General features: G+C 72.0%; 96 protein-coding genes (2 of these 96 running past the window's edge). 46 read left to right on the plus strand and 50 right to left on the minus strand.

Annotation, left to right across the window (positions count from 1 at the left end):
* The 4 genes from ACZ7L7_RS17745 to ACZ7L7_RS17760 form a co-directional block, all read right to left on the minus strand.
* A protein-coding gene (locus tag ACZ7L7_RS17745) for an AAA family ATPase (protein WP_472076411.1) crosses the window boundary here: on the minus strand, positions 1-1,876 show its 5' portion. Its footprint begins 809 nt before the window's first position; the window shows 1,876 of its 2,685 coding nt (coding positions 1-1,876); it begins with the start codon at positions 1,874-1,876; its stop codon lies off the left edge, out of view.
* A gap of 757 nt (positions 1,877-2,633) precedes the next feature.
* Positions 2,634-3,563, minus strand: a complete 930-nt coding sequence (locus ACZ7L7_RS17750; protein ID WP_285511717.1) for a sensor histidine kinase — start codon at positions 3,561-3,563, stop codon at positions 2,634-2,636.
* A gap of 767 nt (positions 3,564-4,330) precedes the next feature.
* Positions 4,331-5,650, minus strand: a complete 1,320-nt coding sequence (locus ACZ7L7_RS17755) for a sensor histidine kinase (RefSeq protein ID WP_285511718.1) — start codon at positions 5,648-5,650, stop codon at positions 4,331-4,333.
* Between the two features lie 4 nt (positions 5,651-5,654).
* Positions 5,655-6,380 (minus strand): response regulator transcription factor, encoded by a 726-nt coding sequence (locus ACZ7L7_RS17760; RefSeq protein WP_285511719.1) that lies wholly within the window; start codon positions 6,378-6,380, stop codon positions 5,655-5,657.
* A 203-nt stretch (positions 6,381-6,583) separates the two neighbouring features.
* Between ACZ7L7_RS17760 and ACZ7L7_RS17765 the strand changes: the two genes are divergently transcribed.
* The 3 genes from ACZ7L7_RS17765 (at position 6,584) to htpG (ending at position 14,174) form a co-directional block, all read left to right on the plus strand.
* On the plus strand, positions 6,584-7,783 hold the full coding sequence (locus ACZ7L7_RS17765) for a helix-turn-helix domain-containing protein (RefSeq protein WP_285511720.1): 1,200 nt from the start codon (positions 6,584-6,586) through the stop codon (positions 7,781-7,783).
* Between the two features lie 1,513 nt (positions 7,784-9,296).
* Complete coding sequence (locus ACZ7L7_RS17770; RefSeq protein ID WP_285511721.1) at positions 9,297-12,161, plus strand: ATP-binding protein; 2,865 nt, start codon at positions 9,297-9,299, stop codon at positions 12,159-12,161.
* A 105-nt stretch (positions 12,162-12,266) separates the two neighbouring features.
* On the plus strand, positions 12,267-14,174 hold the full coding sequence (htpG, locus tag ACZ7L7_RS17775; RefSeq protein ID WP_472076414.1) for a molecular chaperone HtpG: 1,908 nt from the start codon (positions 12,267-12,269) through the stop codon (positions 14,172-14,174).
* 67 nt (positions 14,175-14,241) lie between these two features.
* Here htpG and ACZ7L7_RS17780 read toward each other — a convergent pair whose 3' ends face one another.
* Positions 14,242-14,991 carry a peptidoglycan-binding protein gene (locus ACZ7L7_RS17780; RefSeq protein WP_285511723.1) on the minus strand — a complete coding sequence of 250 codons (750 nt, stop codon included), beginning with the start codon at positions 14,989-14,991 and terminating at the stop codon, positions 14,242-14,244.
* A gap of 372 nt (positions 14,992-15,363) precedes the next feature.
* Between ACZ7L7_RS17780 and ACZ7L7_RS17785 the strand changes: the two genes are divergently transcribed.
* The 3 genes from ACZ7L7_RS17785 to ACZ7L7_RS17795 all read left to right on the plus strand — a co-directional run bounded on the left by ACZ7L7_RS17785 (position 15,364) and on the right by ACZ7L7_RS17795 (position 17,307).
* Complete coding sequence (locus tag ACZ7L7_RS17785) at positions 15,364-16,092, plus strand: peptidoglycan-binding protein (RefSeq protein WP_285511724.1); 729 nt, start codon at positions 15,364-15,366, stop codon at positions 16,090-16,092.
* A 58-nt stretch (positions 16,093-16,150) separates the two neighbouring features.
* Positions 16,151-16,633: a C2 domain-containing protein gene (locus ACZ7L7_RS17790; RefSeq protein ID WP_285511725.1), complete on the plus strand. Its 483-nt coding sequence runs from the start codon at positions 16,151-16,153 to the stop codon at positions 16,631-16,633.
* 290 nt (positions 16,634-16,923) lie between these two features.
* The gene (locus ACZ7L7_RS17795) at positions 16,924-17,307 is read left to right on the plus strand and encodes a hypothetical protein (protein ID WP_285511726.1); all 384 of its coding nucleotides are present in this window, start codon (positions 16,924-16,926) and stop codon (positions 17,305-17,307) included.
* 17 nt (positions 17,308-17,324) lie between these two features.
* On the opposite strand, the gene ACZ7L7_RS17800 is transcribed toward ACZ7L7_RS17795, so the two are convergent.
* The 16 genes from ACZ7L7_RS17800 to ACZ7L7_RS17875 form a co-directional block, all read right to left on the minus strand.
* Complete coding sequence (locus ACZ7L7_RS17800; protein WP_472076416.1) at positions 17,325-18,677, minus strand: DUF6519 domain-containing protein; 1,353 nt, start codon at positions 18,675-18,677, stop codon at positions 17,325-17,327.
* Positions 18,678-18,743: 66 nt separating this feature from the next.
* Positions 18,744-20,876: a hypothetical protein gene (locus ACZ7L7_RS17805; RefSeq protein ID WP_472076417.1), complete on the minus strand. Its 2,133-nt coding sequence runs from the start codon at positions 20,874-20,876 to the stop codon at positions 18,744-18,746.
* Entirely contained in the window at positions 20,873-24,013 is a 3,141-nt protein-coding gene (locus ACZ7L7_RS17810; RefSeq protein WP_472076419.1) for a putative baseplate assembly protein, read from the minus strand. The genes ACZ7L7_RS17805 and ACZ7L7_RS17810 overlap by 4 nt, the downstream gene beginning before the upstream one ends.
* Positions 24,010-26,799, minus strand: a complete 2,790-nt coding sequence (locus ACZ7L7_RS17815) for a putative baseplate assembly protein (protein ID WP_285511730.1) — start codon at positions 26,797-26,799, stop codon at positions 24,010-24,012. Before ACZ7L7_RS17815 ends, ACZ7L7_RS17810 begins: the two co-directional genes overlap by 4 nt.
* Positions 26,796-27,158 (minus strand): GPW/gp25 family protein, encoded by a 363-nt coding sequence (locus tag ACZ7L7_RS17820; protein WP_285511731.1) that lies wholly within the window; start codon positions 27,156-27,158, stop codon positions 26,796-26,798. Before ACZ7L7_RS17820 ends, ACZ7L7_RS17815 begins: the two co-directional genes overlap by 4 nt.
* A 5-nt stretch (positions 27,159-27,163) precedes the next feature.
* On the minus strand, positions 27,164-27,517 hold the full coding sequence (locus ACZ7L7_RS17825) for a hypothetical protein (protein WP_472076421.1): 354 nt from the start codon (positions 27,515-27,517) through the stop codon (positions 27,164-27,166).
* 7 nt (positions 27,518-27,524) lie between these two features.
* The gene (locus ACZ7L7_RS17830) at positions 27,525-28,022 is read right to left on the minus strand and encodes a phage baseplate assembly protein V (protein WP_285511733.1); all 498 of its coding nucleotides are present in this window, start codon (positions 28,020-28,022) and stop codon (positions 27,525-27,527) included.
* Positions 28,023-28,060: 38 nt separating this feature from the next.
* Positions 28,061-29,182, minus strand: a complete 1,122-nt coding sequence (locus ACZ7L7_RS17835; protein WP_471592150.1) for a hypothetical protein — start codon at positions 29,180-29,182, stop codon at positions 28,061-28,063.
* A complete protein-coding gene (locus ACZ7L7_RS17840; protein WP_285511735.1) occupies positions 29,179-29,505 on the minus strand; it encodes a LysM peptidoglycan-binding domain-containing protein in 327 nt (108 codons plus the stop codon). Before ACZ7L7_RS17840 ends, ACZ7L7_RS17835 begins: the two co-directional genes overlap by 4 nt.
* Positions 29,506-29,537: 32 nt before the next feature.
* The gene (locus ACZ7L7_RS17845) at positions 29,538-30,179 is read right to left on the minus strand and encodes a hypothetical protein (protein ID WP_285511736.1); all 642 of its coding nucleotides are present in this window, start codon (positions 30,177-30,179) and stop codon (positions 29,538-29,540) included.
* Positions 30,176-30,481, minus strand: coding sequence for a hypothetical protein (locus ACZ7L7_RS17850; RefSeq protein WP_285511737.1), 306 nt, complete (start codon positions 30,479-30,481; stop codon positions 30,176-30,178). The genes ACZ7L7_RS17845 and ACZ7L7_RS17850 overlap by 4 nt, the downstream gene beginning before the upstream one ends.
* A complete protein-coding gene (locus tag ACZ7L7_RS17855; RefSeq protein ID WP_285511738.1) occupies positions 30,478-31,677 on the minus strand; it encodes a Pvc16 family protein in 1,200 nt (399 codons plus the stop codon). The genes ACZ7L7_RS17850 and ACZ7L7_RS17855 overlap by 4 nt, the downstream gene beginning before the upstream one ends.
* On the minus strand, positions 31,674-31,853 hold the full coding sequence (locus tag ACZ7L7_RS17860; RefSeq protein WP_471592152.1) for a hypothetical protein: 180 nt from the start codon (positions 31,851-31,853) through the stop codon (positions 31,674-31,676). The genes ACZ7L7_RS17855 and ACZ7L7_RS17860 overlap by 4 nt, the downstream gene beginning before the upstream one ends.
* 1,880 nt (positions 31,854-33,733) lie before the next feature.
* The gene (locus ACZ7L7_RS17865) at positions 33,734-34,471 is read right to left on the minus strand and encodes a hypothetical protein (protein WP_285511739.1); all 738 of its coding nucleotides are present in this window, start codon (positions 34,469-34,471) and stop codon (positions 33,734-33,736) included.
* Between the two features lie 4 nt (positions 34,472-34,475).
* Complete coding sequence (locus ACZ7L7_RS17870; RefSeq protein ID WP_472076425.1) at positions 34,476-34,997, minus strand: phage tail protein; 522 nt, start codon at positions 34,995-34,997, stop codon at positions 34,476-34,478.
* Positions 34,998-35,008: 11 nt separating this feature from the next.
* The gene (locus tag ACZ7L7_RS17875; RefSeq protein WP_453604082.1) at positions 35,009-36,847 is read right to left on the minus strand and encodes a phage tail sheath family protein; all 1,839 of its coding nucleotides are present in this window, start codon (positions 36,845-36,847) and stop codon (positions 35,009-35,011) included.
* 739 nt (positions 36,848-37,586) lie between these two features.
* Between ACZ7L7_RS17875 and panD the strand changes: the two genes are divergently transcribed.
* On the plus strand, positions 37,587-38,006 hold the full coding sequence (panD, locus tag ACZ7L7_RS17880; RefSeq protein WP_285431098.1) for an aspartate 1-decarboxylase: 420 nt from the start codon (positions 37,587-37,589) through the stop codon (positions 38,004-38,006).
* A gap of 36 nt (positions 38,007-38,042) precedes the next feature.
* Positions 38,043-38,387 (plus strand): GNAT family N-acetyltransferase, encoded by a 345-nt coding sequence (locus tag ACZ7L7_RS17885; protein ID WP_471428795.1) that lies wholly within the window; start codon positions 38,043-38,045, stop codon positions 38,385-38,387.
* Positions 38,388-38,697: 310 nt separating this feature from the next.
* Here ACZ7L7_RS17885 and gndA read toward each other — a convergent pair whose 3' ends face one another.
* Positions 38,698-40,137, minus strand: a complete 1,440-nt coding sequence (gene gndA, locus ACZ7L7_RS17890) for an NADP-dependent phosphogluconate dehydrogenase (protein WP_285511822.1) — start codon at positions 40,135-40,137, stop codon at positions 38,698-38,700.
* A 281-nt stretch (positions 40,138-40,418) separates the two neighbouring features.
* On the opposite strand from gndA, the gene ACZ7L7_RS17895 reads away from it, so the two are divergent.
* Positions 40,419-41,549 (plus strand): transglycosylase family protein, encoded by a 1,131-nt coding sequence (locus tag ACZ7L7_RS17895; protein ID WP_285511823.1) that lies wholly within the window; start codon positions 40,419-40,421, stop codon positions 41,547-41,549.
* Here ACZ7L7_RS17895 and ACZ7L7_RS17900 read toward each other — a convergent pair.
* A complete protein-coding gene (locus ACZ7L7_RS17900) occupies positions 41,539-42,642 on the minus strand; it encodes a DMT family transporter (RefSeq protein ID WP_471428797.1) in 1,104 nt (367 codons plus the stop codon). The two genes, ACZ7L7_RS17895 and ACZ7L7_RS17900, sit on opposite strands and share 11 nt — an antisense overlap.
* A 198-nt stretch (positions 42,643-42,840) precedes the next feature.
* On the opposite strand from ACZ7L7_RS17900, the gene ACZ7L7_RS17905 reads away from it, so the two are divergent.
* The 7 genes from ACZ7L7_RS17905 to ACZ7L7_RS17935 all read left to right on the plus strand — a co-directional run bounded on the left by ACZ7L7_RS17905 (position 42,841) and on the right by ACZ7L7_RS17935 (position 50,787).
* Complete coding sequence (locus ACZ7L7_RS17905) at positions 42,841-43,578, plus strand: (2Fe-2S)-binding protein (RefSeq protein ID WP_285511825.1); 738 nt, start codon at positions 42,841-42,843, stop codon at positions 43,576-43,578.
* A gap of 34 nt (positions 43,579-43,612) precedes the next feature.
* Positions 43,613-44,764, plus strand: coding sequence for a glycogen synthase (gene glgA, locus ACZ7L7_RS17910; RefSeq protein WP_285511826.1), 1,152 nt, complete (start codon positions 43,613-43,615; stop codon positions 44,762-44,764).
* A 51-nt stretch (positions 44,765-44,815) separates the two neighbouring features.
* Complete coding sequence (gene glgC / locus ACZ7L7_RS17915; protein WP_285511827.1) at positions 44,816-46,036, plus strand: glucose-1-phosphate adenylyltransferase; 1,221 nt, start codon at positions 44,816-44,818, stop codon at positions 46,034-46,036.
* Positions 46,037-46,207: 171 nt separating this feature from the next.
* Positions 46,208-47,539 carry a wax ester/triacylglycerol synthase family O-acyltransferase gene (locus tag ACZ7L7_RS17920; protein WP_453604095.1) on the plus strand — a complete coding sequence of 444 codons (1,332 nt, stop codon included), beginning with the start codon at positions 46,208-46,210 and terminating at the stop codon, positions 47,537-47,539.
* A 694-nt stretch (positions 47,540-48,233) separates the two neighbouring features.
* The gene (locus tag ACZ7L7_RS17925; RefSeq protein WP_471428802.1) at positions 48,234-49,727 is read left to right on the plus strand and encodes an SDR family NAD(P)-dependent oxidoreductase; all 1,494 of its coding nucleotides are present in this window, start codon (positions 48,234-48,236) and stop codon (positions 49,725-49,727) included.
* Between the two features lie 343 nt (positions 49,728-50,070).
* Positions 50,071-50,244, plus strand: coding sequence for a hypothetical protein (locus tag ACZ7L7_RS17930; protein ID WP_107406485.1), 174 nt, complete (start codon positions 50,071-50,073; stop codon positions 50,242-50,244).
* Positions 50,245-50,304: 60 nt separating this feature from the next.
* Entirely contained in the window at positions 50,305-50,787 is a 483-nt protein-coding gene (locus ACZ7L7_RS17935; RefSeq protein WP_285511830.1) for a GNAT family N-acetyltransferase, read from the plus strand.
* A 72-nt stretch (positions 50,788-50,859) separates the two neighbouring features.
* Here the strand turns inward: ACZ7L7_RS17935 and ACZ7L7_RS17940 are convergent, their stop codons facing one another.
* The 3 genes from ACZ7L7_RS17940 to ACZ7L7_RS17950 all read right to left on the minus strand — a co-directional run bounded on the left by ACZ7L7_RS17940 (position 50,860) and on the right by ACZ7L7_RS17950 (position 54,354).
* Positions 50,860-52,206, minus strand: a complete 1,347-nt coding sequence (locus tag ACZ7L7_RS17940) for an amidase (protein WP_453604100.1) — start codon at positions 52,204-52,206, stop codon at positions 50,860-50,862.
* Between the two features lie 102 nt (positions 52,207-52,308).
* Positions 52,309-53,322 (minus strand): alpha/beta hydrolase family protein, encoded by a 1,014-nt coding sequence (locus tag ACZ7L7_RS17945; protein WP_285511832.1) that lies wholly within the window; start codon positions 53,320-53,322, stop codon positions 52,309-52,311.
* A 27-nt stretch (positions 53,323-53,349) separates the two neighbouring features.
* Positions 53,350-54,354 carry a LacI family DNA-binding transcriptional regulator gene (locus ACZ7L7_RS17950; protein ID WP_453604136.1) on the minus strand — a complete coding sequence of 335 codons (1,005 nt, stop codon included), beginning with the start codon at positions 54,352-54,354 and terminating at the stop codon, positions 53,350-53,352.
* 221 nt (positions 54,355-54,575) lie between these two features.
* Between ACZ7L7_RS17950 and ACZ7L7_RS17955 the strand changes: the two genes are divergently transcribed.
* From ACZ7L7_RS17955 to ACZ7L7_RS17985, 7 genes are all read left to right on the plus strand, one after another.
* Positions 54,576-55,865 carry an ABC transporter substrate-binding protein gene (locus ACZ7L7_RS17955; protein ID WP_472076432.1) on the plus strand — a complete coding sequence of 430 codons (1,290 nt, stop codon included), beginning with the start codon at positions 54,576-54,578 and terminating at the stop codon, positions 55,863-55,865.
* A 2-nt stretch (positions 55,866-55,867) separates the two neighbouring features.
* Entirely contained in the window at positions 55,868-56,755 is an 888-nt protein-coding gene (locus ACZ7L7_RS17960; RefSeq protein ID WP_285511834.1) for a carbohydrate ABC transporter permease, read from the plus strand.
* Positions 56,752-57,603, plus strand: a complete 852-nt coding sequence (locus ACZ7L7_RS17965) for a carbohydrate ABC transporter permease (RefSeq protein WP_453604105.1) — start codon at positions 56,752-56,754, stop codon at positions 57,601-57,603. Before ACZ7L7_RS17960 ends, ACZ7L7_RS17965 begins: the two co-directional genes overlap by 4 nt.
* A gap of 41 nt (positions 57,604-57,644) precedes the next feature.
* Positions 57,645-58,889 (plus strand): glycoside hydrolase 5 family protein, encoded by a 1,245-nt coding sequence (locus ACZ7L7_RS17970; protein WP_453604138.1) that lies wholly within the window; start codon positions 57,645-57,647, stop codon positions 58,887-58,889.
* Complete coding sequence (locus tag ACZ7L7_RS17975; protein ID WP_472076435.1) at positions 58,886-60,916, plus strand: endo-beta-N-acetylglucosaminidase; 2,031 nt, start codon at positions 58,886-58,888, stop codon at positions 60,914-60,916. Before ACZ7L7_RS17970 ends, ACZ7L7_RS17975 begins: the two co-directional genes overlap by 4 nt.
* A gap of 126 nt (positions 60,917-61,042) precedes the next feature.
* Positions 61,043-64,066 carry an alpha-mannosidase gene (locus ACZ7L7_RS17980; RefSeq protein ID WP_472076437.1) on the plus strand — a complete coding sequence of 1,008 codons (3,024 nt, stop codon included), beginning with the start codon at positions 61,043-61,045 and terminating at the stop codon, positions 64,064-64,066.
* On the plus strand, positions 64,063-65,199 hold the full coding sequence (locus tag ACZ7L7_RS17985; protein WP_472076439.1) for a winged helix DNA-binding domain-containing protein: 1,137 nt from the start codon (positions 64,063-64,065) through the stop codon (positions 65,197-65,199). The genes ACZ7L7_RS17980 and ACZ7L7_RS17985 overlap by 4 nt, the downstream gene beginning before the upstream one ends.
* Positions 65,200-65,209: 10 nt before the next feature.
* Here ACZ7L7_RS17985 and ACZ7L7_RS17990 read toward each other — a convergent pair whose 3' ends face one another.
* Positions 65,210-65,917, minus strand: a complete 708-nt coding sequence (locus tag ACZ7L7_RS17990; RefSeq protein ID WP_285511839.1) for a FadR/GntR family transcriptional regulator — start codon at positions 65,915-65,917, stop codon at positions 65,210-65,212.
* A gap of 156 nt (positions 65,918-66,073) precedes the next feature.
* On the opposite strand from ACZ7L7_RS17990, the gene ACZ7L7_RS17995 reads away from it, so the two are divergent.
* The 4 genes from ACZ7L7_RS17995 to ACZ7L7_RS18010 are packed head-to-tail and all read left to right on the plus strand — an operon-like array spanning position 66,074 to position 69,925.
* Entirely contained in the window at positions 66,074-67,420 is a 1,347-nt protein-coding gene (locus tag ACZ7L7_RS17995) for an L-fuconate dehydratase (RefSeq protein WP_472076441.1), read from the plus strand.
* Positions 67,417-68,172: an SDR family NAD(P)-dependent oxidoreductase gene (locus tag ACZ7L7_RS18000; protein ID WP_472076443.1), complete on the plus strand. Its 756-nt coding sequence runs from the start codon at positions 67,417-67,419 to the stop codon at positions 68,170-68,172. The genes ACZ7L7_RS17995 and ACZ7L7_RS18000 overlap by 4 nt, the downstream gene beginning before the upstream one ends.
* On the plus strand, positions 68,169-69,095 hold the full coding sequence (locus ACZ7L7_RS18005; RefSeq protein WP_285511842.1) for an aldo/keto reductase: 927 nt from the start codon (positions 68,169-68,171) through the stop codon (positions 69,093-69,095). Before ACZ7L7_RS18000 ends, ACZ7L7_RS18005 begins: the two co-directional genes overlap by 4 nt.
* The gene (locus ACZ7L7_RS18010) at positions 69,092-69,925 is read left to right on the plus strand and encodes an amidohydrolase family protein (protein WP_453604119.1); all 834 of its coding nucleotides are present in this window, start codon (positions 69,092-69,094) and stop codon (positions 69,923-69,925) included. Before ACZ7L7_RS18005 ends, ACZ7L7_RS18010 begins: the two co-directional genes overlap by 4 nt.
* A gap of 1 nt (position 69,926) precedes the next feature.
* On the opposite strand, the gene ACZ7L7_RS18015 is transcribed toward ACZ7L7_RS18010, so the two are convergent.
* The gene (locus tag ACZ7L7_RS18015) at positions 69,927-71,348 is read right to left on the minus strand and encodes a lipase maturation factor family protein (RefSeq protein ID WP_472076445.1); all 1,422 of its coding nucleotides are present in this window, start codon (positions 71,346-71,348) and stop codon (positions 69,927-69,929) included.
* Between the two features lie 235 nt (positions 71,349-71,583).
* Here ACZ7L7_RS18015 and ACZ7L7_RS18020 point away from each other — a divergent pair, with 235 nt between their 5' ends.
* Positions 71,584-73,674 (plus strand): SpoIIE family protein phosphatase, encoded by a 2,091-nt coding sequence (locus ACZ7L7_RS18020; RefSeq protein WP_285511845.1) that lies wholly within the window; start codon positions 71,584-71,586, stop codon positions 73,672-73,674.
* A gap of 22 nt (positions 73,675-73,696) precedes the next feature.
* Positions 73,697-74,560: an Fpg/Nei family DNA glycosylase gene (locus ACZ7L7_RS18025; RefSeq protein ID WP_453604124.1), complete on the plus strand. Its 864-nt coding sequence runs from the start codon at positions 73,697-73,699 to the stop codon at positions 74,558-74,560.
* A gap of 24 nt (positions 74,561-74,584) precedes the next feature.
* Here ACZ7L7_RS18025 and ACZ7L7_RS18030 read toward each other — a convergent pair whose 3' ends face one another.
* The 3 genes from ACZ7L7_RS18030 to ACZ7L7_RS18040 all read right to left on the minus strand — a co-directional run bounded on the left by ACZ7L7_RS18030 (position 74,585) and on the right by ACZ7L7_RS18040 (position 76,639).
* Complete coding sequence (locus tag ACZ7L7_RS18030; protein WP_453604125.1) at positions 74,585-75,238, minus strand: zf-HC2 domain-containing protein; 654 nt, start codon at positions 75,236-75,238, stop codon at positions 74,585-74,587.
* Positions 75,239-75,426: 188 nt separating this feature from the next.
* Entirely contained in the window at positions 75,427-75,942 is a 516-nt protein-coding gene (locus tag ACZ7L7_RS18035) for a hypothetical protein (RefSeq protein WP_285511848.1), read from the minus strand.
* A 148-nt stretch (positions 75,943-76,090) separates the two neighbouring features.
* Entirely contained in the window at positions 76,091-76,639 is a 549-nt protein-coding gene (locus ACZ7L7_RS18040) for a sigma-70 family RNA polymerase sigma factor (protein ID WP_453604127.1), read from the minus strand.
* A 211-nt stretch (positions 76,640-76,850) separates the two neighbouring features.
* Between ACZ7L7_RS18040 and ACZ7L7_RS18045 the strand changes: the two genes are divergently transcribed.
* Positions 76,851-77,999, plus strand: a complete 1,149-nt coding sequence (locus ACZ7L7_RS18045; protein WP_472076449.1) for a CapA family protein — start codon at positions 76,851-76,853, stop codon at positions 77,997-77,999.
* A 40-nt stretch (positions 78,000-78,039) separates the two neighbouring features.
* On the opposite strand, the gene ACZ7L7_RS18050 is transcribed toward ACZ7L7_RS18045, so the two are convergent.
* Positions 78,040-78,513: a MarR family winged helix-turn-helix transcriptional regulator gene (locus tag ACZ7L7_RS18050; RefSeq protein ID WP_285511851.1), complete on the minus strand. Its 474-nt coding sequence runs from the start codon at positions 78,511-78,513 to the stop codon at positions 78,040-78,042.
* A gap of 72 nt (positions 78,514-78,585) precedes the next feature.
* On the opposite strand from ACZ7L7_RS18050, the gene ACZ7L7_RS18055 reads away from it, so the two are divergent.
* Positions 78,586-79,401, plus strand: a complete 816-nt coding sequence (locus tag ACZ7L7_RS18055; protein WP_472076451.1) for an alpha/beta fold hydrolase — start codon at positions 78,586-78,588, stop codon at positions 79,399-79,401.
* A gap of 12 nt (positions 79,402-79,413) precedes the next feature.
* Here ACZ7L7_RS18055 and ACZ7L7_RS18060 read toward each other — a convergent pair whose 3' ends face one another.
* The gene (locus tag ACZ7L7_RS18060) at positions 79,414-79,875 is read right to left on the minus strand and encodes a universal stress protein (RefSeq protein WP_285511853.1); all 462 of its coding nucleotides are present in this window, start codon (positions 79,873-79,875) and stop codon (positions 79,414-79,416) included.
* 162 nt (positions 79,876-80,037) lie between these two features.
* Between ACZ7L7_RS18060 and ACZ7L7_RS18065 the strand changes: the two genes are divergently transcribed.
* Positions 80,038-80,886, plus strand: coding sequence for a polysaccharide deacetylase family protein (locus ACZ7L7_RS18065; protein WP_453604133.1), 849 nt, complete (start codon positions 80,038-80,040; stop codon positions 80,884-80,886).
* A 33-nt stretch (positions 80,887-80,919) separates the two neighbouring features.
* On the opposite strand, the gene ACZ7L7_RS18070 is transcribed toward ACZ7L7_RS18065, so the two are convergent.
* Positions 80,920-81,582, minus strand: a complete 663-nt coding sequence (locus ACZ7L7_RS18070; protein WP_285511855.1) for a class F sortase — start codon at positions 81,580-81,582, stop codon at positions 80,920-80,922.
* A gap of 342 nt (positions 81,583-81,924) precedes the next feature.
* On the opposite strand from ACZ7L7_RS18070, the gene ACZ7L7_RS18075 reads away from it, so the two are divergent.
* Positions 81,925-82,410, plus strand: coding sequence for a hypothetical protein (locus tag ACZ7L7_RS18075; protein ID WP_285511856.1), 486 nt, complete (start codon positions 81,925-81,927; stop codon positions 82,408-82,410).
* 107 nt (positions 82,411-82,517) lie between these two features.
* Here the strand turns inward: ACZ7L7_RS18075 and ACZ7L7_RS18080 are convergent, their stop codons facing one another.
* The 3 genes from ACZ7L7_RS18080 to ACZ7L7_RS18090 form a co-directional block, all read right to left on the minus strand.
* The gene (locus ACZ7L7_RS18080; RefSeq protein WP_285511857.1) at positions 82,518-83,048 is read right to left on the minus strand and encodes a hypothetical protein; all 531 of its coding nucleotides are present in this window, start codon (positions 83,046-83,048) and stop codon (positions 82,518-82,520) included.
* A gap of 933 nt (positions 83,049-83,981) precedes the next feature.
* On the minus strand, positions 83,982-84,746 hold the full coding sequence (locus ACZ7L7_RS18085; RefSeq protein ID WP_285511858.1) for a bestrophin-like domain: 765 nt from the start codon (positions 84,744-84,746) through the stop codon (positions 83,982-83,984).
* A 16-nt stretch (positions 84,747-84,762) separates the two neighbouring features.
* On the minus strand, positions 84,763-85,389 hold the full coding sequence (locus ACZ7L7_RS18090) for a hypothetical protein (RefSeq protein WP_471428829.1): 627 nt from the start codon (positions 85,387-85,389) through the stop codon (positions 84,763-84,765).
* A 268-nt stretch (positions 85,390-85,657) separates the two neighbouring features.
* Between ACZ7L7_RS18090 and ACZ7L7_RS18095 the strand changes: the two genes are divergently transcribed.
* The 3 genes from ACZ7L7_RS18095 to ACZ7L7_RS18105 all read left to right on the plus strand — a co-directional run bounded on the left by ACZ7L7_RS18095 (position 85,658) and on the right by ACZ7L7_RS18105 (position 89,894).
* A complete protein-coding gene (locus tag ACZ7L7_RS18095) occupies positions 85,658-86,653 on the plus strand; it encodes an SCO0930 family lipoprotein (protein ID WP_453607565.1) in 996 nt (331 codons plus the stop codon).
* A 296-nt stretch (positions 86,654-86,949) separates the two neighbouring features.
* Positions 86,950-87,762, plus strand: coding sequence for an SAM-dependent methyltransferase (locus ACZ7L7_RS18100; RefSeq protein WP_285511861.1), 813 nt, complete (start codon positions 86,950-86,952; stop codon positions 87,760-87,762).
* Entirely contained in the window at positions 87,759-89,894 is a 2,136-nt protein-coding gene (locus ACZ7L7_RS18105; protein WP_472076456.1) for a putative bifunctional diguanylate cyclase/phosphodiesterase, read from the plus strand. The genes ACZ7L7_RS18100 and ACZ7L7_RS18105 overlap by 4 nt, the downstream gene beginning before the upstream one ends.
* A 225-nt stretch (positions 89,895-90,119) precedes the next feature.
* Here the strand turns inward: ACZ7L7_RS18105 and ACZ7L7_RS18110 are convergent, their stop codons facing one another.
* Positions 90,120-91,004: a LysR family transcriptional regulator gene (locus ACZ7L7_RS18110; protein ID WP_093719950.1), complete on the minus strand. Its 885-nt coding sequence runs from the start codon at positions 91,002-91,004 to the stop codon at positions 90,120-90,122.
* A 120-nt stretch (positions 91,005-91,124) separates the two neighbouring features.
* Between ACZ7L7_RS18110 and ACZ7L7_RS18115 the strand changes: the two genes are divergently transcribed.
* The 8 genes from ACZ7L7_RS18115 (at position 91,125) to ACZ7L7_RS18150 (ending at position 101,901) form a co-directional block, all read left to right on the plus strand.
* Entirely contained in the window at positions 91,125-91,796 is a 672-nt protein-coding gene (locus ACZ7L7_RS18115) for a succinate dehydrogenase (RefSeq protein ID WP_285431031.1), read from the plus strand.
* 1 nt (position 91,797) lies between these two features.
* Positions 91,798-93,744, plus strand: a complete 1,947-nt coding sequence (locus tag ACZ7L7_RS18120) for a fumarate reductase/succinate dehydrogenase flavoprotein subunit (RefSeq protein WP_472076458.1) — start codon at positions 91,798-91,800, stop codon at positions 93,742-93,744.
* Positions 93,741-94,487 (plus strand): succinate dehydrogenase/fumarate reductase iron-sulfur subunit, encoded by a 747-nt coding sequence (locus ACZ7L7_RS18125; protein ID WP_093719947.1) that lies wholly within the window; start codon positions 93,741-93,743, stop codon positions 94,485-94,487. Before ACZ7L7_RS18120 ends, ACZ7L7_RS18125 begins: the two co-directional genes overlap by 4 nt.
* Positions 94,488-94,594: 107 nt before the next feature.
* Complete coding sequence (locus ACZ7L7_RS18130; protein ID WP_472076460.1) at positions 94,595-95,620, plus strand: hypothetical protein; 1,026 nt, start codon at positions 94,595-94,597, stop codon at positions 95,618-95,620.
* A 135-nt stretch (positions 95,621-95,755) separates the two neighbouring features.
* Positions 95,756-96,934, plus strand: a complete 1,179-nt coding sequence (locus ACZ7L7_RS18135) for a hypothetical protein (RefSeq protein WP_472076462.1) — start codon at positions 95,756-95,758, stop codon at positions 96,932-96,934.
* The gene (locus tag ACZ7L7_RS18140) at positions 96,934-98,184 is read left to right on the plus strand and encodes a hypothetical protein (protein WP_472076464.1); all 1,251 of its coding nucleotides are present in this window, start codon (positions 96,934-96,936) and stop codon (positions 98,182-98,184) included. The genes ACZ7L7_RS18135 and ACZ7L7_RS18140 overlap by 1 nt, the downstream gene beginning before the upstream one ends.
* A 1-nt stretch (position 98,185) precedes the next feature.
* Positions 98,186-101,179 (plus strand): tetratricopeptide repeat protein, encoded by a 2,994-nt coding sequence (locus ACZ7L7_RS18145; protein ID WP_285511867.1) that lies wholly within the window; start codon positions 98,186-98,188, stop codon positions 101,177-101,179.
* Positions 101,176-101,901 carry a hypothetical protein gene (locus ACZ7L7_RS18150; protein WP_285511868.1) on the plus strand — a complete coding sequence of 242 codons (726 nt, stop codon included), beginning with the start codon at positions 101,176-101,178 and terminating at the stop codon, positions 101,899-101,901. The genes ACZ7L7_RS18145 and ACZ7L7_RS18150 overlap by 4 nt, the downstream gene beginning before the upstream one ends.
* Positions 101,902-101,923: 22 nt before the next feature.
* Here the strand turns inward: ACZ7L7_RS18150 and ACZ7L7_RS18155 are convergent, their stop codons facing one another.
* The 5 genes from ACZ7L7_RS18155 to ACZ7L7_RS18175 form a co-directional block, all read right to left on the minus strand.
* Positions 101,924-102,823, minus strand: a complete 900-nt coding sequence (locus tag ACZ7L7_RS18155; RefSeq protein WP_285511869.1) for an amidohydrolase family protein — start codon at positions 102,821-102,823, stop codon at positions 101,924-101,926.
* Between the two features lie 46 nt (positions 102,824-102,869).
* The gene (locus ACZ7L7_RS18160; protein WP_472076467.1) at positions 102,870-105,206 is read right to left on the minus strand and encodes an ATP-binding cassette domain-containing protein; all 2,337 of its coding nucleotides are present in this window, start codon (positions 105,204-105,206) and stop codon (positions 102,870-102,872) included.
* 90 nt (positions 105,207-105,296) lie between these two features.
* The gene (locus ACZ7L7_RS18165; RefSeq protein ID WP_472076469.1) at positions 105,297-106,562 is read right to left on the minus strand and encodes a DUF2716 domain-containing protein; all 1,266 of its coding nucleotides are present in this window, start codon (positions 106,560-106,562) and stop codon (positions 105,297-105,299) included.
* A gap of 16 nt (positions 106,563-106,578) precedes the next feature.
* On the minus strand, positions 106,579-107,574 hold the full coding sequence (locus ACZ7L7_RS18170; RefSeq protein WP_285511872.1) for an LLM class flavin-dependent oxidoreductase: 996 nt from the start codon (positions 107,572-107,574) through the stop codon (positions 106,579-106,581).
* 87 nt (positions 107,575-107,661) lie between these two features.
* Complete coding sequence (locus ACZ7L7_RS18175; protein WP_285511873.1) at positions 107,662-108,042, minus strand: (2Fe-2S) ferredoxin domain-containing protein; 381 nt, start codon at positions 108,040-108,042, stop codon at positions 107,662-107,664.
* A gap of 67 nt (positions 108,043-108,109) precedes the next feature.
* On the opposite strand from ACZ7L7_RS18175, the gene ACZ7L7_RS18180 reads away from it, so the two are divergent.
* Positions 108,110-108,601, plus strand: coding sequence for a phosphatase domain-containing protein (locus ACZ7L7_RS18180; protein ID WP_285511874.1), 492 nt, complete (start codon positions 108,110-108,112; stop codon positions 108,599-108,601).
* Between the two features lie 26 nt (positions 108,602-108,627).
* Here ACZ7L7_RS18180 and ACZ7L7_RS18185 read toward each other — a convergent pair whose 3' ends face one another.
* The 5 genes from ACZ7L7_RS18185 to egtA form a co-directional block, all read right to left on the minus strand.
* Entirely contained in the window at positions 108,628-108,843 is a 216-nt protein-coding gene (locus ACZ7L7_RS18185) for a dodecin (protein WP_285511875.1), read from the minus strand.
* A 66-nt stretch (positions 108,844-108,909) separates the two neighbouring features.
* Positions 108,910-109,872 carry an L-histidine N(alpha)-methyltransferase gene (gene egtD / locus ACZ7L7_RS18190; protein ID WP_472076472.1) on the minus strand — a complete coding sequence of 321 codons (963 nt, stop codon included), beginning with the start codon at positions 109,870-109,872 and terminating at the stop codon, positions 108,910-108,912.
* A complete protein-coding gene (gene egtC / locus ACZ7L7_RS18195; RefSeq protein ID WP_472076474.1) occupies positions 109,869-110,660 on the minus strand; it encodes an ergothioneine biosynthesis protein EgtC in 792 nt (263 codons plus the stop codon). Before egtC ends, egtD begins: the two co-directional genes overlap by 4 nt.
* Positions 110,660-111,964 carry an ergothioneine biosynthesis protein EgtB gene (gene egtB, locus ACZ7L7_RS18200; protein WP_453607523.1) on the minus strand — a complete coding sequence of 435 codons (1,305 nt, stop codon included), beginning with the start codon at positions 111,962-111,964 and terminating at the stop codon, positions 110,660-110,662. Before egtB ends, egtC begins: the two co-directional genes overlap by 1 nt.
* Positions 111,961-113,256: an ergothioneine biosynthesis glutamate--cysteine ligase EgtA gene (egtA, locus tag ACZ7L7_RS18205; RefSeq protein WP_453607520.1), complete on the minus strand. Its 1,296-nt coding sequence runs from the start codon at positions 113,254-113,256 to the stop codon at positions 111,961-111,963. Before egtA ends, egtB begins: the two co-directional genes overlap by 4 nt.
* A gap of 279 nt (positions 113,257-113,535) precedes the next feature.
* On the opposite strand from egtA, the gene ACZ7L7_RS18210 reads away from it, so the two are divergent.
* The gene (locus tag ACZ7L7_RS18210) at positions 113,536-114,348 is read left to right on the plus strand and encodes a TIGR02452 family protein (protein WP_453605223.1); all 813 of its coding nucleotides are present in this window, start codon (positions 113,536-113,538) and stop codon (positions 114,346-114,348) included.
* A 6-nt stretch (positions 114,349-114,354) separates the two neighbouring features.
* Here ACZ7L7_RS18210 and ACZ7L7_RS18215 read toward each other — a convergent pair whose 3' ends face one another.
* Entirely contained in the window at positions 114,355-114,801 is a 447-nt protein-coding gene (locus ACZ7L7_RS18215; RefSeq protein ID WP_471428850.1) for a type II toxin-antitoxin system PemK/MazF family toxin, read from the minus strand.
* A 183-nt stretch (positions 114,802-114,984) separates the two neighbouring features.
* Positions 114,985-115,343, minus strand: partial view of an amidase gene (locus ACZ7L7_RS18220; protein WP_453605214.1) — the 3' portion only. The gene runs 1,075 nt beyond the window's last position; 359 of the gene's 1,434 nt are visible here — the last part of the coding sequence; its start codon lies beyond the right edge, outside the window — the gene reads right to left on this strand; its stop codon occupies positions 114,985-114,987.

The following is a 115,343-nucleotide window of genomic DNA, read 5'->3' on the forward strand; positions in this document are numbered from 1 at the left end:
GCGGCCCGTCCAGCGGCGCCCGCAGTACCCGCAGACTCATCTCCCGTACGGCGGCGGCGTCGTGCCCGCGCATCGCCTGCCGCCATGCGTCGGCCGCGAGGACCGTCGGATCGAACCCGGGGTCCGCCGTGCCCCGGCACGGGTCGGCCGGGGCCGGGAGGGGCCCGTGCGCCACGTCCGCGGCGGTGCGCCGCCCACCGGGCCGTGCCCGGCGCGGGGCGGCCGGACCACCGCGGTGCGCGGGTCCCTCGGCGCCCCGGCAGTGGGCAGCGGCCGGGCGGTCCGCCGGTAACACGTCGTCCGGAGCGGCGCCCTTCGCCCACCGCAGCAGGTCCCGCGTCCGCTCCCCGCCGTCGAGGACGGAGGGGAACGCGGGCCGCGCGCTGTCGTCGTCGTACGACAGGACGGGCGCCGCCGACTCGAACACCGGCTCGCCCCGGGCGAGGACCAGGTCGGTGGTGGCCGCCCGGAGCCGGGCGCCGGGCGGCGGGCCCGACATCAGCTCGGCGATCCGCACCTGCGCCGCCTCCGGCGCGGTCACCGCGTACGCCTCGGCGGCCTCCAGCAGCACCTCGGCGCGCTCCGCCCCGGCGAGCGGCTCGCGCAGCGCGCGCTCCAGCAGCGCGGCCGCCTCCGCCGGGCGGCCCTGGACGAGCCGCAGCCGGGCGGCGCGCCGCAGCACCGACGCCACCCAGGGGTCGCCCAGCGGTTCGGTGCTCAGCAGCAGCGCGGCCACGTCCTCCTCGGCGGCGTCGCAGCGCTGGGCCCAGCGGGCGGCGTCCGCGCGCAGCCGTGCCCGGGTCGCACTGGACAGCCCGGCCAGCACGCAGGCGGCGCGCTCGGTGAGCGCGGGCCGCGGCGGGTCACCGTGGTCGATCAGCCCGTACGCCCGCAACGCCCGCAGTGCGCCGGGCACTTCGGGTTCGCCGAGGCCCACGAGCGCGGCCACCCGGTCCACGGGCACCAGTCCCCGGCACACCATCAGGCCGCGCAGCAGCGTCAGCGGCGCCTCGTCCAGCCGGGCCACCGTCTGGGCCGCCAGCTCCGAGCGGGCCGTCTCGATCCCCTCGGCGAACGCCGTCCGGAGCTGGCCCGGGGTCATCTCGCCCGGCTCGCGCCGCAGTTCGTCCAGGGCCCGGCGCAGCAGCCAGGGGCTGCCCCGGCTGATCCGTACGGCGTGCTCCCACCACGCATCGCGCGGCCCGGCCGGCTCGGGCAGTCCCGTCGCGCCGAACAGCGAGCGGACCTCCGGGGCGCCGAGCGGCCCCAGTTCCAGCAGCGGGCCCCCGCCGTCCTGGCAGAAGGCCGCCTGGTCGACCAGCGCGGCGCAGCGGTCGGGGAACTCGCCGCGGGTGCCGGTGACGGTCATCAGCACACCGAGCGGCGCCGAGCCGAGCCGCCGCAGCAACGCCCCGATGACCTCGACGGATTCGGCGTCCGCCCAGTGCACGTCGTCCAGTGCGAGCAGCGTCGGCCGGTGGGCGGCGGCCAGCAGGGCGCGGCACCGGTCCGCCACGGAACCCTCCCCGTACGGCGCGGTCCGGGCCGCGGCGGACGCGGAGGCCCGCGGACGCAGTTGGGCCACGAAGGCGTACGGGGTGTGGGCCGCCGGTGCCGACCCCAGTGCGGTGAGCACCTGCACGCCGACCGCGCGGGCGAAGGCGACGCCGCGGCGCAGGAGCTTGCTGCGTCCGCTGCCGGGGACCCCGTGCAGCACGGTGACGCCTGCCTGGCCGGCGGCCAGCCGGGTCACCAGGTGCACCAGGGCCGCCTGTTCGGCCTCCCGCCCGTACAGCGGCGCGAGTCCGTCCTGCGCGGCGCGTTCGCGCAGCAGCCGGGCGCCGGGCGCCGACGGGAGAGGACCCGTGGCGCTCACCGGGGTTCACCCCCGGCGCTGTGCAAGCGCTTGCCCGACAGCGGTGAACGGGGGTTGGCGCGGCCGCGGTTGTGGCGGCGCGTGTCTGACGGTGCCGGAACGAGATTCACGGTGCCACCGGATGTTCTGTGTGGGGGCGGTCATGGCGGGGGGTTGACGGACGGGGACGGTGTGACAATGGCCGACGCGGTCCGGTGTGCAGCAGGACGGGAATAAGCGCTTTCGCCGCTTGGTGAGCGGCCGTCTGTTCTGTGCACTTGGTTGGCGTCGGTCACACGCACAACGTCGGTGATTATAGCTGTCAACTGTGGCTATTGTGTGAACTTCTGGCTCCGGAGAAAGGGCCGAAGTCGTTCTCGGTGTCCTCCGCGAAAAAGGAGAGCGGAGTCCGTCTCGGTCCGCTTTGGCCCCGGTTTGGCCAGTTCATACCGCCCTCAAGTAAAGCTCAAATGTCGATTTCATTTGCTCGCGGGCATGTTGGGAGAGTGTGAAGAGCATTCCGCAGGATCGCGGGAAAACGGATCGGCGCGGTGATCCCCGGGATCTTCTCACGGGTCGGCGAATTTGCACCCGTTCGCAACATCGTCGGGCACTCAGTGCCGCAACGTGCGGTGGCGCGGGCGACGACCCCCGGTGAATTCGGATAATTGCTCCGCGAATTCGTGATGTTGAATATCCGTCAAAGCACTTCGGGCGGGCCCGGCCGGGCCCGGAGGCCCTGGGATGGCACCGAGGGACACACAAGCGGAACGCGCCGTCAGGCGGGCAACCGGATGCGGAACCAGGCGCCGCGCTCGCTCGGTTCCAGCGTCAGCGTGCCGTCGTGGGCGGCGATGACCGCCGCCGCGACGCTCAGCCCGAGACCGTTGCCGCCGCCGGAGGCCTCCTTCGGCACCGGCGCGGTCGGCTTGCCGCCGTGCACGAAACGGTCGAAGGCGGTCTCCCGCAACTCGGGCGGTATGCCCGGCCCGTCGTCGATCACCTCGATGACCCGGTGGCCGTCCTCGTTGCCGAGACCGAGGACGGTACGGGTACCCGCGGGTGTGTGGTGGCGGACGTTGGCCAGCAGATTGGCGACCACCTGGTAGAGGCGGTCCCGGTCGCCGATCACCGAGTACTGGCCCGGCAGGATGGTGAGCCGGATCGGGTGGTGCGGCGAGGAGGCCTGCGCGTCGGCCACCGCCTCACGGCACAGCCGGGCCAGGTTCACCGGTTCGCGGTGCAGGGGCTGGCGCAGGTCGAGGCGGGCGAGCAGCACCAACTCGTCGAGCAGCGCCGACATACGTCTGGTCTCGTCGGTCATCCGGTCCATCGCCACGTCGAACTTCTCCGGATCGGCCAGCCCGCCCATGCGGGCCAGCGACACATAGCCGGAGATCGCCGTGAGCGGAGTGCGCAGCTCGTGCCCGGCGGTGGCCAGGAACTCCAGGATCCGCTGCTCCGACCGGCGCCGGCTGTCGCGCTCACGCCACAGCTGTACCGCCAGCCAGAGCAGGGCGGGCAGCAGTACGACGAGCAGCATCAGTTCGAGGAAGGTCGGCGAGCCGGAACGGCGGGACGCGGAGCCGGCGGCCGCGATCACGGTGCGGTCGCCGCCGCGGGTCACCGTCTCGGCGGTCGCGGTGGACAGGGTGGAGGCGGGGGCCGTGGCCGTGGTGGTCCCGGTGCTCGCGACCGCCGCGCTCATCTCGGCCGCACCCCGCCGGCGCACGGCAACCCCTGCCACGGGCGCGGTCTCCCGCGGCGCGGGGTGCGCCGCCTGCAAGCGCTGTATGTGCCGCCCGGGATGCGGGAGCTGGGCAGGGGAGCCGGACGGGCACGACCCCGCCGCGGCGACCACCGCGACCAGCAGGAGCGCAGTCCCGAGGGCCGCCGGTCCGCGCCGTGCCCGTAAGGGGTGCACAGGCGTGCCCCGCCGGAACGGAGGTCTGTCCAGGAGGCCGTCGATGGAACACCTCACCGTCCGTCCAGGTCGCCGCGTGAAAGCGACGAGAAAAGGCCTTGCTGCCGCACGATACCCAAGTTCGGTGATTCGCAGGGCTACAGGGGTTGGCTCGGATGTTTCGAAGGACGACGGAAGTTGACAGTCAAACCATCGCAGGTGAGACCGCGTAGACACGCCTTGACGTGGGTCTGGCCGGACCAGCGAGGGTGCTGCGTCGGCCAACGGGGCGGATCCGCCGTACGAACCGCCGGTACGCGGGCACAGCGCCGCGCGATGTTCCACGAGCTCCGCGGCGATCAAGTGAAACCCCAGTTCATTACGGCGAGTTGAGGCGCGGCACGCTCCGTGAACGGCTGGATCCCGCCGTGCGGGAAGGGCTGCGGACGCTTCCCGGCGTCCCCGGAGCCGCCGGACCGCCCGCTGGGGAAGGCTAGGGAAATCCCTGGTTTTTCCCGTGATCCACGTGACACGGGCAGGGTGACGGTGGTCACCGCCAAGAGCTTGGAACGCTAGGAGAGGGCGCCGCGCGCCACCGGGGCGGCTTCGAGCCGGGCCCGTTCGCCGAGCGCCGGCAGCGTGACGTGGAACCAGGCCCCGCGCTCGGACGGCCGCAGCGAGATCGTGCCGCCGTGCGCCTTGACCACCGCCGCGGCCACGCTCAGGCCCAGACCGCGCCCCCGGGAGGGGTCGCCGTCCGGTGCCGTCGGCGTGTGCCGCGCGCGGAAGAACGGCTCGAAAACGCGCTCCCGGGCCGCCTCGGGAATGCCCGGGCCCTCGTCCACCACGTCGATCACCTGGCGGCCGTCGTCCAGCCGCAGCCGTATCTCGGCCGAGGTGTTCTCGGGCGTGTGGTCCAGCACATTGGCGACGAGATGGCCGATCACCTGCTCCAGCCGGTGACGGTCCCCCTCCACCAGGTGCGTCGGGGACTCCGCGCGGCAGCGCAGGGCATGCCGGGCGCCGGAGCACCGCGTCCGGGCCACCGCGTCGGCGCACACCTCGGCCAGGTCCACCGGACGCTGTTCGAGCAGCCCGCCCTGGCTGAGCCGGGCGATCAGCAGCAGGTCCTCCACCAGCCGGTTCATCCGCTGGATCTCGCGCTGCACCTGCTGCATCGCGTGATCGAGGCGGCGGGGGTCGTCCAGGGCGCCGATCCGGGCGAGTTGGGTGTAGCCGGTGATGGTGGTCAGCGGGGTGCGCAGCTCATGACTGGCCGCGCCGACCAGTTCGTGCAGCCGCAGTTCCGCCTGCTTGCGCCGCACGGCGCCCTCCTCGATACGCCGGAGCAGGAAGTTGAGTGTGTCGGCGGTGCTCTGGAGCTCCCGCGGCGGCCGCCGGACCTCGGGGAGCCGTGCGGAGGGCTGCTCGCCGCCCTCCGCGATCCGGCGGGCGGCGCGGGTCATCTCCCGGATGGGCACCAGTGTGCGCCGCTTGCACCACAGGGCGCCGAGCAGGAGCAGCAGGAACGCCGAGACGGTGAGGGCGAGTCCGGCCCGCGCCAGGGAGCACAGCGCCGTGTGTCCCGCGGTGTCCGTACCCGCGGCGGCCTTGGGGAGGACAGGGCCGTGGTGCGTCGTGGTTCCCGCGGTGTCGGCCACCCCGGCCGGGGGAGAGGGGGCGGCCGCCACGGCCAACGCGACGGGCTGCAGCACGGGGTGGCCCCGGAAACGGTCGGCCGGGGAGAGCGCGGCACACGTCAGCGTGGCGAGCACGCCGACGCAGGCGAGGGCGAGAAGCGCCCGGGTGAACCGGCGGGGCATCCGGCCGGGCGCGGGACGGCTCGGCGCCGCGGCGCGGCGGACCGGCACGGCGCCGGTGGCGGTGGGCATCGGCTCAGTCCTCCGTGACCTGTGCGGGAGGGCTGGTGCGCACCAGGTACCCCGCTCCGCGAACGGTGTGGATGAGGGTCTGGTCGGTGTCCCCGAGCTTGCGGCGCAGGTAGTAGATGTACGTCTCGACGATGCCCGACTCGCCCTGGAAGTCGTAGCTCCACACGTTGTCGAGCATCTGTGCCTTGGAGATCACGTGGTCGGCGTTCTCCAGCAGGTACTGCAGCAGCGCGAACTCCGTCGACGACAGCTGCACCGGCCGGCCGTGCCGCCACACCTCGCGCGTGTCACGGTCCAGCTCCACCCAACCCGCGCGCAGTCTGCGGCTGTTGGCCGGTGCTATCTCACGGCCGCGGCGCATCACCGCGCGTATGCGCGCCACCACCTCGTTGAGGTCGAACGGCTTGGTCACATAGTCGTCGGCCAGTTCCAGGCCGCGGATCTTGTCGGAGACGGCGTCCCGCGCGGTCAGGAACAGTACGGGCGCGTTCACACCGGTGCCGCGCAGCCGCCGGCAGACCTCGAAGCCGTCCATGTCGGGCAGGACCACGTCCAGCAGGATCACGTCCGGGGCATGCTTCGCGGCGCGGTCGAGGGCCTCGGCCCCGTACGCCGCGGTGACCACCTCGAAGCCCATGAACTGGAGCGCCATCGTCAGCATGGAGGCGATGCTGGACTCGTCCTCCACGACGAGCACCGTGGACTTCGCTGACGTGTCGCTTCTGGTCATCGTGTGTGTCGCACCATCGGAGTGAGTTCGGACCTGTGCCGCCGATATCTGCTCCCGATATCCGCCGCCGAGTCGAAGGAGACAGGAATCACTTGCCGTTGTGGTCATGATGGCACAGGGGTGATCGAGTGGTTCAGGATTCCGAGCGCTCTCTGAGCGAGCTTTGATGCACCTTTGATGTTCGTGGTCTTTGCTGACCGGACATGAGGACATACGCGGCGGCGACACCCGAGCCCGACCAGCTGTTCCCGGCCGAAGGGGCCATGGGGAACGACGACGCCGACGACGCTCGGCGCAGAGTCCAGTGGGAGCTGTTCTCCGCTCTGACCGAGGTGGTCTCGGGCCAGGGGGACTGGAGCACCGAGAGCGCGGCCCGGATCCGCGGCGAGGGCCGTGCCTGGGCGCGACGCGGCGGATCGGTCGACGAACTGCTCGCCATGCTACGCACGATGACGCGCCGGCTCATCAACCACCTCACCGTCGGCGGCCAGGAGCAGGACTTCCTCAAGTACGAGGTCACCGTGCTGCGCCTGGGCGACGCGGGACGCCGGGTCGGCCGCGAACTGAGCTGCGGCTTCTTCGAGATCGCGGCCGACGACAACGCCCACGCCGAGGCCGAACCGCCGCGCCCGGAACCTCCGGCGCCGGAGTCGGCACCCACCCCCGACACCTGCGCGGTGCTCGGCGTCCGCGCGCCGTCCTGTACCCGCGCCGACATCGAGCGGGCCTTCCGGCGCCACGCCGTCGCCACGGTGCTCGGCTCGCCCGAGGGCGCCCACGTGCTGCTCAGCGCCGCCGACCAGGACGAGGCCCTCGCGCTGGCCCGCGCCGCGCACCAGGACCTCCCGGGCGAGGTGTGGATCGCCGTCCACTGGCAGGACCCCCACACCGGCCGCGACGGCGTACGGGACCTGCCCGACGACAGCGGGCTGTCGGTCGTCGACGGCATCTGCGCCACCCTCCTCGCCCTCGGCTCACCGCCCGGCGTGTACGAACTCGACGACGTCCTGGTCGAGTACGGCGCCGCCGCCAACCCCGCCGTCTCCGAGCGCCTCGTCCGCATGGTCGAGCCCCTGCACGAGCAACCCGTGCTCTGGGACACCCTCGCGGCCCTCATCGCCGCGGACGGAGTACGCCACCGGGCCTGTCTGCGCCTGGGAATCCACCGCAACACCCTGGACCGCAGGCTCCAGCGGATCGCCCTGCTGACCGGCCAGCGCCCCGACGGCCTGCGCGGCCTCGCCACCCTCCGCGCGGCCCTGGCCGTCGTCGCGGTGACCCGCCTCCAGCACACCGCCCGCCTGGCCGGCCACGACACGCCCCCCGTCCGCCCACCCCTCGACCTCCCCAGGCCCCGCACCGAGTTCGCCCCACCCCCACGCATCGCGGCAGCGGCCCTCTGACACCACCGCGTCAACACACCGGCCCAGCCCTGACGCCACTCGCGTCAACACACCGGCCCAGCCCTGACGCCACTCGCGCCAACCCGCCAGGCCCACGGCCCACCCGGATCAACCGCCCGGAAGCCCTGGCCGACGACGCACTTCCCCACGCACACCCCGGCCCCGGAGACCCACCCGGAAGCCCCGGCCCGCGCCCGACTCGCCCCGGAAACCCCGGCAGGCGGATCACTTCCCGACGATCGCCCCGGTCCCGGAAGCCCCGGCCCGCGCCCCACTCGCCCCGGAAACCCCGGCCGGCGGATCACTTCCCGACGATCGCCCCGGTCCCGGAAGCCCCGGCCCGCGCCCCACTCGCCCCGGAAACCCCGGCCGGCGAACAGCTTCCCCACGATCGCCGCGGCCCCCGGAGACCCCACCCGGAGGCCACGGCCACCTTCCCGCAGCCCCACCCCCGGCTGCCGCGCAGAGCGACCACCGTCGCCGCCCGGCCACCCCAGCGCCTGCCCGGCCGACCACGGCCTGTGAACCCAGGCCACTGAACCCAGGCCATCCAGGCCACCCATGCCGTCGAGGTCACCGTGGCCACCCAGTCCACCCAGGCCCCGGCGTCCGCACGCCCCACCCGTCCCGCGTGCCGCTCCGTCCCGGGCTCACCTGCCCGAATCCGCCGTACAACCGCGCCCCTCACCCTCTCCGGGCCCGGCAAAGGCCGTACAACCGTGCCCCTCAACCCCCTCCGGCACACAAGACCGTACGACCGTGCCCTTCACCCCTCCGGCACAGCAAAGGCCGTACGCCCGCGCCCTGATCCGCGCCCGAAGGCCCGACCACGCGCACCGATCCCCAGGCCCACCCCGCCCACCCCCGCCGCATGAGCCCACCCCGCCCGTGCGGCCCAAGTCCGGGTCCGTCGGCCCGTACCCCCGCTCCGACGCGCCTGACTCCTGCCCGCGCCCCACGAGTACGCGCGGGCAGTTGACCGGATGATCTCCCGTCCGTGCCCGAATGCCCCGCTGTCCATGACCGGTTCGGCCCACCCCGCCGCCGCACCGGACAGCGGCTCCAACTCCCCGCGGCCCGATCGGCCGGAGCCGGGGAGTGCCTGGTCGACAGCCATGAGCGTGCCGCCCCGTCCGCCGGTTCGGGCTGCCGGTGCGACGGAGGAGTGCCCGTTGATCGTCCCGTCATGCCCGAGTCCCGGGTGGTGTGCCCGAGTTCGAGCGTGGCTGCGGCGGTCTGAACCACCCCTGGTACGGTGAGCGCGCGACCCCGAAGACCAGCGGGGTTACGCGGTTCCGACCAAACCGCGTCCCACCCCGCGCGCCCCCTCACGCCCCGGTTCGCCGTGCATCCACGGGACGGCCGGGACGGGGCGGGCCGCCCGGGGGCGTGAGGAACCGACCGCACATCGCGAGGCCGGTCACGCGACCGCCTCCCCGAACAACCCCCCCCATCTATGAAGCCCGCGCAGGGACCGGCACGCCGTGTCCCGCCGGGCGGGTTAGGAGTCGCGGTGGCCCTGCTCAGCGCCGGAATCGGAGACACCCCGGGCGGTGAAACGCCGCCCCGGCTCGTCGGCCGCGACGCGGAACTCTCCCTCATCCGCGAGCAGGTCAAGGACACCGGCCGGGCGGTACTCCTGCGCGGCCCCGCCGGCATCGGCAAGACCCGGCTGATGCGCGCCGCCATCGACGCGGCGACCGAGCAACTGGCCGCCGACGACGCCTGCGTACTCACCGCCAAGTGCCCCGAGAACGGCAGCGGCGCCTACGAGGTCGTACGAGCCCTGTTCGCCCCCCTGCACCTGACCGAGCCCGGCACCGCGGGCCACCCGCTGCTGCGCGGCAGCGCCCGGCTGGCCCTGCCCGCGCTGACCCCGGGCCGTACCGCCGACGCCGACCCCGCCGACCTCTACGCCGTGATGCAGGGCCTGTACTGGCTCACCGCGGGACTCGCCGCCGAGCGGCCGGTCGTGCTCGCCGTGGACGACCTGCAGTGGTGCGACGAGGCGTCCCTGCGCTGGCTCGGCTTCCTGCTCCGCCGTGCCGAGGACCTGCCGGTCGTCCTGATCCTCACCCTGCGCACCGAGGCCGAGGAGGAACTGCCCGCCGCGCTGGCGGAGATGACCGACGTCCCCTCCTGCCTCACCCTCGACGTGCACCCGCTCGGCGAGGAAGCCGTGGGTGACCTCCTCGCCCACGCCCTCGGCGGCCCGCCCGACGCCGCGCTCGTCGACACCTGCATGCGGATCAGCGGCGGCACCCCCCTCCTCGTGCACCTGCTGGCCGGCCGCTGGAAGGAGAGCGGCCCGCTCACCGGGCCCGGCGACGCGGCGGACGAGGGCGCCGACGAGGAGGCCGGCCTCGGCCTCGTGGCCCGCTTCCGGATCGACCGGCTCACCGCCGAACGGCTCGCCGTGGCACAGGCCGTCGGCGTCCTGGAGGAGGAGACCGTCGACATCGTCGCCGCCCTCGCCGGCACCCAGCCCGAGCCCGCCCAGCGCGTCGTGGAGGACCTGCGCGCGGCCGGACTGCTGCGCCCCGACGCCCTCGCCTACCGGCACGACCTCATCCGCGAGGCCGTACTGCAGACCCTGCGGCCCGCCGAGCGCGCCGCGCTGCACGAGCGTGCCGCCCGGCTCCTGGACGAGGCCGGACGCCCCGTCGAGAAGGTCGCCGTCCAGCTCATGCTGCTCCCGGCCAGCCCCGAGCCCTGGATGGTCACCGCCCTGCGCTCCGCCGCCCTGGACGCCGAACTGCGGGGCGCGCCCGCCACGGCCGGCCAGTACCTGACCCGCGCCCTGTGCCACACCCCCGACGACCTCGACCTGCTCTCCCACACGGCCAGGGTCTTCGCGCACATAGCCCCCGATACCGCCCTGCGCCACCTCGAACACGCGCTGGCGCAGCCGACCGACCCGCGCACCCGCTGCTGCCTGGTCCTCCAGTACGGCATCACCTCACTCGGCGCGCACAACTCGCTGCGCGCCTTCGACCTGGTCACCGAGGCCCTCGACACCACCGTGGGAGAACTCGGCACGTCCCCCGCCGACCAGGCCCTGCGGGCTCGGGTGGAGGCCATGGTGCTGGTCTCCGGACTCGACGAGACCTCGACCGTCGGCCGGGTCAGCCACCGCTTCCGCGACCGCACGCCCCCGCCCGGCGAGACCCCGGACGAACGCCTGCTGCTGGGCATGCTCTGCGCCCTGCGCACCCTGGAGGGCCGCCCCGCCGCGGAGCTGGTGCCCGCCGCCGAGCGCGTCCTGCGCCTGGGCGACGGCCCCCGCGGCGGCTGGGGAGCGCTGGGCGCGGTCCTCACCCTGTACCTGGCGGACGAGAACGAACCCGTCCAGGCCGCGCTCGGCACCCTCCTCTCCCAGGCCAGGGCGCGCGGCGCGGCCTGGCAGTGCGCCCTCGTCTCCACCACCCGCTCCCAGGTGCACCTGTGGGCCGGGAACGTCACCCAGGCCCTGTCCGACGCGCACTTCGCCCACGACCTCTTCGACCGGGAACTGCGGGTGTCGACCTCGGTCTCCCCGAAGTGCGCCCTCGCCGACGCCCTGGTACGACGCGGCGAACCGGAGCGGGCACAGCGCCTGCTCGCGGACGTCGAGCGCCCCCGGCTGGACCAGTTCTCCCTCGAATACCACGCCTACCTGATGGCGAGGGCCCGCGCCCGGGCCGCCCTCGGCGACCTTGATGGCGCCCTGGAGGCCCTGCTGCGCTGCGGCGACAGCCTCGCGGCGGCGGGCATCGGCAACCCGGTGCTGGCCCCTTGGTGGTTCGAGGCCACGCAACTCCTGGCGCGGCTGGGACGCGCACCCGAGGGCCACGCGATCGTGGAACGGGTGGCGGGGTCCGTCGCCGACTGGGGTACGCCCCGGGCCCGCGGCATGCTGTCCCTGGCCCGGGGCGTCCTCACCCCGGACGACACCGGCCTGAACCACCTGACCGAGGCCGCCGACCTGCTCGCGGGCAGCCCCGCCCGGCTGGAGCACGCCCGCGCCGAGTACCTCCTCGGCCGGCGCCTGTTCGACCGCGGCGACGCCCAGGCCGCCCGGACCCGCCTGCACCGGGCCATCGACATCGCGGTCCTGTGCGGCGACAAGTCCCTGCTGGACGAGGTGCGCCCGGTCCTGGCCGCCGCCCGCGGCCGTCTGCGCCGCAGCACGACGTCCCCCGCCGAATCCCTCAGCGGCGGCGAACGCCAGATAGCCGAGCGGGCCGCGGCCGGAGCCACCAACCGCGAGATCGCCGAAGCCCTGTTCCTGACCCAGCGCACGGTCGAGTTCCACCTCACCAGCGTCTACCGCAAACTGGGCATCCGGGGCCGCCACCAGATAGCCGCGGCCCTCACCGACACGCATCGCGAGCCCTGACCACCCGGGACGGACGTACCGGGAAGGATGTGTGACCGGCCCACCCGCCGTTCTAGAGTGTTCGGCATCAGTTCAGGCGACAGCACCTGTGAGGTATTCGCGGACATGCCGGCTGAAACTCTGGAGTTTCAGGTAGAGGCCCGTCAGCTGCTTCAGCTGATGATCCACTCGGTCTATTCGAACAAGGACGTCTTCCTGCGGGAACTTGTCTCCAACGCCTCCGACGCACTGGACAAGCTGCGTCTGGAGAAGCTCAGAGACGACTCCCTGGACGCCGATGTGTCCGACCTGCACATCGAGATCGACGTCGACAAGGACACCCGCACCCTCACCGTGCGGGACAACGGCATCGGGATGTCGTACGACGAGGTCGGACAGCTCATCGGCACCATCGCCAACTCCGGCACGGCGCAGTTCCTGAAGGAGCTGCGGGAGGCCAAGGACGGCGCCAACACGGAGGGGCTGATCGGCCAGTTCGGCGTCGGCTTCTACTCCGGCTTCATGGTGGCGGACGAAGTCACCCTGCTGACCCGGCGGGCCGGCGAGACCAAGGGCACCCGCTGGACCTCCCGCGGCGAGGACACGTACACGCTGGAACCGGTCGACGACGCCCCGCAGGGCACCTCCGTCACCCTCCACCTCAAGCCCGCCGACCCGGAGAACCAGCTCCACGACTACACGGCGCCCTGGAAGATCCGGGAGATCGTCAAGCGGTACTCGGACTTCATCACCTGGCCCATCCGCATGGTGCCGGAGCGCGGCGGCGACGCGGACGAGGACAAGGCGCCCGAGCCCGAGACGCTCAACTCCATGAAGGCCCTGTGGGCCCGCTCACGCGACGAGGTCTTGGACGACGAGTACCACGACCTGTACAAGCACATCGCCCACGACTGGCGCGACCCGCTGGAGACGATCCGCCTCCAGGCCGAGGGCACCTTCGAGTTCCAGGCCCTGCTGTTCCTCCCCGAACACGCCCCCTACGACCTGTTCACGCGCGACTTCAAGCGCGGAGTGCAGCTGTACGTCAAGCGCGTGTTCATCATGGACGACTGCGAGGCGCTGCTCCCGCAGTACCTGCGCTTCGTCAAGGGCGTCGTGGACGCCGCGGACCTCTCGCTCAACGTCTCCCGCGAAATCCTCCAGCAGGACCGCCACATCGAGATGATGCGGCGGAGGCTGACGAAGAAGGTCCTGTCCACGGTCAAGGACCTGATGGCCAAGAACCCCGACAAGTACGCCACGTTCTGGCGGGAGTTCGGCACCGTCCTGAAGGAGGGCCTGGTCACCGACCCGGAGAACCGCGACGCCATCCTCGCGGTCTCCTCCTTCGCCAGCACCCACCACGACTCCGAGCCGACCACGCTCAAGAGCTACGTGGAGCGGATGAAGGACGGCCAGGAGGACATCTACTACCTCACCGGCGAGTCCCGGCAGAGCATCGAGAACTCCCCGCACATGGAGGCCTTCCGGGACCGGGGCATCGAGGTGCTGCTGCTCACCGACCCCGTCGACGAGGTGTGGGCGGACGCCGTCGGCGAGTACGAGGGCAAGAAACTCCGCTCCGTCGCCAAGGGGCAGATCGACCTCGACGCCAAGGACGACGACGCCGACGAGGGCGAGAAGGAGAAGCAGACCGAGGACTTCGCCGCCCTGCTGGGCTGGATGAAGGAGCAACTGGCCGAGGACATCAAGGACGTACGCCTGTCCTCCCGCCTCACCGTCTCCCCGGCCTGCGTGGTCTCCGACACGGGCGACCTGACCCCGGCACTGGAGAACATGTACCGCGCGATGGGCCAGGAAGTCCCGGACGCCAAGCGCATCCTGGAACTCAACCCGGGCCACGCGCTGGTGAGGAGCATCAACCAGGCGTACCAGGAGCGCGAGGACCGCACCACGCTCACCGAGAGCGCGCAGCTCCTCTACGACCTCGCGGTACTCGCCGAGGGCGGCCGCCCCAAGGACCCCGCCCGCTTCGTCAAGCTGATGGCGGACCGCCTGGAACGCGCGCTGTAGCCCGGTACGTCACCGAACAGCGGCGGCCCGCCCCGCAACCGCGGGGCGGGCCGCCGGACGTCCCCGGTCATCCGCCTTCGGCCTGCAGCCCCTGCGCCCGCAGGGCGGCGGCCAGGGCCGCGCGGGTGGCGCTTCCGCAGATACCGTCCTGCGTCAGACCCTGGCTGCCCTGGAACGCCGTCACCGCCGCCCGGGTCTTCGGCCCGTCGATGCCGTCGATGGCACCGGGGTCGAAGCCGAGGGCCGCCAACGCCTCCTGAACACCGCGCGTCGACCCCAGGCGGAACACCTGCGGGCTCTCGCCGCCTCCGCCCCCTCCGGGGGCCGGCGGCGAACCGTCCTGGTGGAACGTGACCGGGACGACAGCCCCGGTGTTCGCCGTGTCCAGGAAGGTCCGGTGCAGATCGACACCCTGATACCGGCCGTCGGGAGCGCCCCCGATGATCTCGACCAGGGCGAGGTGCAGATGCGAGGCCGTGGGCGCGAACTTGTGGACGTGCCCGAGCAGGTCCCCTCGGGACACCCGCGAGCCAACGGCCAACCCGCCCGGGACGTTGGTGAGATGGGTGTAGAAGCCGCCCATCATGTCGTTCGGCGCGCGCATGAACAACTGGGCGCCGTAGACCTTCGCGTTGTCGGCGGAAGGGTTGTGCGGGCTGTACTTGGTGACATGGGCGTCGAAGGCGGCGTGGACCGCGGTACCCGCACCCGCGCCGAGGTCCATGCCGTACTCGATGTACCAGTCGGGAGGCTGGTGCCCTCCCGTTCGGGGCCCACCGAGATCACCCGTGAACCCGCCGGGGAAAGGATTCGACATGTCAATGGTGAATGCGGACACCTCGCGCTCCTCACTTCGTGGCGACTGCCGAAGCGGCCGATCCGCTGTAGTCCCAGTCTCCCGCCAACCGTCTTCGTTGGCGGCTGCAATCAGCTCTCTTGAAACGGATTTTGTGGAATTCGCAACGGATTCTTTCGGTGGCTGACGGGCCACGCGGAGCCTAGACTGAGGGATACGGCAGAGTTCCCCGCCTTCCACGTCCGGGGGTACGCGAGCGATACCTCGCCGGGGCGGGGCCGCAGTACAAGCCAGAGTTCACGAGACCCTCGTTCGGCGAGGCCAGGAGGCCTATGCGCCGGCCAACCCGCTCCCATCCCGGAGGCAAGCATGCCTTGGCCAGAAGCTCCGGACATGGAACCCGGCGATGTCGTCAATATCCTCGGCGTCGACCATGTCTTCTACGACGAATTGATGCGTACCGGTGGCACCGTTGCCTGGAACAACCAGAATCCCGGGAACATTGTGCGCTCGGGCGAGGCGGAGAGCTACGGTGCTTTCCCCGGAAAGCAGAATCGCGGTTTTGCCGTCTTCCCCGACGAGGCGACGGGCTTTGAGGCCATTCGCCGCTATCTCGCAAAGCGGGGGGACCGGACGATCGCTTCGGTGATGCACGACTACGCCCCGGCGGGTCACGGCTCCAACGACCCGGAGGTGTACGCCCAGAAGGTCGCCGCCGCCCTCGGTGTCGGGACCGACACGACGGTGAACTCCCTCGACGACGGCCAGCTGACCACGTATGCCAACGCGATCAAGGAGATGGAGGGGTGGCGGCCCGGACAGACCCACCAGCCCGGTGCCCTGCCGCAGGACGTCGGGCAGTGGCTGGCCGGCCATCCCGGACGCGCCGAACGGGCCGCCGCGGACCAGCCCTTCGCCCGGCGGGGAACCGTGGCCGAAGGCGTGAAGAACATCCAGCGGCGCCTGAACGAACTCGGCCGCACCCCGCCCCTCGACGTCGACGGCAATTTCGGCCCCCGTACCGACGCCGCCGTGCGCGCGTTCCAGGCGGACCAGGGACTGGCCGCGGACGGCATGGTCGGCAACAAGACATGGCGACGGCTCATGGACGTCCAGGGCTGACGGCTTCGACGACGGCACACCAGGACCACAGCCCGTATCACCACGACAGGAGAAGGCCATGTCAGCCACCGCGACTCTCCTCGACGCCTACTGCATCCGCGCGGCCACCGGCACCGACGCGGCCGTGAACGAAGCGGTGGGCGCCCTGGCCGCCAAGATCCCCCTGAACAGCATCGGCACCACTCTGCAGAGCTTCGTCTCGTCCGTTCCCCAGGTCGTCGCGGCGATCGACACGGCCCGCAGCGATCCCGACAACCTGTACATCACCACGAGCACCGAGGGAGACCTCGCGAACGCGGTCTGGCCGGGCAACGGCTCGCCCGGGACGGTCGGCTCGGGACAGACGCAGCCCCTGGGCGTGTCCGTGCCGGTCGACTTCGTGCAGAACGTCTCCCTGTGGGACCACGACGACGTCTCCAGCGACGACCTGCTGGGCTCGATCCGTATCGAGGAGTCCGAGCGAGGGGAGGGCCCCATCGCCAGACTCGCCACGTCCTCCGTGGAAGGGTCCCTCTACTACGTCACCTACCGGGTGGACTGACCGTGGAAGGCGGCTGGGCCTGCGAGATGTGCGGCACCGATGTGCCGCACGGCGCGACACGCTGCCGTCGTTGCGGTGCCTATGTCCCCCTGTACGACGACGGCGAGGTGACGGAGCCGCCGCGACGGCGACGGGTCCGCCGCACGCCCCCACCCCCACCGCCACCCCCGCCCTCACCGCCCCGGGTCGCACCGCCCCGGGTCGCACCGCCCCGGGTGTCGCCGCCCTCGGTGTCACCGCCCCCGGTCCGGCCCCAACCGCCGCCCCCACCGCAGGTCCCGCCGCTCCCGGTGGGCACCCTGGCGGGCAGCGGTCTGGTCGAGGGCGTGGCGCGGAACGTGCGGATGCGCACCGAGGTGCACGGCAATTCGGGCAACACCAGCTCGACAACGGTGTGCAACTTCCGCGTCGAGGTGCACGACCGGCAGGGCCGGCCCCTGCGGCTCGTCCCGGTGGAGATGCGCGGCTCCTCCTTCGAGGGCGCGGTCGACGAAGGGGACATGGTGCGCGCCTACGGCAAGGTGAAACGCGGCACGCTGCGGGTCAAGCGTCTGCACAACCTGACGACAGGAGCGAAGGTCTCCGCCCGCTCCGCGCCCACGGCCCTGCTCGTCGTGGCGCTCCTCCTCATCGTGGGCTGGGGCGTCTATCTCTACGCGTTCGCGGGCCGTTGACCCCGGCGCCGCCGGACCTACCGCCGCGGCGGGAACGGCACGCGGAGATCCACCAGCCGGAAGTGGTCACCGTCCCTCGGATCCAGGAACGCGAGCGGGGCGTAGTGGTAGCGGATGCCGTGGGGGCGGCGCCTGAGCGGCTGCCCCTGGCGCCCGCGGGGCCACTCGACGCCAGCGGTGAGGACCCTGGCCGGGATCAGCCAGTAGTCGCCGCGGCGGTAGACGCGCGGTCCGTCCTGGCTCGGTTCGAAACGAACCTCGACCCCGTCCTCCAGCGGCAGCCACTCTCCCTCGCGCACGGACAGCCCCATCGCGCCGCCTCGCCCCGCCGTTCCCTGGTCCCAGCGGCGCAGCAGCGGATGACGCGTGGGCATGTGACCGACGGAACGGTGGTACGGGTCGTTGCCCACTTCGGCGTCCAGAGTGACCCTGCACTCGGCGTAGTTGATGCTCTGCACGGTGTAGAGCCGACCGCAGTCCTCGTCGGGCCGGTCCGACGCCCCGCGGCAGATCACGGAGTCGTCGACGATCTCCACCACGTCTCCGACGTCCACGCCGAGCTTGTCGTCGCGGCCCAGCGTGTCCAGCTCGACCTCGGCCCCGGACACACCCCGTACGGGCAGGACCACGGAGCCGTTCTCCCGTGACCATTTGAAGGTCGCCCGGTCCTGTTCGCCGCCCCGGTGCACCTCCACCCGGTACAGCTGGTTCTCCGGTCCCCGGTATCCGAACGACGGCGCCGCCCCGCCCTGATCGGCGGCCGTGTCCTCGGGGCGCCAGGTCCGCGCGGCGAGCATGCCGCGCGGCTCGAAACGGCTGCGGACCCGGTCGTCCAGGAACCGTCCGGCACTGCGCATGTCGGGCGTGAACGAGTCCGATTCCAGCGGGAGGACGCACACCTGCCAGACGACCCGGGTGCGTGCTGTGGTGTCCGGTCCGTCGGGGCCGAGGGCCGGCTCCCGGATCCACGGCGCTTCCAGGGCGGTGACGAACCGCTCCCACACCCGCAGGTACACCAGGAACGGGCCGGTGGGCAGCTCGTCGCGGTCGGGGTCCAGGTGTCCGTCGGGCTGGTCCCAGTAGTCGGTGCCGTCGCACTCGCACAGGATGCCGTCGACGTACATGCGCCCCGGGGCCACGGTGAAGGTGTCCCCGTCGTAGTTGTCGATGCCGAACCCGCCGATGCCCTCCGGTTCGGGCGGGTAGGCGGCGGGGCCGAGGACATCGGCGGCCAGGGTGCGCATGTAGTGCAGGAGGATCGCCGTCTGCTCGTTGAAGTCGGCGTCGAGCTGCACCCGGCCCTGCTGGGACAGAACGGAGGAGAAGCGCCGAGCGGGATCGAAGATGACGCGGGAGAAATCGCCGTGCATGTGTGCTCTTCCTGCCTGGGCCGAGAAGGCGGTACGGGGTGGGGGGGAGTGCGGTGCGGCGCGGTCTCAGGTGGCGAAGAAGACCCCGGCGTCGCATCCGGCGGGCGTGTACTCGGCCAGCCTCGTACGCAGGTTGTCCTGCCGCTGCGGTTCGAAGAGGTGGCGCCACACGCCGGGCTCCGAGCCGTTGTCGCCCCCGCGGCGGATCTCCTCGGCGCAGGTGTCGGCGAGTCGTACGTAGTCGGGGCGGCCGTACCGGGTGGTGGCGAAGCGCAGTACCACCCGTTCCTCGTCCTCGGAGTGCTCCGGCTGGCAGTGGAATCGCGGCGGCGTCAGTGATCCCGGCGGAAGCCAGCAGAACCGCACGGCGCCCCGGTCGCACCGGTCGATCCGCACCTCGCCTTGCAGCAGACAGTTCTCCAGCAGGTCCGCGGCCCGGGCACGCACGGACCCGATGACGGTCGTGGAGCGGGCCGTGAGGACGACGTTCGCGGAGGACCCGTCGGGGGAGCCGAGCGCCGTCGCCTCGTGCGAGGTCGCGTCCAGCACGCTGTCGCACACGTCGACCCGGTTGGGTTCCCGCCCCGAACGGCCCGCCACCGTGATGGCACCGAGGACGCTGTGCCGGATCTCGGTGCGGACCGGGCTCCCGGCGATGTCCAGGCTGGGCGCCCCCGGCGCCAGGGGCGTGCCCCGGCTCTCCAGTTCCCACCCCGGTACGAAGGTGCAGTGCCGGACGACAAGACGGTCCACGCCGCCCCGCACACGCACGCAGCCGCCTGTCACCAGCAACCCGTCGAGGACGATGCGCGCCGGGACCTCCGACGGCAGCACGCTCCCGGGACCGGTGATCGTCAGCGCGCGCCCGCGGTCGTGGCCGTACCGGCCTCGCAGCCGGACGACCGGACGGACCCCGTCGGCGGCGCGCAGAGTGAGCCGGTCACCCGCGTCGAGGCGGATCTCGTCCAACTCCGCCCAGACGTCGTTGGAGGTGAACTCCATGATCGCCTCGGCCTTGCGCGGGTGTGCCCGCTTCGCGGCCTGCCAGTGCTCCAGCGCCTCGGCGATGCTGTGATGGTCCCCGCCGGGCCCCACCCGGTACAGCTCGGAGCCGTCGGCGGGAGCGGGCTCGGGGCGGGGGTACTCGCCGCCGCCGAGGTCGCCCGAGAACGCGTAGTGGTACGTCACCCGGACGCCGTGGGCGCCAGCCGTGCCGGGCGGGAGCATCAGGCGGCCGAGGACGGGGTCGATGGCCACCTGCCCGGCACGGGGGCGGTAGTGCCAGCCAGTCAGGTCGGCGGACACGATCCGGTCGAGGGGCACCGGTTCGTCGGGCCCGGTCCAGACGCACAGGCTCCGGTGGGGCCCGTAGTAGTCATCGGGGCGCTCGGCGAAGGCCCTGCGACTGAGCGGACCGGGCACGTTCGTCTCGTCCGCGACGTGAAAGCTCGACGGCTCCGGCACGGGGGCGGTGAACAGAGGAGTGTCGATGGCGAGCACGTTGAAGGTGTAGCAGGCCCGGTCGCGGTCCAGGCAGTACGCAGGGGTGCGTGTCACGGAGTAGGGGCGCAGCCGCCACACGTGCAGCCCGACCGAGCGGATGCCGTAACGGCCGGAACGGCGGGCGGATCCCGGGCGCGGTACCTCCAAGGTGCGGGCGAACTCGTCGAAGGGACCACCGAGCCGGTCCAGCGCGACGGGGCTGCGCAGGTCGACGAGCCCGCCGTGCGCCGGCCCGTGGCGTCCGGACCCAGCCTCGGAGGTGAGGCGCCGTACGGACTGGGTGACGCACAGCAGGCGGCGGTGCTCGACGACCCGCGCGGGCCATCCGGCCACGGCCGACGAGAGGTCCTCCAGCAGCGGCAGGGTGCCCTTGCGGCGGCGGTGGACGACGGTGTCGGCGACATCACGGCGGGGCACCACGACGGCCGACAGGCCGGTTCCCCAGGAGGTGTCGTCGGACAGGGCGGCGGCGATGCCGGGCAGGATCTCGTACCCGACGAGGTCGCCGATGTAGGGCACGACCCAGTCGTCGCAGGTCTCGATGAACCAGTTGTCGTAGAGCCGTTCGATGTCCTCCTGGAGGACGGCGACCTGCTCGGCCACGACCGCCAGCAGGGCGCGCAGCGGCCCGCCTTCCTCCTCGTCGCGCCGACGGTGCACCGTGGGCAGCAGCGCGTACAGCTCGTCGGGCGTCATGGAATCCTCCGCAGGATCAGCGTCTCGGGCACGCTCGGGTCGAGCAGGACCAACTGGGCGGGGCGCAGGACCGGACGCGCCGCGGTCCGGGCGGCCGGGGCCGGCGTGCCGCCCTGCGCGGCGCCGCCTGAGGGCACCGCTCCGCGCACCGCGCGCGGGCCGGCGGGCAGGGCGGGAACGCACGGGACAACGGACGGGCGTTCCGCGAACCGCACGACCGAGGCCGCGTCCGCGCCCTCGGGTACGCCCCCGAAGGCGTCGACGTCGACGAGTTCGACGCCGGGAACCGTGTGCGCGGCGGCGACGACGGCGCTCAGGTACACGGGACGGCACAGCTGGGCCCCCGCGAATCCCAGACGGGCGGCCAGCGCCTCGCGCACCCGCCGCTCCACCTTCTCCGGCAGGTGGCCGGGGGCCGTGCGCACGCCGAGCACCACGATGAGCCGCACGCGCTCACACGGTTCGACACGCACCGGCAGCAAGGGGTCGCCGTACCGGCGCAGTGCCGATCGCAGGGCGTCGAGCAGGGCCGAGGAGGCGTCCAGCGGGGCGTCGTCGGCGCCGGCCACCGTGATGTGCAGGACAGGGCGGCCGCCGTCGACCGTACGGCACGCCACGGCCTTGCCGACCCCCGCGAAGGCACGGGCGAAACTCTGGTAGTCACGCACGGACACCAGCCGGTCGAAGGCGGCATTCCGCAGGGGGATGGATCGGCGCAGCTCCAAGGGGCCGTCCGCGTCGGCCCCGCCGGTCGCGGGCAGCGGGTTGGTGACCCCGCTGACCCCGAGGGGTCTGCTCACGACCTGGTTGATCCGGCCGGCCGCGACATTGCCGGCGCGTCCGCCGCCGATGCGGTAGCGGGCGGTGACGTTCTCCGTGCCGGAGGGCAGGCGGGCGCCCTGCCGGCCGTCCCCGAACTCCACGGCGGCGCGGCCCGCGGGGCCCGCCCGCAGGCTGAAAACCCGCGCCGTCGGAGCTGCCTCGCTCAGGTCGGCGGTCCGCTGCCACGCGACGTCGTCGACGCGCACCGTGAGGGCCTCCTCACCGCCGTCGACGGTCGCCGACGGCAGCCAGACGAGCGGGCTCTGCCGCAGGGGCAGCACCTGTCCGGCGCGGGCGGCGTCACCGCTGCCGAGTACGTCCGTGACGGTCTCGCCGGCGGTCGCCGGGACCACATTGCCGTGCACGACGACGGTGCCCCGGGCGTAGCGGTGTGCCAGCGGCGCCGTCAGCAGCAGCGTGGTGCGCACCCGGTCGTCGTAGGAGGTGCCGTCGAAGGCGTGGCGCACCCCGGCGAGAACGGCGAGTTCGGAGCCCGGCACACCCACGCGGCGACCGGTGTCCGTACCGTCCTGCGGCACGATGTCCGTACGCTCGCCCGAGACGATGAGCATCCTTCCGGGGGCCAGTCCTTCGAAGATTCCGTCCAGCGGCACGGTGCTGCCCGCCAGGTCGGTGGTGTCGGGCGACGGAACCGGCACCAGTGGCTCGCCGGCCGCCCACACCGTGGTGGCCCGCCGGACCGTGATGTCCTCGCAGTCCTCGGTCCACGGCTCGGCCAGCCGCAGCCGTGTCACCCGCACGGCGTCCTGGTCGTTGGCGACGGAGATCCGGCTGACCTCGACGACCCGGATCACGCGGATGCGTGTGCGGCCCGCCACCTGCACGGCGATCCAGCTGTCCGGCTGGATCTCCTCGTGCACGGCGTCCAGCAGCAGAACGTCGTTCGCGAGCGGACCGTCCCCCTCGGAGCGGGACGGAGTCGCCGCGCGCAGCAGCCGCTTCACCCGGCCGACGTCCGGGATCGAGGCGCCCAGCGGGGCGGCGGTGACGCGGAAGTGCTGCACCCCGGGCGGCGCTGTGGCCGGGAGGGAGACGGCGGCCAGCGCCTGGTACAGGGCCTCGGTGAGCCCCGGCCGGTTGCCTGCCAGCAGCCGGGGGAGCGCGTCGGACCCGGCGCCCAGGGCGTCGGCGACGGCCCCGGACGGCGGGGGCGGCGGTTGCTCCGGGCCGAGCGCGTGCAACAGCGGGTCCACCGCGTGCACGACGGGCCCGCCGGGGCTGCCGAGGTCCCGCAGCACGGCCTCCCCGCCGGCCGGATCCGTCGACGCGGGCTCCTCGGTCAGGCGCCGGACCGCGTCCTTCGCGGTCGCGACCCGTACGGCGGCCCGCTCGGCCAGCGCGTCCGCGTCCACGCCGTCACCGAAGTCGGACAGACGTTCACGCAGGCGGCGCAGCATGCGGTCCAGCCGGGCCGCGAGGGTGTCCGGGTCGCGCAGTTCCTGGGCACGTTGCCGCATGTCCCGCACCATGGCCAGCAGATCCTCGAACGGCCCCCGCGAGGGCGCCCGCGCCGCGGCTTCCTCCATGTCGTCCTTGAGCGCCCGCACCGCGTTGTACAGCTGCCGTGGAGGGTCGGGAACCCGGAGCCGCACGGTGGTCCGCCCGGCCACGGGATCGCGGTCCACGCCCACCACGAGCCGGGTGAGGTTCAGGCGCCCGTCGGGATAGGTGAACAGCAGGCGGTCACCGGGGCGCAGAGCCTGCTGCAGCCCGTCCACGTCGAGGGAACCGATGCCGGTGGCGACATCGGGCGTGAGCGTGGTCGCACAGGTGGTGCGCACCGGGAGCGTGTTCCACTCCGCCCTGGCCGTGAGGTCCCTGGTGGTCTCGAACACCGTGGGCAGTCCGCCCGGCTCGGGCTCGCTCCTGACCTGCGAGCCGGCCGGTACAACGCAGGACGTCCCGACGTCGAGGGCATAGGCGAGATGGGTGGCGGCCGCCAGCGCCGGGCGCGGCCGGTGGCCGACCAGTCGGCCGAGCCGGGTCAGGGACTCCTGCTCGGTCGCGGTGCGCAGGTACCCCTCGTTGGCGATGCGTTCCTGGTAGAAGGTCAGCACGTCGGCGACGACGGCCCAGGCGTCGAGCAGGGCGATCGAGGGATCGTCGGGCTCCCGCGTGGTCAGCGCGGCCAGCGGTGTCCGGTCGCCGCCCGGGGACAGCCGCGCCAGCATCGCGTCGAGGAAGTCCCGGTGGCTGCCCACCCGATACAACAGCGCCGGCAGCCCGGGCCGGTTCCACACCCGTCCCGGGCCGGGCCGGCCGGGCTCCTGCCCGACGGTCGGGGTGCCCGTCATCGTCCGCCTCTCAGACGCAGGGTCAGACGTCCGTTCTCCGGGCGGGTGAGGTCACCGTCGAGCCGAGGGATCTCCAGGGGCCGCAGGCGCAACTCCCCGGAGTCCGGTACGTCCGGCCCCTCCGCCTCCGCACCGACGGACCAGTACCTGCGCAGCCGCGTCACCTCCGCGTGCTGGACCCCGGGCACGCCCATGCAGAGCGCGACCAGGGCGCTGGCCCGCACCGGCGTGCCGAAGGTCAGGACCGAGGGGTCGAAGAACCCCGGGGTGCCGTCGGCCCTGCGTCCCGGCAGGAGGCAGCGCTCCAGCGCCTCCCGCACATGGGCGGCGGCGCAGTGCGGGTCGATGAGCACGTACAGGGTCACGTCCAGCGGGACCAGCGGAGCGGGGCGGGTGACGACGTCGTGCCCGATGAGCCGGTAGCGGTTCAGCATGGCGCGCACGTCCGCCAGCAGCGGCTCCCACTGCACGGACGTGCCCACCGGATCCAGGGCGACGTCGGCCTCGTACCAGCTTCCCGTCCAGCGCAGGGTGGCGGCGGCGTGCTGCACCTCGGGATGACCCGCGGCCAGGGCGGCGTAGTCCTCGGCGGTCACGGCGCGCAGCAGGGTGCGGAAAGGGGCGCGGGGGGCGGCACGTCGCGCCTCGGCCACGGGCTCGGGATCGGTGCCGCCCGTCACCGGCACCGGATTGCGCACGCGGGTCACGAACGGCAGGTCCGTGGTCCGGTGGGTGATCCGGTTGACGGTCTCGCTGCCCGCGTTGCCGGACCGGCCGTTGCCCACCCGGTACGCGACGCGCAACCGGGTTCCCGGGCGGGGTGCCTGTCCGCACCGGCCGTCCCCGAACCGGATGGTGAGCACGCCGTCGTCGTCGGTCTCGCCCACGAGGTGGCGGTCGTGAGGACCGCTCCCCAGCAGGTCCCGGCGCGGGGTCCACCGAGCCCCGGTACCGTCCGTCTCCGTCACCTGCAGCACCGGCAGGGCCTCCCGGGGGTCGGGCCGCAGCGCGGTGCGGGCCGGCCCGTGCAGCGCGGGATTGTCGTGGCGCAGGGTCTCCTCGGCCCATTCGCCCAGGGTCTGTCCGATCTCCCAGCACACGGCCTCCGGATCGAGGACGTACCCGGACTGGGCCCGGCGGACCAGTGTTTCCAGGCGCCGCTGAGGTCCGAGCATGTCGTCGAACCGGGCGTTCAGCCGAGCGACGGTGTCGTGGCGGTGCGAGGGATCGGCGGCGGCGCCGGCCACGGACGTACCGAACCACGTCCGCAGGAAGCCCAGGGCGTCCTCGTCGAGACTGGCCGTCCCGTGGTGGAGGTCGCGCAGCCGGTCGCGTGCCTCGGCCGCGAGGTCGCGCAGCCGTCGGGCCTGCGCGGCGGCGACATCGGCGGGGCGGGGGTGGGGCGGCGACCAGGTGACGGGCCTGCCGCGCACCGTCGCCGTGAAGGGCCGCTGCCGCGCGCCGCAGTGCGGCCCGTCCGGCGCCCGCGGCACCATGACCGTCTCTTCGGTGTCCCCGCCGGGCAGCCAGGTGTTGTCCAAGCCGTGCTCGACGAGGAGGGCGTTGCCGCGCGCCACGACGGTCGCTCCGGGCAGTCCGTCGGGACCCGGGAGGTTGCGCACGGACAGCGGGAAGGTGAGGGCGTCCTCGTCCGCCCAGGCGATCTTCACGACCGGGGTGCCGGAATTGGAGTCGACGTCGCGGGCGGCGCGGGTGAGGCGGACGGCCTGCCGGTGTTCGGGGTCGGGCGCGCCGCCACCGGGGCCCCGCGTCTCTTCCAGGACGAGGAGGTCACCGGCCTTCAGGTCCAGCGCGCGCTCCCCGCCGTGCCCGTCGAGGAGGGCGGCCCGGGTGGTGCCGACGGGCAGCTCGAACACCTCCTGCCCCCACGCCCACAGAGGAATGCCGTTGTGCTGCGGGCGCAGCAGCACGGTGCGGTCGTCCAGCGGCTGGTAGACCGGATGCGGTCCGGCGGTGAGTGCTTCCTGGGACATCGTCGGGCCGCTGCCCCGGCTGCCCGCGTCCTCCGGCAGCGCGGTGAACGCCAGATCGCCGGTCCGCACGCTCAGCCGCGCGGACACCTCGACACAGACGACGGTGCGGGCCGCGCAGCCGTCGTGCATGGCGTAACCGACGAGGCGGGCGTGCCGGCGCACCGAGGTGCGCAGCCGTGCCGTGTCCAGGTACGCCTCGGTGGCCACGGCGTCCTGCTGGTAGCTGAGCAGGTCGCCGACGTGGGCCAGGAGCTCGACCAGTGTGAGCCAGAGGTCGGGTACGTGCCGCTCGTTCCACCGCGGCAGGGTCAGTGACAGCCGTTCCAGCAGCAGGCGGCGGAAACTGGCGTAGTCCTTGGCCAGATAGTCGATCGCGGGTTCAGGACCTGCCGGAGGCCTGTCCGTGGGGACGGTGTGCGGCGCGCCCTGCGGGTGCGTGCGCACACCGGGGGCGAAGGTGAAGTCCGCCCGGTCGTGGGCGCCGTGGAATCCGCGTCCCAGCAGCCGCAGCCGGTACGTGGACTCGTCGCACGGCCGGTCCAGCTCCAGCCGGAGCAGGGTCAGTCCCGAGCCGTCCGGTTCCGGCCCGGCCTCCGTGGCGACCCGTGCGACCCGGACTCCTACGACGCGCCGACCGCCCTCGATCAGGAAGCTGTCGCGGTTGACGCGCGGCGGAAGGGTGCCGAAGAACGCGACGGTCAGCGTCCGCCGGTCCGGGTGCGCGCGTACCTCCGCGATACCGGCCGGTTCCCCGGTGCGCAGGTCGTCGTCAGGGCCGTGCAGCACGGTCATGACAGGACTCCTCCGTTCACCGTGACGGTGCGGCGCTCACCGGTCGCGGTGAGGACGTAGGCGACATGGACGTGCAGGGTCGCCTCCTGCGAGGTCACGGTGAGGGACTCCACGGTGAGCAGGTCGCCGAGCCAGCGCTGCAGCGCCGCCTGCGCGGTCATCTCCAGGGTCGCGGCCAGCTCGGGGCTGTTGCCGGCGAAGACCAGGTCGAGGTAGTTGCACCCGAAGTCCGGCCGGTTGACGCGCTCTCCCGGACTGGTGAACAGGACCAGTTCGACCATCTCCCGCACGTGATCGGCGTGGCCGGCCGTGGCCGTGCGGCCGCGGTCGTCGAACCGGTAGGGGAACTGGATGTCCATCGCGGTCACATCCCCCGGACCCTGATCTGCATCGCCAGCACCATCGGCTGGTTCGGCGGCGGTGTCCCCACGCCGATGGCCGGGCCGACACTGACGGGCGGGGACGGCTGGAGCAGGGCCGGAAGACCGCCCACGAACACCCGGGTCGAGGTGTGCAGCCAGGTGATGCTCGTACAGGGCGGCGCGCCGAGTGTGGCGGCCGGGAAGCTGCACCCGGCCACGAGGAAGATGTCGGCGCTGGTGGCGACCGGTTGGGCGCTCACCAGGACGCGCTGTTGGGCCGGCGCGGGGATGGTCACGAGGCCGGGAGGGTGGGCGCACATCATCAGGGCGCCGTAGTGGAGCAGCAGTCCGGGCATGGCTTCCTCACAACACCGTCAACGCGCCGTTGTTGACGGTGACCTGGGGACCGGCCAGCTGGATGGTGGCCAGTCCGGGCCCGCACGAGATCTCGATGGACGTCTCATTGATCCTGATGAACGGACCGTTCTCCCCGTGCAGTTGGAGCTTGATGCCCCCACCGGGGCCGGGCATGTCGCTGATCACCAGTGCGTTCCCGGAGGGCGTGGCCAGGACGATCTGGGGGACACCCGGCGGCGCGGCCTTGGCCGCCGACGGCACATCCCCCGACCCGCCCCGCCGGAATCCGACCCAGACCGCCCGCTCCGGGTCCCCGTCGAGGAACCGCACCCACACCCCGGAGTCGGGGGGCGGCACCACGTACATGCCGCAGTCCGAGCCGGCCAGCGGGGTCAGCGGCGCGGCCCATACGGCGGCGTCGGCGCCCAGCACTTCGGGGACACGCACCAGGAGTCTGCCGACTCCGGTCGGGTCCACGGCCGAAACCACGACACCCTCGTACATGCCGTGCCACTGTCTCGTCCGGGCTGTTGCCGCGGTTGTCATGGGGTCACCGTCCCGGTGTCGGCGCCGAGTCCGTCGCGGACCAGCGTGAAGTGCTGTCTGAAGGTGTCGCGGGTGAGGTCGTGGGTGACGCCGGACACGAAGTAGCGTCCGTCGTACGCCTGTCCGGCCCCGCGCACCCCCACCAGGCCGTGGGCGCCGAGGACATGGCCGTAGCGCAGCACGTCGAGCGTGCCGTGGCCGCTGACGGCGTCGGTGGCGAGCCGGCTGCCGAGTCCGGCCAGCATCGTCCTGGTCAGGGTGCGGCCGGTCTGGCCGACGAGCGTGTCGGTGCGCAGGACCTGGGCGGGGCTTGCCGCGAGGCTTCTGCGCAGCAGACGGGGCTCCGGCGCGGTGATCTCGGAGGCGGTCGTGGAGGGCGGTTCGAGGCGGTGGGCCCGGTGGTCGGAGTCGGCCAGGGCGTCGAAGGCGAAGGACAACTCCTCCACGTTGTCGGCGGCGCCGCAACCGGTGGTCAGGGCCGGCTGCAGGGCGCCGTCGCGGTTCTGCGGGCCCCAGTAGGCGGTGCTGGCACCCGGTGTCGGCCCGGGTTCGAGGTGGAAGACGTGTCCCACATCCGCGGCCATGGACCGGAGATAGGCGAGATCGGTCGACGACTGGACCGGGATGTCGATCAACGGGTTCGGCTGGTCGGTGAGGACCGGCGCCACGGTCCTCGGTGTGATTCCGTATGGCGCGTACGTCGTGCAGACCGCGGCGGCCCTCAGGTGCGGTGGCAGTCCGGGAAAGGCGCGCCGGACGTGCTTGAGGTCCATCAGCGCCGTCAGGTCCTCCCCGGTGACGACGAGGAACGACCGGCCCGGTTCCCGCGCGGTGTGCAGCTCCTGATGGGTGATCACCCCGTCCATGAGGACATGGCACCGGCCCGCCAGGACCACGGCGACCACGACGCGCTTGTTCGGATGCAGTGCTCCGTTCGGCATGACGGCCCGCGCCACCGCGGACCCGGCGCTGACGGCGAAGGTCAGCTGGAAGCCGCCGGTCCGGCCGCTGACACAGGTGAGCCGTGCGGCGTGCAGCGCGTCGACCAGCTCCGCCGGGGCCGGGGCGGGCACGACGTCCCCGGTGAGCAGCATGAGGTGCAGGGCCTGTGCCGTCATCGGGCCGCCCCGTCGCCGAGGCCCGGCGCGGACGCCTCGGCGGGCAGAGTGATGCGCAGCCGCCGACCGGGCACCGCGGTCAACTCCTGCGGACGCATCGCCCGGTTCGCGTCGGCGATCCGCCACGACTGCTCGGGATCCCCGTACCGGCGGGCCGCGATGAGGTCGAGCCGGTCCCCGGCGACGACGACATGCTCACCCACGGCCGTGAGTTCCTCCGGCCGGGGCACGAAGCGGCGGCGCAGGTGGACGACGGTCCTGCCGTCCGGGAACGTGTACGTGGTCGTGGGCACAGCCTCGTACCTGCTGCTGGGCTCGATCAAGTCCGACCTCCTCCGGCTTCCTGGCGCACTGCTCAGCCCTCCGAGTAGCCGACTGCTCCGGGGCCGTATCCGACGAGCCCCGCGAAGCGTTCCCTGCCCTGCTGGTACTGCAGGTGGAGACCGCCTGCCCGGTGGCTGAAGCCGACGTCGTCGACGGTGAGGATCCGCACCGTGAGCAGCACCCGTGCCCGGATCGGGTTCAGCTCCCCGTCGTACGCCTCCTCCGTCACGTCGATGTCGAGCATCCGGACGGGCAGCACCCGGCGCGGGCCCAGCACCAGCACCGGCAGCGGGCCCTGGACGGGGGCGATCTCCAGGATTCCCTTGGCGGCCAGGTCGTTCTGCCGGGTCAGTTGCTCGACCGAGGGACTGACGGCCGTCTCCAGCGCGGACAACATTCCGAACAGCCCGGATTCCGCGGGCGGCCCCGGACCGCCCGCCGTCCCCAGTTGGTCGGTGGCGTCGAACTCGGCCTCGACGCGGAACGTCTCGCGGGGCGGTCCCTGCAACCGCAGTGCCTCCAGCCGGTCCCCGGCATCGGCGCCGATGCCCCGCGGGCGGAGCGTGCGGGTGATGCTGTCGGGGTTGTACTGGAACGGCACGACGCGCAGCACACGTCCTTGTTCGGGATCGAGGAAGACGATCCCGCCCCGACGGGGCGCGGGAGAGGTCATGACCTGTCCTCACCTGCCCGCGGTCGAGGCCGCGCCGCCTCGCGCACACCCAGTTCCCGCAGCACCGCCAGGGCGACGTGCCGGGCGAGAGCGGCGAGCCCGGCATCCGCCGGTACGGGACGGCAGCCGGCCTCGCCCGGATCGCTGCCGCCGGCCCGGTCCCGGTCCCGGCGGGCGGGGCGGACGCCGAGACATGCCGCCAACTCCGCCTGCACGGCCGCGCAGAGCGCCGCCCGGGACGGCGCGGTGGCCGCATCGAGTTCCAGTCGGCGGATGTGCAGCTCGACCCGGGTGGTCGTCATGTGATCACCACCGCCGCGTCCGCGTCGAACCGCTCGGTGTCCCCGTCGGTCAGCGGGCTGTCCACCCCGTCCACGCGCAGGCGCAGCGGATACCGCCCCGGCGCGCCCGCGGCCAGAGTGAACCGCAGGGTGCGGGTGGCCCGCGCGAAGGGCTGGGCCGTCACCGGCCGACTGCCCACGAGCAGCTCCACCCGCTGGCCCGGGTGCACAGCGGATGCGCAGCGCACCTCCAGCACGGCGGCTCCCTTCCGGTCCAGTACGGCGGTCAGGGGCAGAGGGCTGGTGACGCGCGGCGCGACACGCAAGGTCCGGGGCCGGGTGGTTCGTTCGCCGCCGTCGGCAGCGGTGAGCACGACCACCGCCGACCAGCAGCCCGCACCGAGGTTCTCGCTCAGAGTGGCGCGCACCGCGTCGGCCCCGTCGGCACGGGCGGGCAGCACGACCGGCGGTCCGCCGAGCACCATGTGCGTCAGGCGGACGCTCGGTGTTCCCACGGCCAGTCCGCTGCCGCTGAGCAGGATCTCGGATCCCGGCGCGGCGACAGCGGGCCGGACATCGTCCAGCACCGGCCAGGGTGCCGCCGCCGTCGGCGCCGCCACGGGTCCGGCCCCGGCCTCCCCGCGGCGCAGCACGGGCAGGGGAGTGCGGCCGGGTGCCGCGCTGTCGATGAGCACGACACGGGCCTCGTAAGCCACCGAGAGGCGGTAGCCGCCGCCCAGGGAGGTCCACAGGCGACACATTTCGTCGGCCGTCAGCGCCGACGGCGTGAGCTTCACCGGCTCCTGTTGCAGGTGCAGATCGCTGAAGTTCGCGGCGGCCCTGAGATCGCCCGCGCGCAGCTCGGGCCGGTCGTGCAGCGCCGACATCGCCGCCCCGATCAGCCGCTCCGCGACGGCGGAGTCGTCGGCCGGCGGCGCGTACGCGGAGAACAGGTAGTGCAGCGCGAGCGCGAGCGCCGGTTGGCGGGTCTCTCCGGGGAGTGTGCCGACGGGGTCGGTGTTGCGCCAGGCCGCGTCGACGTCGGTTCTGTACAGGAAGACGTTCAGCGCCGGTCCGGTGGCTGCGGTGCCCGCATCGCCCGCACTGAAGGGGTGACGGACCGTCACTTTCGCGCCCGGCACGGCGTGCTGGACCGTTTCCGCCAGCACGGCGCGCAGGGTCTCCGTCACCGCGGCGATGGCGAGCGCGTCGCTCACGGCCGCCTCCCGAGATATTCGTCAAGGCTCAGCCGCGAGCGCCGCTGGGGAGCCGGGGCGTCGACATAGGGCTCGGTGGTGGTGCGTACGACCAGACGGTCGATGGTGACGCGTACGACGGTCTCCGCGGACGGGGGTGACGGGGTCGACGAGGTCGACGGGGCCGGGGTTCCCACGTCCGACGGGGTCGGCCCTGCTGGGGCCACAGGGTGATCGGGCCCGGCCGACGGGTCCGAAGAGCCCCGGCGCGTCACGGAGTTCGGCCGCCGGGTGGCGTGCGTGGCGGTACGGGCGGGCGTCGCGGTACGGGCGGGGGGTCGGTCGGGTGCGGAGGGCCGGGTCGGAGGGGAAGACGTTCCGGGTGTGCGCGGACCGGGGGAGGCGGTGGACGACTGCAGGGACGGCGCGCTCGCGGCAAGGTGGGGTGCGGCGGGGCCGTCCGGCGCCGGTGCTGTGGTCTTGGCGGGGTCCTCGGTCGTGAAGGTGTGGGCGGCGGAGGTTGGTGCGGTGGGGGGCGCGGCGGTGAGGGGCGCGGGTGTGGTGACCGTGACGGTGTGAGCGACCGCTGGCGGGTCTGGGTGTGTGGTGGCCGTGGTGGCTGTGGTGATGGATGCGGCTGCTGTTGCGTCCGGGGGCGCGGCGGGGTCGTCCGGTGCTGGTGTCGAGGCCTTGGCGGGGCGGTCGGCTGTGACGGCGTCCGCGGTCGCTGGTACCACGGGTGGCGTGGCGAGGGGCGACCGGGGATGCGCCGACGGGGAGAAGGGCGCGGCGGAGCCGGCGGCGAGGGCACGCTGCCCGGTCGGTCCCCGACCTGGAGCGTCTGCGGCCTCGGAAGGCACGCCCGGCTGTGGCTGTGGCTGTGGCTGTGGCTGCGGCTGGGGCTGCGGGCCTGGCTTCCGCACCGTCACGGGGGCGGGCATCGACTCGGACGATGCCTCGTCCTGACCCGCGTGGATCTCGGGTGACCGCCGGTGGACCGGAGGAGGGCCCGGCTCGCGGACGGCCGCCGGCGATGTGGTGGGTGAGGTCTGCGGCGTCTGCGGCCCGTTGGAGGACGGTGTGGCAGCACGCCCCGTCGGATCGGTCCGGGTGGGCGTGTCGTCGGTGGACGGTGCCCCGTGACTCGCGGACGGGAAGACGGACGCGCGATGTCCCGACCCCTCGGTGGGCTGATGCGGGTGGTCACGCCGACCACTACGGGACGGGCGGTCGGGGCGGACAGGACGGCTCTTCGGCTGCCGGTCGGTCTTGCGTGTGCGGGTTTCGTCCGTCGGTGACTGGTTCGTCGCCGCGGTCTGGTCGCTCGTCACGGCGTCGGCATCGGCATCGGCGTAGGCACCGGCGTCGGCACCGGCGTCCGCGTCGGTGGGGGTCGAGTGGTCGGGTCGGAGAGAGTTGGTCTTCGGCTGCCTGTCGGCTTTGCGTGTGTGGGCCTTGTCCGTCGGTGACCGGTCGGTCGACGCGGCCTGGTCGTCTGGTGCGGAGCCGGTGGGGGTCGGACGGTGGGCGTGACGGGGGTTGGTTTCCGGCTGTCGGCTGGCCGTGCGTGTGTGGGCCTTGTCCGTCGGTGACTGGTCGGGCGCCATGGTCTGGTCGCTCGTCACGGCGTGGGTGGGGCGTGGGTGGTCGGGTTGGAGGGGGTGAGTCTCCGGTTGCCGGTCGGCTTCGCGTGTGTGGGCCTCGTCCCTTGGTGACCGGTCGGTCGACGCGGTCCAGTCACGCGTCACGGCGTCGCTACGGGACCGTTCGGGGCGGCCGACGTACGGGAGCGCGGAGTCAAGAGCCACCCCCTGGTCCGTATCGGCCACGTGCACGCGCACGTCCACGGCGCGGTCACCCGGGTCGGCGACAGCCACTGTGCCCGGGTCCCGGTGAAGTGCCGTCGCCGCACTCGTGGCCGCCGAAGGCTCCTCCTCGCCCTCCAGGAAGCCTGCCTCCGTTGCCTCCGCTGTGTCCGCGTTGCCCGGCAGCAGCGGTGCACGCGGGTCGAAGAGGCTGGACGCCAGCGGCCGTAGGCGCGGGCCGGGTGCTCCCAACAGCCGGTCCACGAAGTCGGTCATTGCGAGCTCACCTCCAGATAGAACTGCCGCCGCGCCGGGCTGACCGACAGCACCTCGGCCTCCGACCAGCCGTACGCCTGTGCCAGGGCGTGGACGTCGTGCAGGACCCTGTGCGCGTAACCGGACACGTCGGTCCACACGTGCTCGGCGATGTCGAGGGCTGCCTCCCAACGGTGCTCGCACTGCGGGCAGTCCAGCGTGAGCACGGTGTCGGCGCCCGGGTCCAGCTCCGCCAACCGCGGGGCCAACGCGTCGAGTGCCGCGTCGGGGAGGTCGTCGACGTGCGGGCTGACGCTCAGCACGCTTCGGCGCACCAGAGCCCGGCGTGCACCGGGTGCCGAGGTGTCGACGGCCTGGACATCCCGGCCGGTGAGGGCGCGGTAGGTGATGGTGAGGCCGCCTGTCATCAGCGTGGCCGTGGCCGGGCCGGCGACCGTGTCACCGGTCCGACCGCTCGCCGAGGCCGGTCGCAGTTCCTCCGCCGACACCGTGACGTCAAGGCTCTCACCGCACGCGGGGCAGTCGGTCGTGCAGGGCAGCGCGTCGCCGAACGCACCGCACCGCAGGTCCAGGAGGAGCTTGTTCACAGCGCTCAACGGCAGGTCGGCGACGTCCTGTTCACCGCCGGACGGCATGGCGGTGGAAGCGATCAGGAGGGCGCGGGCGACCGGTGTGCTGCCGAGCCCGCCCTCCCACACCTCAAGGACGTTCGCCTCCGTCAGTCGACGCAGCATGGTGTCATCCGGCGGTATCGGTGAACTGCGGCTCCTGCGGCGGGTCGGTGTGTTCCCGCACCCAGCCGTGGTGTTCCACCTTGATCCGCTCGAAGGCGACGGCGTTGGACCCGGCGTCGAGTTCGTGCAGGCCGTGGTACTCGGAGACCCAGCAGTCGTGGACGGAGTAGGAGATCACCTGCTGTCCGCCCTCGTCGAAGACATCGATGATGAGGTCGCGCCGGAAGTCCTTGAGGGAGGTCTCCAGACCGCCCGCCGAGTTCTTCAGGCTCCAGACCCTGTTGGCCCATTCCTCGAAGGCGGTGTCGATGGTGCAGCCCCGTTCCAGGGTGATGGCCTCGTACTCGGTGCGGCCGGGGAGCTTGCGGCTGGTGCCGGGGTCTCCGCCATCGCGGTGCCGGATGACCTCGGTCGTCCGCCTGAGACCGCTGACCTTGCTGATTCCGGCGATATAGGCCGTCTCCCCGCTGAACTTCACCCGGAACCGGAAGTTCTTGAACGGATCGCGGCGTGTGACTTCCGGCATCGGTCGTCCTCCTAGACCTGGATCTGCCCGGCGAGTTGCTGAATGTGGACGATCACGAACTCCGCCGGTTTGAGCGGGGCGAAGCCGACGTGGATGTTCACGACTCCGCGATCGATGTCGTTCTGCGGGTTGGTGTCCTTGTCGCACTTGACCAGGTAGGCCTCCTGGGGAGTGCGGCCCTGGAACGCGCCGGCGCGGAACAGCGAGTTCATGAACGCGCCGACGTTGAGCCGGATCGACGCCCACAGCGGTTCGTCGTTCGGTTCGAACACCACCCACTGCGTGCCGCGGAACAGGCTTTCCTCGATGAAGAGGGCCAGACGGCGGACCGGCAGGTACTTCCATTCGTCGGCGAGCCGGTCGGCCCCGCGCAGCGTGCGCGCCCCCCAGGCGACCGGGCCCGCCGCAGGCAGCCGCCGCAGGCAGTTGATGCCGACCGGGTTGAGGCGTCCGATCTCCAGATCGGTCAGCGGTACTTCGAGGTCGCTGACCCCGCTCAACGAGGCGTCCGTCCCGGCCGGGGCCTTCCACACGCCCCGCTGGACATCGGTGCGGGCCAGGACACCGGCCATCACCCCGCAGGGCGGAAAGGGCCGGACGGCCCCGCTGAGCAGAGGGTCGGGCGCGAGGACGCGGGGGTAGTAGACCGCGGCGTTCTTTCCGCCATCGGCCGCTTCGACCTCTGCCGCGGCATTGAGGACGGCGTCCACAACACCGGCGTTCGAATTGCCGCTCGATTGTGGGCTTGTCCAGGCCGGAGGCGGGTCGACCAGGAGGACGGCCCGTCGTTGCAGGCACAGCTGGAGGGCTTCGTCCCGCAGGGACTTGGCCGCACCCGCGTTCTGATCGTCGAGCCAGTGGGCGTCGGGCAGGCAGAGGATGTTGAAGATGTCTGTCTTCAGCAGTTGATACAGGCCGGACTTCTCCGCTGCCCCGCCGATGTAGGCCGGGAGGTCCGGCGGAAGTGCGTCCGTGGCGGCGACGTTCGCGTGGGCGTTTGCCGGCTCGTAGTAGAGCAGCCCCCCGTCCTCCGTCTCCGGCGACGGGGCCGTGAAAGGATCGGCCCCGTCCTTCGGAACTTCGTTGTCCTCCGGCACCGTGTCGAGGGAGGTGCCGGGGGCGAGGCGGACGAGTTGGGAGGACTTTAGGAGTTGCGCGAGGCCGCGCGGGCTGCCCGGCTTGACGCTGACGTTGAGGTACCGCTCCTCGGCACCGGTCGCCATGTCGCGCACCGTCAGGTTGAACAGCTTTCGCGGGGGGTTGGGCTTGTTCTTCAGTTCGGACGGTTCGTACTCGGACGTGTCGTAGTCGACGCGGGCGCGAAGCTTCCGCGCCCATCGCCCCGGCGAGGCGGCGACGAGGAGCGGCACCGCGGCGGGACTCCCGCCCCCGCGACCGGAAGCACGCCTGCCGCTACCGCCCGAGCCGCCCCGTCCGCGGCTCTGCCCGTCGGTGGCCGCGTCGTCCCCTCCGGCAGAGGAGGATTCCTCCGCCTCGCCGCCCTCCGCGGGCGGGGACGGCGGTCGGGCCGACTGCCGCGCTGACGTGGCAGCCCCGAGTGGCAGCTCGACGACCTCCTCGCCGTTCTTCACGATCCGGACGATCTCGGCCTCGCTGCCGCCGTTCAGATAGAACTGGTACACCGCGTAGCTCATGGGGCAGTTCGCCTGAAGGCCACCGAAGTTGGCCTCGTAGTCGGCCCAGCCGGTGATGTGCACCGGCCGGTCCATGGGACCGCGCGGCGCGTAGCCGACGAACGCGGCAACCGAGGTCGGAACCCCCGTGATCGTTCTGACGGAACTCTTGACCTCGTCGATGTAGACACCCGGATAGGTGACGTTGACCGGCATACCAGCACCTTCTCTCCGTCCGGCATGCTCCCGGCCCAGTACTCGCGGGGGACTATGCGAGGGACGTGGGTCCGCCGGATGTCGGCCCGGCAGGACGCTGATCATGATTCGCGACCACCGTATCCAGACAAATAGGACTTCGGCGCCTTGTATGTCTATAGGTTGCTTCGATCAGGTGATGACCGGCCCGCTGACACGAAATCTCTCCGTGTGCGCGTGGCCGTTGCCAAGGCGTGCCTGATCGGAGCGATGTTCCTCCCAAGTACGTACGACAGGGGAACCCCCGTATCCGCCATGCCGCCGCCTCCCAGCAGCGATACTGGACGCATGGACACGGCGATCACCGCCGCCCGCGCCGAGGTGCTGCGGGACCGCTACCGCAGTCGGCTGCCCGAGCGCCTGCGGGAGCTGGATGGCCAAAGGGACCGTGTTCCACGAAGCAGAGCGATGTCGGTGCACGACAGGTCGGTGGGTGGACGCACGTCGTTCGTGTGCAGAGCTCCCCGCATCTTTGATGGCTCATCAGGTAAGTCAGCATCCGGTCGGCATGCGTCGCCGGGCTGTTCCGGGAGGTTTCCCGAACAGGCCGTTGGCGCGGCGTGAAAGCCCAGGCGTGAAGCCGTCTCGCCCGAGCGGAGCGATGTTCCTCACAATCCTTGACCGGCGTATCCCGGTGTACAGTCGAGACCGCCCTTGACCTGTACAAAGCAGGCAGGGAGCCGCCTTCCGGGAGACCAACATGCTGCGAACCATGTTCAAGTCCAAGATCCACCGCGCCACCGTCACCCAGGCCGACCTGCACTACGTGGGATCGGTGACCATCGACGCGGACCTGCTCGACGCCGCCGATCTGCTCCCCGGTGAGCTCGTGCACATCGTCGACATCACCAACGGCGCCCGGCTGGAGACCTACGTCATCGAGGGCGAGCGCGGCTCGGGAGTCATCGGGATCAACGGTGCCGCCGCGCACCTCGTGCACCCCGGCGACCTGGTGATCATCATCAGCTACGCTCAGGTCACCGACGCCGAGGCGCGGGCGCTCAAGCCGCGGGTCGTGCATGTGGACGGCGACAACCGGATCGTGGCGCTCGGTGCCGACGCCTCCGAGCCGGTGCCGGGGTCGGACCAGGAGCGCAGCCCGCAGGCCGTGTCCGTCTGACGGGAGCCGTACGGGACCAGGACCAGGAGTGAGCCCATGGGCGAGATCGAGATCCGTGACGACCGGGCGGCGGGCTGCCTGGAGGCGGTCAGTGGCGACGAAGTCGTCGGCCGGATCGAGTACTTCGTCCTCGACAGCCCCGGGCCCGCCCTGGTCCCCGTCCACACCATCGTGGAGCCCGCCCACGAGGGAAAGGGCATCGCCGGTTCCCTCGCCCGTGAGCTGTACGCCCTCGCCGAGCGCGAGCAGACGGTCGTCGCCCCGCTGTGCCCGTACGTCGTGAAGTGGGCCGAACGGCACCCCGACGAGGCTCCCGCCGCCGATCCGGCACTCCTGCGCGCCGCCAAGCAGTGGCTGCGCGACCACCCCGGCCGTTTCTGACGCTGCCGTCCAGGCGGGTGAAGGGACGCCCGAGCCGGGGTACGCGGGGCAGTAGTCCAAAGAGCCGTTCCTCGTCACTGGCTGGAGGACACGATGACCAACCCGTACCCGGATCCGGTCCACCCGGACCCCACCCCGGGCCCGCCTCCCACGCCGGAGCCGTCTCCGACTCCGGAACCGCCCCCGGCGCCGACGCCTCCAGGGCCGCCGCCCGGCCCGCAACCGGTGCCGGACCCGAACCCGTCCCCGATCCCCCCGGGCCCGGAACCGGTACCGAATCCGGAACCGGGCCCACCGCTCACTTAGGAACTCATCCGGTCACCTCGGACCGGTCCCCGCCCCACAGCGTGTGGAACGACCCCTCCCGGTCCACCCTCCGGTAGGTGTGCGCACCGAAGAAGTCCCGCTGGCCCTGTGTCAGCGCTGCGGGCAACCGTTCGGCGCGCAGCGCGTCGTAGTAGGCGAGAGCCGCGGAGAAGCCCGGCGTCGGCACGCCCTGCCGGGTCGCCGCCACGATCACCTCACGCCAGTCGTCCTGCGCGGCGGCGATCTCCGCGGCGAAGGTCTCGTCCGACAGCAGGCTCGGCAGGTCGGCACGGGTGTCGTACGCCGCGCGGATGCGGTCGAGGAACGCCGCCCGGATGATGCAGCCGCCCCGCCAGATCGCGGAGACCGCGCCGAGGTCGATGTCCCAGTCGTACTCTGCGCGCGCCGCGTCGATCTCGTGGAAGCCCTGCGTGTAGGAGACGATCTTGGAGGCGTACAGCGCCTGCTCGACACGGTCCGCGAAGGCCGCCGCCTCCGACTCGCTCAGGGCGGACGCCTTCGGGCCGGCCAGGTGCCGGGAGGCCTCACGCAGGCCCGCGTGGCCGGACAGGGAGCGGGCGAACACGGCCTCGGCGATGCCGGAGACCGGGACACCGAGGTCGAGGGCGATCTGCACGGTCCAGCGCCCCGTGCCCTTCTGCTCGGCCTGGTCGACGACCACGTCCACGAACGGCTTGCCGGTCGCGGCGTCCACGTGCGCCAGCACCTCGGCGGTGATCTCGATCAGGTAGGAGTCCAGCCGCCCCTGGTTCCAGGTGCGGAAGATCTCCGCGATCTGCGCGGGGGAGTAGCCCGCGACCTCTCGCAGCAGCTGGTACGCCTCACCGATGAGCTGCATGTCGGCGTACTCGATGCCGTTGTGCACCATCTTCACGAAGTGACCGGCGCCGTCCGGGCCGACATGGGTCACACAGGGCGAACCGTCCTTCGCCTTCGCCGAGATCTTCTCCAGCATCGGGCCGAGCGAGTCGTACGACTCCTTCGGGCCGCCGGGCATGATGCTCGGCCCGTTGAGCGCGCCCTCCTCGCCGCCGGAGACGCCCATGCCGACGAAGTGGATGCCCTGCTCGCGCAGTTCGCGCTCGCGGCGGCGGGTGTCGGCGAAGTGCGCGTTGCCACCGTCGATGATCATGTCGCCGGGCTCCAGCAGCGGGGCGAACTCCTGGATCACCGCGTCGGTGGGCTCGCCCGCCTTCACCATGACGACCAGGCGGCGGGGCCGCTCCAGCGCCGCCACGAAGTCCTTGGCGGTCTCGGCCGCGATGAACGCGCCCTCGTCACCGAACTCCGCCACCAGCGCGTGGGTGCGCGCGGGCGTCCGGTTGTGCACCGCCACCGTGTAGCCGTTGCGGGCGAAGTTGCGGGCGAGATTGCGGCCCATGACCGCGAGTCCCGTGACGCCGATCTGGGCTGAGTTGCTCATTCGGTTGGCTCCTATATATCCGGTATCGGTGGTGCCGGTCATCGTGGCCGCCAGTATTGCCGCAGTGACCATCTTGACGTGCCGGTACTCCGGCCGCACTCCCGGGTGGCTCGATGTTTCGCAGGCTGATACGGACAGAAGGGCCGACCTGCCTCAGTCGTTTCCCAACCCGGTTTCCCACCTTGCCCCTTGAGCCACAGCACGACCGATTGCCGTCTTGTCATGGCCTGTTACCGGCGCTTACTTTTGGCCCTTCCGACCCATGTCGAGGGGGCACCGATATGGCCGTACGCGGCCGGCACCGCCGGTATCAGCCGAACAGGATCAACCGCGCCTCGCTCACCGTCACGGCGGGCGGCGCCGGAATGGCCCTCCCGCTCATCGGCACCGGCAGCGCGCAGGCGGCGGACGTGGAGACCTGGGAGAAGGTCGCCGCGTGCGAGTCGACCGACAACTGGAGCATCAACACCGGCAACGGCTACTACGGCGGCCTCCAGTTCACCCAGTCCACCTGGGAGGAGTACGGCGGCACCCGGTACGCGCCACGCGCCGATCTGGCCACCAAGGAACAGCAGATCGCCGTGGCGGAGAAGGTCCTCGACGGACAGGGACCCGGCGCCTGGCCGGTCTGTTCGGTACGGGCCGGGCTCACCCGGGGCGGGGAGTCACCGGAGCTGAAGACCTCCACGCCGGACGTACAGCCGCAGACCACACCCCAGTCCCGCGCCGGGCGGGCCGAGATGTACACGGTCGTCCAGGGCGACACCCTCTCCACGATCGCCGAGGAGCACGACGTCCGCGGCGGCTGGCAGCGGCTGTACGAGGCCAACCGCAGGACCGTCGGTGCGGATCCGGACCTGATCCTGCCCGGCCAACGGCTCGCCCTGAACGGCAAGTCCGCCACGAAGACGTCCTCGACGGCCACCAAACCCACACCGAAGAAGAAGGCGCCGGACAAGACCGACAAGGCCGAGAAGACCGTACAGAAGTCGTCACAGAAGTCGTCGCAGAGCATGGTCCCGCCGGTCGGCGCGCCCACCGGCACGCCGTACCACAAGGCCGGTTCCGCCTGGTCGAAGGGCTACCACACGGGCGTCGACTTCCCCGTCCCCACCGGCACCTCCGTGCGCTCCGTCGCCGCGGGCCAGGTGGTCAGCGCGGGCTGGGAGGGCTCCTTCGGCTACCAGGTGGTCGTCCGGCACACGGACGGCCGCTACAGCCAGTACGCCCATCTGTCCGCGATCTCCGTGAAGAGCGGCCAGCAGGTCGGCGTGGGCCAGCGGATCGGCCGCTCCGGCTCGACGGGCAACAGTACGGGCCCGCATCTGCACTTCGAAGTGCGGACGGGGCCCGGTTTCGGCTCGGACATCGACCCGGTCGCCTACCTGAGGGCGGGCGGCGTCAGGATTTGACCCGTGTCCGGTGCCGGTCGAGTACCGGCATCGGCACGTACGGGCCGCCGTAGCACGGCCCGTACAGATACGACGGGATTTCGTCGTCCCTGCTGTCCCGCCCGGCGGTGAACGCGGCGGGAATCGCGGCCGGGACCAGGTCCGGCGGCTGCTCCGGGAGCACGATCCGCGCGGCCTCCGGCTGCTCCGGGAGCACGATCCGCAGCTCCTCGGCCGGGACCGGCGCCACGGGGAGTTCCGCCTGCGCGGGCTCGGCGCGCTCCGTGCGGGCGATGCGCTCCGTGGTCAGCAGGATCAGGCCGCCCGCCGCGACCACACCGCAGCTCAGCGCGAGCGCCGTGCCGGTGGTGCCGTAGCGGAAGGTTTCCCCGAACATCGTGATGCCGACCGCTGCGGCGATCACCGGGTTCACGACCGTCAGCACCGCCAGCGGCGCGGCGAGTCCGGCGCCCCGGTAGGCGGCCTGCGACAGCAGCAGACCGGCCGTGGCGAAGACACCGATGGTGGCCAGCGAGGGCAGGTCGCCCGCGGTCACCCCGCCGGTCCAGTCGACGGCGACGAGCTTGGTGAAGACCGAGGACATACCGAAGGCGATACCGGACGCCGTCGCCAGCAGCACACTGCGCACCACCGGGTGCCGGTGCGCCGCCCGCCCCGCGATCATCAGCGTGACCACGGCGCCCGCGGTGACCAGGGCCACCCCCGTGCGCTCGGCGGTGCCGAGGGACTGCGACTCGGCGGCGCCGACCAGGGAGAGCAGGCCCGCGAGGCCCACCGTCGCCATGATGGCGCCGCGCCAGGCGGTCGCCCCGGCCTTGCGGCCGACGAACAGGGCCGCCATCGGCAGCGCGAAGACGATGGTGAGAGCGCCCAGCGGCTGGACCAGGCTCAGCGGTCCGTAGGCCAGGGCGGCCACGTGCAGCAGACCGCCGAGGCCGTTCAGCGCCACGGCCGCCCACCAGGTCGGCCGGCGCAGCGGCGCGTACTGCCGCGCGGCCGAGGACACCGCGACGTGCTCCTGCACGATCGCTCCGCCCGCGTAGGCGACGGCGGAGACGAGCGACAGCAGCACGGACAACGCGAGGGCACTCATGAGCTGCTCCTCTGCGTGAGGCGAGGGCTCTTCGTCCCGCGCGGCGATCGGTCGGCTTCCATAGCCAACACGATGCCGTCAAAAGTTCTTCCCGTCGTCGTCCCTGAGCAGTCAATGCCTCCTACTGCCGATGGAGTACAAATCGCCCTCCGTCCTCCCCAGGGTGGGTGGCACCCCCCGAGGCCGGTACGACCTGAGTTGGTACTACTGCCTTTCGTGGACCTCGACCCCGAACTCACCGCGCTCCGCCCGCTCGGCGGCTTCTTCCTCCTACGTGCCACCGGAGCGCCCGCCGACCCGCTGCCGACACTGGCCGAAACCTACGACCGGACATCATCGGATGTTTACGAGAATTCTATGACTTTCCGTGTCCGGAAGGTGGCCTCGTCCCTGAACGCCCCCGAGTTGCGGATCGCGGCGTCCGTGGCCCAGCAGGGGCTCGCCGCCCGGCTGTGGTCGGTGGCGCTCGGCTGCGCCGTCCGCTACGGCACCCTCCCCGCCCTCTCCCCGGAGCTGCTGCGCTGGGACCCCGACGCCGGCGCCCCCGACGACCTGTGGCTGACCGAGGTGCGCCCGTCGACGGACGACCTGGTGGACGCCGTACTGATCGCGCACCTCGCACCGCTCACGGCACTGGTGCGCGAGCGGTACCGGGTCGCCGAGGGGCTGCTGTGGGGCAACGCCGCCTCCGCCCTGGCCGGGGCCGCGCGGCAGCTCCACCGGTGGGCGCGGGAGCAGGGCCGTACCGACGACGCCGTACGCACCCGGGAGCTGACGTCCGGGCTCCTCTCGCATCCCCGGCTCGCGGGCGCCCTGGACGCGAACCTGCGGCGGCGCAGCTGCTGCCTCTACTACCGGGTGCCGGGCGGAGGTGTGTGCGGGGACTGCTGCTTCACCAGACCCCCGGGCTCTTCCCCGCGCGCCGCATCTGGGTGACCATGGGTGCTCCGGCCGAGACAGGGGGTTGCGGGTGCGAGTGGGACTGCTGACCCGGGAGTTCCCGCCGGATGTCTACGGCGGCGCCGGTGTGCATGTGGAGTTCCTGGCCCGGGAGTTGCGGTCCCTGGTCGACCTGGAGGTGCACTGCTGGGGTGAGGGCCGCGCCGACGGCGTCGTACGCCACCGCCCCTGGCCCGCCCTGGACACCGCCAACGACGCGCTGCGCACCTTCTCCGTGGACCTGGCGATGACCGCCGCACTGGAGGGCGCCGACCTCGTCCACTCCCACACCTGGTACGCCAACCTCGGCGGCCACCTGGCCAAGCTGCTGCACGGCGTCCCGCACGTGATGACCGCCCACTCCCTGGAACCCCTGCGCCCCTGGAAGGCGGAGCAACTCGGCGGCGGATACGCCCTGTCGAGCTGGGCCGAGCGCACCGCGATCGAGTCCGCGGACGCGGTGATCGCGGTCTCCGCCGCCATGCGCGAGGACATCCTCGCCTGCTACCCCGCACTGGACCCGGCGCGGGTGCGGGTGGTGCACAACGGCATCGACACCGGCATCTACCGCCCCGACCGCGGCACGGACGTCCTGGAGCGGATCGGCCTGGACCGCTCCCGCCCCTACGTCCTGTTCGTCGGCCGCATCACCCGCCAGAAGGGCGTGCCCCATCTGCTGCGCGCGGTACGGGACATCGACCCCGCCGCCCAGGTCGTCCTGTGCGCGGGCGCGCCGGACACCCCCGAGATCGACCGGGAGTTCCGCGAGCTGTACGAGGAGCTGAGCCGGGTCCGCGCGGGCGTGCACTGGATCCCGCAGATGCTGCCGCGCCCCGAGGTGATCCAACTCCTCACCCACGCCGCCGCGTTCGTCTGCCCGTCGGTGTACGAACCGCTCGGGATCGTCAACCTGGAGGCGATGGCCTGCGGAACTCCCGTCGTGGCCTCCCGCGTCGGCGGCATCCCGGAGGTCGTGGAGGACGGCAAGACGGGGCTGCTGGTGCCGGTGGACGACGACTTCGAGGACTCCCTCGCGCGCGCCCTGGACGCGGTCATCGGCGACCCGGAGGGCTCTCGGGCGATGGGTGAGGCCGGACGGGAGCGCGCGGTGGGCGAGTTCGGCTGGGACGCCGTGGCCCGGCGCACGGCGAACCTCTACGCGGAGATCCTCGAACAGGCGTAGGGGGCCCGGCGCGGGGGCAGGGATGGATCATCCTGGGAGAGGGGAGCGGCCATGCGGCGAGGCGGACCTTCGGTTCTCGGAATCGTGCTGGCGGGGGGCGAGGGCAAGCGTCTGATGCCCCTGACAGCTGACCGTGCGAAACCCGCGGTCACCTTCGGCGGCACCTACCGTCTCGTCGACTTCGTGCTGTCCAACCTCGTCAACGGCGACATCCTGCGCATCTGCGTGCTCACGCAGTACAAGTCGCACTCGCTGGACCGGCACATCACCACCACCTGGCGGATGTCCAGCCTGCTGGGGAACTACGTCACCCCGGTCCCGGCCCAGCAGCGTCTCGGCCCGCGCTGGTACCTGGGCAGCGCGGACGCGATCCTGCAGTCCCTGAACCTGATCCACGACGAACGCCCCGAGTACGTCGCGGTGTTCGGCGCCGACCACGTGTACCGCATGGACCCGCGCCAGATGCTCGCCCAGCACATCGAGTCCGGTGCCGGGGTGACCGTGGCCGGGATACGCGTGCCGCGCGCGGAGTCCTCGGCGTTCGGCGTGATCACGCCCGGCTCCGACGGACAGACCGTGGAGCGGTTCCTGGAGAAGCCCGCCGACCCGCCCGGCCTGCCGGCCGACCCGGAGTGCGTGTTCGCCTCGATGGGCAACTACATCTTCACCACGAAGGCCCTCATCGAGGCGCTGCAGCGGGACGCCGAGGACGAGAACTCCGTGCACGACATGGGCGGCTCGATCCTGCCCCAGCTCACCGACCGGGGCGAGGCCCAGCTGTACGACTTCAGCGCCAACCACGTGCCCGGCGAGACGGCCCGGGACCGGGGGTACTGGCGCGATGTGGGCACCCTGGACGCGTACTACGACGCCCACATGGACCTGATCGCCGAGCGGCCGGCGTTCAACCTCTACAACCGGCAGTGGCCGATCTACACCCACTCCGGCCAGCTCTCCCCGGCCCGGTTCAACGCGGGCGGCATCGCGGGGGAGTCGATCATCAGCGCGGGGTGTCTGATCCGCGGCCAGGTCACCCGGTCCGTGCTCTCGCCCGGTGTGGTGGTCGACCCCGGAGCGGTGGTGCAGGGCTCGGTGCTGCACGACAACGTCCACATCGGCCGGGGCGCGGTGGTGCGCGGGGCGGTGCTGGACAAGAACGTGGAGGTGCCGCCGGGTGCGACGATCGGCGTCAACCCGGAGCGGGACGCCGAGCTGTACACGGTCTCCAAGGGCGGGGTCATCGCACTCGGGAAGGGTCAGCGGGTGTCCTGACCATGTGCTCGGTGGGGCCTGTGTTGCTTGTGTGACGGCAGAGGTGTCGGTATCGGGTAAGGAATCGGACTTTAATCTGCTGTTAACTGTGCGTAGCTTGATCGTACTTGACCGTAATCACTCGTGAGCGATTGACTGCTGCTCCACCCGTAGTCGACGCGAGGCAAGCCCTTGACTTCCGACCTGCTCGCCCCTCTCGACCTGGCGTTCTGGAACATCGAGTCCGAACGGCACCCGATGCACCTGGGCGCCCTCGGCGTCTTCTCCGCGCACTCGCCCACGGCCGGAGCGCACGCCGCCGACCTGCTCGCGGCCCGCGCCGCGGCGGTCCCCGGACTGCGGATGCGCATCCGCGACGTATGGCAGCCGCTCGCCTTCGGCGCCGCCGCCCGTGAGGCCGTGCCCGACTTCGACCCCCTCCAGCACGTACGGCTGCACGCCCCCACCGACGACTTCCAGGCCGTCGCCGGACGCCTCATGGAACGCCCGCTGGAGCGGGGCCGCCCGCCCTGGGAGGCGCATGTGCTGCCCGGCGAGGACGGGATGTCCTTCGCCGTGCTCTTCAAGTTCCACCACGCCCTGGCCGACGGGCTGCGCGCGCTGACCCTCGCCGCGGCGATCCTCGACCCGATGGACCTGCCCGAGCGCCGGCCCCGGCCCGCCGAGCCCGCGCGCGGCCTGCTGCCGGACGTACGCAAACTGCCCGGACTGGTCCGCGGCGCCCTGTCCGACGTGGGCCGGGCCCTCGACATCGGCACCTCCGTCGCCCTGTCGACCCTAGGCACCACGCTGGCCCCGAACCCCACCACCGCGTTCACCTCCGAGGGCACCGGCACCCGCCGCACCGCCGGGGTCGTCCTCGACCTCGACGACGTGCACCGGGTGCGCAAGGCCTTCGGCGGCACCGTCAACGACGTACTGATCGCGATCGTCGCCGGCGCCCTGCGCCGCTGGCTCGACGAACGCGGGGACGGCAGCGAGGGCGTGACACCGCGCGCGCTCATCCCGGTCTCCAAGCGCCGCCCGCGCACCGCGCAGCCCCCGGGCAACCGGCTCTCCGGGTACCTCGTACGGCTGCCCGTCCACGACCCGGACCCCGTGCGCCGCCTGGCGGCCGTCCGTACGGCCATGAACCGCAACAAGGACGCCGGGCCCGACCGGGGCGCGGGCGCCGTCGCCCTCCTCGCCGACCACGTCCCGCCCCTCGGCCACCGCCTCGGCGGCCCCCTGGTCAGCCAGGCCGCCCGCCTCTGGTTCGACATCCTGGTCACCAGCGTCCCCCTGCCCAGCCTCGGCCTGAAGCTCGGCGGCAACCCGGTGACGGCGGTCTTCCCGTACGCCCCCCTGGCCCCCGGCCAGTCCCTGGCCGTCGCGGTCTCCACATACCGAGGCGCCGTCCACTTCGGCCTGGTGGCGGACGGGGAGGCGGTACCGGACCTGGATGTCCTGGCCACGGCGTTCTCGACGGAGGCGGAGACGCTGCTCGGGGTCTGCGACCCCTGAGCGGGGTACCTGCGCGGGGCGTATCGAGCCCGGGTAGCAGACGTCCGGCGCGTGTGAGCCGGTGCTCGTGGAGACCTGGCACGGACGACGGACGCGGCCGTCGACCCCGAGGTTGACCGGGGGCGCGCCCCTTGGGGCGCAGGCGATGCCCTGCGACCTCATGACCCCGTCCTCCTGCGGCCGGTCCCTGGCCGTCCGTCCCCAGTGCGGCGGCACGTGCCGCACCGTGATGGCGGACGCGGCCTTGTTCCTCGGACGGGCGCCCCCCGGTGGCGGATCTTCGACGGCTGCGGGACACGGTCGGGGCCTGTGGCCCCTTCCCGGGCTCGGTCCCGGTGGCCCGGGCTGCGCGGTCGTCGGCCCGCCGGCGGTAGTGGGACGCGGCTCTGCCCTGTCCGTGCTTGCGCGACAGCCTGCGCCGCGGCCCGCCGACGGACCGGAGCTGCGGTCTCCACCGCGGCCCGTCGCAGGACCGGAGCCGCCTCTTTTCGCGTGGCCGCCGGGGCGGCCGGCACCCGTGACCCCACCGGTAGGACCACGCCACCCCCACCCCCTCGGCAGAGACGCCCGTCACCACCCCCGCCCCTTGACCGGCAGGGATTTTGGCAGTGGCGCCCGGCGCTCCGTAGAATTCCGCGTTCGAAAGTGGACGCGGCCGCGGGGCCGCACGTGACGGCAGGGAACGGCAGCGGCGATGACGGTGACAGAGGACGGCTCGGCGACCACGGAAGAGGTCGTGTACGGCCCCGGCATCGACCCCGAACGCCTGGCGGTCTGCCTCAGCGTGCTGGAGGAGCTCGACAAGCTGGAGCTCGACCACCCCGACGCGATCGCCGTGCGCCGGGCCACCGCCGGTATCTACCGCACGGTCAAGCAGCGCCGCCGCCAGGAGCGCCGCGCCGCCAAGACCGCGCACGACAAGGCGGTCACCGAGGCCACCGCGACCGGCTCGGCGCAGCGCATCGACGACGAGACCGAGGGCCTGCTGCCCAGGTCCGCCACCGAGGAGGGCCGGATCGCCGGGATACTCCAGCGCCCGCGCTCCTGCTACACCTGCAAGACGCGCTACGTCGAGGTCGACTACTTCTACCACCAGCTCTGTCCCGAGTGCGCCGCCTTGAACCGGGCCAAGCGGGACGCCCGCGCCGACCTCACCGGCAAGCGCGCGCTGCTCACCGGGGGCCGCGCCAAGATCGGCATGTACATCGCGCTGCGGCTGCTGCGCGACGGCGCCCACACCACGATCACCACCCGGTTCCCCAAGGACGCCATCCGCCGCTTCAAGGCGATGGACGACTCCGCGGACTGGATCCACCGCCTGGAGGTCGTCGGCATCGATCTGCGCGACCCCGCCCAGGCCGTCGAACTGGCCGACCGGATGACCGCGCAGGGCCCGCTCGACATCCTCATCAACAACGCCACCCAGACCGTACGGCGGCTGCCGTCGGCCTACGCCGCCCTGGTCGAGGGCGAGTCCGCCCCGCTGCCGGCCGGTGAGCTCCCCGCCCACCAGGTGATCGGCGCCTTCAACTCCGGCGCGGTGGACGGACTGGCCGCGCTGCCGGTCGGGGTCTCCGGGCTGGACGCCCAGAAGGTGGCCGATCTGGCACTGGTCGCGGGCAACGCCAGCGTCGCCCGGCACCTCGACGGCACCGCCATCGACGCGGGCGGCCTGGTCCCGGACGTCGTCGAGACCAACACCTGGGTGCAGACCATCGAGCAGATCTCCCCGGTGGAGCTGCTGGAGACCCAGCTGTGCAACTACACGGCGCCGTTCATCCTCATCAGCAAGCTCCGCCCGGTGATGGCCGAGGCGGCCCGCAAGGCGAACTCCGGCCGCGCGTACGTGGTCAACGTCTCCGCGATGGAGGGCGTGTTCGGCCGTGGCTACAAGGGCGCGGGGCACCCGAACACCAACGCCGCCAAGGCCGCGATGAACATGGTGACCCGCACCAGCGCCCAGGAGATGTTCCAGACCGACGGCATCCTCATGACCTCGGTCGACACCGGCTGGATCACCGACGAACGCCCCCACTACGACAAACTCCGCCTCGCCGAGGAGGGCTTCCACGCTCCCCTCGACCTGGTCGACGGCGCGGCCCGGGTCTACGACCCCGTCGTACGCGGCGAGGCCGGCGAGGACCTGTACGGCGTCTTCCTGAAGGACTACGCGCCCGGCAAGTGGTAGGCCCGGCGGCCCCCAACTCCCTTCGCGGCGCCTCCTGATCTTCCGTCAGGAGGCGCCCTCAGGCATGCCCCTGAGGTGCGGCAGAGGGGAGAAATCAGGACGACTTCAGACAGTAACCGCGAGTTTGCAGCCCCATCGAGCGGGCGCCCGCTCATTTGGTTACTCTGTAGCCCACGGACAGCAAGCACGGGGTCCCACCCACACCCACGTGCTCCGTACGAGAAGCCGGCGCCACCGCGACCGAACTGCCTTTCGACTCATACCCGAATGGGCCTCCGGCACCGGGCGCAGCGGCTCCGGCGCAGTTAGGTCCGAGGGTGACCCGACACATAAGGAGTGCGCGGTGACACCGGAGAAGACGAAGCTCGAAGAACGTCCCGAGGAGCGTACGGAACCCGCGGGCCGCAGGCCCGGAGAACTCGGCAGCCTGGACGTGTGGGCCCGGTCCGCCCCGATCCGCCTCGCGGGTTACGAGGACGACCTCGCCGAGCCCCACATCCTGCCCAGCGTGGACTGAAACCACCGCCGGATTTTATTGCGCAGGTGACGATCGCATGGGCGTGCGAGACTGGCGCCCATGCTGATCAGAGAAGCCGCGGCCGACGACTGGCCGCGGATCTGGCCTTTCTGGCACCGCATCGTCTCGGCCGGCGAGACCTACGCCTGGGACCCGGACACCCCCGAAGAGGCCGCCCGGGTCCTGTGGATGTCCCCGCCGAAGCGGGTGTACGTCGTCGAGGACGAGACCGGCGCGATCGTCGGCTCCGCCTACGTCACCCCCAACTACGGCGGCCCCGCCGCCCATGTCGCCAACGCCGGGTTCATGGTGGACCCCGACCACGCGCGCCGTGGCATCGGCCGCCTGCTCGCCGACCACGTCCTGACGGCCGCCAAGGCGCACGGATTCCGGGCCATGGTCTTCAACGCGGTCGTCGAGACGAACCCGGCCGTCGGGCTCTGGAAGTCCCTCGGCTTCACGATCCTCGGCACCGTCCCGGAGGCATTCGACCATCCCCGGCACGGACGGGTGGGGCTGCACATCATGCACAAAGCCCTGTGAGGGCCCGCGTCAGGCGCGGCAGCACAGCATCTCCAGCGGCCGGTCGGCGGCGTGGTCCGCCCGGTCGAAGCCCTATCCCTCCAGTGGAGCCGTTCGCTCCCAGGGCCGCAGCTTTTCCAACTGGGCCGCCAGATCCAGCAGTTCCGTCTCCATTCCCGGGCGGCCGACGAGCTGTACGGCGCAGGGCGCGCCGGAGCGCAGGGCGCCGACCGGGACCGCCATGGCGGGCCAGCCGGTGAGGTTCCACGGCGGCGTGAACGGCGAGTAGGTGGTGTTCGCCAGCACATTGCGCAGCCAGCCCCGCTCGTCCCACCGGGCGGCGGCGGGGGAGCGGCGCGCCAGCGCGGGCGTGAGCAGGATGTCGTACTGCTCGAAGAAGGGCGTGAGCCGCTGACGCAGTTCCTCCCGGGCGTCGCCGGTACGGACCCGGTTGGTGAACCGGGTTCCGATCGCCGCGTGGACCCGGGTACGGCGCGCCAGCAGCCGCCGGTCCAGGGACCGGGCGTCCACCGCGGTGCCCGCGGTCCAGTGCTGGAGTGAAGTGAGGCTCAGCGACAGCGGATACGGCGGATCGGCGCGCCGCACCTGGTGCCCCGCCTTGATCAGCAGCCCCGCGGTCTCCCGGGCCGCCGCCCGGTACGGCGCGCTCACCGCGATCCCGGCGATCGGACTGCGCAACGACACCGCGATCCGCTTCGCCACCGAGGTCCGCCCCGGCGGCAAGTCCCCGTCGGCCAGCACCGACAGCATCAGCCGCGCGTCCTCGACCGTCGTCGCCAGCGGGCCGTTCTCCGACATGCCGAACCAGTCGCCGTCGCCGATTCCGGCCGGAACCAGCCCCCGGCCGGGCTTGATCGTGACGAGCCCGCAGTTGGCGGCGGGTATGCGCAGCGAGCCCATACCGTCGTTGCCGAGGGCGATCGGCACCATCCCGGCCGCGACGGCCGCCGCGCTGCCCCCGGAGGACCCGCCCGCGGAACGGGACGGATCCCACGGGTTGCGGGCGGTCCCGTGCGCCCCGTCGGTCGTACCGAAGACGCACAACTCCGGCACATTGGTCAGCCCCACGACCACGGCCCCCGCCGCCCGCAGCCGGGCCACCGTGACGTGGTCCTCGTCGGCCGGGGCGTCAGGGGTCGCGACGGACCCCACGCGCATCGACTCCCCGGCGACCGTGACATTGTCCTTCACCGCCACCGGCACACCGGCCAGGGGCAGTTGGTCCAGGTCCCCGCGCGCCCCCAGGGCCTCCGCCTCGGCGAGCGCCGCCTCGCGCCGGACCGTCCGGAAGGCGCCGACCGTCCCGTCAAGGCGGGCGATTCGCTCCAGATGCTCCGCCACCACCTCGCGCGCGGTGACCTGCTTGTCCCGGACAGCGGCTGCGATCTCGACGGCGGTCCGGCCGACCCAGGTGGTCACAAAGGGCTCCTTCGGGGCTGCGGGCAGAGACTACTCACGGGTATGTCGGAGAGAACTCTGCCCGTCGAAGGGCGCCGCGTCGAGAGAGCGAGCAGGCGGCCCTCAGCGCAGATGCCGCTCGAAGAACGCCACCGTCGCCTCCATCGACCGCGGCCACTGCGGCCCGAACGTGTGCCCCTCGCCCGGGTACTGGCGCAGTTCCACGTCCTTGCCCGCCGCCTCGAACGCCGCGACCGTGCGCTTGGTCCAGGCGAGCGGGCAGGTGGTGTCGGCGGTGCCGTGGTGGATAAGGAGGGGCTCGGTGACGCGGTCCACGAAGGTCAGCGGGGAGACGTTCCGCCAGAACCGCGGGTTCTCCTCGGGGGTGCCGTACGCCTCGTCGATCTCGGCGACCAGCGGGTCGTCCTCGCCGCGCTGGAAGTGGTCGATGTTGTCCTGCGGGCGGGCGCTGACCGGGGCGAAGACGACGGCCGCGTCGAACAGACCCGGGGCCACGACCAGCGTGTTGTACACGACACCGCCGCCCATCGAGCGGCCCAGCAGCCCGATGCGGTCCGGGTCGATCTCCGGGCGGCCCGAGCCGCGCAGGGCCAGGGCCGCGCCGATGACGTCCGAGGTGTAACCGAGCCGCAGTCGCAGGTCGTTGCCGGGGTCGTCGTCGGAGCGGGCGTGGTTGCGGTAGTCGGTGTGCAGGACGACGTATCCCTCGCGGGCCAGGAGGTCCTGTTCGCGGGCCAGGCCCCGGCCGGTGGTGTAGACGGCGGGGTCGATGTAGCCGTGCGCCAGCACCAGCGCCGGGAAGGGGCCCTTGCCGCGCGGGATGTTCATGAGGCCCGAGACGGTCAGCCCGTCGCTCTCGTACGTCACGGCGTACGAGGTGTACGCGGCGGTGCGGGCCAGGACCGTGCCGAGCCGGAGTCCCGAGCCGCTGTGGTCGCGTTCGATCAGCGCCTGGATCGACACCGGGTGGGGAGGCGTGGGGGTGGGCGTGGGGGACGCGGATGTCGTCCGTGGGCTCGGCGGCGGCGCGGGTTCCTCCCCGCCGCCGGTGCACGCCGCCGTCAGCAGCAGCGTCAGTCCGGCGGCGACGCCGGCCAGTGCCCGTAGCCGCCCCATGCCGTCATTGTCCTCCCGGTCACCCGCTCAGCGCGCCGCCCCCGTGCTGTCCCGCTCGATCAGGCGCGGCACCGGCACCCGTACGGTCCGCGCCGGGCCCCCGTCCAGCAGGGCCGTCAGTTCGCGGGCCGCCGTGCGGCCGAACTCCACGCTGTCCCGGGACAGGGCCGACAGCCAGGGCTTGACCATGCGGCACAGCGCCGAGTCCTCCCAGGCCACCACCGAGACATCGGACGGTACCGAGAAGCCCAGCTCGCTCGCGGCGGCGACGCCGGCCAGGGCCATCACGTCGTTGTCGTAGATCAGCGCGGTCGGGGGAGCGGAGCCGCCGAGGACCCGCCGGGTCACCGCGGCGCCCTCGGCGTCGGAGTAGTCCGTGGTCACCGACCGCACCTCGGTGAGACCCCGGCGCCGGGCCTCGGCGGCGAGCGTGCGGACACGGCGCTCGGTGTGCGCGAGGCCCGCGAGCCCCGCGATGTGCACGATCCGCCGGTGGCCGAGGGCGTACAGCCCGTCCACGACCGACGCCATCGCGCCCGCGTCGTCCGCCCACACCGTCGACAGGCCCGGATGCCGCTCCTCGGGCGCGCCGCCGATCACCACCGCGGGCAGGCCCAGTTCGTCCAGCAGATCGGGGCGGGGGTCGTCGGTGCGCGGGTCGACCACCAGCACCCCGTCCACCCGGTGCTCGGCCCACCAGCGCCGGTAGACCGCGCACTCGTCGGTGATGTCCTCCACCACCTGGAACAGCAGCCCCAGATGACGCTCGGCCAGCACCTCCTGGATGCCGGAGACGAGTTGGAGGAAGAAGGAGTCCACACCGAGGGTGTCCGCGGGGCGGGCCAGCACGAAGCCGACGGTCGCCGCGCCCTCCCCGGACAGCGCCCGCGCCGCCGTGCTGGGCCGCCAGCCCAGCTCCTCGGCCACCCGGCGCACCCGCTCGCGGGTCTCCTCCGAGACCCCGGCCCGGCCGTTCAGCGCGAACGACACCGCGCTCTGCGAGACCCCGGCATGCCGTGCGATGTCCTTCATCGTGGGCCGCCGGGCCGGTGACCGCCTGCCTGTCACGCTGCTCCCCATTCCTCCGACACATTTCGGCCACCAGTGTGCACTAATGCGGTTCAGCAGTGTCAACCTAATGCGTATTAGTCACTAATGAAATTAGCGGCGCGAGAGGCATTGACGGGCCCGCGCCAAGGCGTGCAGGGTCGGACGTCGTCGACCAACTCCCCCCTCAAGGAGGCCGGTTCACCGTGCCCGTTTCCCGAAGAAAGCTCGCTGCCGCCCTGGCTGTCTGCGTTGTCCTGCCGCTCAGCGCGTGCGGTTCCGGGGACGACGGCGGCTCGTCCGACGCCTCCGGAAAGATCGAGGGCGACATCACCTTCCAGACCTGGAATCTCCGGGCGAACTTCAAGGACTACTTCGAAGGGCTGATCGCCGACTTCGAGAAGAAATACCCCGGTACCCACGTGAAATGGGTCGACCAGCCCGCCGAGGGCTACGCCGACAAGATCAGTGCGGACGCGGCCGGCGGCACCCTCCCCGACGTCGTCAACGTCTCACCCGACCTGGTCGCCCCGCTCGCCAAGGCGGGCCTCGCCCTCGACCTCGACAAGGACGCCGGGCAGTACAAGAAGGAGTACCTGGAGGGCGCCTGGGCCAGCCATCGGATACCGGGCATGAGCGGCACGTATGCCTTCCCCTGGTATCTGAACACCGGGCCGCTGTTCTACAACAAGTCCCTCTTCAAGAAGGCCGGACTGCCCGCCGACCGGCCGCCGACCACGTACGACGAACTCTTCGAGGACGCCCTCACCGTCGCCGAGAAGACCGACGGCAAGGTCGCCACCCTCGCCAACGTCCCCACCATCGAGGACTTCGGCCGCTACGGCGTCCCGCTGATGAACGAGGAGGGCACGGGCTTCGCCTTCAACGACCCCAAGGGCGTCGAACTCCTCACCAAGTACAAGGAGTTGTACGACGCCAAGGCCCTCGACCCGCAGGCGCTCACCGCGACCCCGGAGTCCTCGGGCAAGAAGTTCCTCACCGAGGCCGTCGCCATGAACCCCGGCAGCGCCCTCGACCTCGGCAACTTCAAGAAGCAGGCGCCGAACCTGTACAAGAACATCGGCATCACCGACCAGATCACCAGTACCGGGCACGTGAACATGTACGTCATGGGCGTGATGGTCAATGCGCAGACCAAGCGCAAGCCCGCCGCCATCGCCTTCGCGCACTACGTCACCGACGCCGAGCGCCAGATGTCCTTCGCCAAGAAGGTCGCCATCTTCCCCAGCACCGCCGGCTCCCTGGACGACCCGTACTTCACGAAGGAGGACGGCACCGACGAGACCCGGGTCCGGGTCGCCGCCGCCAAGTCGCTGAAGAACGCGGTCAATTACACGCCGGTGCTGTTCAGCGAGCAGATGAAGACCGAGCTGCGCAACGAGGTCGCCAAGGCGCTGCAAGGCAAGGAAAGTCCGAAGGAAGCCCTTGACAACGCTGTCAAGGCCTGCGACCGGCTCCTCCAGCAGCAGGGGTAGCCATGTCCACCGCGTCCCGGGTGAGGCGTCAACTACCGGTGAGTCCCTGGCTGTTCGCCGCTCCCGGGCTGCTGATCATCGGCGCCTTCGTCCTCTACCCCTTCGTCTCCACCCTGATCAACGCCTTCACCGACCGCCGCACCCTGATCGAGGGCGAGTTCGTGGGCCTCGCCAACTTCCGCGAGCTGCTCCACGACGACATGTTCTGGATCGGCCTGCGCAACAGCACCCTCTATGTCCTCGGCGTCGTCCCGGCGCTGGTGATCCTTCCGCTGCTGCTGGCGCTGCTCGTGCAGAAGAACATCCCCGGCATCGCCTTCTTCCGGTCCGCCTTCTACACCCCCGTCGTCGCCTCCATCGTCGTGGTGGGCCTGATCTGGGTGTGGCTGCTCGACGAACGCGGCCTGGTCAACGCCCTGCTGGAGACCGTCGGCGTCGGCCGGGTCGGCTTCCTCAGCGACCAGTGGCTGCTGCTCCTGAGCGCCATGGCGGTCACCGTCTGGAAGGGCCTCGGCTACTACATGATCATTTACCTGGCGGCCCTCGCCAACGTGCCCCGCGAACTCCACGAGGCCGCCTCGGTCGACGGAGCCGGACCCGTACGCCGCTTCCTTACCGTCACCGTGCCCGCCGTCCGCTCCACCATGGTGCTCGTCGGCGCGCTGTCGTCGGTCGCCGCGTTCAAGGTGTTCTCCGAGGTCTACCTGATGGCCGGGCCCAGCGGCGGCCCGGCCGGCGAGGACACCACGCTCGTGATGCTCGTCCAGCGCACCGGCACCGGCCTCACCGGACGCGTCGGCTACGCCTCCGCGATCTCCGTCGTCGTCTTCGTCATCACCGTCGCCCTGATGCTGCTCGTCCTGCGCGCGGACCGAAGGAGCGAGACGTGAAGGTCACCGACGACAACGGCCGCCGCATCAAGGCCTGGGAACTCGTCCTGCGCTACGCCCTGTTGCTCGCGGTGCTCGCCCTCACCGTGGGGCCGTTCCTGTGGCAGCTGTCCACCTCGCTCAAGGGGCCGACCGAGGACATCTACACCTCCCCGCCGAAGTTCCTGCCCGGCGAGCCGACCCTGCACAACTACGAGCGGGTCGCCGACACCATCCCCGTCTGGGACTACGCCTTCAACTCCCTGAAGGTGGCCACCGCCAACGTCGTCACCAACTGCGTCGGCGCCGCCCTCGCCGGCTACGCGCTCGCCCGGCTGCGCTACCGGGGCCGCCGCGCCGCCACGCTCGCCTTCATCCTGGCGATGCTGGTCCCCGTGGAGGGCATCATCATCGCCCAGTTCACCACCATGCGGGACCTCGGCCTCAACAACACCCTGATCGCCGTCGTCCTGCCCGGCTGCATCGGCGCCATGAACGTCCTGCTCATGCGCAACGCCTTCCTCAACCTTCCCTACGAGATCGAGGAGGCGGCCTTCGTCGACGGCGCCAACGTCTGGCAGCGGTTCACCCGGATCGCGCTGCCCTCGGTCAAGGGCACCCTCGCCGTCGTCGCCATCTTCGCCTTCATGGGCGCCTGGGACGACTTTTTGTGGCCGCTCATCGTGCTCAGCGACCCCTCCAAGTTCACCCTCACCATCGGCCTCAACTACCTGCACGGCACCTTCGCCAACGACGAACGCCTCGTCGCCGCGGGCACCGTCATCGCCGTCGCCCCGCTCATCGCCCTCTTCGCCTGCCTCCAGCGGTACTTCTTCCGCGGCGTCGGCGAGGGCGCCGTCAAGGGCTGAACCACCGACCTCCGTCACAAGGACACGCATTGACTCCTGCCGTGCGCCTCGGCGTCAACTACACCCCGAGCACCGGGTGGTTCCACCACTGGCTCGACTTCGACCTCGACGCGGTACGCGCCGACCTCGACTCGATCGCCGCACTGGGCCTGGACCACATCCGGGTCTTCCCGCTGTGGCCCTACTTCCAGCCGAACCGCACCCTCATCCGCGAACGCGCCGTCGCCGACCTCGTCCGCCTCGTCGACGCCGCCGCCGAACGCGGCCTCGACGTCAACGTCGACGGACTGCAAGGCCACTTGAGCAGCTTCGACTTCCTGCCCGCCTGGACCCGCACCTGGCACCGGCGCAACCTCTTCACCGACCCGGCGGTCATCGAGGGTCAGGCCGCCTACCTCCGCACCCTCGCCGCCGCCCTCGCCGACCGGCCCAACTTCCTCGGCATGACCCTCGGCAACGAGATCAACCAGTTCGCGGCCGACCCCCACCCCGACCCCGACCGGGCGACCACCGACCAGATCGACGCCTGGCTGGAGCGGATGCTCGCCGCCTGCGCGGAGGGCGCCCCCGGACGGCTGCACCTGCACGCCGAGTACGACGCCACCTGGTACCAGGACGACCAGCCCTTCACCCCCGCCCAGGCCGCCCGCCTAGGCGCGGTCACCGCCGTCCACTCCTGGGTGTTCAACGGCACCGCACAGCGCCACGGCCGGGTCTCCGTCCCCACCGAGCACCACGCCGCGTACCTCGTCGAGCTGAGCAAGGCATGGGCCGACGATCCACGGCGGCAGGTCTGGCTCCAGGAGGTGGGTGCCCCGGCGCCCCTGATCCCCGCCGAGTACGCCGCCGCCTTCACCGAGGCCACCGTCGCCCACGCCCTGGACTGTCCCGACCTGTGGGGCATCACCTGGTGGTGCTCCCACGACGTGTCCCGGCAACTCGCGGACTTCCCCGAACTCGAATACGGGCTGGGGCTGTTGACCAGCGAGCGGCAACCGAAGGACACAGCGCGGGTCCTCGCCGGGGCGGCGGCCCGCAAGCCCGGCCCGGCCCCTGTCCGTACGACCGCGCTCGTCGTCCCCGCCGACCCGGCCGTCCGGTCCCGGTGCGCCCCCGGCGGTCCCGTCTTCGACGCCTACTTCCGGCTGGCCGCCGACGGCGCCCGGCCCACCACCGTCCTCGACACCCGCGCCGACAACCCGGCCCATCTCGCGGCGCGCGGCATCACCGAAGTGGTCACTCCCGACCAGGTACTCCCCACCCCACAAGGAGGCACCCGCTCGTGAACCCCACCAGACGCGCCCTGCTGATCGCGGGCGCCACCACGGCCGTCACGCCCGCGCTGCCCGCGACCGCGGCTCCTGGAGCCGTCGGTAGGAAGGGACCGAAGGCCAGCGCGCCCCCGCCCTACGCCTCGTACTGGTACCCGGACTCCCTGCCCTCCGGCAGCCCCGGCCCCGGCATCACCTGGCGCGGCCTGAAGGCCTGGCGGGCCGAGGACGACCCCGACCTCGCCTTCAACGCCGCCTCCGTCCCACTCGCCGCCCGGTTCACCCCGGCGCCGGTCAACGCGACCGCCCGCGCGGACCAGGCCCGCATCCAGTCCCTGGTGTCCTTCGCGCCGACCTCCAGCAACCCCTCGCAGGGCTCGGCCACCGCCGACTACTACGCCCTCACCCACTGGGCCTACCTCGACGAACTGGTCTTCTGGGGCGGTTCCTCGGGGGAGGGTCTGATCCTGGCCCCGAATGCTCCGATCGTGGACGCCGCTCACCGGCACGGGGTGCGGGTGCTCGGCAACATCTTCCTGCCGCCCGTGGCCTACGGCGGGCAGTTGCGGTGGACCCGGGATCTGGTGCAGAAGGACTCCGCGGGGCGCTATCCGCTGGCCGAGCGGCTGGTGGCCGTGGCGCGGGCGTACGGGTTCGACGGGTGGTTCGTGAACGCCGAGACCGGGGGCGGGAACGCCGCGCTGGCCACCGACATGCTCGGCTTCCTGCGGGAGCTGAAGTCCCGGGCGGCGGCGGTCGGGCAGCGGGTGACCTGGTACGACTCGATGACCGTGAACGGCGGCGTCAGTTGGCAGGGGGCGCTCAACGCGCAGAACCAGCCCTTCTTCGAGACCGCCGACGACATGTTCGTGGACTTCCGGTGGTCCGCGAGCAGCCTGGCGTCCTCGGGACAGCGGGCGGAGCAGATCGGGCGGAGTCGGTACGAGCTGTGGGCGGGCGTCGACGTGGAGGCCGGCGGCTGGAACCGGGCCGTGAACTGGGACGCGATGGTGCCGAGGGACCGGGACCAGGTGGTGTCGGTGGGCTTCTACCGGCCCGAGTGGACGCGCAACCACCTCCCGGCGAGCCGCACGCCGGAGCAGTTCCACGCCGCCGACGACCGGTTCTGGAGCGGGCGGTCGCTGGATCCCTCGCGGCCGGACGCCACCGACTCCTGGCGGGCGCCGGCGGTGTCGGTGGCGGACCGGTCGACGGTGACCTCGGTGCCGTTCGCGAGCGTGTTCAACACCGGGCACGGGCTGCGGTGGTACGAGCGGGGTGCGGTGGCGTCGGACGTGCCCTGGAACCATCTGGGGTTGCAGGACCGGCTGCCTTCACGGCGGTGGGTTGTGCACACCTCGGGTGCGCGGCCCGCTGTGAACTTCGATTTCGCGGACGCCTGGTGTGGCGGCAGCAGTGTGCTGGTGGACGGTGAACTGACCGCTCCGGCGGTGCTGGATGTGTACGCGACCCGGCTGCCGGTGGGTGTGAACACGGTTGTCGAGCTCACCCATCGGGTCGACTCGGGGGCGGTCGACGTCGAGCTGGCTGTTGCCACGGCCGACCCCGACACTCCGGGGTCGACACCGCCGTACACCTACTTCCCTGTGAACTCGGTCAACAGCTGGCAGACGGCGACCGTACGGCTCACAGGGCTGACCGGCAGCATCCGGGCGATCGGCGTTCGCCTGACCCCCGCCGACGGCGGCCACGGCCCGGTGCGTTGGCGGCTCGGCGGGCTCGCCGTCCGCTCCGCCGCACCCTGCACCCCCGCCGCCCCCACCGCCCTCCGCGTCACCGGCGCGAGCGGCGGCGACCTGCGCCTGGCCTGGAACCCCGCACCCGGCGCCGTACGCCACTACACCCTGCACCGCCTGCTCCCCGACGGTACCCGGCGCTTCCTCGGCGGCACCTGCCAGCAGGCGTACTTCCTCACCGGACTGCGCCCCGAGCAGGGCGAGACTGCCGCGCGGTTCGAAGTGCGCGCGGTAGGGGAGCTGTACACCAGTTCCACCCCCGCGACCGTGACGCACGCCTGGTAGCCACCCGCCACTGTGACCGACACCTGGTAGCCACCCGCCACCTTGGCAGACACCTGGTAGCCACCCGCCACCGTGGCAGACGCCTGGCTACTACCCCCCACCCGGACGACCTACGGAGCACCCCGCATGCATGACGACCGCAGCCTGGTCGAAGCCCGACTCAAGCGCGTCCTCGACGAACGCATCCGCCCCGCCGTGTACCCCGAGTCCGTGCCGCTCGACGTGGCGGTCTGGCACGCCCCCGGCGAGCCGGTGCCGGTCGCCGAAGGGCTCGCGGCCGAGCCCGAGCCGGTCGAGGTGGGCGCCCGCTGGGGCGCTCCGTGGGGCACGAGCTGGTTCCGGGTGACCGGGAGAGTTCCCGAGGCGTGGGCCGGGCGGACCGTCGAGGCGCTGCTGGACCTCGGCTTCGACGAGAACATGCCCGGCTTCCAGTGCGAAGGCCTGGTCTACCGCCCCGACGGCACCCCGGTGAAGGGCCTCAACCCGCGCAACCAGTGGGTGCGCGTCGGCGCCCCCGTCGAGGGCGGCGAGGAGGTGTGCCTGCACATCGAGGCCGCCTCCAACCCCGTCATCCTCGACTACCACCCCTTCCTGCCGACCCAGTTGGGCGACAAGGAGACCGCGGGCAGCGAACCGCAGTACCGGCTCGCCCGCATGGACCTCGCCGTCCTCGACGAGACGGTGTGGGAGCTGGTACTCGACCTGGAGGTGCTCGGCGAGCTGATGGCCGAGCTGCCCGTGGACTCCGCGCGCCGCTGGGACATCCTGCGCGCGGTGGACAAGGCGCTGGACGCCATCGACCTCCAGAACGTGAACGGCACGGCCGCCCAGGCACGCGCCCGGCTGGAGACCGTGCTGTCCGAGCCCGCCGTGCCCTCCGCCCACCGCATCAGCGCCGTGGGGCACGCGCACATCGACTCGGCGTGGCTGTGGCCGCTGCGCGAGACGGTTCGCAAGGTGGCCCGTACGACCGCCAACATGACGGCGCTGCTGGAGGACGAACCGGAGTTCGTGTTCGCCATGTCCCAGGCCCAGCAGTGGGCGTGGGTGAAGGAGCACCGGCCCGAGGTGTGGGCGCGGGTGAAGAAGGCGGTCGCGGACGGGCGGTTCGTGCCGGCCGGTGGGATGTGGGTGGAGTCGGACACCAATATGCCGGGCTCGGAGGCGATGGCCCGGCAGTTCGTGCACGGCAAGCGGTTCTTCCTCGACGAGTTCGGCATCGAGAACGAGGAGGCGTGGCTGCCCGACACCTTCGGCTTCGCCGCCGGACTCCCGCAGATCATCAAGGCGGCGGGCTCCAAGTGGCTGCTGACCCAGAAGATCTCCTGGTCGCAGACGAACAAGTTCCCGCACCACACCTTCACCTGGGAAGGCATCGACGGCACCCGGATCTTCACCCACTTCCCGCCCGTCGACACCTACAACTGCTCCATGAAGGGCGGGGAGATCGCCCACGCCGCCCGGAACTTCAAGGACAAGGGTGTCGCCCGGCACTCCCTCGCGCCCACCGGCTGGGGAGACGGAGGCGGCGGCACCACCCGCGAGATGGTCGCCAAGGCCGCTCGGCTGCGCGACCTCGAAGGCTCGGCGACCGTGGTGTGGGAGACCCCGGCGGAGTTCTTCACCAAGGCCGAGGCCGAATACCCCGACCCGCCCGTGTGGGTCGGCGAGCTGTACCTCGAACTGCACCGGGCCACCCTCACCAGCCAGGCCAGGACCAAGCAGGGCAACCGGCGCAGCGAGCACCTGCTGCGCGAGGCCGAGCTGTGGGCGGCGACGGCGGCGGTGCGCACCGGATTCCCCTACCCGTACGAGGAGTTGGACCGCGTCTGGAAGACGGTGCTGCTGCACCAGTTCCACGACATCCTGCCGGGCTCCTCCATCGCCTGGGTGCACCGGGAGGCACGGGCCACCTACGAGCGCCTGGCCGCCGATCTCGACGGCATCATCGACGCCGCCCAGCGCGCCCTCGCCGGGGAAGGCACGACGCCGCTCGTGTTCAACTCCGCCCCGCACATCCGCGAAGGCGTCCCGGCGGGCGGCGCCCGGACCCCGGTCACCGGGGGACGCACCATGGTCTCCGACCGCCCCGGCGGCGGACACGTCCTCGACAACGGCCTGCTCCGGGTCGAGATCGACGCCCAGGGCCTGGTCGTCTCCGCCTACGACCATGACGCCGACCGGGAGTCCATCGCCCCCGGACGGGCCGGGAACCTCCTCCAACTCCACCCGGATTTCCCGAACATGTGGGACGCCTGGGATGTGGACGAGTTCTACCGGAACACGGTCACCGACCTCACCGACCTGGACGAGATGGCCCCGGAAGGGGACGGGGTACGCGTCACCCGCTCCTTCGGCGCCTCCCGCGTCACCCAACTGCTCTCCCTCGCGCCGGGGGAGCGGCGGCTGCTGGTGGACACCGAGGTGGACTGGCACGAGACGGAGAAGTTCCTCAAGCTCGCCTTCCCGCTCGACGTGCACGCCGAACGGTACGCCTCCGAGACCCAGTTCGGGCACTTCTACCGGCCCACCCACACCAACACCTCCTGGGAGGCGGCCAAGTTCGAGGCCTGCAACCACCGCTTCGTGCACCTGGAGGAACCGGGCTGGGGCGTGGCGATCGTCAACGACTCGACGTACGGCCACGACGTGACCCGTACCGTCCGCACCGACGGTGACCATGGCACGACCACCACGGTCCGGGTCTCCCTGCTGCGCGCCCCGCGCTTCCCCGACCCCGAGACCGACCAGGGCGTCCACCGCTTCCGGCACGCCCTCGTGCCGGGCGCGGACATCGCCGACGCGGTCCGCGAGGGCTGGCGGATCAACCTGCCCGAGCGACGGCTCACCGGCGCAGGCGAGGTCGCGCCGCTGGTGGGCGTGGACCGGGACGCGGTCGTCGTCACCGCGGTCAAGCTCGCCGACGACGGCAGCGGTGACGTCGTCGTCCGCTTCCACGAGGCCCACGGCGGCCGCTGCCGCGCGCGCCTCACCGCCGGCTTCGCCTTCACCTCCCTCACCGCCACCGACCTGCTGGAGCGCCCGCTGCCCGACAGCGCGGTGGAGCATGACGGCACGGGGGTGAACGTACGCCTGCGTCCGTTCGAGCTGGTCACGTTGCGGTTCCGGAGGGCAGACTCCGTGCTGTGAAGATCAGCGAGCGGGAACTGAACCGGGCCACTCTCGGCCGCCAACTGCTGCTGCGCCGCGAGCCGCTGGGCGCCGCCGACGCCGTACGGCGGATCCTGGCGCTCCAGGCGCAGCAGCCGGAGTCGCCGTACCTGGCCCTGTGGAACAGGCTCGACGGCTTCGACCCGGCGAGCCTGGACACCGCCTTCGCCGACCGCACGCTGCTCAAGGCGACGCTGCTGCGGATCACCCTGCACGCCGTCCACCGCGAGGACTATCCGCTGCTGAGGGCGGCGATGTATCCCACGCTGCGCGCCACCCGGCTCGGGTACCGCTACGCGGCCGCCGGACTGACCCCGGCGACGGCGGACGAACTGCAGCCGGGGTTGCTGCAGTTCGCAGACCAGGAGCCGCGATCCAACGGCGACATGACGACGTGGCTCGCCGAGCGCGTCGGGGAGGAGCGGAAGGACGGTGCGTGGTGGGGGCTGAGGGCGTATGCCCCGCTGGTGCACGCGGTGACCGGTGGGCCGTGGTCCTTCGGCACCTCACCCGCGTACGTCGCCGGGCCGGACGACTCCTTCCAGGGCGGGGCGGACGCGGCGCTGCTGGAGCTGGTCCCGCGCTGTCTGGCCGCGTTCGGGCCCGCCTCGGTGGCCGACATGGCCCAGTTCGGCACCGTGCGGCGGGGCCGCGTCCGCACGGCGGTGCGCGAGCTCGCCGACTCACTGGAGGAACTGGAGGGGCCCGACGGGACGGTGCTGTACGACATCCCGGGCGGCCTGCTGCCGGACGCGGACACACCGGCCCCGCCCCGCCTGATGGCCATGTGGGACAGCGTGCTGCTCGCCCACGCGGACCGCTCCCGGGTGATCCCGCCCGAGTACCGTCCCCTGGTGACCCGGGTCAACGGCGATGTGCTGCCGACGCTGCTCGTCGACGGGAAGGTCGCCGGGGTCTGGCGCGTCGCCGAGACCGGGGGCATCGAGGCGACCGCCTTCCACGACCTGCCGTCCGAGGCATGGGAAGGGCTCGCGGAGGAGGCCCGAGGGCTGGTGGCCTGGCTGGCCGAGCGGGAGTCACGGGTCTACAGCCGGTACGGGCACTGGTGGAAGAAGCTGCCGGACGGGCAGGTGCGCGTGCTGCCGGGGTGAGTGTGCCTGTTCAGCGTGTCCCCGACCGCGCCCGCAGCCACGCCTCCACTTCCCCCACGTGCACCGCCGCCGCGGCCCGCGCCGCGTCCGGGTCGCGGGCGACCAGCGCGCGATGGATGGCGGCGTGCTCGTGGCGGGTGCGGTCGAGGGCGCCCTCTTCCTGGTAGGCGCGGCGGACGCGGGCGCGGAAGGTGCGCGAGGAGAGGCTGTCCAGGATCGCGGCCATGGTGGCGTTGCCGGCGGCCAGGGCGATCTCCCGGTGGAAGGCCAGGTCGTGGACGAGGACCTCCTCCGGGTCGTCGGTGGCGTGCATGGCCTTCAAACGCCGTTCCACCTCGGCGAGTTGATCTGCAGTGATGCGGGCGGCGGCCATCGCGGTCGCCGCCGACTCCAGGATCCGCCGCACCTCCAGCAGCTCCACGAGACCGGTGCCCCGGGACAGGTCGGCGACCACGCCGAAGGTCTCCAGGAGATCCCCCGCCTCCAGACGGGTCACGTAGATGCCGGATCCGTGCCGGGCCTCCAGTACGCCCATCACGGTGAGCGCCCGGATCGCCTCGCGCATCGAACTGCGGGAGATGCCGAGCTGTGCCGCGAGATCGCGCTCGGTCGGCAGCCGCTGCCCCGGCTCCAGACTGCCCTCGGCGATCAACGCCTTGATCCGCTCGATGGCGCGCTGTGTCACGGTGCCCTTCCGCAGGCCCGTCCCCTCGTCCACGCGCTTCCTCCGCTCGCCGGTGAGCCGAAGTCTAACCACGAAAGTGGTAGGACCACTTGACGGATCAAGCCAGGAATGTCGCGAACAGAGGGTGTTCCGCTCCCCGAGTGGTCTGATAAGCATGCGGCAACCGACCGGAAGGCAGGAAGGCACTCCATGCCCCCAACCCCCGCCCGCGTCACCACGGTTGACACCCACGACATCCGCTTCCCCACCTCCCGCGACCTCGACGGCTCCGACGCGATGAACCCGGACCCCGACTACTCCGCCGCCTATGTCGTACTGCGCACCGACGCCGCCGACGGACACGAGGGGCACGGATTCACCTTCACCATCGGACGGGGCAACGAGGTCCAGGTGGCCGCCGTCGAAGCGCTGCGCGGGCATGTGGTCGGGCGTGACGTGGACGAACTGTGCGCCGACCCGGGGACGTTGAGCCGTGACCTGATCGGCGACAGCCAACTGCGTTGGCTGGGCCCCGAGAAGGGCGTGATGCACATGGCGATCGGCGCCGTCGTCAACGCCGTCTGGGATCTGGCCGCCAAGCGCGCGGGCCAGCCGCTGTGGCGGTTCCTCGCCGACGCCGCACCCGAATGGATCGTCCGCCAGATCGACTTCCGCTACCTCACCGACGCCCTCACCCCCGAGGAGGCGCTGGAGATCCTGCGCCGGGGGCGGGAGGGTGCCGGCGAGCGCATCAAGGCGCTCCGGACGCACGGCTATCCCGCCTACACCACCTCCGCCGGCTGGCTCGGCTACGACGACGACAAGGTCGCCCGGCTCGCCGCCCGGGCGGTCCTCGACGGCTTCCGGCAGATCAAGCTGAAGGTCGGCGCGGATCTCGCCGACGACATCCGGCGCTGCCGCGTCGCCCGCGCCGCCGTCGGCCCGGACATCCGCCTCGCGGTCGACGCCAACCAGCGCTGGGACGTCCCCGAGGCGATCCGCTGGACCACCGCGCTCGCCGAGTTCGACCCGTACTGGATCGAGGAGCCGACCAGCCCCGACGACATCCTCGGCCACGCGGCCGTCCGCCGGGCCGTCGCCCCCGTGAAGGTCGCCACCGGCGAACACATCCAGAACCGCGTCGTGTTCAAGCAGCTGCTCCAGGCGGGCGCCCTCGACATCGTGCAGATCGACGCCGCCCGCGTCGGCGGCGTCAACGAGAACCTCGCCGTCCTGCTGCTCGCGGCCAAGTTCGGCGTCCCCGTCTGCCCCCACGCGGGCGGGGTCGGGCTGTGCGAACTCGTCCAGCACCTGTCGATGTACGACTACGTCGCGGTCTCCGGAACCACCGAGAACCGGGTCATCGAGTACGTCGACCACCTGCACGACCACTTCCTCGACCCCGTGCTGATCCGCGAAGGTCACTACACGGCACCCACCGCCCCGGGCTTCTCGGCCGCCATGCGCCCCGAGTCGATCGCGCGGTACACCTTCCCGGACGGCGCCTTCTGGGCCGACGACCTCCGGACGGTCAAGCGGAACGGGCGGTCGGCATGAGCGACTTCGCCGGGCTCAGAGCCCTGGTCACCGGCGGCGCCTCCGGTATCGGCCGGGCCACGGCGGACCTCCTCGCGGCACGCGGCGCCCAGGTCGCCGTCCTCGACCTCGACCCCTCCTCCGTCGACGAGCCCCTCCTCGCGTACCGCGCCGACGTCACCGACGACACCCAGGTACGGCAGGCGGTCGCCGCCGCCGTCACCGACCTCGGCGGACTCGACGTACTGGTCAACAACGCGGGCGTCGGCGCCCAGGGCACCGTCGAGGACAACGACGACACCGAATGGCACCGCGTCCTCGACGTCAACGTCGTCGGCATGGTCCGCACCGCCCGCGCCGCCCTCCCGCACCTGCGCCGGTCCCGGCACGCGGCGATCGTCAACACCTGCTCCATCGCCGCCACCGCCGGACTCCCGCAGCGCGCGCTGTACAGCGCCACCAAGGGGGCCGTGTACTCGCTCACCCTCGCCATGGCCGCCGACCACGTCCAGGAAGGCATCCGCGTGAACTGCGTCAACCCCGGCACGGCGGACACCCCTTGGATCGCCCGCCTGCTCGACCGGGCCCCCGACCCGGCTGCCGAACGCGCCGCCCTGGAGGCCCGCCAGCCCACCGGCCGTCTGGTCTCGGCCGCCGAAGTAGCGGGCGCCATCGCCTACTTGGCGAGCCCCCTGTCCGGCGCCACCACCGGCACCGCCCTCGCCGTCGACGGCGGCATGCAGGGCCTGCGCCCGCGGCCGGTGACCCCGTGACCCGGCTCGGCCTGGGCGCCGCCGCCCTCGGCAACCTCTACACCGAGGTCACCGAAGAAGAGGCGCACGCCGCCGTCGACGCGGCCTGGGAGGCGGGCATCCGCTACTTCGACACCGCCCCGCACTACGGCCTCGGCCTCTCCGAGCGCCGCCTGGGCGCGGCCCTGCGCGACCGGCCCCGCGAGCAGTACCGGATCTCCACGAAGGTGGGCCGCAGACTGGAGCCGTCCGCCCGGGGCGGCGACGACCTGGCCCACGGTTTCGCCGTACCCGCCACGCACCACCGCGTATGGGACTTCACCGCCGACGGCATCCGCCGCACCCTGGACGCCGGCCTGGAACGGCTCGGCCTGGACCGGGTGGACCTGGTCTACCTCCACGACCCCGACGACCACGCCGAGGTCGCCTTCCGCGAGGGCTACCCGGCCCTGGAGCGGCTCCGCTCGGAGGGAGTGGTCGGCGCGATAGGCGCCGGGATGAACCAGGCCGGGATGCTGACCCGCTTCGTCCGCGACACCGACGTCGACACGGTGCTGTGCGCGGGCCGGTACACCCTGCTCGACCGCACCGCCCTCGACGAGCTGCTGCCCGCCGCCCAGGAACGGGGCGTGTCGGTGGTCATCGGCGGCCCCTTCAACTCGGGCCTGCTGGCAGACCCGGGACCGGGCGCGACGTACAACTACACCCGGGCGCCCGCCGAGCTGGTGGACCGCGCCCTGCGCATGCGGCGGCTGGCCGAACGCCACGGCATCAGCCTGCGCGCCGCCGCCCTCGCCTTCTGCGCGTCCCATCCGGCGGTCACCGATGTCCTGGTGGGCGCCCGCTCGGCGGCCGAAGTACGCGACTGCGCCGAGCAGTTCGCCACGCCCGTCCCCGACGCCTTCTGGCAGGAACTGGATCGGATCAGCGAGCAGCCCTCATGACAGTCGACGCGCATGTCCATGTGTGGGACCTGGCCGTGCGCGACCAGGACTGGATCGCCGGGGACAGCCCGCTCCGCCGCACCTTCACGGCCGCCGAACTGGAGCCGCGGGCCCGCGCCGCCGGAGTGGACCGGGCCGTCCTCGTCCAGACCGTCACCGTGCCCGAGGAGACCCCGGAATTCCTCGCCCTCGCCGACGCCCACCGGTTCATCGCCGGCGTGGTCGGCTGGACCGACCTCACCGCACCCGATGCCGGAGACGAACTCGCCCGCCTGCGCGCCCTCCCCGGCGGACACCGGCTGAAGGGCGTCCGCCACCAGGTGCAGGGAGAACCGGACCCGCGCTGGCTGCTGCGGCCGGACGTACGGCGCGGGCTCGCCGCGGTGGCCGAGGCCGGACTGGCGTACGACCTGGTGGTCCAGCCCCACCAGCTCCCCGCCTGCGCCGAAGCCGCCGCCCGCCACCCCGAACTCACCTTCGTCCTCGACCATGTGGGCAAGCCGCCCATCGCCTCCGGTGCCCTCGAACCCTGGGCGAGCCACCTGCGCGCCCTCGCCGCCCTGCCCAACACCGTCGCCAAGCTCTCCGGCCTGCTCACCGAGGCCCACCCCGCCGACTGGACCGTGGCGGGACTGCGCCCGTACGCCGACACCGCCCTGGAGGCCTTCGGTCCGGACCGGCTGATGTACGGCTCGGACTGGCCGGTGTGCACACAGGTCGCTCCGTACGAGCAAGTGATGCGGCTCAAAAGGAAGTTGACGGAAGGGCTCACCAACGAGGAGCGGGAGGAGGTCTTCTCCCGGACCGCCTCCCGGGTCTACGGGATCTGACCTACGAATAACTCCGTTCCGCCGCCAGCCGCGTCGGCGGCAGATACTCCCTCACATACGTCCGCTCCCAGCAGGCGCCGGTCTCCCGCAGTTCCCGCCAGGTGGTGTAGCGGTAGCGGAAGAGCCGGGCGCGGATGTAGCGGGGCGGCGCCTCGGGCGGGAAGGGGGAGCGGCGCAGCAGGTTCAGGGTGGCCCGGTCGCCCTCCAGCAGTCGCTCCACCAGCGTGCCGAACCAGTTGCCCGCGTAGGAGGGGGAGAGCGCGGCGAACCACATCAGCCAGTCCAGGCGCAGGTGGTACGGCGCGAACTGGCGGGGCCAGTGCCGGGGATCGCCGGGCTTGCCCTTGAACTCGTACTCCCGCCAGTCCGAGTCCTTGCGCGGGGTCTCGTCCGCGGTGCCCTCGATCACCACCTCGTGGCGGATCCGGGTGACGCTGCCGAAGGCGCCGTAGGTGTTGACCAGGTGGAGCGGGTCGAAGGAGCGGTTCATCACCTGGCGGCGGGAGATCATGTTGCGCACCGGGTGGTAGCTCAGGGCGAGCAACACACCGGAGACGGCGAGCACGACGGCCGTGTACCAGACGGGCGGGTCCGGGACGGTGGGGGAGGTGTCCGGGAGGCGGAGCGCGGAGGCGGCCAGCGCGATGGTGAGCCAGTTCAGCCAGGAGAAGTTGCCCGAGAGCACCAGCCACAGCTGGGTGAGGAGCATCAGGGACGCGGCGGCCGTGGCCACGGGCTGCGGGGTGAACAGCAGGAACGGCACGACGAGCTGGGTGAAGTGGTTGGCGGCCACCTCGACGCGGTGCAGGGGCCGGGGGAGGTGGTGGAAGAACCAGCTCAGCGGGCCCGGCATCGGCTGGGTCTCGTGGTGGTGGTAGAGGCAGGTCAGATTCCGCCAGCAGGCGTCGCCCCGCATCTTGATCAGGCCCGCCCCGAACTCCACGCGGAACAGGACCCAGCGCAGCAGGAACAGCACCACGATCGGCGGGGCGACCTTGTCGTTGCCGAGCAGGACGGCCAGGAACCCCACCTCCAGCAGCAGGGACTCCCAGCCGAAGGAGTACCAGGTCTGGCCCACGTTGACGATGGACAGGTACAGCGCCCAGGGCACCAGCCACAGCAGCATGGCGGCCCACAGCGGCAGCAGCGTGTCCACGCCCGCGAGCAGCGCCGCCGACACCGCGCACCCCGACCAGGCGCACAGGGCGAAGAAGCGGTCCGAGTAGTGGCAGTGGAACAGGCTGGGCGCGGCCCGGAACGGCACCCGTTCCACGTAGCGCCGCACGGGAAGCATCCCCCGGTCGCCGATGAGCGGGCGGAACTGGAGCGCCGCCGTCAGGAACGCGACCAGGTACAGCCCCGCGAGGGCCCGCTGGAAGACCAGCCGGCTCAGCCAGTACTCCGATGCGGTGAACCACTCCACGGCCTGCGCTCCTTCGTTCCATTGTGCTGCCGGGACCAGCCTCCACCGATGCCGTCACTCTGTGTATGCAAACACTCGGTTTGCGTCATTCATGCAGGTGAGGCGGACAATTGTGGATGAAGTTCCCAGTGGGGGGCAGGAGGATGCGGTGAGGTCCCTCGGCGGCCGGAAGATCGAGTCACCGAGTCGACTCCTCCCACTCGAAGAATCGGACAAATGCTGGCAAGGTGGGCCCATGGTTGATCGGGGAGCGAGCGCCCTGTCACTCCCGGACGACTGGCCCGCCCACCCGGATCCGATTCTGGCGCTCAACCGTATGGGCAGCTTCGACTGGGACCTGGACAGCGGGCTGTTCCATATGGACGCGCAGGCGTACGAGGTCTTCGACCTGCGCCCCGACGAATACGACGGCCACCCGGAGAGCCTCTCCGCGCGGGTGCCGCGGACGGAGGGGTACCGGCTGGACGCCCTCGTCTCCCAGGCGATGAAGGACGGCAGCGAGAACTACGGCGCCTACTTCCGTATCCGCCGCCGCGACGGCAGCCTGCGCTGGACCCACACCCAGGGCTACATCCGGCGGGACGAGACCGGCCGCCCGCGCCGCATCATCGGCATCGTCCGGGACGCGACCCAGGAGCTGCGCGAGATCGAGGAGCGCCGGGACCGGGCCGACGCGGACGAGGCCAGCCGCCGGCGGCAGACCAACGTGGTCGAGCTGACCACCGCCGCGCTGGCGCACGCCCGCACGGTCCAGGACGTCATCGACGTACTCAAGGACACCCACGGCCTCACCCACCTGGGCGCCACCAGCCTGGTCATGGGACTGGTGGAGGCGGGCCGCATCCGGCTGATCGCCGAGGGCCCCGCGGGCAGCTTCGTCCCCGGCACCCGCGTGACCGGCATCGACGAGCCGTACCCGATGAGCGAGGTGGTGCGCACGCTCACCCCGCGGTTCATCGAGTCGCCGGAGGAGTTCGCGGACGGCTACCCCATCCTGTGGCCCCACATCACCGATCTGCACATCACCTCGGCCGCCTACCTCCCGCTGATCGCCCAGGCCCGGCCGATCGGCGCCATGGGCCTGCTCTACAACGACCGGCACGGCTTCTCCGCCGAGGAACGCAACGTCCTCGTGGCGCTGGGCAGCAGCATCGCGCAGAGCCTGCAACGGGCCATGTTCTACGAAGAGGAGAAGGACCTCGCCGCCGGGCTCCAGCAGGCCATGCTGCCGCGCACCATCCCGAGCGTCCCCGGCGCCGACGTCGCCGTCCGCTACCGGGCCGGGACCGCGGCCGGCACCCTCGGCCGGGACATCGGCGGCGACTGGTACGACCTGATCCCGCTGCCCGGCGGACGGGTCGGCGCGGTCATCGGGGACGTCCAGGGCCACGACACGCACGCGGCGGCCGTCATGGGCCAGCTCCGTATCGTGCTGCGCGCCTACGCGGCCGAGGGGCACACCCCGGCGACGGTGATGGCCCGCGCCTCGGTCTTCCTCCACGAACTGGACACCGACCGGTTCGCGACCTGCCTGTACGCGGAGGCCGACCTGACCACCGGCGTGGTCCAGGTGGTCCGCGCCGGGCACATCGACCCGCTGGTCCGCGAATCGGACGGCACCTGCCGACGGGTGACCATGGAGGGCGGGCTGCCGCTCGGACTGTCCGCGGAGTTCGGGCAACTGGAGTACCCGGTGCGGACCCTGGAGCTGGACCCCGGGCACACCCTGCTGCTGTGCACCGACGGACTGGTGGAACTGCCCGGCTCCGACCTCGACGAGGGCATGCACGCCCTGTCCGCCCTGGTCGCCGACAGCGACGACGACGTGCGCAAGCTCGCCGACCGGCTGATCGAGGTGGCCGAGGAGCGCGGCGGCGACGACGACGTGGCGCTGCTCCTGCTGCGGCGCCGGGGCGTGGACAGCCCGCGGCGCGGCGGCCGGCTCCAGCAGCATGTGGCGCCCGGCGACCCGGAGGCCCTGTCCCAGGCCCGGCACATGATCCGCGCCGCGGTGCGCGCCTGGGGCTCGGGCCAGCGCGCCGACGAGATCGAACTGGTCGCCGACGAACTGATCACCAACGCCCTCATGCACACCGAAGGCGCGGCGGTCGTCACCCTGCGCGTGCTCAGCGGCGCCGACCTGCGCCTGCGGGTCGAGGTGGAGGACTCCTCCAGCGCCCTGCCCCGCCGCCGCGAGGCCGGTGCCGACGGTGTCTCCGGGCGGGGTCTGCTGCTGGTCGAACTGCTCACCGATGTGTGGGGAGTGGAGGCGCGCGGCGGCGGCAAGTGCGTGTGGTGCGAGTTCCTGGTCTCGGGCCGGGGCTGAGCCCGGATGGCACCCTGGACCCATGCCGGAACTCCCCGAGGTCGAAGCGCTGAAGGACTTCCTCACCGAGCACCTGGTCGGACGTGAGATCGTCCGGGTGCTCCCGGTCGCGGTCAGCGTGCTGAAGACGTACGACCCGCCCCTGACCGCCGTCGAGGGCCGCGAGGTCACCGGGGTCGCGCGGTACGGCAAGTTCCTGGACCTGCGCACGGCGGACGGCCCCCATCTGATCACCCACCTCGCCCGGGCGGGCTGGCTGCACTGGAAGGACCGGCTCCCGGACGGACCGCCCAAGCCCGGCAAGGGCCCGCTCGCCCTGCGGGTCGCCCTGGAGACCGGCGAGGGCTTCGACCTGACCGAGGCAGGCACCCAGAAGCGCCTCGCGGTCTACGTCGTCCAGGACCCCCAGCAGGTCCCCGGCATCGCCCGCCTCGGCCCCGACCCGCTGGCCGACGACTTCGACGAGGCCCGCCTGGCCGCCCTGCTCAACGACGAGCGCCGACGGATCAAGGGAGCCCTGCGCGACCAGTCCCTGATCGCCGGGATCGGCAACGCCTACAGCGACGAGATCCTGCACGCGGCGAAGATGTCCCCGTTCAAGCTGGCCGCCAAGCTCACCCCGGAGGAGACCCACACCCTCTACGAGGCCCTGCGCACCACCCTGACCGAGGCGGTCGACCGCTCGCGGGGTGTGGCGGCGGGACGCCTGAAGGCGGAGAAGAAGAGCGGCCTGCGCGTCCACGGCCGTACGGGCGAGCCCTGCCCGGTCTGCGGCGACACCATCCGCGAGGTCTCCTTCAGCGACTCCTCGCTCCAGTACTGCCCCACCTGTCAGACGGGCGGCAAGCCCCTGGCGGACCGGAGGATGTCGCGGCTGCTGAAGTAGCACGTCCGGCCACGGGCCCGGGGGTCAGCCGAAGGCGAGCGTCACCAGGTGCTCGCCGTCCGCGGTGCGGACCTCGTAGTGGGCGATCTCGTCGGGGCGGAAGGCGGCGGCGCCCATCATGGTGTTCTCGCGCGCGTCGTGGCGGGCCACGGTCCAGCTGGTGACCATCTGCTGCGAGCCGTCGCGGCCGACCGCGATCAGCCGGCAGGCGCGCGGACCCGCACCGTCCTTGACCTTCAGCTCGACCTGGGTGCCCCAGGGCTCCTCCTCGGCGGTGACCTGGGCCCACACCCCCGAGCGCTCGTCGGTGGCGTCGATCACGCGGGCCGACGACCCGCCGTCCGCGGCCATCATGGCGATCCCGGGGGAGGCCAGCGCCACCGCCGCGGAGGCGGCCAGACCGTACAGCAGCCGCCTGCGCCGCATCCGGCCGCGGCCCGCGACCTCGCCCAGCAGCCGGTCCAGCAGCCGCGGGCCGGGCTTGGCCATGGGGTGGACCGAGCGCGGGGTGGCGTTGCGGTACAGCATCAACTGCCGGGTGGCGGGGCCGAACTCGGTCACGCGCGCCGCGCAGCTGGGGCATTCCATGAGGTGATCCTCGAAGCGGAAGGCATCCGCCTCATCCAGCACGCCGAGCGCGTAGGCGGCGACGTCGCGATGCCTCTCCAGGGACCTCATGCGATTCCTCGGTGCCGTTGGGTGCGGGGTGGGTTACTCCTTGCTCCCATCCGTACGCAGCAGACCGCCGAATCACTCAAGCCACACACAGAATCGCAACCAAAGGATTCGGAGCGGCCGGGGCAGCGGATTGGTCCCGTGCCGGAAATATTTTCCGGACGGGCCCCGCGGCCCCCCGAGCAGGGCGCCTAGAACAGGTGGATCGCCAAGTGGCCCAAGGGCAGACCCAGTTGCCAGGCCGGGGTCCACACCTTCGGACCCTCGTCCTCGCCGACGGGTACGCCGCCGCCGGGCACCGCGTTCAGGTCCGGGGCGAGCAGTTCGGTCTCCTCCAGCCAGCGCCAGGCCGCCTCGGCGAGATCCAGGTCGGGCGTGGGCCCCCCGGACTCGATCGCCTGGGCGGCCAGCCCGGCCATCCGCTCGCGCACCCAGTCCTGCCAGGGCTGGTCGTACGCCGTCAGCGAAAGCCAGGTGTCGAGCTGGGAGACGACGCGGATGCCGGACAGTTCACCGCCGTCGTCGGACAGGAAGATCGTGAGCGCCAGCGCGTCCCGCCCGGCGCGGAACTCGAACGACGTCGGCGGCATCAGATCGCCGGTGCGCAGCAGTTCGTCGGCGATGTACTCGGCGTACAACCACGCCATGGGAACGGTCAGTTCACCGCCGCCGGTGTCGTCCGTGCTCTCGTGGCCTCTGTGCAGCATCCCTTCCTGCCTTCCTCCGGTGCGTACGCGTCGCCCGATCCGGGGCCCCGTGCGGGGCGCCCCTTCCGGAACACGGATGAAGACAGCCGATTACTCAACCATGGTCCACAGCAAGGCGCTTTACGGAGGTTTGACTCGGCTCACGGTTTCACCGCAGGTCGGCCGCGTATCCGGGAAGCATCCGGCGCAGGGCGCGCAGCGCGTAGTACGCGCGGGACTTCACGGTACCGGGCGGGATGCCGAGGGCTTTCGCCGCTTCCGCAACACTGGCTCCTTGGAAGTACACGAGCACCAGGACTTCACGGTGCTCCGGAGTGAGTGTCTTCACAGCCTCGCGGACATCGAGGGTCGCGGCCGATCGCTCGGCGTGGTCGGCACACACCCGGGCGTTCTCCAGGATCGCGTCGCCGACCTCGGCGGGCCGCGCCTGCCGGGCCCGCCGCGCGTCGATGGCGAGCCGCCGGGCGACGGTCATCAGCCAGGGGCGTACGGAGTCGAAGTCGTCGGCGCGCAGGGCCTCGGGATGCTGCCAGGCCCGTACGAGGGTCTCCTGGACCAGGTCCTCGGCGCGCTGCCGGTCCCCGTCGCAGAGCCTGAGCAGCAGCGCGAAGAGTGGCCGGCCGTGCTCCCGCTGCAGCGCGGCGAGCTCGTGCTCGGCGGTCGTCGTCTCGGTCATGAGAGTGGTTCCGGCCGTCATGGCCGTATGGCACCGCAGGGGGCGGTCCGTGCCCAGATCGCGCACACGGGTCTGCGACGGACGGTCGATCGCGTCGATGAACGGTTCGACGAACGGTTCGGGCCGCCGTTCGTCGAGGGCCGGACGGGCTAATGGGCGTGTCGGAACCCCGTAGCGAACCATCCCGATTCTTACCTGTTGGTACGTAAATACGACCACATCGGGGTGAGTGATGATCGCACGCAGTCGACAGGTGGCCCTGGCCCTGACGGCCCTCCTCGCCGCGGGCGCCGCCTGCCAGGCCGAACGGCACGAGCCGCCCGGACGTCCGGCCCCCTCCGCCACGGCCGCCGGCGCCTTCACCCTCGTCGCCACCGGCGACGTGCTCCCGCACAGCTCGATCATCGACCGCGCCCGCTTCGACGCGGGCGGGGGCGGTTACGACTTCCGCCCCATGCTCTCCGGGGTCAAGCCCCTGGTCTCCCGCGCCGATGTGGCCCTGTGCCACATGGAGACCGTCTACGGCGCCGACGGCGACTACACCGGCTATCCGGCCTTCAAGTCCCCGCCGGAGGTCGCCACCGGGCTCGCCGCCACCGGCTACGACGGCTGTTCCACCGCCTCCAACCACAGCCTCGACGACGGCGCCGCGGGCATCGCCCGCACCCTGGACGCCCTGGACCGGGCGGGCGTACGCCACGCCGGGACCGCGCGCACCGAGGCCGAGGCCCGCACGGTCACCGTGCTGCCCGTGGGCGACGCCCGGGTCGCGCACCTCTCCTACACCTACGGCACCAACGGCTACCCGCTGCCGCCGGGACAGCCCTGGGCCGTCAACCTCATCGACGAGGCGAGGATCGTCGCCGACGCCCGCACCGCCCGCCGGGCCGGGGCCGACGTGGTCGTGGTGTCCCTGCACTGGGGCACCGAATGGCAGGACGAGCCCGACCGGCAGCAGCTGGCCCTGGCCCGCTCCCTCACCGCCGCCCGCACCGGCGACCGTCCCGACATCGACCTGATCCTCGGCACCCACGCCCATGTCCCGCAGGCCTACGAGAAGGTCAACGGCACCTGGGTGATCTACGGCATGGGCGACCAGATCGCGGGCCAGATGTTCAACCACGGCGGCGGCCCCGACCCGCGGGGCAACCAGTCCACGATCGGCCGCTTCACCTTCGCGCCGCCGGAGAAGAAGGGCGCCCGCTGGCAGGTGACCAAGGCCGAGTTCGTACCCCAGCTGTTCGATGTCGACGCGGGACGGGTGGTCAACCTCAACCAGGCGCTCAAGGAGGGCGCCGATGTCGCCGGGGTGCGCGACCGCATCCGGGACGTGGTGCTCAGCCGGGGCGCGGCCAAGGACGGTCTGGTGATGGGGGAGTAGTCCCCGGGACTGTCCCCGGGGACTTTCGAGTCGCCGCGTCTCAGCCCGTCTCGCCCTCGTCGAAGGTCTTCAGCATCTCCTTCAGCACCCGCTTGCACGCCCACAGTTCGGAGGCGGTCAGATCGCCGCCGACCTGACGGTTCAGGGCGTGCTCGCGGGCGAGGATCGCGTCGATCATCGTCTCGCCCGCGGGGGTGATCCGGATCAGCGAGGAGCGCTGGTGGGCGGGGTTGGGGATGGCCTCCGCCCAGCCCTCCGCCGTCGCGTCGTTGACCATGCGCTGCACGAACTGGCGGGACAGCGCCATGATCCTGCCCATCCGGGGCACCGTCATGGGCCCGTGCCTGCGCAGCAGCACCAGGACGGAGCGCACGCCGACGGAGACCCCCTCGACCTGCTCGCTCTGCTCGACCTTGCGCAGTCCGCGCCGGTACAGCGCGCCGACCAGATCGAACACCTCGGAGACATGGTGGCCGAGGTCGTCGGGGGACAGCGGGGCGTCGTTGGCGTTCACCGGGACATCATGCACCGGTCCATCATGACAACTGGGTTGTCAAAGTGAGGGAGAGATGACACCTTGGTTGTCATGACAGTTGCTGCGGATCTTCGCCTCTTCCCCTCCACCGACGGTGACCTCGCCTACGTCGACACCGGCTCCGGCGACCCGGTCGTCCTCCTGCACTGCGGATTCGTCGACCACCGCTACTGGACCGACCGGATCCCGGCGCTCGCCGAGGAGTACCGGGTGATCGCACCCGACGTACGGGGCCACGGCTTCTCGGCCAACGCCACCCGGCCGTTCCGCTGGTCCGACGACCTCGCCGAGCTGCTGCGCCACCTCGACACCGGGCCGGCCACCCTGATCGGGGTGTCCATGGGCGGGGTGATCGCGACGGAGACCGCGCTGGAGCACCCCGACCTCGTCCGGGCCGTCGTCGCCTGCGGCTCCGCGACCGGCGACTACCAGTACGAGGACGCCTGGACACAGGGCATACAGGCCGAGTACGCGCGCACCCTCGGTCAGGGCGACATCCAGGGCTGGCTGGACGCCTTCCTGCGGGTGGCCGCCGGAGAGCACCGCTCCCTGGACGACATGGACCCGCGGATGCTGGACCGGCTCCGGGACATGGCCCTGCACACCATCAGCAAGCACGCGCCGGGGGAGAAGGACTGGCACATCCCGGTCACCGGCTGCCGGCCCCGCCTGCCGGAGATCGCCGCACCGCTGCTCGCCCTCAACGGCGGCCTCGAACCGGCCGGACTGCTGGACGCGGCCGACCGCATGGCCCGTACCGTCCCCAACGGCCGCACCGCGACCATCGAGGGCGTCGGCCACTACCTCAACCTGGAGAAGCCCGAGGAGTTCACCGCCGTCGTACGGGACTTCCTGCGCTCGGTGTGACCCGGAGGACCGCTACGGCACCACGGTGACCGGCCAGCGCCCGGCCTTCACCAGCCGTACCGCCACCGACCCCACGATCCGGTGCCCCGCCTGCTCCGAGGCGCCGACGACCACCGCGTCCGCCTTCAGGTCGTCGGCCGCCTTGACCAGGCCGTTGTACGGGTCACCGCGGAAGGTGTGGAACTCCCAGCGCACATCGAATATCCCCCTCGTGCGCTCGGTGGCCTCCTGGATCTGCGCCACCAGATCCTCGGCGATCTCGTCGGTCACCTCGGCGACCGGAGCCCCCAGCGCCGCGCCCGCCGGCATCACCGGCTGCACGTACACCACGGCCAGCAAGGCGTTCTGACGGCGCGCCAGACCGCCCGCGTACGCCGCGGCCCGCAGCGAGGACTCCGACCCGTCGACCCCGACCACGATGACCTTCGGCCCGTCCGTACCCCGCTCGAACCGGTGCCCGTGCTGTTCCGTCACGGGCCGAGGCTATCGGAACCCGCCGGTCCGCCGGTCGACGGCACCGCCCGGGACCGTCCGGGGGAGCTGCTGACACTCCGTCATGAGCCGCCCGGGTGGAATCCCTGCGCCGACCCGGTGCCGTCGTGGTGCGTCGATGTCCGGGCGGGCGACTGATGAGTCATGCAGAAGGATCAGTTGCTCTCCCGGCTGCTCACCCGGCGCCGGGCCCTGCTCGCCGGTGCCGCCGCAGTCGGTGCCGCGGGCACCGCCGGACTGGTGGTCCTGGGCTCGGAAGCCGAACAGGTCAAGGCCGCGGCCCCCGCCGCCGGTCCCCAGGCGCACCGCGCGCTCAAGCCCTCCGCCTACCGACTACAGCCCCTCACCGGCTACGGCCCGCCCCGGGCCGCGCCCCGCCGCACCCTGGTGCGCAGTTCCCCGATGCTGCGCGTCAACGGCCGCGGCCGGACCATGGTGCTCACCTTCGACGACGGCCCCGACTCCCGCTACACGCCCGCCGTCCTGGACACCCTCGCCGAGTACGACGTGCGCGCGATGTTCTTCGTGTGCGGGGAGATGGCGGCACTCCGTCCGGACCTGCTGGAACGGATGGTGGAGGAGGGCCACGTCGTGGGCAACCACACCTGGTCCCACCCCCTGCTCACCCAGCTCAGCCGCCGCCAGATCCGCTCCCAGATGGAACGCACCTCCGACATCGTCGAGGAGTCCTGCGGCGAACGCCCCGAATGGTTCCGCGCCCCCTACGGCGCCTGGAACCGGGCCGCCTTCCAGATCGGCGCCGAACTCGGCATGGAACCGCTGGCCTGGACCGTCGACACCCTCGACTGGCAGACCCCAGGCGCCCGCACCATCGCCCACCGGGTCGAGAACGGCGCCGCCCCCGGCGTCGTGGTGCTCTCGCACGACGCCGGGGGCGACCGCTCCCAGAGCGTCCGCGCGCTCCGGGACTACCTGCCCGACCTGCTGGACGCCGGGTACCACATCACCGTCCCCCGCCGGCAGTACGCCTGACCCGTCCGCACACCCGGTCGGGGCCCGCTGTGCTCAGCGGACCTCGACCATGCGGGCGAAGGCCACCACGTTGCCGTCGTAGCCGTTCTGCTTGGAGAAACCACCGCCGCAGGTGATGACCCGCAGCTCCGCGGCGCCCTTCGAGCGGTAGACCCGGTCACCGGGGAAGTCGTTCTTCTCGAAGACCTCGACGCCGTAGATCTCGAACACGGCCGTCTTGCCGTCCCTGCGCGCCACCTCGACGCGATTGCCCTGCTTCAGGGCGCCGAGCCCGTAGAACACCGCCGGGCCCTGCTGGTTGTCGACGTGACCCACCACGACCGCGGTGCCCTTCTCGCCGGGCGACACGGCCCCGGTGAACCAGCCCGCCAGATTGGGGTCCTCCGGCGGCGGCGCGCCGACCCACCCCTCGTTGTCCAGGCCCACCGGCATCATCGGAGCGTCCACCCGGATCGCGGGAATCCGGACCCGGTCCGGCTCGGCGTACGGCAGCGGGGCCGGGGCGTCGGCGAAGACGGTGCCCGAGACCCGGCTGTCCGCGGCGGCGGCCGACGCGGGCTGCGGCGGGCCCACGTCGAACTCCCCCGAACCATTCCGAATGAGCGCGAGGCCGGTCAGCAGAACAAGCGCTATCACGCCCCAAGGAGCGCGCTTCCTCCGCTGCTCCTCCTCTTCGGCCAGCTCGGACCCAATCATTCGATTCCCCTCTCGACGCGGCCGTCGCCGCGTCATTCGCGCATACGAGAACGCTAAGTCCCGCGCGGGAAACCGGCGACGGAAGAACCTGCGAACGGGTGGCGCCGCGTCCGTTCGGCAATCCCTGGTGCGCCATCCGAGTTGCCGTGACCAGGAAATTTCTGACGGTCCGTGACCTGCGGCAATATCCGATTGTGCGGTTTTCCTTCGGCGTGTCCTCTCACCAGGACGGACCATTCTCGAAATGCGGCTCTGTGCCGGGCAACTGAGGGTCTTTCTTGGAGGCGCTTTCTCGCCGATCGACCGGGGACGGGTCCCGGGGCGCCTTCCGCGGAGGAACAGATGCGTAATTCTCGTGCCCTTGCGGTGTCAGCGGCGGCGGTCGCCGCCCTCGGGCTCGCCGCCCCGGCGGCCGTCGCCTGGGACCAGCCGAGCAACATCGTCGCCCTGCCCAGCGTCATCGCCCGTGGCGGCCAGCTGACCATCACGGTCGACGGCTGCCGCGACGGCGGGACCGCGACCTCCAACGCCTTCCCGACGACCACGCTGACGCCGGTCCACGGCGCCAACGAGACCTCGAAGGGCACGGCGACCATCAACTCCAACGCGCGCCCCGGCACGCACGACATCACCGTCAACTGCTCCGGCAAGACGCTGACCCGTCCCGCCGCCTTCACCGTCATCGGCGGTGTCCAGGGCGGTCTCGGCGGCAGCTCCACCTCCGGGGCGACCCCGACCGACATCGCCATCGGCGGTGGGCTGGTGACCGCCGCGGTCGTCGGCGGCGGTCTGTTCTGGATGCGCCGCCGGGCCGAGAAGCGGATCTGAGCGGATTCGGTCCGGCACCCTTCGGTTCGTCGCACGCCGCACAAGGCTTCGCCCCGGCCCCCTTCTCGGGGGGCACGGGGCGAAGCCTTGTGCGCGGGGCGGGCGGGTCAGCCGCCGTCGTCGGCGGTGCGCTTGCGGGAGAGCCGGTAGGCAGCGCCGATCGAGCCCGCGATGAGCGCGGCGCCGAGACCGATCTCCTTGAGGTCGAACCCGCCGAGGCTGCCGCCCGCACCCGCGTGCGCGCCGCGCGTCGGGTACAGCGGGTCCGGGTGGTGGGTGGGAGTGCGCCCGCCGGCGATGGTCAGGTCCGTGGAGCCGCTGACGTGGTCACAGGTGAACGTCACTTTGTACGTGGCCCCGGGCTTGGCGTCCCAGTCCACCACCGCCGTGGCGTGCGACTGGTTCGGCGGGATGGTGACCGTGTCGAAGACCGCCGAGGTGACCACGGCCGGGCCCTTGCAGCCGCCGTCCCGGTCGATCCGCAGGGAGACCTGCCCGCCTGCCGCGATGGTGGACGGCAGGACGCTGAAGCCGAACGGCGTGATGTTGTCCTCGCCCTTCGCCTGGGCGACGGGCGCGGTGAAGGTGAGAGCGGTCAGCCCCAGCAGCGCGGCCGAAGCGACGCGTATCGCACGCATGGTGGTTCCTCCGGGTCCCCGAGGAGCAGCCGCGGACCTTTTCCGCTTGCGCCAGAAATGCACCTCGATGATCGAAACGCTAGGAAGGTGCGCACACCTGCGCGAACGCTGTCGTGCGAATGGGGCAAGCGTGTGGGCCGCACAGGGGACATCCGTTCCCGCGACCGGGGGAGGCGACGGCGTGGCGCGCCGGGGCATGAACGGGGCGTTCGGTTGGGAACGGGCGGGGCTGACGGTGTGTCGTGGGGCGAGCCCGTCGGGGAGACGGGTCGATGGGGAGACGGGTGCCCGAGACGGGCCGGTGGGGGAGATGGGTGGGAGAGACGGGCCGGTGATGGAGACCGGTTGGTGGGGGCTCGCGTTGGTGGGGGCTCGCGTTGGTGGGGGGCTCGGGTTGGTGGTGGAGACGGGCTGGTGGTGGGGGCAGGGGCCGGTGGCGGAGACGTGCCGTTAGGGAAGACGGGCCGTGAGGGACGGGGATCGATGTGACAGGGCTTTTCCGTGCGGCGGAGCCGGGCGGCGACGGCTGACTTCCTCTCCCTGCGCCCAGGGGCCGCCCCGGGGAGCCTTCCGTCCGAGGGGAGTCGAGCGGTGGGAAGGGGGGACCCGGGGCAGCGCCGCGCGGGGGAGTGCGCGCCGGGTCCCGCCGCGCGGGGACGATTCGGGCCCGGTGGCCTTTTCGTTCGGGGGGAGTCGAGCGGAAGGTAGGGGGGACCCGGGGCAGCGCCGCGCGGGGGAGTGTGCGCCAGGGCCCGCCGCGCGGGGACGATTCGGGCGCGGTGGCTCTTTCGTTCGGGGGGAGTCGAGCGGAAGGTAGGGGAAACCCGGGGCAGCGCCCCGCGGGGGAGTGTGCGCCAGGGCCCGCCGCGCCGGGACGATCCGGGCGGCGGGCCCTGGCACGGGAGCTCCGGAGCGGTACCGGATGAGACCCCGTCAGCCCTTGGCGTCCGGGAAGAGTTCCAGGAACGGTTCCGCGGAAGCGGTGACGCCTCGGCTGTAGGGCGCGTCGAAGTCCCAGATGAGGAACAGGAGGAAGGCGATCAGGGCCGAGAAGAGCCCGGCGAGGACCAGTTCGCGGGTGGTCCGGCGGATCTGCAGGGCGAAGATCATCCCGATGGTGACCACGGCCCCGGCGATCAGCCCGAACCACACCACCCCCGGCATGGTCTCCCCGGTCGAGTTGGCGCGGGCGTTGCGCGCCTGGTCCGCGGCGGCGACCTGGTCGACGATCGGCTGGTACGCCTGGGCCTCGAAGTCGTTGCGCGGCTCGTAGTCGGTGACGTCCTCCCGGACCCGCTGGAGCAACTCGGTGCCGCGCTCGGTCAGCTCGCCCCGGTCGGCCATCGCCTGCCACTCGGTGGTGACGACGTGTCCGACATAGGCGTTGACATCCTCCCGAATGCGGTCACGGACTTCCGGTGGATACACCCGGACCCGCTCCGACACCTCGTGCAGGGCGATCGCCTCCGCCTGCACATGGTCCTCCGCGGCGCTGCGTCCCTCCCATACGCCCGCGATGGCCAGGCCCAGGACGATGGCGTACACGACGCCGATCCACATCGTCATGTACTCGATGACGTCCGGCGTCTCGGAGGGGTCCTCGTCGTCCGCCGCGGTGCGATGGCGGACGAACGTGATGATGATCACCACGATGCAGGCGGCCACCATCGCGAGGGTGAGAACAAGCCATTCCGGCAAGGGATGCCTCCAGGGATCAGCGCGGGCGCAGCGCGGCGACGGCGACGATCGCTGGCGCGGCGATGAGCAGGACGAAGGTCAGGGGTGCGGTGGCGCCGCCGGTGGGCGGCCGCTTGGGCGTGGCCTTGTAGCGCGGGTAGTGCACCGGGGCCACGGAAGGACGCGGTGGGGCGGGCTCGGCTGACGGCGTCGGAGTCGGCTCGGGGGTCGGCACCGGAGCGGGCGGGGGCGGCGGCGGAGGGGTGGGCCGCGGCTTGGGTGCCGCCGGCGCGGGGGCCGGGGGCGGCGGTTGCGGGGGCGGCGTGGGGGTGGGGGTCGGCGTGGGCGTGGGCGTGGGTCTGGGCGGCTTGGGGGTCGGCTTCGGGGGCGGCTCCGGGGTGGGGGTCGGCGTCGGAGCGGGCGTCGGACAGGGCGAGGGAGGAGGCGGTGGGGGTGGCGGCGGTGGCGAGCACGAGGGGGGAGTGGGCCAGGTGGCGCTCCCGGCGACCGCCACCGCCTCGGTGCCGCCCGGCCCGGTCGAGGCGTACGCGCAGGCGTCGGCGGCCGCCGGGGCGGCCGGAGCCCCCACCAGCAGCCAGCTCAGCGCCAGCAGTGCCAACGCCCGGGCGGCGAGGGCGGAATGGGTCGATTCGGGTCCATGCACGAAACAGGATCTTGAAGGCTCACTCCCGCCCAGAAACCTTTCTGCAGTGGTTGATTGCCCCGAAGGAGGGACGGGCGCGGCGCCGGTTCGATCGGCGACCGCTCGCGCTCCCGTGTGCTCGATCAGCCGTGCGACGGGCCCGGCTGTCACAGGTTCGGCAAAGAAATTTGTGCCATGGCTGAACACGGCCAGGTCCCGCTGCGTACCTCTTGCCGTGCGGCGGCGCAGCAGGGCGCTGCAACACCCTTGTGATAATGGGGAGTTGACGATGAAGACCTCGTGGCGGAGCGCCTCGCTCGTGGTGAGCGCCGTGGCGGTGCTGGCGCTGACCACGGCGTGCGGTCAGGAGACCACCCCGCCGGCGAGCAGCCAGAACGTCGGTGCGGCGGCCTCGCCGGGCGGTTACGGATCCGCGGGTACCGGCGTCGGCACCGGTGCGGAGGCCGGTGCGGGCACGGGAGCGCAGGAGGGCACCCAGGCGGCTGCGGCGGGTGAACTGTCCGTGTCCACCAACGCCGAGCTGGGCGAGGTGCTGACCGACAGCGCCGGACTGACCCTGTACCGCTTCGACAAGGACACCGCGGAGCCCCCCAAGACCAACTGCGAGGGCGACTGCGCCACGGCCTGGCCGCCGGTCCCCGCCAACGACGCCACGGCCGGCTCCGGCGTCGACAAGTCGCTGCTGGGCGAGGTCACCCGGGCCGACGGCACCAAGCAGCTCACCATTGGCGGCTGGCCCGCCTACCGCTACGCCAAGGACGTCAACGCCGGTGACACCAAGGGCCAGGGCGTGGGCGGCACCTGGTACGCGCTGGCCCCCGACGGCAAGAAGGCCAAGGCGGGCAGCGGCGGCGGCGGTGGCGGCGGCGGCGGTGCCGAGCAGCCCGGTCTGTCCACCCGCAAGGACGCCAAGCTCGGTGAGATCGTCGTCGACAAGAACGGCATGACGGTCTACCGCTTCATGAAGGACTCGCCCTGGCCGATGAAGACGGCCTGCACGGGCGCGTGCCTGGAGAAGTGGCCGGTCGTCGAGCCGGTGGACGCCAAGGACACCAAGGGCATCGACCTGAAGGGCTCCGGTCCCCGGGGCCAGGGTTACGTGGTCTTCGACCGGCCCGACGGAATCAAGCAGCAGACCATCGACTGCGTCCCGATCTACACCTTCGCCGGTGACAAGAAGCCCGGCGACACCAACGGCCAGGGCGTGGGCGGCACCTGGTACGCCATCCGCCCCGACGGAAAGCCGGTCGGGCTGAAGCAGTAGCGGCGCCCGGCGCCCCCAGTACGGATCCACCCCCTTCGCACCGCATCGGAGGGGGTGGATCCATGTGCGTACCGGTCCGCTCCGGGCGCCCCAACTCCTCGTCCCCTTGCGCATGGTTCGGAACTCTGTGGAATGCTTCGGATGCATTTCGTAGCGGAATGCCGTCCTTTGAATTCGGCACGTGCCGCAGGCAGTGACCGGGAACGGACGGTCAATTTCCGTTTCGGCTCGCCCCTTTGGCGGGCGATCAGTAGCCTCAGCTCGAACACTGGATCGCCTGAGCCTTGGAGAGGTAGATGGAGCGTCCCGCGTGGGCCCCACGGAGCATCGACATCTCGGTGCCGAGCGTCTCGCGAATCTACGACTACTACTTGGGCGGTTCGCACAACTTCGAGGTCGACCGGGAAGCAGCCCGCCGGGCCATGGAGTTCATGCCGGGTCTGCCCAAGATCATGCAGGCGAACAGGGCTTTCATGCGCCGCGCCGTGCGCTTCGCCGCGGACGAGGGCGTCACCCAGTTCCTCGACATCGGCTCGGGCATCCCGACCTTCGGCAACGTCCACGAGGTGGCCCAGGCCGCGAACCCCGAGGCGCGGGTGGTCTACGTCGACCACGACCCGGTCGCCGTCGCGCACAGCCAGGCGGTACTGGAGGGCAACGAGCGGGCCGACGTCGTAGCGGCCGATCTGCTCAAGCCGCACGAGATCCTGGCAAGTCCTCAGGTCGAGCGGCTCATCGACCTGAACCGTCCAGTCGCGCTGCTGCTGGTTGCCATACTTCACTTCGTGGAAGAAGCGGATGACCCGTACGGGGCGGTGGCCGAACTGCGCGACGCGCTCGCGCCCGGCAGCCTGCTCGTCCTCACCCATGCCTCGTACGAGGGAATGCCCCTGCCCGCCGAGCGGGCGGGTGGCGCGGTGGGCGTATACAAGGACATTCGCAACCCGCTGATCATGCGCTCGCGCGAGGAGATCGCGCGGTTCTTCGAGGGGTACGACATGGTGGAACCCGGACTGGTGTCGATGCCGCGGTGGCGGCCGGACACCGCACCGGAGGAGGAGGATCCCTGGGCCTTCTCCGGTTACGCGGGCGTGGGGCGTACGGCGTGAGCGCGGAACCGGACGGGCCGGAGGACAGACTGCGCCGGTTCGCGACGATCTGGAGCCGGGCGGTGTTCCCGGCGACCTCCACGTCGCTGACCCGGCCGGAGCTGGAGGAGCGACTGCTGCCGCTGGCCCGGCGGTTGAGCGAGTCGCTCAGGGCCAGGGCGTTCGACGCGGAAGAGGCCCGGGCGATCGGCGCGGCCCTGGTGGACGCGCACTGCACCGAACCGGAGGCGCTCAGCCGCACCCTGGACTGCGTCGACGCCTACCTGGTGCTGTACTGCGGCGACGACGGCCCGCAGGACGACCTCAGGGCCCGCAGCAGCCGCATCCAGCACGCCATGGCCGCCGGGTACGCCCAGGCGCTGCGCGAGCGGACGCTGGCCGAGCAGGAGGCGATCTCCGCCGCCGCCCTGGCCGCGCAGGGTGTCGTGGCCCAGGCGCTGCACGCCAGCGAGGCCCGTTTCCGCGCGGTGTTCGAGGGTGCCGCCATAGGGATCGGCATCGCCGACCTTGAGGGCAACATACTGCAGGTCAATGGCGCCCTCGTGCGGATGTTCGGCGGCGCCGAGCAACTGGTGCGCGGGCGCAACGTCCTGGAGTGGACGCACCCCGAGGACGCCCCGCAGGTCTGGAAGCTCTACGAGGAGCTGGTACGCGGCGAACGTGAGCACTACCACGTGGAGAAGGCGTTCTACCGCCCCGACGGAACGGTCCTGTGGACCAACCTCACCGTCTCCCTGCTGCGTGACGCCGACGGCAACCCCGAGTACCAGCTCGCCCTCATGGAGGACACCACCGAGCGGCGGCTGCTCAACCTCCGGCTGCGCTACGAGGCCACCCACGACGCGCTCACCGGACTGCCCAACCGCACCCTGTTCTTCGAGCGCCTGGAGAAGGCCCTCGGCGCCGGGGCGGGCCAGCGGTTCGGGCTGTGCTACCTCGACCTGGACGGCTTCAAGACCATCAATGACAGCCTCGGCCACGCGGCCGGCGACCGGCTGCTGGTGGAGGTCGCCGACCGGCTCCAGGCCTGCGCGACCGCGCCCGGCGAGATGGTCGCCCGGCTCGGCGGCGACGAGTTCGTCGCGCTGACCACCGGCCCCGACACCCAGCGGGAGGTCGACGAGCTGGCCGCCCGGATCATGAACGCGCTGGTTGCCCCGATCAGCATCGACGGCCGGGAGCTGACCGTGCGCGGCAGCATCGGCATCGTCGAGGGACCGGCGGGCGAGCGCAGCCCGGCCGAGGTGCTGCGCAGCGCCGACATCACGATGTACCGGGCCAAGTCGGCGGGCGGCAACCGCTTCGAGCTGGCCGACCCGGAGGCCGACGCCCGCGCGATCACCCGGCACGGGCTGACCACGGCGCTGCCCACCGCCCTGGACCGTGGCGAGTTCTTCATCGAGTACCAGCCCCTGGTCCACCTCGGCGACGGCAGCGTGCGGGGCGCCGAGGCGCTGGTGCGCTGGCTGCACCCGCAGCACGGCGTGCTCGGCCCGGACCGGTTCATCCCGCTCGCCGAGCACACCGGCCTGATCGTGCCGCTCGGCCGCTGGGTGCTGGAACAGTCGGTACGGCAGGCCAAGGACTGGCGCGAGCGGCACGCGGACGCGGGCCCGCTGCGCATCAACGTCAATCTCTCCCCCTGCCAGCTCACCCACCCCGGCCTGGTGCAGGACACCGTGGACATCCTGGAGCGCACGGGTGTCGACCCCGACGCGCTTTGCCTGGAGGTGACGGAGTCCGCGCTGATCGGCGCCGACGACGACCTGCTCAAGCCGCTGCGCCGGCTCGCGGAGATGGGCGTCGACATCGCCCTGGACGACTTCGGCACCGGCTACTCGAACCTCGCCAACCTGCGCCGCCTGCCGGTGAGCGTCCTGAAGCTGGACCGCTCCTTCACGCAGAGCATGCAGCAGTTCCCGGCGGACCCCGTCGACCTCAAGATCGTCGAGGGGATCGTTTCCCTCGCCCACAGCCTGAACCTCGCGGTGACGGTCGAGGGCGTGGAAACCGGCGCCCAGGCCGAACAGCTCCGCATACTCGGCTGCGACACGGCCCAGGGCTGGTACTACGCCCGCCCGGGCCCCCCGGAACGCCTCCACGAACTGGCCCTGGTAGACGCCACGGGCTGAGCCCCAGCCAGGGGCGCGGGGAACTGCGCGACCAGCCACGACGCACCCGCGCCCCACCACCGGCGCAGGCCGCCCACGGCGCTCCCCGGCAGGGGCGCGAGCAACCACGACGCACCCGCACTCCGCGGACGGCGCAGGCCGCTTACGGCGCTCCCCGATAGGGGCGCGGGGAACTGCGCGAAAAACCACAACGCACCCGCACCTTCGAAACAGCACCGGCACCGGCTACCGCTCCAACAGCATCCGCTGCAGCTCCCGTGCCGCCCGAGGCGGAGCCACATCGCTGCGGTGCGCCAGAGCGATGGTCCGATGCAACCCCGGCCGCCCCAACGGAGTGACCCGCAGCCCTCGCCCCGCCCGCGCCGCGACCATCCGGGGCACCACCGCCACCCCCAGCCCCGCCCGAGCGAACCCCAGCACGGCGTCCATCTCGCCGCCCTCCACCGCGAACTCCGGCTCGAACCCCTCGGCACGGCACGCGGCCACGGTCAGCTCCCGCAGGTCGTACCCGTGCCGGAACATCACCAGCCGTTCCCCCTCCAGGTCGGCGATGCTGATCGCCCGCTTGCCGCCCCCCGGCTTCGGCGCGTCGGGCGAGGACACCACGACCAGGTCCTCCCGCAGCAGCTCCACCGTCGCCAGCGCCGGCGACGGCGTCGGCAGCGGCAGTACCACCAGCGCCAGATCCAGCGCCCCGCGCGCCAGCTCGCGTACCAGGTCGTGCGAGCCGCCCTCCTCGATCAGGAGCCGGATGCCGGGATAGCGGTCGTGGAAGGCGCGCAGCACATCCGGCAGCAGGCCCGTGCACAGGCTCGGTGTCGCCCCCAGCCGGACCCGACCGGAGCGCAACTGGACCAGCTCCTGGACTTCGAGCCGCGCTGTATCCGCGTCGGCCAGGATGCGGCGCGCCAGCGGCAGCAGCGCCTCTCCCGCGTCGGTGAGCGTGATGTTGCCGCGGGCCCGCAGGAAGAGGTCGGCGCCCAGCTCCCGCTCCAGGGCCTTGATCTGCTGGGACAGCGACGGCTGCGAGACGTGGACCAGGTCGGCGGCCCGGGTGAAGTGCCGGGTCTCGGCGACCGCCACGAAGTACTGGAGCTGCTGGAACTGCATGACCCCACGATAGACGTTGGCTATGGAAACGAGCCGGAGGATGTCTTGGACCGATCGGGCACCCGCCACCTACCTTCTACTGACATGGCTCTGGCAACGCGGACGGACCGACGACCGTCCATGGCACGCACGGTGTGGGACAGCTCCGTAGGCAAGAAGACCGTGATGGCGGTCAGCGGACTGATCATGCTGTCGTACCTGGTCGTCCACATGTTGGGAAACCTGAAGATCTTCTTCGGGTCCGATGAGTTCAACGGGTACGCACACTGGCTGCGCACCATCGGCGAACCGTTCATGCACTACGAGTGGACGCTCTGGCTCGTCCGCATCGTGCTCGTGGTCGCGGTGATCGCGCACGGCGTCTCCGCGTACCAGCTCAGCCGCCGTGACATCAAGGCACGGCCCAGCAAGTACGTGCACAAGAAGCCGCGCGCCAGCTACGCCACCCGCACCATGCGCTGGGGCGGCATCATCCTCGCCCTGTTCATCGTCTGGCACATCCTCGACCTGACCACCGGCACCGTGCACTCCGGCGGCTTCCAGGAGGGCCGCCCGTACCAGAACGTCGTGGACACCTTCTCCACCTGGTACGGCAACACGATCTACATCGTCGCCGTCCTCGCCGTCGGCATGCACATCCGGCACGGATTCTGGAGCGCCGCCCAGACCCTGGGCGCCGGCAGCCGCACCCGCGACCGCGCCCTGAAGGCCGTAGCCAACGTTCTCGCGCTTGTGCTCACGTGCGGCTTCCTCGCCGTGCCCGTGGGCGTCATGACCGGAGTGGTGAGCTGACATGACCTACACCGACTACCTGACCGGTGACCCGGTCGTCGACACCAAGGCGCCCGAGGGCCCGATCAACGAGCGCTGGGACAAGCGCCGTTTCGAGGCCAAGCTGGTCAACCCCGCCAACCGCCGCAAGCACACGGTGATCGTGGTCGGCACCGGCCTGGCCGGCGGCTCGGCGGGCGCCACACTCGCCGAACAGGGCTACCACGTCGTCCAGTTCTGCTACCAGGACTCCCCGCGCCGCGCCCACTCCATCGCCGCGCAGGGCGGTATCAACGCCGCGAAGAACTACCGCAACGACGGCGACTCCGTGCACCGCCTGTTCTACGACACCGTCAAGGGCGGCGACTTCCGGGCCCGCGAGTCCAACGTGCACCGCCTCGCGCAGATCTCGGTGGAGATCATCGACCAGTGCGTCGCCCAGGGCGTGCCGTTCGCCCGCGAGTACGGCGGCCTCCTCGACACCCGATCCTTCGGCGGTGTGCAGGTCTCCCGCACCTTCTACGCCCGCGGCCAGACGGGCCAGCAGCTCCTGCTCGGCGCCTACCAGGCGCTCAGCCGCCAGATCGCCGCGGGCAACGTGGAGATGCACCCGCGCACCGAGATGCTCGACCTGATCGTCATCGACGGCCGGGCCCGCGGCATCGTCGCCCGCGACCTGATCACCGGCAAGGTCGACACGTACTTCGCCGACGCGGTCGTCCTCGCCTCCGGCGGCTACGGCAACGTCTTCTACCTGTCAACGAACGCCATGAACTCCAACGCCACCGCCGTGTGGCGGGCGCACCGGCGCGGCGCGTACTTCGCCAACCCCTGCTTCACCCAGATCCACCCCACCTGCATCCCGCGCACCGGCGACCACCAGTCCAAGCTGACGCTGATGAGTGAGTCGCTGCGCAACGACGGCCGGATCTGGGTGCCGAAGGCCAAGGGCGACACCCGCCCGGCGAACCAGATCCCCGAGGACGAGCGCGACTACTACCTGGAGCGCATCTACCCGTCCTTCGGCAACCTGGTGCCCCGTGACATCGCCTCCCGCGCCGCGAAGAACGTCTGCGACGAGGGCCGCGGCGTCGGCCCCGGCGGCCAGGGCGTCTACCTCGACTTCGCCGACGCCATCAAGCGCATGGGCCGCAAGGCGGTCGAGGCCAAGTACGGCAACCTCTTCGACATGTACCACCGGATCACCGACGAGGACCCGTACGAGGTGCCGATGCGGATCTACCCCGCCGTGCACTACACGATGGGCGGACTGTGGGTCGACTACGACCTGCAGACCACGATCCCCGGCCTGTTCGCGATCGGTGAGGCCAACTTCTCCGACCACGGCGCCAACCGGCTCGGCGCCTCGGCGCTGATGCAGGGCCTGGCCGACGGCTACTTCGTGCTCCCCGCCACCATCAACGACTACCTGGCGAAGAATCCGAAGCTGGAGACGGTCACCGACGGGCACCCCGTGGTCAAGGAGGTGCTGTCCGAGACCGAGGACCGGATCACCCGGCTGCTCTCCGTCGACGGCGACCGCACCCCGGACTCCTTCCACCGCGAAGTCGGCGAGCTGATGTGGGAGTTCTGCGGCATGGCCCGCTCCGACTCCGGCCTGCGCAAGGCGCTGGAGCGCATCCCGCAGATCCGCGAGGAGTTCTGGCGGCGCATCAAGGTGCCCGGCACCGGCGAGGAGTTCAACCAGTCGCTGGAGAAGGCCAACCGGATCGTCGACTACCTGGAGCTCGCCGAGCTGATGTGCCTCGACGCGCTGCACCGCTCCGAGTCCTGCGGCGGCCACTTCCGCGAGGAGTCCCAGACGCCCGACGGAGAGGCCGCCCGCAAGGACGACGAGTTCTCCTACGCGGCCGCCTGGGAGTTCAACGGCACCGGCGAGGCGCCCACCCTGCACAAGGAAGACCTGGTCTTCGAGTACGTCCACCCCACCCAGCGGAGCTACGCATGAAGCTCACCCTGCGCGTCTGGCGGCAGAAGAACGCCGACGCCGAAGGCGCCATGTCCACGTACGAGGTGGACAACATCTCCTCCGACATGTCCTTCCTGGAGATGCTCGACACGCTCAACGAGGAACTCATCCTCAGGGGCGAGGACCCGGTCGCCTTCGACCACGACTGCCGCGAGGGCATCTGCGGCGCGTGCTCCCTGGTCATCAACGGAGACGCGCACGGCCCCGAGCGGACCACCACATGCCAGTTGCACATGCGGTCCTTCAAGGACGGCGACACGATCGACATCGAGCCGTGGCGGGCCGCCGCCTTCCCGGTGATCAAGGACCTGGTGGTGGACCGGTCGGCCTTCGACCGGATCATCCAGGCCGGCGGGTACATCACCGCGCCCACCGGCTCCGCCCCGGAGGCGCACGCCACCCCGGTGCCCAAGCCGGACGCCGACCTCGCCTTCGAGCACGCCGAGTGCATCGGCTGCGGCGCCTGCGTGGCGGCCTGCCCCAACGGCGCGGCGATGCTGTTCACCTCCGCCAAGGTCAACCACCTCAACGTGCTGCCCCAGGGCGCCCCCGAACGGGAGACCCGGGTGCTGGACATGGTGGCGCAGATGGACGAGGAGGGCTTCGGCGGCTGCACCCTCACCGGCGAGTGCGCCACGGCCTGCCCGAAGGGCATCCCGCTGGTCTCCATCACCGGCATGAACAAGGAGTGGCTGCGGGCCACCCGCAAGGTCAAGCGGTAGTACGCCGCCGCTTGCCACAGACGTTCGCCGACACCGCGCGGACGAGCGGGGCCGGGAGGGTGCTCCCCGGCCCCGCTTCGCTTGCCCGGCCTCGCTAGGCTGCGCGCATGATCTTCACAAGTCAGCAGCAGCACCGGTTCCTTGACGCGGTCGCCCGGTTCGAGATCGCCGTACACGAGCAGGAACCGGACCGTGCGGAGGCCGCGTTCGGGGAGATGTACGGCGCCTTCCAGGACGCGACGCCGCAGGAGGTCGCCGAGGCCGCCCCGCGCCTGGCCTCGCTGCTGCCCGAGGTCCCGCCGGGACCCCGCGCCACCGTCGCCGTGATCGTCGGCGCCTGTGTGGAGCGCGGCGCCGATCCGCGGCCCTGCGCGCCGTACATATTCGTGGAGGTGGCCGAAACCCTGGCCGCCGCGGGCGAGTTCTGCGAGCGCTGGAAGGAGACCGGCGGCGGCGACTTCCCCGAGCCGGGGGCGGAGGAAGCGGACGACGCGCTCTTCGACCGTGCCGGCGTGGAGGCGGCCCTGGCCTGGCTGACGATGCCGCAGTGGGAGATGGCCTCCCTCGCCATGCTCAACCACGCCGAGGTACGCACCGCGCTCGACGCTTCGCTGCGCGCCCGGCTCCTGCGGGCCCTGCGAACCGTGTCGGAGGCCTCCGACCACCCGTTCAAGTGCCTGGAGTACGCCCTCCTCGTCCTCGACGACGAGCCCCTGGTGGTGCTGCACCGCCCCACCGGCACCGGCTACCGCGTACGCATGAGCGGCATCGGCGACAACTTCCAACTGCACACCCTGCTCGCCGGCATCCTCATAGGCGGCGGCCACATACCCGGCCGGGCCCCGTCCCCCGAGGAAGTCGCGGTCTGCGAGGACGCCCCCGGCCAGGTCCACACCGTGGGCTCGTTCAACCTGGTCACCTCCACCGGCGAATGGATCTGGAACGAGGGCACCCCCTCCGACATCCCCCGCGTGGACGGCATCCGCCTCCTGGTCCTCGACCCCCCGCCCTACGAACGCAGCTGGCCCGCCGGCCGCTTCTTCCCGAACATGACCGGCGCCCTGGTCCTGGACCGCGTCCTGGACGAAACGGAGACCCGCTACTGGCTGGGGGTCTGCACCCCGCCGAAGTGACGGTGCGCTTCCACCCTCGACCGGCGTGGGCGGGCGGCCATTCGGTACCCGCTTCAACCACCTCCCGCCAGGACAAGCACCCCTCGGCTGCCGAGAATGGGAGGTGGGCACAGGCCGACCTGTGAGGTGAGGGCCATGCTCCGATCAGGCGTACCGGACGCGGCAGCCGGGCTCCTGCAGCACCGGGTCGTGGCGCTGATCCGCCGGATCAAGGCCGGTACGAGAAGCGCGCAGGCGATCGAACCGGAGCTGCGCGGACGCGTGGGCACACGTCTGACCACAGCCCTGCGCCTGCGGGAGATCGAGACCCGCGAACTCCTCGGCGCGATCGAGACGGGCACGGCGCCCGTGGACCCCTGGACGGAGCTGTACCGGCTCCAGCTGGCCTGCGACGAACTCTTCGAGGAGACCCTGTCCCTCCTGGAGGGCGCCGCCCTGCGCGCCGCCCGGCTCGACGACGGGTACTGCGGGATCGCCGATGCCCTGCTCGACGAGATCGGAGAGCTGACCCCGGTCGCCTGGGACTCCTTCACCGTCCTCGGCACCGAGGAGATCTACGTACGGTCGACCCGGGTGATCAGCGTGCGCTTCCCGAGCCGGTCGTTCTGGGACCTGCCCGTGGTCGTGCACGAGTACGGGCACTTCGCCGGACCTGCCGTCACCGTCGACGGCGGCGCCCGGACCGTCCACCCCCTGGAGGACCAGCTCCAGCGCACCCGCCGGGCCCGGTCCGACGCGCACTGGCCCTGGCTGCACGAGGTGTTCGCCGACGCCTTCGCGACGTACGTGCTCGGCCCGGCGTACGGCCTGGCCTGCGCCCTCGACAGGTTCGACCCCGCGGCCGCCCGGGACGGCACACCGACCCACCCGCCCCCCAATCTGCGGATCGCGGCGATCGTGGCCGTACTGGACCGGCAGAACCCGGACCGCCGCTACGACCACGTGCTCCACACCCTGCGCACGGCGTGGAGCGGGGCCACGGCCGAGGCGGGTACGTCGGAACCGGCGGCGCTGACCGATCCGTACGGGAGCTGGCTGGACGACTGCATGACGTTCCTGACCGGCCACCTCGCCGAGGCCCGCTACGGCACCGGCTGGTGGAGCGCGCAGGAACTGGCGCACGGCCTCGGCGGGGACGAGTACGGCGAGGCGCCCCACCTCGTCCCCGGGCCCGCGGCCGGCCACCGGATGCGGGACATCGTCAACGCGGGCTGGCTGGCCCGTATCGGCACGACCGATGACCGGGCCCGCCGCGAGATCGAGCGACAGGTCAGGGAACTGGCCGAGTTCAGCATGGCGCGGGAGGTCCCCTGATGGGCCTGTTCATTCTGCAAGAACGCATCGCCACCCTGCGCCGCAATCTCAAACGGGCGAAGGCCGCCTCCCTCACGCGGCTGGAACTGCACAACGTCCAGGTCGACGACGGCCCCTGGATGAAGGCGTTCAACGAGATCCGCCGCAACTCCACGGAGGAGCTCAAGCAGCTCGACGCCCTCGACGCGGACGTGGAGAAGGGCGAGCTGGACGCGAGCGAGGCCTGGAAGAGGTTCTCCGAGATCGAGTGCCTCAGTGAGGAACTCTTCCGTGAGTGCCTGGAGATGCTCGGCGGCCTGGTCTTCCGCGAGATGAAGCTGGACGAGCAGATCTGCCGGTTCGCCGACGAGCTGATCAAGGAATGCGCCACCAGCGTCGCGAACGTACCGGCGTTCGTGATCCCTTCACCCGATCGCGTCCCGCCCGTCGACATGCGCCATGTCGCGCATGTGCGGTTCCCGGAGTGGGACCTGTGGGCGCTGCCTCTCGTCGCGCACGAGTACGGGCGGGTGGCGATCGCCGGGTCGGACCATGCGAGGGAACTCGTCGGCAAGCTCGCGCAGGCCCAGTACGCCGAACTCTCCGGCGACGCCGACGTCCTGCCCGAGGACGTCGAGCGGCGGGTCCAACTCCTTCTCGCCGATGCCTTCGCCACCTTCACCACCGGTCCGGCCTACGCCTGCGCGCTCCTGCTGCTGCGCCTCGACATGGTCGGCGCGTCTCCCGCGGAGCGTGCCTTCGTGGGCCAGCGCGCCGACATGGTGACGGGCATCGTCGACGCGCTCGGTCCCAAGGGGCTCGTGGACACCCAGATCCGCGGACCGCTGATGAGCCGCTGGGAGGAGGCCGTCGCCTCCCAGCCGCCCGCCGCCGCGGACAGCGCCGACCCGCTCGCCCCGCTCGACCTGGACCCGGCCGAGGTGCACGCGGCCCTGAAGGACGCCTTCTACCCGGGCGCCGCGTACACAACGGCCAACTGGCACACGGCGATGCAGTGGGGCGAGGAGTGGAAGGCGCAGCTGGGGAACGACGAGGAGCCGTCCGTCCCCCGTGACGTGATGGCGGCCCATCGACTCCGGGACGCCCTCAATGCCTCCTGGTACGTCCGGATCGGGGACGCGGACTGGGAGACGAAAGGAGTCCGGGTGACCCGGCTGCTGTGCCAGAAGATCATCGATGTGCGGGCGGCCGCCGCGTCCGGTTCGGGCGACAAGGTGCGCGGCACGTCCCGTCCGGAGCAGGGAGGCTGAGGTGACCGGCGCGGTCAGCCCCTGGGGCTTCAAGGGCACTCCGGTCGGGCGGCTGGCGGCGGAACTGGCGGCCGCCAAGGAGGCACTGGCGTGCGGCAGGTTCGGGGACAGCGTACGCAGCGCCGAGCGCGTCCTGACCCAGACCGCCGCGGCACGCTCCGCGGCCGAGAGCGACGAGTACCGGCAGCGCCTCGACCTGCTGCACGCGTCCGCGCTGACCACCCTCGGCCGGGTCGCGCGGCGGGGCCCGGCGCCGGACGGACAGGCACGGTTCGAGGAGGCGGCGGCGATCTTCAGCCGGGCGCTGGGCGCCGGCGAGGAACTGCGGCGCGACGGGCTCGCGGACTACGGAACCGCGCTCGTCGCCCTGGGACGCGTCGAAGAGGCACGGCAGTTCGTCACCCTGGCACTGGAACGGGACACCCGGGTACCGCCCGAAGCGGTCCTGGGCGTCGCCGATCTGCTCGGCCTGCGCTCCGAACAGGCGGAGGCGGACCGGCTGCTGCGCCTCGCGCTGGACGCCGGAGTGGAGGACCCGGCGATCGCCGAACGGCTGGCCGGGAGCCTCGGCAAAGCCGCTCAGCCGGACCGGGCGGCGGACGTCTACGCCCGGGCCGGGATGTGGTACGGGGCCGCCGGCAGACCGGACGAGGCGCTGAGGTGCTTCGATCTGGCCGTCGCCCTCGTGCCCGACCACATCGGCGCCATGCTCGGCCGGAGTTACGCCCTGCACGACCTCGGGCGGGCCGAGGAGGCGCTCGCGGTCGTCGGGCAGGTCGTTCAGCAGCACCCGGAGTCCGTCGAGGCGCACGCGTACATGGCTCAACTGCTGGGCTCGCGCGATCAGTTGGTGGAGGCGTTCCGACTGCTCCAGGACGCCCTCGCGCGCTTTGGCGACGTACCGGAACTACGGGCGACACTGGCCCGTGCCCTGCTGTGGGCGGGGAGCGAGCAGGAAGCGCTCTCGGTCGTGAAGGTGCTGCTGGAGGAACGCCCCACCGACGTCGAACTGCGGCGCCTCAAGGCGCACATCCTCCTCGAACTGGACCACTCCGAGGCGGCCATCGAGATCCTGAGCGGACTGCTGGCCGAGAACCAGGCCATCCTCGACGACCGGCTCGACGTGATCGACGCCGTGATCCGCATGGGGGAACTGCAGCGGGCCCTCAACGAGACGGAACACGCCCTGCTCTTCGCACCGGACAGCCCGGAACTCATCGGCCGCCGCGCCTACATCCTCCACCGCCTCGAACGTCCCGAGGAAGCGCTCGCCGCCGCCCGGCACGCCACCACGTCGGACAGCCCGGACGCCACCGCCCTCTACGCGGAGGGACTGGCGCTGGTCCGGCTGGACCGCAAGCGGGAGGCATTGCGCCCCCTGCGGCGGCTCCTGCGTCTGCGGCCCGAATTCCTCGACGGCAGGCTGCGACTGACCGAACTGCTCATCCACCAGGGCGAGACGGACGAGGCCGACGGCATCGTCGCCGACGGGCTCAGAACACACGGAGAGGTAGTGGGACTGCTGCTGGCCCAGGGCCGCATCGCCATCCACCGACGGGACCACGAAGCCGCACTCGAACCGCTGGAGACGGCGGTGCGGCGCCTGGCGGAGGCGGACGGGGGCGAAACCGGAGCGGTCGGCGCCGCAGAGGCCGCGGAGGTGTATCTCTGGCTCGGCGAGGCGATGCGCCTGCTCGGCCGGCTGACGGAAGCGTGCTCCTGGCTGGAGCGCGGACTCGAACTCCGCCCGGACCACGGCACCCTGCTGGGCACCCTGGGCCAGGTGCTGCGCGCGCAGGGCAGCGCCGAGGCCGAGGAGAGGCTGCGCCAGGCGGTCAAGGCCGAGCCCAGCCCCAGCTTCGCCCACGCCGAACTCGGCGACCTGCTCCGGGACGAGGGACGGCTGGTCGAATCCCGGGACGTGCTCCTCGCGGCCACCCGGCGATGGCCCGCCGAGGCTTGGCTGTGGGGGACGCTCGGCGCCACCCACCACCGGCTGCGGGACTACGACGCCGCACTGGAGTGCTGCGACAAGGCACTGGAACGCAACAGCGCCTACGCGTGGGCATGGGCCCTCAAAGGGGCCGTGCTGTGGGACATCGACGAACTCGACAGGGCCGTCGAGGCGTTCGACGCCTCCCTGGACCTGGACCCGGCCAACGGCTGGGCGTGGATGTGCCGCGGCTGGGCCCTCGAACTGCTGGAGCGGCGGGAGGAGGCTCGGCAGAGCTTCCGCCGAGCCGTGCGCCAACGCTCGACCACCGACCACGAGGACCACGCCTGGGCGTTGATCGGGCTGGCCGACCTGCTGCTCCAGGACGCCGATGTCCCCGCGGCGCGGCGCCACTTCCAGCAGATACTCAGGGCACTGCGCGGAGTCGACGGCATGGAGCTGGCCCAGATCGGCTGGTGCCAACTGCGGCTGGACGAGTGCGAGCAGGCCGCGCGCGAGTTCGGCGAGGCGCTGCTGATCGAGGAGGCCTTCAGCCCCGTCCAGTTCGACCTGGCCCTCGCCCTGCTCGGCCTGGACCCCGTCGAGCGGGCCGTCGTGGCCTTCGCCGAGGCCGTCGTGGCCCTGCGTGCCGTCACCCACCCCGGCCGCAGGAACTTCCTGCTGCACGTGGCCGAGCACGACCTGGACATCGTGCAGACCCAGCCCAGCTACCGGACGGTGGGACCCGAGCACGTGGACGTGATCCGCTGGATGCTGACCCGCGACGGACCGGCCGCACCGGAATGGAGGCGAGTCATGGAAGCGAAGCTGCTTCCGGAGAAGTACCGCTGCACGCTGCACGACACCGACCTGACGGAAGCGGTCGTCCGCAAGGTGTACAGCGATCCGGTACAGGTGGCCAACTTCGGCTACTCCGCCCGCCGGGGCAGGAAGCGGGACGGGAGCAAGGACAAGCCCTTCACCGTGGTCGTGGAGTGCCCCGGGGCCGAGTCGGGTGAGGACGCGCACGACCACGAGTTCAAGGGGGTAGTGCGGCCATGACCGTCGCGGCCCGCCGGGACGTGGTCTCGCCCGAGACCCGGCGCTGGCAGCGCGCCGCCGAGGCGATCGAGCCCGAGCACACGCTCACCAGGAACGCGGCCAACGCCAAGTACGTCCTCACCTCCGTCTCCCTGCTGGGCACCTTGGTCTCGGTCATCGGCCTGGCATCCCTCGGCGAACTCACCCGGCGGCCGGAACTGCTCGTGTTCGCGGCCCTGGCCGTCGTCCTCGTACTGGCCGCGGTACTGCTCGCCCTGTGGACACTCGTCCTGCGCAGCCGCCGGGTCAACCTCGACGACCTGGAGGACGTGAAGGCCTGGTACGAGGGCGAGTTCGCCCATGCGGGCAAGGTGGCCGCCGCGGGCCGGCTGCTGTGCGCGGGCCTGCTCGTCGCCGGGGTGACGGCCCTGGTCGCGGCGGTGGTGCCGCATCCGTCGTACCGGGTCGGCCTGGACGGCGTCCGGTCGGCCGCACAGGACCGTCTCACCGCGAGCGCCGGAGTGACCGACGCCGACCCGGACGCGGTACTGACCATGACGGTCACCGGCTCGGACGCCTCCGGCGCCAACACGGTGCTCACGCGCAGCAGAGGTACGCCCGACGCCGACGGTGCCGCCACGTTCCGTGTCTCCGTCGACTCCCCCCGGAACTACGCCACCTACACGGTCGTCCTGACCGCCGACGGCGAGCGGGTGGCCGCCCTGACACTTCCCGCCCCCTGACGCCCGGCGCCGAGGGCCCGCGTCACAGCCCGAACAACCGCGCCCCGTTGTCGTGGCACACCGCCCGCAGCCACTCCTCGCCCAGGTCCAGGCGCTCCAGGGCCTCCAGTTGGTGGACGTACGGGTACGGGATGTTCGGGAAGTCCGTGCCGAGGAGGACGCGGTCGCCGAGGGCTTGGAGGCGGGGAAGTTCGGTGGCGGGGAAGGGGGTCAGACGTTCGCCGAAGTCGGTGAAGGCCATCGTGGTGTCCAGGCGGACCTCGGCGTGGCGCTCGGCCAGGTCCAGGAAGTCCGTGTACTCCGGGAGCCCCATGTGCGCCACGATCAGGCGCAGCCGGGGATGGCGGGCGAGCAGGCGGGCCACCGGTTCCGGGCCGGTGTGCTTGCCGGGGGCCGGGCCCGAGCCGCAGTGCATGACCACGGGGACGCCGGCCTCGGCGAGCAGGCCCCAGGCGGGGTCCAGGAGGTTGTGCGCCGGGTCGTACGCGCCCACCTGGATGTGGGACTTGAACACACGCGCCCCGGACTCGACCGCCTCGCGCACGTAGTCCTCGACGCCGTCCTCCGGGTACAGCGTGGCCGTGTGCAGGCAGTCCGGCGTGCGGGAGGCGAAGTCCGCGGCCCAGCCGTTCAGCCAGGATGCCATGCCCGGCTTGTGCGGGTACAGCATGGCTGTGAAGGCACGCACCCCGAAGCGGCGCAGCAGCTCCACCCGCCGCTCCTCCTCGTGCCGGTAGGCGATGGGCCACGCGACACCGGTCAGCGGGCCGACCGCGTCGAAGTACTGCCACACCTTGCGCAGCACCCGCTCCGGCATGAAATGCGTGTGGACGTCGACGAGGCCGGGCACCCCGATGCGGCGCCGGAAGGCCGCCAGGGCCTCGGCCTCCGCCACGGGATCGCTTCCGCTGTACGCAGTCATGCTCCGACTGTCACGCATACCGACGGGTCGGGACAACCCCCGGCGATCATGTTCCGTGCAGCGTGCGGGCCAGATACGGCGCCGTCGCGCTGCCCGGCACCCGCGCCACCTCCGCGGGCGGCCCCGCCGCCACGATCCGCCCGCCCGCGTCACCGCCGCCCGGCCCGAGGTCGATCACCCAGTCCGCGCCCGCCACCACCGACATGTCGTGCTCGACGACGACCACGGTGTGCCCGGCGTCCACCAGGCCGTGCAGCTGGCGCATCAGGACCTCCACGTCGGCCGGGTGGAGCCCGGTGGTCGGCTCGTCGAGGAGGTAGAGGGTGTGTCCGCGGCGGCCCCGCTGCAGCTCGCTCGCCAGCTTGATCCGCTGGGCCTCGCCACCGGACAGCTCCGTCGCGGGCTGGCCGAGCCGCAGATAGCCCAGACCGACGTCGAGGAGCGTGCCGAGGCTGCGCGCCACCGCCGGGGTGTCCGCGAAGAAGTCGGCCGCCGCCTCCACCGTGAGGTCCAGCACCTGTGCGATGTTCCGCCCCCGGTACGTCACTTCGAGCGTTTCGGGGTTGTAGCGCGCGCCCCCGCAGTCCGGGCACGCCGCGTACGTGCTCGGCAGGAACAGCAGCTCCACACTGACGAACCCCTCGCCCTGGCAGGTCTCGCAGCGCCCGCCCGCGACATTGAAGGAGAACCGGCCCACGCCGTAACCCCGCTCCCGTGCCTGCTCGGTGGCCGCGAACTCCTTGCGCACGACGTCGAACAGGCCCGTGTAGGTGGCCAGGTTGGAGCGCGGGGTCCGGCCGATCGGCTTCTGGTCGACGCACACCAGCCGCCCGACGCCCGCCGTCTCCTCGGTGATCTCCCCGATCAGCGTGGACTTCCCCGAGCCGGACACCCCGGTGACCGCCGTGAACACCCCGAGCGGGAACTCGGCGGTCACGGAGCGCAGGTTGTGCCGGGTGACCGGACCGATCTTCAACTGGCCGCTCGGGGCGCGCACTTCACGCACCGGCACGGGGGAGCGGTCGAAGAGGAAGCGGGCCGTCGCCGACTCCGCCACCGCGGCCAGCCCCTCCGGCGGGCCGCTGTAGAGGACCTGCCCGCCGTGTTCACCGGCGCGCGGGCCCACGTCGACGAGCCAGTCCGCGCCGCGCATCACCTCCAGGTGGTGCTCCACCACGAACACCGAGTTCCCGGCCGCCTTCAGCCGCTCCAGCACCGTCAGCAGCGCCTCCGTGTCCGCGGGGTGCAGTCCGGCGGACGGTTCGTCGAGGACGTAGACGACGCCGAACAGCCCGGAGCGCAACTGGGTGGCGAGGCGCAGGCGTTGCAGCTCGCCCGCGGAGAGGGTAGGGGTGGCGCGGTCGAGGCTGAGATAGCCGAGGCCCAGCTCGACGACCGGGGCGATACGGGAGCGCAGGTCCTCGGTGAGCACGCGGGCGGTCTCGGAGGTGCCGTGCAGGAGACCGGCCAGCTCCAGCAGCGGAAGGGCGGCCAGTTCGGCGATCGTACGGCCGGCGAAGGTCACCGCCAGCGCCTCCGGTCGCAGCCTGCTGCCGTCGCAGGCCGGGCAGGGCGCGGCGGTCAGGAAGCGCTCCGCCTTCGCGCGCAGCGTGGCGCTCTTGGAGTCGGAGAACGTCTTCATCACATACCGCCGGGCGCTCATGTACGTGCCCTGGTACGGCCGTTGGATCCGGTCGGCGTCCCGCACCGGATGGACCGTGACGACCGGCTGCTCGTCGGTGAACAGGATCCACTCCCGCTGCTCGGCGGGCAGCTCGCGCCAGGGGCGGTCCACGTCGTGGCCGAGCGCGTCCAGGATGTCCCGCAGATTCTTGCCCTGCCAGGCGCCCGGCCAGGCGGCGATCGCGCCGTCCCGGATCGACAGCGCGGGGTCCGGGACCAGCAACTCCTCGCTCGTACGGTGCACTTGGCCGAGCCCGTGGCACTCCGGGCAGGCCCCGGCGGCCGTGTTGGGGGAGAAGGCGTCGGAGTCGAGCCGCTCGGCGCCGGGCGGGTAGTCACCGGCCCGGGAGAACAGCATCCGCAGCGAGTTGGACAGGTTGGTGACCGTGCCGACAGAGGAGCGCGAGGTCGGCGCGGAACGGCGCTGCTGGAGCGAGACGGCGGGCGGCAGCCCGGTGATCTCCCCGACCTTGGGCGCCCCCACCTGGTGGATCAGCCTGCGCGCGTACGGCGCCACCGACTCGAAGTACCGGCGTTGTGCCTCGGCGTAGATCGTTCCGAAGGCCAGCGAGGACTTCCCCGAACCGGAGATCCCGGTGAACACGGCCAGCACGTCCCGGGGAATGTCCACGTCCACGCCCCGGAGATTGTGCTCACGGGCACCGTGCACGCGGACGTACGGGTCGTGGGGGTCGTGCATGAGAAGGGCTCCGTACGCGACGAGGAGGGACGAGGAGGACCGGGAAACCGGGAAACCGGCAAACCCCGCAATCCTATGCGACCGTCCTGCTCAGGGCCCGAACGTCCACACGTTCCCCACCGGCTGCCCGTCCCTGCGCAGCACCGTCCCCAGCAGCTCGGTCAGCGCCTCCTCCACCTCGGCGACCAGTTCCGCGCCGAAGACGCACAGCGACCGCTCCCGGAAGTCGCCGTAGGTGCCCATGCGCAGGTCGCCGGTGACCTGGATGACGTTCTCGTCGGGCAGGTAGGAGTAGCCCACCCACGGGTGCCGGCCGGGGCCGCCGACGCGGGCCGGGTCGAGGACGGTGCCGTTGACGTACCACTTGAGCACGTACAACCGGTCCCCGGGCCGGGTACGGGCGCGCAGTCCGCGGGCGATGACCGCCTCGACCTCGCGACACAGCGGGTCGCGCCAGTCGTCGACGGCGTCCATGTGCCAGGTGACCGAGCCGGGCGGCTCGGTGATGCCCTGGTCGGCGGTCTCGTAGGTGACCTCGAACCGCTGCTCGAAGCGGCGGCGGAGCGCCTTGTGCTCGGGCTCGCCGAACAGAGTTCTCACGGGGCGCTCCCGAGCCGGTTCGCCGGGCGGCGCCCAGCGGTACGGGGTCACCTCGGCGACCTCGTGGAAGCCCGCCGCCAGATGGACGGGGACGAGGTCTCCGCCCGCCTCGGCCACCAGGTACCGGGAGGGGGCCTGCGGCGCCCATGCCTGCCGGGCCCGGTCGGCGGCGGCGTGCAGCAGCTCGGGGAGCGGTCGGGTGATCGCGTCGATCGCGGAGAACTCCGTACCCTCGATCTTCTCCGACCAGACCAGGTCGACGGGGCGTGAGAGGCGCCAGACGGACAGGATGTCCATGCCGTGCTCCAGCTCCGAGACCGGCCGGCGCTGTTCCGGCGCCGCCTCGATGAGCCGCCGCAGCCGCTCCTGGTCGCCGTACGGGAGCCCCAGCCAGTAATCGCGCGGTTTCACGTCCGTGGACGGCACGTCGGCGACCTCCGCCACCAGCAGGGACCGCGGGGTGCCCGGGGTGAACCCGGCGGCGAGCAGGGTCTCGGCGAGGCGGGGCCCGTCGTGGGAGTGGACCTTCCAGGTCACCGGCTCCCCGCGCCGCGCGAACTCCTCCCGCGTACGGCGGACCAGACCGGCCAGGTCGCCAACGGCGGACAGGTCCTGGTGGTCGACGACCCCATGGGTGCCGTAGTGCACACGGACCAGGGGCCCGTCCCGCTCGGTGACCACCCCGAACACCTCGGGCGCGCGTCCGCGCATCTGTGTGTCGTACGTCCCCCACAACGCCGCGGCGTCAGCGGTCACTCAGGAGCTCCCGTGGTCACTTCACGATCCCGGCCAGGCGCCGGTAGGAATCCAGCAGCGACCGGCGGTCGTACGTGCTGGTGGTGACGAGGATCTCCTGGGCGCCCGTCTCCTTCAACAGGATTTCCAGCTCCTGCGCGACCTGTTCCTCGGTACCGGCGATGTGCCCGGCGAGCCCCTGCTCGTAGAAGCCGCGCTCCTTGGCGGTCATCGCCAGGGACTCGACGCGCTCGGCGGGCGGCAGGGGCGGGAAGGTGCCGTGGGTGCGGGAGTACGCCATCGACCAGGCCTCCGGGATCAGCAGCCGCCGGGCTTCCTCGGGGGTGGCGGCCACGGCGACGGTGCCGGAGACGACGACGTACGGTTCCGCCGACCAGGGGGAGGGCCGGAAGGTGGCGCGATAGTGGTCGATGCCGCGCTGCATCCTGGCCCGGTTCCGCAGGTCGCCGATGACCATCGGCAGGCCCGCGCGGGCCGCGATGGCCGCGCCCTCGCCCATCGCCAGCACGAACGGCGGCACCGTCAGCCCCTCGGCGGGCCGCGCGCGCACCCCCGTCGGCGAGGTACCGCGGAACCAGCCCAGCAGCTCCTCCAGTTGCCCCTCGAAGTCGTCGGCCCGGTCCTTGTCCCGCCCCAGCGCCCGGCGCACCCCGTCCGTGAACCCCACGGAACGCCCGAGCCCCATGTCGATCCGCCCGGGGAAGAGGGATTCCAGCACCCCGAACTGCTCGGCGACGACCAGGGGTTGGTGATTCGGCAGCATCACACCGCCGGTACCGACCCTGATGGTGCGGGTCGCGGCGGCGACGGCGGCGGCCAGCACGGTCGGCGCGGAGCCGGCGACCCCCGGCACCCCGTGATGCTCCGACACCCACACCCGGTGATACCCGAGCCCTTCCAGCTCCCGGGCCAGCGCCACGGTGTCCCGCAGCGCCTCGGGGTGCGTGTGCCCCTCCCGGGTACGGGACCGGTCGAGGACGGAGAAGCGGGTCTGGGCCAGGACGGAACTCATACCTGGTTCAACAACGGGGAGCGCTCAGGATTCCTTCAGCGCCGACCGCCCGAGCGCCAGCCGCCCGAGCCCCGAGCGCCGACCGCCTCAGCGCCGGGAGCGCACCCGTGCCGACCTCGGCGGATCGATGAACTGCAACTCCAGCGTGACCGGCGGCTCCGCGACGCCCGGCCCGCCCGCCGCCACCCAGTTCGCGATCTCCTCCGTGCTGTCGGCGTCCGTCGCGAAACCCACCCACGTCGGCCGTCCGCCCGCCCGGCGGCCCGCCGGGGAGGGGGCGACGACGATCACATTGGCCTGGTCGCAGGGGCCCAGACAGTCGGTCGTACGGAGGCGGAAGCCGTGCTCGGCGGAGGCGGCGCGGAGCCGTTCGAGCTGGGCCGCGTGGTCGGTGCCGGGGTGCTTGGCGGCGTCGCCGCAGCAGCAGCCGCGGCACACGACGACCGTGCAGTCAGGAGGGGAAGGCATGGCGACAGTCTGCTGCCTGCGCCGTGCGCCCCGATCACCGGCCCGCCCCCTGCGTATCGTTGGCGTCGTGACCGACAGCGGGAAACGGCCCCTCGCCGTGTTCGATCTGGACAACACCCTGGCCGACACCGGGCACCGGCAGCGGTTCCTGGAGAGCAAGCCCCGGGACTGGGACAGCTTCTTCGCCGCCGCGCCCGCCGATCCGCCGATCCCCGAAGGGATCGCCCTGGCGTTGGCCCAGGCCGAGGAGTGCGAGGTCGTCTACCTCACCGGGCGGCCCGAGCGGTGCCGGTCGGACACCCTGGAGTGGCTGGCCGCGCAGGGGCTGCCCGAGGGGCGGGTGTACATGCGGCGCGACACCGACCGCAGGCCCGCCCGGCGCACCAAGCTGGAGATCCTGCGCCGCCTGGCCAGGACCCGGGAGATCCGGGTCCTGGTGGACGACGACGAGCTGGTGTGCCAGGACGCCGAACAGGCGGGGTTCACCGTCGTACGGGCGTGCTGGACCGCCCCTTCCGCCGCACTGAGGAACGCGCAGGAGCGGGAGGGGCGGACCTGAGAGCCGCGCCCGGAGAGCCGGCCGTATCAGGCCGAGTCCTCCAGGCGGAAGCCGACCTTCATGGTCACCTGCCAGTGCGCGATCGTGCCGTTCTCCAACTGGCCGCGCACGTCGGTCACCTCGAACCAGTCCAGGTTGCGCAGGGTCTGGGAGGCTCGCTCGATGCCGTTGCGGATGGCCTGGTCCACGCCCTCGGGCGAGGTCCCGACGATGTCGGTGACCCGGTAGGTGTGGTTCGACATGTGGGTGCTCCTCTCACACGCGTCACTCCACCGTGCCCCACCGCCGCGCATCGCGCGAGCCGTCCGTCACCGCGCCACGCTCAGTGACAGCGCGAACCGGCCCTCCCGGTCCGTCCACCAGTGGGACTGCTCCAGCCCCGCCGCGGACAGTTCGGCGTGCACGCCCTCCTTCCGGAACTTCGCCGAGATCTCGGTGTGCAGCTCCTCGCCCGCCGCGAAGTCGACCGCCAGGTCCAGCACGGGCACCTTCACGGTCTGCGCGACGCGCGAGCGCAGCCGCATCTCGATCCACTCGTTCCGGGCGTCCCACAGCGCCACATGGTCGAAGGCGCCGGGATCGAAGTCGGCGCCCAGTTCACGGTTGACGACGGCCAGGACGTTCTTGTTGAACGCGGCCGTCACCCCGGCCGCGTCGTCGTACGCCCGTACCAGCACCCCCTCGTCCTTGACCAGGTCGGTGCCGAGCAGCAGGGCGTCACCCGGTGCCATCAGGGCGCGTACCCCGGCCAGGAACGCGGCGCGCTCGGCGGGCAGCAGGTTGCCGATGGTGCCGCCGAGGAACGCCACCAGCCGGGGCCCGGGGGTGTCCGGCAGGGTGAGCCGGCCGGTGAAGTCGGCGATGAGCGCGTGCACGGAGAGTCCGGGCCGCTCCTCGATGAGGGCGTGCCCGGCCTGGGTGAGGGCGCTCTCGCTGACGTCGACGGGGATGTAGGTGTGCAGGTCGGTCAGCGCGTCGATGACGTACCGCGTCTTCTCCGAGGAGCCCGAGCCCAGTTCGACCAGGGTCCGGGCGTGGGTCGCGGCGGCGATCTCGGCGGCGCGGTCGATGAGGATCTCGCGTTCGGCGCGGGTCGGGTAGTACTCGGGCAACTCGGTGATCCGCTCGAACAGTTCACTGCCGACGGCGTCGTAGAACCACTTCGGCGGCAGTGTCTTCGGGGTTTTGGTCAGACCGTGCAGGACGTCGGCGCGCAGGGCGGCCTCGGTGGCGTCCTCGGGCAGTTGGCGGGTGAGAAGGAACGGGCTCACGTGCGGGGCTCCTTGGACAGTGCGGGTGCCGAGAGCGCGCCCGGCTCCTTCAGGGGAGTGAGGGTGACATCCGTGCGGCTGGCGGTGAGGAGGGTCCGGTCGGGGACCTCCTGCCACAGCGGATCGTCGTCGTACGGCTCGGAGGCCACGACCGCGCCGTCGCCGGGCGCCGCGCGGTACCACAAGGTGTCGCCCCAGGTGGTCGCCGCGATGCCGTCGCCGCTGGTCAGCAGCAGGTTCAGCCGGGCGCCCGGGGCCGCCTCGGCGACCTCGCGGACGGTGTCGGCCAACGCCTCGCCGGGGTCGTCCCCGGCCCGCAGCCGGGCCAGGACCAGGGCCCACACGAACGCCGAGTCGTTGCGGGCCTCCAGCGACAGCAGATCCGTCGGCGACAGCGTGCCGGTCAGCGCCGCGAGCGAGCCGGGCCAGCCCGGCACCGCCCCGTTGTGGCTGAACAGCCAGGCGCCGGACGCGAAGGGCGCCGCCGCGGCCTCCGCGTCCGCCCCGGACAGCGTCGCGTCCCGCACCGCCGCCAGCAGACACGTCGTACGCACCACACGGGCCAGATCGGCGAAGGACAGATCCGCCCAGATCGGCCCCGCCCGCCGGTACCGGGCCGGCACCGGATCGCCGGGCGCGTACCAGCCGACGCCGAACCCGTCCGCGTTGACCGTGCCGTACTGCTGCTTCCTGGGTGCCCAGGACTGGCGGTACAGGCCGTGCGGGGGCCGTACGATGCGGGTGCCGAGCGGCTCCTCGGGCCCCAGATAGGCCAGATGACGGCACATCAGACGGCCTCCGAGCGGGCCGTGCGGAACCCGGAGAAGATCTGCCGGCGGATCGGGTAGTCCCAGTTGCGGAAGGTGCCCCGGCAGGCCACCGGGTCCACCGCGAACGAACCGCCGCGCAGCACCTTGTACTCCGGTCCGAAGAACACCTCCGAGTACTCCTTGTACGGGAAGGCGACAAACCCGGGATAGGGCAGGAAGTCGCTCGCCGTCCACTCCCACACGTCCCCGATCAACTGCCGCACACCGAGCGGTGACTCACCCTCGGGGTAGCTGCCGACCGGGGCCGGGCGCAGATGCCGCTGGCCGAGGTTGGCGTGCTCGGGCGCCGGGTCCGCGTCGCCCCACGGGTAGCGAGTCGAGCGGTTCCCCGCCGGGTCGTGCCGGGCGGCCTTCTCCCACTCGGCCTCGGTGGGCAGCCGCCGCCCGGCCCAGCGGGCGTAGGCGTCGGCCTCGTACCAGCTCACGTGGACGACCGGCTCGTCGGGCGGGACGACCTCGGTGACCCCGAACCTGCGCCGCAGCCACTGCTTGCCGTCGCGGCGCCAGAACAGCGGCGCGTGGACGGAGTTCTGGCGGATGTGGGCCCAGCCCGCGGGCGCCCACCAGCGCTCGTCCTCGTAGCCGCCGTCCTCGATGAACGCCTGGTAGGCGCCGTTGGACACGGGTGTGGTGTCGATCCAGAAGGACGCCACCTCCCGCCGGTGCGCGGGCCGTTCGTTGTCCAGTGCCCACGGCTCGTCGGAGGTGCCCATGGTGAACGGCCCGCCGGGGACGAGGACTTCGGCCGGGCCGGTGAACAGCGGGGCCGGTTTGGGGTCGGGCGCGATCAGGGCCTGTGGGCCCCTGCGGAGCTGATGGGTGATCAGCATGGTTTCGTCGTGCTGCTGTTCGTGCTGCGCGATCATCCCGAAGGCGAAGCCCGCCTCGGTCAGCCGGGACCCGTGGAAGGCGGTGCTCTCCAGCAGGTCCAGCACCCGCCCGCGCACCTCGGCCGCGTACAACCGGGCCTCGGCGGGCGGCAGCAGCGGCAGCGAGGGACGTTCGGCGCGCGGGTGCTCGAAGGCGTCGTACAGGCTGTCTATCTCGGGCCGCATGGCCTCCCGGCCGCCCACCGCGCGCAGCAGCCACTGCTCCTCCTGGTTGCCGATGTGCGCCAGGTCCCACACCAGCGGCGACATCAGCGGGGAGTGCTGCGCGGTCAGGTCCGGGTCCTCGACGCAGCTGGTGAGCAGCGTGGTGCGGTCGCGGGCCGTGATCAAGGTGGCCAGGGCCCGTTCCCGGAGCGCCTCGGTCTCGGTCATGACGTGCGGTCCTTCCCGTTCAGGCGGTCGAGCAGATCGTCGGCGGGACAGCGGCCCCGGGTGATGTAGCGGTCCCGGTACGCCGCGACGGCGCCCGTGACCTCGGCGGTGGCGCCCATCCTCGGCAGGGCGTCCAGCGCGGCGGCGAAGCAGATCTGCGCCGCCTCGTGGATCTCCGGGTCCGTCAGGCCGTGCATGGCCGCGTCCGTCCACAGCGGGTTGTGCGGCGCGGGCCGCCGCCCGGCCCGCTCGGCGAGCGGCTTGACCGCCCGGTAGGCGGTCTCGGCGGCCTGCGGATCGTCGAACAGTGCCGCCGTCACGGCCAGCGGGACGATCCAGCCGTCCTCGCCGGGCTGGGCGTCGATCATCCGCAGTTCCAGGTGGCCGCGCGGTCTGACCGGCGGGAACAGGGTCGTGAGGTGGTAACCGAGATCCTCCTCGGTGGGTGGCCTGGGCGCCGCCGAGCGGGTCCACTCGCGGAAGGTGAGCTCCTCCGGGACCTCCCAGGGACCCTGGTCCCGGCGTACGCACATCACCGGGGCGTCCAGGACGTGCCGGGCCCAGGCGGCGCGCGGATCGCCGTCCAGCGGGGGAGCGCCCGCCCGGCCCGCGCCGATCTCCATCCACAGCAGCTGCCGGGTGGAGCGCCAGCCGGTGGGCCGGCTGCCGGAGAGCGGGGAGTTGGCGAAGGCCGCCACCAGGACCGCGCCGAGCTGATGGGCGAGCCACCAGCGCCGTACATGGCCGAGCGGCCCCGGCTCCTCGTGGCCGGCGTCCAGGCAGACCTGCACGGAGGCGGAGGTGCACATCATGGCGCGGCCCGCGGGACCTCTGCGGTCCAGGCAGGCCTCCATGGCGTCGTAGCGGGGTTCGCGCAGATAGCGGCGGGGTTCGTGCCAGGGATCCTGGCCGATGCCGACGAGTCCGAGGCCGTGGCCGCGCAATGTGGCGCGGACGGCGTCGAGGTCGGCGGAGACGGTGTCGACGCACTCCGTCAGGGAGGCGGCGGGCGGTGAGCTCAGCTCCAGCTGGCCACCGGGTTCCACGGTGAACGCCGACCTCAGGGGCACGTTCCGCAGGGCGGCGTAGGCCGCTCGCAGTCGTTCGGGTGTGACGGGGAGCTGCGGGCTGCGCAGCTCGTGGACGAGCCATTCCACCTCGACACCGATGGTCCGGGGCGGGCCGGTCTTGAAACAGATGCCTCGCACGAGGGCCTCGACCTCGGCCTCCGAGACCGAGGTGCGGGGCCTGGTACAGCCACTCGGCGAGGCGCCGCTGGACGAATCTGGCATATCGGGATCCTCCTGATATTCCACCATGCCACTGCCCCGGCATTTCGGGTGGGCCGGGACGGCGCACTCGTCCCACCCAAGACGCTCGAACGGCTCGGCACAAGGGCGCATCCCGGGACGTTCCGGATTGGTCACTTCCGGTTCGTTCGGGCCTCCAGGGGCGTTCGAGGGCTCGAAAACCCTGTTGCGACCCCCGTGCGCGATCACCCACGATGCGTGCATGAGCACAACGGGGGAGCGCGCGAGGCGTGCGCTCACGGCGCTTACGGGGGTGGCGCCGTGAGCGCACGCCTGCGCGGCGTCGCGCAGCAGACCGAACAGATCATCGCGGCGGGCTTCTACACCGCCCCCGACGGCCGCCGGGTGTCCATCGAGGCGGCGCTGTCGGCCGCCCGGCAGGGCACCCGCATGTACGGGCCGGACGCCGTCGAAGTCCCGGCGGCACCGGTGACGGACACCCTCTTCGAGGTGACCGGCGAGTCCAGCCTGGAGGCGGCCCGCAGGCTCGGCGCGGACACGGCCGTACTGAACTTCGCCTCGGCCCGCAACCCGGGCGGCGGCTACCTCAATGGCGCACAGGCGCAGGAGGAGGCCCTGTGCCGGGCCTCGGCCCTGTACGCCTGCCTGGTCGGGGTCCGCGCGTTCTACGACCACCACCGGGCGCACCGCGACGCCTTCTACACCGACCGCGTCATCCACTCGCCGGGCGTCCCGGTCTTCCGTGACGACCGCGGCCGCCTGCTGGACGAGCCGTACACGGCCGGCTTCCTGACCTCGGCCGCCCCGAACGCGGGCGTCATCCGGCGTACGGCGCCCGGGCGCGCGGCGGAGATTCCCGGCGCCCTCGCCACCCGCGCCGAGCGCGTGCTGGAGGTCGCCGCGGCCCACGGCTACCGGCGCCTGGTGCTGGGGGCCTGGGGCTGCGGGGTGTTCCAGAACGACCCCGCCGATGTGGCGGGCGCCTTCCGGGGGCTGCTCGGGCCGGGCGGGCGGTTCGCCGGGCGGTTCGAGCACGTGGTGTTCGGGATCCTGGACCGCACTCCGGACGGGCGGACGCGCGGGGCGTTCGAACGGACGTTCCCGAAGGGCTAGTGTGCGTCAGCTCCAGCCGTAGCGTTCCCGCAGCCGGTGCCGGACCAGGTTGAACCGCATCCGGTCCAGCGCGCACGCCTCGCGCCGCATGCCCCGCTCGTGCAGCCGCAGCACCCGGTCCACGGCCACCCAGGAGTCGCGGCCGGAGTTGTCCCAGGGGCCGTTGCCGATCGGCACCCAGTCCCGGTCGGCGTCGTGCCGCTTGCTGGACAGCTGCACGGCGAGGAAGGTGCCGCCGGGCTCCCGGGCCACGACGAGCACGGGGCGGTCCTTGCCCCGCCCGTCGTTCTCCTCGTACGGCACCCAGGTCCACACGATCTCCCCGGGGTCCGGGTCGCCGTCGTGCGCGGGCGAGTACTCGGTGCGCACCCGGCCCACCTCGCGGGGGTCGGCCTCGACGGTCGCGAAGGGGCCGTGGCGGCCGGGGACGTTCTCTTCGGTGGGCGCAGTCACGGGGATCACGTTAGAGGGTGCGCTCGGGCGGGCGGACGGCGGGCCGGGACCCCGGATTCGGCAACGGGACCACGCCGGAACCGACACCGACCGCGTCGCGGCTCTCGGGAGCGAAGTACGCGACGGCGCGCAGGGGTTCGAGGTGCCGCCAGAGTGTACGGGCGAAGGCGGCGTTCGCGTCGGTCACCCCTCGCGCAGCCGCTCGTGCACCGCCGGAACCCCGTGCGGCGGCCAGGCCTCGTACCAGCGCAGCTCCGCCTCCGCCTGGGCGGCGAGGGACAGCAGCAGGGGCTCGCTGCCGGCCGGGCCGAGGAGTTGGGCGCCGACGGGCAGGCCGCCGTCGACGAATCCGGCGGGGACGTTGACGCCGGGCCAGCCGAGCACGTTCCAGGGCCAGGCGTACGGACAGGCGGCGATCATCGCCCGGTCGGTGGCGAATCCGCCGAGCCCCAGCATCGCGCCGATGGGCGGCGGGGGAGCGGCGGTGGTGGGCGCGAGCATCACGTCGTACGACTCGAAGAACCTGCCGATACGGCGGTGCA

The organism is Streptomyces sp. NPDC110618 (assembly GCF_055657065.1).

Bases quoted from the DNA above. Each gene is read 5' to 3' on its own strand.
- ACZ7L7_RS18025 (WP_453604124.1), top strand. From the start codon at position 73,697: ATGCCGGAACTCCCCGAGGTCGAAGCGCTGAAGGACTTCCTCACCGAG.
- ACZ7L7_RS17760 (WP_285511719.1), bottom strand. From the start codon at position 6,380: ATGACCAGAAGCGACACGTCAGCGAAGTCCACGGTGCTCGTCGTGGAG.
- ACZ7L7_RS17825 (WP_472076421.1), bottom strand. From the start codon at position 27,517: ATGCCCGGACTGCTGCTCCACTACGGCGCCCTGATGATGTGCGCCCAC.
- ACZ7L7_RS17865 (WP_285511739.1), bottom strand. From the start codon at position 34,471: ATGCTGCGTCGACTGACGGAGGCGAACGTCCTTGAGGTGTGGGAGGGC.
- egtA (WP_453607520.1), bottom strand. From the start codon at position 113,256: ATGCCAGATTCGTCCAGCGGCGCCTCGCCGAGTGGCTGTACCAGGCCC.
- ACZ7L7_RS17945 (WP_285511832.1), bottom strand. From the start codon at position 53,322: ATGGGGCGGCTACGGGCACTGGCCGGCGTCGCCGCCGGACTGACGCTG.
- ACZ7L7_RS18150 (WP_285511868.1), top strand. From the start codon at position 101,176: ATGACCGTCGCGGCCCGCCGGGACGTGGTCTCGCCCGAGACCCGGCGC.
- ACZ7L7_RS18070 (WP_285511855.1), bottom strand. From the start codon at position 81,582: ATGATTGGGTCCGAGCTGGCCGAAGAGGAGGAGCAGCGGAGGAAGCGC.
- ACZ7L7_RS17995 (WP_472076441.1), top strand. From the start codon at position 66,074: ATGCCCCCAACCCCCGCCCGCGTCACCACGGTTGACACCCACGACATC.
- gndA (WP_285511822.1), bottom strand. From the start codon at position 40,137: ATGAGCAACTCAGCCCAGATCGGCGTCACGGGACTCGCGGTCATGGGC.
- egtB (WP_453607523.1), bottom strand. From the start codon at position 111,964: ATGACCGAGACCGAGGCGCTCCGGGAACGGGCCCTGGCCACCTTGATC.
- panD (WP_285431098.1), top strand. From the start codon at position 37,587: ATGCTGCGAACCATGTTCAAGTCCAAGATCCACCGCGCCACCGTCACC.
- ACZ7L7_RS18185 (WP_285511875.1), bottom strand. From the start codon at position 108,843: ATGTCGAACCACACCTACCGGGTCACCGACATCGTCGGGACCTCGCCC.
- ACZ7L7_RS17815 (WP_285511730.1), bottom strand. From the start codon at position 26,799: ATGACCGTGCTGCACGGCCCTGACGACGACCTGCGCACCGGGGAACCG.
- ACZ7L7_RS17750 (WP_285511717.1), bottom strand. From the start codon at position 3,563: ATGAGCGCGGCGGTCGCGAGCACCGGGACCACCACGGCCACGGCCCCC.
- ACZ7L7_RS18175 (WP_285511873.1), bottom strand. From the start codon at position 108,042: ATGCCTTCCCCTCCTGACTGCACGGTCGTCGTGTGCCGCGGCTGCTGC.
- ACZ7L7_RS18110 (WP_093719950.1), bottom strand. From the start codon at position 91,004: ATGCAGTTCCAGCAGCTCCAGTACTTCGTGGCGGTCGCCGAGACCCGG.
- ACZ7L7_RS18100 (WP_285511861.1), top strand. From the start codon at position 86,950: ATGGAGCGTCCCGCGTGGGCCCCACGGAGCATCGACATCTCGGTGCCG.
- ACZ7L7_RS18075 (WP_285511856.1), top strand. From the start codon at position 81,925: ATGCGTAATTCTCGTGCCCTTGCGGTGTCAGCGGCGGCGGTCGCCGCC.
- ACZ7L7_RS18065 (WP_453604133.1), top strand. From the start codon at position 80,038: ATGCAGAAGGATCAGTTGCTCTCCCGGCTGCTCACCCGGCGCCGGGCC.
- ACZ7L7_RS17820 (WP_285511731.1), bottom strand. From the start codon at position 27,158: ATGGACATCCAGTTCCCCTACCGGTTCGACGACCGCGGCCGCACGGCC.
- ACZ7L7_RS18120 (WP_472076458.1), top strand. From the start codon at position 91,798: ATGACCTACACCGACTACCTGACCGGTGACCCGGTCGTCGACACCAAG.
- ACZ7L7_RS17785 (WP_285511724.1), top strand. From the start codon at position 15,364: ATGGAACCCGGCGATGTCGTCAATATCCTCGGCGTCGACCATGTCTTC.
- ACZ7L7_RS18170 (WP_285511872.1), bottom strand. From the start codon at position 107,574: ATGAGTTCCGTCCTGGCCCAGACCCGCTTCTCCGTCCTCGACCGGTCC.
- ACZ7L7_RS17780 (WP_285511723.1), bottom strand. From the start codon at position 14,991: ATGTCGAATCCTTTCCCCGGCGGGTTCACGGGTGATCTCGGTGGGCCC.
- egtC (WP_472076474.1), bottom strand. From the start codon at position 110,660: ATGTGCCGTCATCTGGCCTATCTGGGGCCCGAGGAGCCGCTCGGCACC.
- ACZ7L7_RS17935 (WP_285511830.1), top strand. From the start codon at position 50,305: ATGCTGATCAGAGAAGCCGCGGCCGACGACTGGCCGCGGATCTGGCCT.
- ACZ7L7_RS18135 (WP_472076462.1), top strand. From the start codon at position 95,756: ATGCTCCGATCAGGCGTACCGGACGCGGCAGCCGGGCTCCTGCAGCAC.
- ACZ7L7_RS17845 (WP_285511736.1), bottom strand. From the start codon at position 30,179: ATGACCTCTCCCGCGCCCCGTCGGGGCGGGATCGTCTTCCTCGATCCC.
- ACZ7L7_RS18140 (WP_472076464.1), top strand. From the start codon at position 96,934: ATGGGCCTGTTCATTCTGCAAGAACGCATCGCCACCCTGCGCCGCAAT.
- ACZ7L7_RS18155 (WP_285511869.1), bottom strand. From the start codon at position 102,823: ATGACTGCGTACAGCGGAAGCGATCCCGTGGCGGAGGCCGAGGCCCTG.
- htpG (WP_472076414.1), top strand. From the start codon at position 12,267: ATGCCGGCTGAAACTCTGGAGTTTCAGGTAGAGGCCCGTCAGCTGCTT.
- ACZ7L7_RS18000 (WP_472076443.1), top strand. From the start codon at position 67,417: ATGAGCGACTTCGCCGGGCTCAGAGCCCTGGTCACCGGCGGCGCCTCC.
- ACZ7L7_RS17810 (WP_472076419.1), bottom strand. From the start codon at position 24,013: ATGACGGGCACCCCGACCGTCGGGCAGGAGCCCGGCCGGCCCGGCCCG.
- ACZ7L7_RS17980 (WP_472076437.1), top strand. From the start codon at position 61,043: ATGCATGACGACCGCAGCCTGGTCGAAGCCCGACTCAAGCGCGTCCTC.
- ACZ7L7_RS17885 (WP_471428795.1), top strand. From the start codon at position 38,043: ATGGGCGAGATCGAGATCCGTGACGACCGGGCGGCGGGCTGCCTGGAG.
- ACZ7L7_RS17960 (WP_285511834.1), top strand. From the start codon at position 55,868: ATGTCCACCGCGTCCCGGGTGAGGCGTCAACTACCGGTGAGTCCCTGG.
- ACZ7L7_RS17875 (WP_453604082.1), bottom strand. From the start codon at position 36,847: ATGCCGGTCAACGTCACCTATCCGGGTGTCTACATCGACGAGGTCAAG.
- ACZ7L7_RS17835 (WP_471592150.1), bottom strand. From the start codon at position 29,182: ATGACGGCACAGGCCCTGCACCTCATGCTGCTCACCGGGGACGTCGTG.
- ACZ7L7_RS17755 (WP_285511718.1), bottom strand. From the start codon at position 5,650: ATGCCCACCGCCACCGGCGCCGTGCCGGTCCGCCGCGCCGCGGCGCCG.
- ACZ7L7_RS18045 (WP_472076449.1), top strand. From the start codon at position 76,851: ATGATCGCACGCAGTCGACAGGTGGCCCTGGCCCTGACGGCCCTCCTC.
- ACZ7L7_RS17765 (WP_285511720.1), top strand. From the start codon at position 6,584: ATGAGGACATACGCGGCGGCGACACCCGAGCCCGACCAGCTGTTCCCG.
- ACZ7L7_RS17900 (WP_471428797.1), bottom strand. From the start codon at position 42,642: ATGAGTGCCCTCGCGTTGTCCGTGCTGCTGTCGCTCGTCTCCGCCGTC.
- ACZ7L7_RS17950 (WP_453604136.1), bottom strand. From the start codon at position 54,354: ATGAAGGACATCGCACGGCATGCCGGGGTCTCGCAGAGCGCGGTGTCG.
- ACZ7L7_RS18160 (WP_472076467.1), bottom strand. From the start codon at position 105,206: ATGCACGACCCCCACGACCCGTACGTCCGCGTGCACGGTGCCCGTGAG.
- ACZ7L7_RS18030 (WP_453604125.1), bottom strand. From the start codon at position 75,238: ATGAGGTCCCTGGAGAGGCATCGCGACGTCGCCGCCTACGCGCTCGGC.
- glgC (WP_285511827.1), top strand. From the start codon at position 44,816: ATGCGGCGAGGCGGACCTTCGGTTCTCGGAATCGTGCTGGCGGGGGGC.
- ACZ7L7_RS18040 (WP_453604127.1), bottom strand. From the start codon at position 76,639: ATGACGGCCGGAACCACTCTCATGACCGAGACGACGACCGCCGAGCAC.
- ACZ7L7_RS18080 (WP_285511857.1), bottom strand. From the start codon at position 83,048: ATGCGTGCGATACGCGTCGCTTCGGCCGCGCTGCTGGGGCTGACCGCT.
- ACZ7L7_RS18020 (WP_285511845.1), top strand. From the start codon at position 71,584: ATGGTTGATCGGGGAGCGAGCGCCCTGTCACTCCCGGACGACTGGCCC.
- ACZ7L7_RS18115 (WP_285431031.1), top strand. From the start codon at position 91,125: ATGGCACGCACGGTGTGGGACAGCTCCGTAGGCAAGAAGACCGTGATG.
- ACZ7L7_RS17870 (WP_472076425.1), bottom strand. From the start codon at position 34,997: ATGCCGGAAGTCACACGCCGCGATCCGTTCAAGAACTTCCGGTTCCGG.
- ACZ7L7_RS17850 (WP_285511737.1), bottom strand. From the start codon at position 30,481: ATGACGACCACCCGGGTCGAGCTGCACATCCGCCGACTGGAACTCGAT.
- ACZ7L7_RS18035 (WP_285511848.1), bottom strand. From the start codon at position 75,942: ATGCTGCACAGAGGCCACGAGAGCACGGACGACACCGGCGGCGGTGAA.
- ACZ7L7_RS18055 (WP_472076451.1), top strand. From the start codon at position 78,586: ATGACAGTTGCTGCGGATCTTCGCCTCTTCCCCTCCACCGACGGTGAC.
- ACZ7L7_RS17790 (WP_285511725.1), top strand. From the start codon at position 16,151: ATGTCAGCCACCGCGACTCTCCTCGACGCCTACTGCATCCGCGCGGCC.
- ACZ7L7_RS18095 (WP_453607565.1), top strand. From the start codon at position 85,658: ATGAAGACCTCGTGGCGGAGCGCCTCGCTCGTGGTGAGCGCCGTGGCG.
- ACZ7L7_RS17895 (WP_285511823.1), top strand. From the start codon at position 40,419: ATGGCCGTACGCGGCCGGCACCGCCGGTATCAGCCGAACAGGATCAAC.
- ACZ7L7_RS18010 (WP_453604119.1), top strand. From the start codon at position 69,092: ATGACAGTCGACGCGCATGTCCATGTGTGGGACCTGGCCGTGCGCGAC.
- ACZ7L7_RS17925 (WP_471428802.1), top strand. From the start codon at position 48,234: ATGACGGTGACAGAGGACGGCTCGGCGACCACGGAAGAGGTCGTGTAC.
- ACZ7L7_RS18125 (WP_093719947.1), top strand. From the start codon at position 93,741: ATGAAGCTCACCCTGCGCGTCTGGCGGCAGAAGAACGCCGACGCCGAA.
- ACZ7L7_RS17830 (WP_285511733.1), bottom strand. From the start codon at position 28,022: ATGTACGAGGGTGTCGTGGTTTCGGCCGTGGACCCGACCGGAGTCGGC.
- ACZ7L7_RS17800 (WP_472076416.1), bottom strand. From the start codon at position 18,677: ATGCACGGCGATTTCTCCCGCGTCATCTTCGATCCCGCTCGGCGCTTC.
- ACZ7L7_RS18130 (WP_472076460.1), top strand. From the start codon at position 94,595: ATGATCTTCACAAGTCAGCAGCAGCACCGGTTCCTTGACGCGGTCGCC.
- ACZ7L7_RS17805 (WP_472076417.1), bottom strand. From the start codon at position 20,876: ATGACGCCCGACGAGCTGTACGCGCTGCTGCCCACGGTGCACCGTCGG.